Origin of the sequence: Rhizobium sp. BR 314 (assembly GCF_047445805.1) — a bacterium.
In the GTDB taxonomy this organism is placed as follows: domain Bacteria; phylum Pseudomonadota; class Alphaproteobacteria; order Rhizobiales; family Rhizobiaceae; genus Rhizobium; species Rhizobium lusitanum_B.
On sequence record NZ_JARWLA010000016.1, the window covers coordinates 57,672 to 154,338 of the forward strand.

The 96,667-nt window shown below is 57.9% G+C and carries 71 protein-coding genes, 1 tRNA gene and 4 pseudogenes (1 of these 76 running past the window's edge); 32 read left to right on the forward strand and 44 right to left on the reverse strand.

The genetic code is table 11. The features are described 5' to 3' along the window. Positions 1-1,800 carry the 5' portion of a TonB-dependent siderophore receptor gene (locus tag QD461_RS20085; protein WP_414089332.1) on the reverse strand. It extends 390 nt beyond the left edge of the window, so only the first 1,800 of its 2,190 coding nucleotides appear in the window; its start codon is at positions 1,798-1,800; the stop codon falls past the left edge of the window. A gap of 296 nt (positions 1,801-2,096) precedes the next feature. Between QD461_RS20085 and QD461_RS20090 the strand changes: the two genes are divergently transcribed. Further along, complete coding sequence (locus QD461_RS20090) at positions 2,097-2,999, forward strand: alpha/beta hydrolase (protein WP_414089333.1); 903 nt, start codon at positions 2,097-2,099, stop codon at positions 2,997-2,999. Positions 3,000-3,392: 393 nt separating this feature from the next. Here QD461_RS20090 and QD461_RS20095 read toward each other — a convergent pair whose 3' ends face one another. Then, positions 3,393-3,659 carry a helix-turn-helix domain-containing protein gene (locus tag QD461_RS20095; protein WP_414089334.1) on the reverse strand — a complete coding sequence of 89 codons (267 nt, stop codon included), beginning with the start codon at positions 3,657-3,659 and terminating at the stop codon, positions 3,393-3,395. Positions 3,660-4,093: 434 nt separating this feature from the next. On the opposite strand from QD461_RS20095, the gene QD461_RS20100 reads away from it, so the two are divergent. Then, entirely contained in the window at positions 4,094-4,306 is a 213-nt protein-coding gene (locus QD461_RS20100) for a hypothetical protein (RefSeq protein WP_414089335.1), read from the forward strand. A gap of 316 nt (positions 4,307-4,622) precedes the next feature. Next, on the forward strand, positions 4,623-5,711 hold the full coding sequence (locus QD461_RS20105; RefSeq protein WP_414089336.1) for an IS3 family transposase: 1,089 nt from the start codon (positions 4,623-4,625) through the stop codon (positions 5,709-5,711). A 157-nt stretch (positions 5,712-5,868) separates the two neighbouring features. Here QD461_RS20105 and QD461_RS20110 read toward each other — a convergent pair whose 3' ends face one another. Continuing rightward, complete coding sequence (locus QD461_RS20110; RefSeq protein WP_414089337.1) at positions 5,869-6,240, reverse strand: hypothetical protein; 372 nt, start codon at positions 6,238-6,240, stop codon at positions 5,869-5,871. 179 nt (positions 6,241-6,419) lie between these two features. On the opposite strand from QD461_RS20110, the gene QD461_RS20115 reads away from it, so the two are divergent. Continuing rightward, a complete protein-coding gene (locus tag QD461_RS20115) occupies positions 6,420-6,800 on the forward strand; it encodes an HAD family hydrolase (RefSeq protein WP_414089339.1) in 381 nt (126 codons plus the stop codon). A 92-nt stretch (positions 6,801-6,892) separates the two neighbouring features. Here the strand turns inward: QD461_RS20115 and QD461_RS20120 are convergent, their stop codons facing one another. The 13 genes from QD461_RS20120 to QD461_RS20180 form a co-directional block, all read right to left on the reverse strand. Beyond that, positions 6,893-7,405 (reverse strand): hypothetical protein, encoded by a 513-nt coding sequence (locus QD461_RS20120; RefSeq protein WP_414089340.1) that lies wholly within the window; start codon positions 7,403-7,405, stop codon positions 6,893-6,895. After that, positions 7,402-7,857, reverse strand: coding sequence for a hypothetical protein (locus QD461_RS20125; RefSeq protein WP_414089341.1), 456 nt, complete (start codon positions 7,855-7,857; stop codon positions 7,402-7,404). Before QD461_RS20125 ends, QD461_RS20120 begins: the two co-directional genes overlap by 4 nt. A 304-nt stretch (positions 7,858-8,161) precedes the next feature. Beyond that, positions 8,162-8,563: a hypothetical protein gene (locus QD461_RS20130; protein ID WP_414089342.1), complete on the reverse strand. Its 402-nt coding sequence runs from the start codon at positions 8,561-8,563 to the stop codon at positions 8,162-8,164. Positions 8,564-8,571: 8 nt separating this feature from the next. Then, a complete protein-coding gene (locus QD461_RS20135; protein ID WP_414089343.1) occupies positions 8,572-12,966 on the reverse strand; it encodes a beta strand repeat-containing protein in 4,395 nt (1,464 codons plus the stop codon). Positions 12,967-13,134: 168 nt separating this feature from the next. Then, positions 13,135-14,634 carry a group II intron reverse transcriptase/maturase gene (ltrA, locus tag QD461_RS20140; protein ID WP_414089344.1) on the reverse strand — a complete coding sequence of 500 codons (1,500 nt, stop codon included), beginning with the start codon at positions 14,632-14,634 and terminating at the stop codon, positions 13,135-13,137. A 770-nt stretch (positions 14,635-15,404) separates the two neighbouring features. After that, the gene (locus QD461_RS20145; RefSeq protein ID WP_414089345.1) at positions 15,405-16,007 is read right to left on the reverse strand and encodes a DUF6990 domain-containing protein; all 603 of its coding nucleotides are present in this window, start codon (positions 16,005-16,007) and stop codon (positions 15,405-15,407) included. Continuing rightward, positions 16,004-28,747: a hemagglutinin repeat-containing protein gene (locus QD461_RS20150; RefSeq protein WP_414089346.1), complete on the reverse strand. Its 12,744-nt coding sequence runs from the start codon at positions 28,745-28,747 to the stop codon at positions 16,004-16,006. The genes QD461_RS20145 and QD461_RS20150 overlap by 4 nt, the downstream gene beginning before the upstream one ends. Positions 28,748-28,924: 177 nt before the next feature. Beyond that, complete coding sequence (locus QD461_RS20155; RefSeq protein WP_414089347.1) at positions 28,925-30,718, reverse strand: ShlB/FhaC/HecB family hemolysin secretion/activation protein; 1,794 nt, start codon at positions 30,716-30,718, stop codon at positions 28,925-28,927. A gap of 20 nt (positions 30,719-30,738) precedes the next feature. Beyond that, positions 30,739-31,416, reverse strand: a complete 678-nt coding sequence (locus QD461_RS20160) for an invasion associated locus B family protein (protein ID WP_414089348.1) — start codon at positions 31,414-31,416, stop codon at positions 30,739-30,741. 550 nt (positions 31,417-31,966) lie between these two features. Beyond that, positions 31,967-32,248 carry a hypothetical protein gene (locus tag QD461_RS20165; RefSeq protein WP_414089349.1) on the reverse strand — a complete coding sequence of 94 codons (282 nt, stop codon included), beginning with the start codon at positions 32,246-32,248 and terminating at the stop codon, positions 31,967-31,969. A 92-nt stretch (positions 32,249-32,340) separates the two neighbouring features. Further along, entirely contained in the window at positions 32,341-34,269 is a 1,929-nt protein-coding gene (locus QD461_RS20170; protein ID WP_414089350.1) for a mechanosensitive ion channel family protein, read from the reverse strand. A 631-nt stretch (positions 34,270-34,900) separates the two neighbouring features. Next, positions 34,901-35,593 (reverse strand): CDGSH iron-sulfur domain-containing protein, encoded by a 693-nt coding sequence (locus QD461_RS20175; protein ID WP_414089351.1) that lies wholly within the window; start codon positions 35,591-35,593, stop codon positions 34,901-34,903. Continuing rightward, positions 35,583-35,798 (reverse strand): hypothetical protein, encoded by a 216-nt coding sequence (locus QD461_RS20180; protein ID WP_414089352.1) that lies wholly within the window; start codon positions 35,796-35,798, stop codon positions 35,583-35,585. Before QD461_RS20180 ends, QD461_RS20175 begins: the two co-directional genes overlap by 11 nt. Positions 35,799-36,600: 802 nt before the next feature. Between QD461_RS20180 and QD461_RS20185 the strand changes: the two genes are divergently transcribed. Then, positions 36,601-36,798, forward strand: a complete 198-nt coding sequence (locus QD461_RS20185) for a hypothetical protein (RefSeq protein WP_414089353.1) — start codon at positions 36,601-36,603, stop codon at positions 36,796-36,798. Positions 36,799-37,100: 302 nt separating this feature from the next. Here the strand turns inward: QD461_RS20185 and QD461_RS20190 are convergent, their stop codons facing one another. Further along, positions 37,101-37,778, reverse strand: coding sequence for a type 1 glutamine amidotransferase domain-containing protein (locus QD461_RS20190; protein ID WP_414089354.1), 678 nt, complete (start codon positions 37,776-37,778; stop codon positions 37,101-37,103). A 610-nt stretch (positions 37,779-38,388) separates the two neighbouring features. On the opposite strand from QD461_RS20190, the gene cls reads away from it, so the two are divergent. Beyond that, complete coding sequence (gene cls, locus QD461_RS20195) at positions 38,389-39,789, forward strand: cardiolipin synthase (protein ID WP_414089355.1); 1,401 nt, start codon at positions 38,389-38,391, stop codon at positions 39,787-39,789. A gap of 613 nt (positions 39,790-40,402) precedes the next feature. Here cls and QD461_RS20200 read toward each other — a convergent pair. The 7 genes from QD461_RS20200 to QD461_RS20230 form a co-directional block, all read right to left on the reverse strand. Next, complete coding sequence (locus QD461_RS20200) at positions 40,403-40,609, reverse strand: CsbD family protein (protein ID WP_414089356.1); 207 nt, start codon at positions 40,607-40,609, stop codon at positions 40,403-40,405. Between the two features lie 355 nt (positions 40,610-40,964). Then, positions 40,965-41,375 carry a mechanosensitive ion channel family protein gene (locus QD461_RS20205; RefSeq protein WP_414089357.1) on the reverse strand — a complete coding sequence of 137 codons (411 nt, stop codon included), beginning with the start codon at positions 41,373-41,375 and terminating at the stop codon, positions 40,965-40,967. 218 nt (positions 41,376-41,593) lie between these two features. Beyond that, positions 41,594-42,868, reverse strand: coding sequence for a gephyrin-like molybdotransferase Glp (gene glp, locus QD461_RS20210; protein ID WP_414089358.1), 1,275 nt, complete (start codon positions 42,866-42,868; stop codon positions 41,594-41,596). A gap of 22 nt (positions 42,869-42,890) precedes the next feature. Then, positions 42,891-43,016: a DUF2474 family protein gene (locus tag QD461_RS20215; protein WP_414089359.1), complete on the reverse strand. Its 126-nt coding sequence runs from the start codon at positions 43,014-43,016 to the stop codon at positions 42,891-42,893. Further along, entirely contained in the window at positions 43,016-44,023 is a 1,008-nt protein-coding gene (cydB, locus tag QD461_RS20220; protein ID WP_414089360.1) for a cytochrome d ubiquinol oxidase subunit II, read from the reverse strand. Before cydB ends, QD461_RS20215 begins: the two co-directional genes overlap by 1 nt. Next, positions 44,020-45,438, reverse strand: a complete 1,419-nt coding sequence (locus QD461_RS20225) for a cytochrome ubiquinol oxidase subunit I (RefSeq protein ID WP_414089361.1) — start codon at positions 45,436-45,438, stop codon at positions 44,020-44,022. The genes cydB and QD461_RS20225 overlap by 4 nt, the downstream gene beginning before the upstream one ends. A 49-nt stretch (positions 45,439-45,487) precedes the next feature. After that, the gene (locus tag QD461_RS20230; RefSeq protein ID WP_414089362.1) at positions 45,488-47,755 is read right to left on the reverse strand and encodes an FdhF/YdeP family oxidoreductase; all 2,268 of its coding nucleotides are present in this window, start codon (positions 47,753-47,755) and stop codon (positions 45,488-45,490) included. Positions 47,756-48,046: 291 nt separating this feature from the next. Here QD461_RS20230 and QD461_RS20235 point away from each other — a divergent pair, with 291 nt between their 5' ends. Next, on the forward strand, positions 48,047-48,973 hold the full coding sequence (locus tag QD461_RS20235) for a bestrophin family protein (RefSeq protein WP_414089363.1): 927 nt from the start codon (positions 48,047-48,049) through the stop codon (positions 48,971-48,973). A 64-nt stretch (positions 48,974-49,037) separates the two neighbouring features. On the opposite strand, the gene QD461_RS20240 is transcribed toward QD461_RS20235, so the two are convergent. From QD461_RS20240 to dnaK, 13 genes and pseudogenes are all read right to left on the reverse strand, one after another. Beyond that, a complete protein-coding gene (locus tag QD461_RS20240; protein ID WP_414089364.1) occupies positions 49,038-49,430 on the reverse strand; it encodes a DoxX family protein in 393 nt (130 codons plus the stop codon). A 668-nt stretch (positions 49,431-50,098) separates the two neighbouring features. Next, the gene (locus QD461_RS20245) at positions 50,099-50,923 is read right to left on the reverse strand and encodes a family 1 encapsulin nanocompartment shell protein (RefSeq protein WP_414089365.1); all 825 of its coding nucleotides are present in this window, start codon (positions 50,921-50,923) and stop codon (positions 50,099-50,101) included. Between the two features lies 1 nt (position 50,924). After that, positions 50,925-51,989: a Dyp-type peroxidase gene (locus QD461_RS20250; protein WP_414089366.1), complete on the reverse strand. Its 1,065-nt coding sequence runs from the start codon at positions 51,987-51,989 to the stop codon at positions 50,925-50,927. 355 nt (positions 51,990-52,344) lie between these two features. Continuing rightward, positions 52,345-53,064, reverse strand: a complete 720-nt coding sequence (locus QD461_RS20255) for a hypothetical protein (protein ID WP_414089367.1) — start codon at positions 53,062-53,064, stop codon at positions 52,345-52,347. Positions 53,065-53,278: 214 nt separating this feature from the next. Next, a complete protein-coding gene (locus QD461_RS20260; RefSeq protein WP_414089402.1) occupies positions 53,279-53,521 on the reverse strand; it encodes a DUF2171 domain-containing protein in 243 nt (80 codons plus the stop codon). A 116-nt stretch (positions 53,522-53,637) separates the two neighbouring features. Then, positions 53,638-56,241 (reverse strand): ATP-dependent chaperone ClpB, encoded by a 2,604-nt coding sequence (clpB, locus tag QD461_RS20265; RefSeq protein ID WP_414089368.1) that lies wholly within the window; start codon positions 56,239-56,241, stop codon positions 53,638-53,640. 47 nt (positions 56,242-56,288) lie between these two features. Continuing rightward, on the reverse strand, positions 56,289-56,822 hold the full coding sequence (locus tag QD461_RS20270) for a DUF1269 domain-containing protein (protein ID WP_414089369.1): 534 nt from the start codon (positions 56,820-56,822) through the stop codon (positions 56,289-56,291). Between the two features lie 173 nt (positions 56,823-56,995). Beyond that, positions 56,996-57,388, reverse strand: coding sequence for a hypothetical protein (locus QD461_RS20275; protein WP_414089370.1), 393 nt, complete (start codon positions 57,386-57,388; stop codon positions 56,996-56,998). 208 nt (positions 57,389-57,596) lie between these two features. Then, positions 57,597-59,621, reverse strand: coding sequence for a cache domain-containing protein (locus tag QD461_RS20280; RefSeq protein ID WP_414089371.1), 2,025 nt, complete (start codon positions 59,619-59,621; stop codon positions 57,597-57,599). Next, a complete protein-coding gene (locus QD461_RS20285; protein ID WP_414089372.1) occupies positions 59,614-61,005 on the reverse strand; it encodes a sigma-54-dependent transcriptional regulator in 1,392 nt (463 codons plus the stop codon). The genes QD461_RS20280 and QD461_RS20285 overlap by 8 nt, the downstream gene beginning before the upstream one ends. A gap of 84 nt (positions 61,006-61,089) precedes the next feature. Continuing rightward, positions 61,090-61,386 carry a chaperone modulator CbpM gene (locus tag QD461_RS20290; RefSeq protein ID WP_414089373.1) on the reverse strand — a complete coding sequence of 99 codons (297 nt, stop codon included), beginning with the start codon at positions 61,384-61,386 and terminating at the stop codon, positions 61,090-61,092. Then, positions 61,383-62,285 carry a DnaJ C-terminal domain-containing protein gene (locus tag QD461_RS20295; RefSeq protein ID WP_414089374.1) on the reverse strand — a complete coding sequence of 301 codons (903 nt, stop codon included), beginning with the start codon at positions 62,283-62,285 and terminating at the stop codon, positions 61,383-61,385. Before QD461_RS20295 ends, QD461_RS20290 begins: the two co-directional genes overlap by 4 nt. A gap of 240 nt (positions 62,286-62,525) precedes the next feature. After that, a pseudogene (gene dnaK / locus QD461_RS20300) lies at positions 62,526-64,439 on the reverse strand (molecular chaperone DnaK); the annotation flags it as partial. Between the two features lie 667 nt (positions 64,440-65,106). On the opposite strand from dnaK, the gene QD461_RS20305 reads away from it, so the two are divergent. From QD461_RS20305 to grpE, 3 genes are all read left to right on the forward strand, one after another. Further along, on the forward strand, positions 65,107-66,093 hold the full coding sequence (locus QD461_RS20305) for a cation diffusion facilitator family transporter (protein WP_414089403.1): 987 nt from the start codon (positions 65,107-65,109) through the stop codon (positions 66,091-66,093). A gap of 268 nt (positions 66,094-66,361) precedes the next feature. Further along, complete coding sequence (locus tag QD461_RS20310) at positions 66,362-66,931, forward strand: HdeD family acid-resistance protein (protein ID WP_414089375.1); 570 nt, start codon at positions 66,362-66,364, stop codon at positions 66,929-66,931. Positions 66,932-67,010: 79 nt separating this feature from the next. Further along, positions 67,011-67,640, forward strand: coding sequence for a nucleotide exchange factor GrpE (grpE, locus tag QD461_RS20315; RefSeq protein ID WP_414089376.1), 630 nt, complete (start codon positions 67,011-67,013; stop codon positions 67,638-67,640). Here grpE and QD461_RS20320 read toward each other — a convergent pair. Beyond that, positions 67,563-68,152, reverse strand: a pseudogene (locus QD461_RS20320) (ABC transporter substrate-binding protein). The gene grpE and the pseudogene QD461_RS20320 overlap by 78 nt on opposite strands. A 44-nt stretch (positions 68,153-68,196) precedes the next feature. Between QD461_RS20320 and QD461_RS20325 the strand changes: the two are divergent. Beyond that, positions 68,197-68,478, forward strand: a pseudogene (locus tag QD461_RS20325) (transposase); the annotation flags it as partial. A gap of 30 nt (positions 68,479-68,508) precedes the next feature. Here QD461_RS20325 and QD461_RS20330 read toward each other — a convergent pair. Then, positions 68,509-69,414: a LysR family transcriptional regulator gene (locus QD461_RS20330; protein ID WP_414089377.1), complete on the reverse strand. Its 906-nt coding sequence runs from the start codon at positions 69,412-69,414 to the stop codon at positions 68,509-68,511. Between the two features lie 133 nt (positions 69,415-69,547). On the opposite strand from QD461_RS20330, the gene QD461_RS20335 reads away from it, so the two are divergent. From QD461_RS20335 to QD461_RS20400, 14 genes and pseudogenes are all read left to right on the forward strand, one after another. After that, on the forward strand, positions 69,548-70,036 hold the full coding sequence (locus QD461_RS20335; protein ID WP_414089378.1) for a cupin domain-containing protein: 489 nt from the start codon (positions 69,548-69,550) through the stop codon (positions 70,034-70,036). A 3-nt stretch (positions 70,037-70,039) separates the two neighbouring features. Continuing rightward, complete coding sequence (locus QD461_RS20340; RefSeq protein WP_414089379.1) at positions 70,040-70,285, forward strand: tautomerase family protein; 246 nt, start codon at positions 70,040-70,042, stop codon at positions 70,283-70,285. Positions 70,286-70,296: 11 nt separating this feature from the next. Continuing rightward, the gene (locus QD461_RS20345) at positions 70,297-71,187 is read left to right on the forward strand and encodes an aldo/keto reductase (RefSeq protein WP_414089380.1); all 891 of its coding nucleotides are present in this window, start codon (positions 70,297-70,299) and stop codon (positions 71,185-71,187) included. Between the two features lie 3 nt (positions 71,188-71,190). Beyond that, entirely contained in the window at positions 71,191-71,958 is a 768-nt protein-coding gene (locus QD461_RS20350; RefSeq protein WP_414089381.1) for an SDR family oxidoreductase, read from the forward strand. Between the two features lie 92 nt (positions 71,959-72,050). Beyond that, the gene (locus tag QD461_RS20355) at positions 72,051-72,377 is read left to right on the forward strand and encodes a carboxymuconolactone decarboxylase family protein (protein ID WP_414089382.1); all 327 of its coding nucleotides are present in this window, start codon (positions 72,051-72,053) and stop codon (positions 72,375-72,377) included. A gap of 75 nt (positions 72,378-72,452) precedes the next feature. Further along, entirely contained in the window at positions 72,453-72,797 is a 345-nt protein-coding gene (locus QD461_RS20360) for a putative quinol monooxygenase (protein WP_414089383.1), read from the forward strand. After that, a complete protein-coding gene (locus QD461_RS20365; protein ID WP_414089404.1) occupies positions 72,794-74,011 on the forward strand; it encodes an arabinose transporter in 1,218 nt (405 codons plus the stop codon). The genes QD461_RS20360 and QD461_RS20365 overlap by 4 nt, the downstream gene beginning before the upstream one ends. A gap of 288 nt (positions 74,012-74,299) precedes the next feature. Continuing rightward, the gene (locus QD461_RS20370; RefSeq protein ID WP_414089384.1) at positions 74,300-74,764 is read left to right on the forward strand and encodes a mobile mystery protein A; all 465 of its coding nucleotides are present in this window, start codon (positions 74,300-74,302) and stop codon (positions 74,762-74,764) included. Continuing rightward, positions 74,761-75,351, forward strand: a complete 591-nt coding sequence (locus tag QD461_RS20375; RefSeq protein ID WP_414089385.1) for a mobile mystery protein B — start codon at positions 74,761-74,763, stop codon at positions 75,349-75,351. The genes QD461_RS20370 and QD461_RS20375 overlap by 4 nt, the downstream gene beginning before the upstream one ends. A gap of 146 nt (positions 75,352-75,497) precedes the next feature. After that, positions 75,498-75,590, forward strand: a pseudogene (locus tag QD461_RS20380) (hypothetical protein); the annotation flags it as partial. 240 nt (positions 75,591-75,830) lie between these two features. Then, the gene (locus QD461_RS20385; RefSeq protein ID WP_414089406.1) at positions 75,831-76,100 is read left to right on the forward strand and encodes a hypothetical protein; all 270 of its coding nucleotides are present in this window, start codon (positions 75,831-75,833) and stop codon (positions 76,098-76,100) included. 13 nt (positions 76,101-76,113) lie between these two features. Further along, a complete protein-coding gene (locus QD461_RS20390) occupies positions 76,114-76,236 on the forward strand; it encodes a hypothetical protein (protein ID WP_414089386.1) in 123 nt (40 codons plus the stop codon). Positions 76,237-76,981: 745 nt separating this feature from the next. Next, positions 76,982-79,261, forward strand: coding sequence for an AAA family ATPase (locus tag QD461_RS20395; protein WP_414089387.1), 2,280 nt, complete (start codon positions 76,982-76,984; stop codon positions 79,259-79,261). Positions 79,262-79,264: 3 nt separating this feature from the next. Next, positions 79,265-80,080 carry a hypothetical protein gene (locus QD461_RS20400; protein ID WP_414089388.1) on the forward strand — a complete coding sequence of 272 codons (816 nt, stop codon included), beginning with the start codon at positions 79,265-79,267 and terminating at the stop codon, positions 80,078-80,080. Between the two features lie 413 nt (positions 80,081-80,493). Here the strand turns inward: QD461_RS20400 and dgt are convergent, their stop codons facing one another. Further along, on the reverse strand, positions 80,494-81,837 hold the full coding sequence (dgt, locus tag QD461_RS20405) for a dGTP triphosphohydrolase (protein WP_414089389.1): 1,344 nt from the start codon (positions 81,835-81,837) through the stop codon (positions 80,494-80,496). Positions 81,838-82,010: 173 nt separating this feature from the next. After that, on the reverse strand, positions 82,011-82,715 hold the full coding sequence (locus tag QD461_RS20410; RefSeq protein ID WP_414089390.1) for a helix-turn-helix transcriptional regulator: 705 nt from the start codon (positions 82,713-82,715) through the stop codon (positions 82,011-82,013). Positions 82,716-83,064: 349 nt separating this feature from the next. Here QD461_RS20410 and QD461_RS20415 point away from each other — a divergent pair, with 349 nt between their 5' ends. From QD461_RS20415 to QD461_RS20440, 6 genes are all read left to right on the forward strand, one after another. After that, positions 83,065-86,400: a TM0106 family RecB-like putative nuclease gene (locus QD461_RS20415; RefSeq protein WP_414089405.1), complete on the forward strand. Its 3,336-nt coding sequence runs from the start codon at positions 83,065-83,067 to the stop codon at positions 86,398-86,400. Between the two features lie 49 nt (positions 86,401-86,449). After that, on the forward strand, positions 86,450-86,707 hold the full coding sequence (locus QD461_RS20420) for a multiubiquitin domain-containing protein (RefSeq protein WP_414089391.1): 258 nt from the start codon (positions 86,450-86,452) through the stop codon (positions 86,705-86,707). Continuing rightward, on the forward strand, positions 86,682-87,875 hold the full coding sequence (locus QD461_RS20425) for a ThiF family adenylyltransferase (protein ID WP_414089392.1): 1,194 nt from the start codon (positions 86,682-86,684) through the stop codon (positions 87,873-87,875). The genes QD461_RS20420 and QD461_RS20425 overlap by 26 nt, the downstream gene beginning before the upstream one ends. A gap of 19 nt (positions 87,876-87,894) precedes the next feature. Beyond that, on the forward strand, positions 87,895-88,260 hold the full coding sequence (locus QD461_RS20430; protein ID WP_414089393.1) for a DUF6527 family protein: 366 nt from the start codon (positions 87,895-87,897) through the stop codon (positions 88,258-88,260). A gap of 152 nt (positions 88,261-88,412) precedes the next feature. Continuing rightward, entirely contained in the window at positions 88,413-90,062 is a 1,650-nt protein-coding gene (gene rmuC, locus QD461_RS20435) for a DNA recombination protein RmuC (RefSeq protein WP_414089394.1), read from the forward strand. Positions 90,063-90,196: 134 nt separating this feature from the next. After that, entirely contained in the window at positions 90,197-92,554 is a 2,358-nt protein-coding gene (locus tag QD461_RS20440; RefSeq protein WP_414089395.1) for a hypothetical protein, read from the forward strand. Between the two features lie 590 nt (positions 92,555-93,144). Here QD461_RS20440 and QD461_RS20445 read toward each other — a convergent pair. Together QD461_RS20445 and QD461_RS20450 are read right to left on the reverse strand one after the other, a co-directional pair. Next, positions 93,145-94,107, reverse strand: coding sequence for an alpha/beta hydrolase (locus QD461_RS20445; RefSeq protein WP_414089396.1), 963 nt, complete (start codon positions 94,105-94,107; stop codon positions 93,145-93,147). A 53-nt stretch (positions 94,108-94,160) separates the two neighbouring features. Continuing rightward, a complete protein-coding gene (locus tag QD461_RS20450; protein ID WP_414089397.1) occupies positions 94,161-95,108 on the reverse strand; it encodes an alpha/beta hydrolase in 948 nt (315 codons plus the stop codon). Positions 95,109-95,231: 123 nt separating this feature from the next. Between QD461_RS20450 and QD461_RS20455 the strand changes: the two genes are divergently transcribed. Beyond that, positions 95,232-96,125 carry a LysR family transcriptional regulator gene (locus QD461_RS20455; RefSeq protein WP_414089398.1) on the forward strand — a complete coding sequence of 298 codons (894 nt, stop codon included), beginning with the start codon at positions 95,232-95,234 and terminating at the stop codon, positions 96,123-96,125. Between the two features lie 294 nt (positions 96,126-96,419). Here the strand turns inward: QD461_RS20455 and QD461_RS20460 are convergent. Then, positions 96,420-96,496: transfer RNA gene (locus tag QD461_RS20460), tRNA-Met, on the reverse strand. Positions 96,497-96,667: the final 171 nt, after the last annotated feature.

Consider the following 96,667-nt stretch of genomic DNA (forward strand, 5'->3'; position numbering starts at 1 on the left):
AACCACATCCCAGCCTTCGGCGATATTGGCCCGTGCCTCGAGCTCGATACCCTTGTTGGTCACTTCGCCAAGGGAGGCATAGATGCCCGTCAGCGGGTCGACCAGAACCGGCTTGTTCTTTTCGACGAGATGATAGGCGACGGCCGAAAGGAGGATGTCGGTCCCTGGCGGCTGATACTTGACGCCAAGCTCGTACTGTTCACCCTTTGCGGGATTGAGCACACTACCGGATGCGGATCGCTGCGTGACCGGATTGAAAGAGGTCGAGTAGCTGGCGAATGGCGCGATCCCGTTGTCGAAGAGATAAAGCGCGCCAGCCTGCATTGAAAACGCGCTTTTGTTGAGACTGCTGTTCGTCGTCGTATTCGACGAGACAACCGTTGTATCGGTCGACTGCTTGACCCATGTCTGGCGCCCGCCAAGCGTGAAGCGCCACTTGTCTAGTTCGATCTGGTCAAGCGCATAGGCGCCAAACTGTTGGAGGCTCGCGTTGACCCGGCTGAAGTTGTAGCTCGGTGTCGGGCCGGACACCCCATAGGTCGGGTTGGTGATATCGAACTCATAGGCCGGGCTGGACGTCGCATCCATGCCATAGGCAAAGGAATCGCTCATCCGGGTATAATCCAGGCCGAACAGCATTGTATGCGCAGCCGGACCGGTGTTGAATTTGGACTCGAGCTGGTTGTCGACCTGGAAGACGTTCATCCTGTCGCCGATTGCCGTTGCCCCCCGGTTGGCAACGTTTCCTGTCCAGCCGAGTGTACTGAGGTACCGCGCCTTCAGATCGAGATGAGAGAAGCGAAGGTTCTGGCGGAAGGTGAAACCACCGTCAAACTCATGCTCGAATTGATAGCCGACCTGCTGCTGCTTGGTCTTTTGATAGTCGTAGTCCGGATCGCTGTCCCGAAAATTAAGAACATTGCCATCGGGGCCGATCATTGCACCGACATTGGCATCCGCCGTCGTCGATTGCGCCGATCCGTAGATCGTGAACTTCGTTGCGTCGTCGGGCTTCCAGGTGAAGGACGGTTGGATGAGATAGCGGTCATCGGCAATGTCAAAGTTGGTATCGCCCTTTCGTGCAAGCCCGGTGATCCGATACAGCATCGTATCGTCGTCCTTGCTGATCGGTCCGCTAAAATCGAACATCGTCTGGGCGCGATCCGATGTTCCGTAGAGGATACCAACCTCTCTAATCGTCTCCTCCGTTGGCAGTTTCGATATCTTGCTGACGATACCGCCCGGAGAGCCCGCGCCGTAGAGGACGGATACCGGTCCCTTGATGATCTCGACTCGATCGAGCGCATAGGGATCGGTCCTGAACATAGCATAGTTCATATAGGGCTGCCGCAGCCCATCGCGATAGTCACCGTCTGTTGTGACGTCATTGCCACGAATATAAATCTGGTCGAAGCGCGGATCGAAGCCGTAGGAGCCGGTCTGAACACCGGCAGAATAGCGCACAGCCTCGACGACATCCTGAACACCGCGCTCTTCTAGCTCTTTTCGGGTAATCACGGATACGGAGCGAGGCGTTTCGATCACCGGCGTGCTGATCTTGGTGGCACCGCCGCTCTTCTTTGCGGCCACCGTCGCATTGTCACTTCCCTCACCCGACTGGCCATCGACGATGATCGGTGCAAGTTGGGTAGCGTTTGCGTTGTTGGCCTTGCCGGGCGCGTCCTGCGCAAAGGAGGTTCCGCTCAAGACAAACATCGTAGCAAGTGCCGTGGCGCCACCTGCAAAATATAGCCGCTTACGCGACAAGCTATTGATATAGTTATATGACTTTTGCTTCATCAGCTCTTTCGCCTGCCCGTTTCTGAAATGGATGGCGCAAGTTAGTTCGATGGCGCAGCCGACGTCAATAATAGGTGAGTAAAAGAGTCATATTTTTTTACTGGATTTTGCTATCACATTGCTGGGCGGCTACGCCGAGCAGACGGCTTGGCCGCAACCCAACGCAAATTCCCCCGAATAAAGTGTTCAAACCGCTTGTCAGATCACGCTTCAAATAATATGAGTGCTGAATTCATATTTTAAATTGCAGCACCGGTTGTTCGCGTGCTTCGCTTTCTTTATCTGCCGGAGTGGCCATGAATCACCCCTCATCAGATTACGCGGCCGCAACGACAGCACCTGTCACTCTTGCCGGCTGCACATTCACAGATCTGAAGTTCAGCAATGCCGATCAGCCACACAGAATCTTTCTCTTTCGACCTGATAAGCCGGCGCCACCGGAGGGGTGGCCGGTCCTCTACCTAACCGATGGCAATGCATGCTTTGCCACCGCCGTCGATGCGCTGAAGGTGCAAGCAAGCTATCCTAGTGGCACCAATGTCACCGAAGGCGTGATCGTCGCCATCGGCTATCCAACCGAAGACCCTTATGATCCCCTTCGCCGTTCCTGGGATCTCAGCCCTCCACCGGGGCGGATCTATCCGCCGTTCTATCCTAACACACCCGATGTAAGAACCGGCGGCGCCGAACGTTTCCTGGCGCTTATCGAGAACGAGCTTAAACCGTGGATAGAGGGACAAACCCGGATCGACCGGTCGCGCCAGTCGCTTTTCGGTCATTCGTTCGGGGGTTTATTCATGCTTTATGCGCTATTCAAGAAACCGGACGCTTTCAATCGCTGGATTTCCGCGAGCCCTGCGATCTATTGGGAAGACGCCTCGATTCTTGAGATGGAACGGGAGTTCCTAGAGAAGAATAGTGTGCCCTTCGATGCTGAGCTGCATCTTTCCGCGGGGCAATATGAGGGCGAGATCCTCGCACCCTTTCACAAGGGAACTGCCGAAGAGCAGAAGCGGCAGGAGCACACCAAAGAAACGCGCACAATAGAGCTCGCCCACGACATGGCGCTCCGATTGACCGAGCTCACCTCCTCCTCGTCGACGATCGCATTCGAGGAATATGCCGGAGAAAACCATATGTCTGTCCTCCCCGTGGCGTTGAATAGGGCGGTACAGATCGCGTTCCGCAGGCCGGACTAGGCAGCACCTCCTCGTCTGTTGTTCGAACGAGCAGGCGATTTGATGTCGCGTCATCTATCCCATGGAGGATCGCGCCAGAGCTCCGCGAGAAAATCGATGAAGACGCATATTCGACGATAGTTCGTCGACGAGATCAAAAAGAACTTTCTTTGCAAAGGTAAACTATCAGGTTAACGAGCTTGATACCGTATTGATGTTCGCTGGTGCGCCGTCTTTGGTGCGCAACATCCTGATGTTTTTTATCACTATTGTGCTCCGAGAAGATTAAGGCGGATTGTCGGAACGCGGCGACCGACGTCAGCAAGAGGATTTAATGAAGCCCACCGGCTGATCGTTACCAGTCAAGCATTGGCAGGCAAGAATCGTTCCGAAAACCGGATGCCGACTCCGAGGTTACGGCGTCTTTTGCTTGCGGCCTGAGCGAAGGCCCGGAGGTTTCGTGTTCTCCGGGTTAATTTCCGTGAACAGTTCAGAAACATTCACAGACAAGACTTTCGCGAAGGCCTCAAGGGTCGCTACGGTGACGTTTTCCGTGCCTCTTTCAACCCGCCCAACATAAGAGCGGTCGATTTCCGCTTCGAACGCTAGCCGTTCCTGCGACAGGCCTTTGATGACCCGAAGCCGCCTTAGATTCCAACCGATTGTCTGTCGCACGTCCATTTCGCAACACATGCATATTAACGGCTTGACAATCGACGGACTGACAGTCTCTAATTATTCGCGATAAGTTGCCTTTGCGGGACCGTTCGCCGGATATGGTATGGGATTATGCCCTCTGATCCACTCTTTTGCCCTAGCGGAAGACTTGTCCCGTCGGAAAGGCAGCGAGCGGCTCGCGTCGCCAAGTCAATGGTCAATAACAAGGCGCGCGTGACAGATCGCAGGAATTCCTGAAAGCGAGGATGCCATGGATGGATGATCGAGCAGCGATACTCTTTATAAAGAACTCACGCGTCCCGGAGGGATATCGACGCTCAGCCGATCCACCCTAACGACCGCCATGTATCCAAGCTCCTGGCTAGCTAAAAAGACGAGGCGGTAGAGCCGCGAGGAGTTAGCGCGCGGGAGATCGATTGACAATAAGGAAGCAAATCATGAGTACGGATTACATCGTGATTAAGGATTGGCACATCTTAACCGAAACCGAAGCGATCGAGGTTGCCGTCGACCGGCATGGTGAAGATGAAACCACATCGGTTGCCTATTGTGCGCTTGAGGCCTGGGGCGATCGTGGTGACCCAGAGTATCGATTTTGGTTCGACCTGTTTCTCAAGTTGATACAGCGGAATCATGTCGGCTGGGCCTAGAGATCAGGACGACAGCTGCCATTCTGGTGCGTCAGACATGTGATGGTAGCCGCTTCGGCATCATAGCCTTATCAATGAACCGCGTCTTCTTGAGGAACGCGCCAAGAGCCGGATCCCCTATCTTGCAAATGGATCAGTTAACGTCAGTATCGTCGGCGATGTGACAATCGACGATGCTGTCAGGCGAAGTGAGAAATTGCCCCCGCATCGCCTCAAGCAAAATGTTACCGATAGGGTTGATGCTCCGGTAATCCTCCCCGTGAAGAAGGGGCTTTAAAAGTAGAATTTTCTCGGCCAGATGCTCGAGGAGATTTCGATGAAGAAGAGCCGATTTAGCGGAGCCCAGATCATGGCCTTGTTGCGCCAGGCAGAAGGTGGGATGCCGGTGCCCGAGCTTTGCAGGGAGCATGGGATCAGCAGTGCCAGTTTCTACAAGTGGCGTGCGAAGTATGGTGGCATGGACGCCTCGATGATGAGCCAGATGAAGGCTCTTGAGGAAGAGAACCGCCGATTGAAACGGATGTATGCCGACTTGAGCATGCAGGCCGACCTGCTGAAGGAGGCTCTTGGAAAAAAAATGACGCGGCCATCCCTGCGCCGGGAGCTGGCCGAGAAAGCAGTGGCGCAACACGGTGTGTGCATCGCCCTGGCATGCAGGACGTTTGGCGTCAGCGAGACGTGCTGCCGGTATAGCCCGAAGCGCAATGCCGACAACGAACAGATCGCTGATCTGTTGCTTGGGCTTGTGAGGGTGAAGAAGACGTGGGGTTTCGGCCTATGCTTTCTGCATCTGCGCAATGTCCAGGGGCATCGGTGGAACCACAAGCGTGTCTACCGCATCTATCGGGAGCTTGAACTGAACCTCAGGATCAAGCCTCGGCGGCAGCTCAAGCGGGAGAAGCCGGATGAACTGGCGGTGCCGGATGCGCCGAACGTGGTCTGGTCGATGGACTTCATGGCCGATCGTCTCGCGGACGGACGGCAGTTTAGGCTACTGAATGTGTTGGATGACTCCAACCGCGAAGGCCTGGGCATAGAGGTTGACTTCTCGCTACCTGCCGAGCGGGTCGTGCGCAGTCTCAACCAGATCATCGAATGGCGGGGCAAGCCGCTGGCAATCAGGGTCGATAACGGCCCGGAATACGTCAGTGGCACGCTTATGGAATGGGCTGAGACACGGGGAATTGCCCTGAACTACATCCAGCCGGGCAAGCCGCAACAGAACGCTTATGTCGAACGCTACAATCGTACGGTTCGGCATGAATGGCTTGATCTGTATATTTTTGTCAGCATAACGGAGGTGCAGGAGATCGCTACAGAGTGGCTTTGGACATATAACCACGAACGGCCCAACATGGGCATAGGCGGCATTACACCCGCTCAGAAACTGAAAATGGCCGCGTGAATTCTACGACAGAGCCCCGTCAAAAACGGGAGGATTACCCCCGAGGAACTGATGCCGTGGAATTATTCTAATCGGCAAACTGCTGAAGCATGACTGATCCAGAGCACAGAGGCCGCTCGTGGGGCACATGCGTCTGCCCTTTTACTGCAGGAAGAGCTCAGAGGGGATACTTTTGATCGCAGAAACGGACGAGTCCCGCCATCATTTGGGTATCCTTTTCCACCATGGTAGCGAGAATACCGCGACGTTCTTGGTAAATTTGTTTCGCTTCTAGCTTGGGTCGCCCTACGCTTTCAAATTCTTCTTCAGAAGCCTTCAACTGCTTAGCGAATTTCTGTCGGTAATCGACGGATTTACCTTTTTCGCCTGCCTCTTCGTAGCCGTCGGCAAGGAGGGCGAACAACGCGCCACATTGGATTACAGTGTCGTTGTAAGGTGCTTTCTCATATGGAATTCGCGTCTGCGCTTGGACCGGCGATCCGCTAGTGGCCACGCCCAGAACGATAGACAATAAAACGACGTTCCGCATATTCGCTCCCAAAGCAATCTCACATACAAATTGTCAATGCCAACACGGCCAAACTTTACCGCGTATTTCTAAACCATTCGATGAGCGCATTAGGAAAATTGTCTCGAACGTCTTTGTCGAAAATGCTCACAAAGACCGCGTCAAGGTGTAAGGCGCACACCGCTTACGCCCGCTCAGGGATGCCGAGCCGTCAATGTGCATGGAAAATCGCGCTTACTATTGAGCTATCGGATGATCTGGACCAATTGAATATTCCGCGAGCGATCGCGACATCTTCGTTTCGAGAGAGCGCCGACCATCATTTGGATCGACATGGAATAAAAGGTCGCATCCATCATATTGTTGCGCACGGTGACTACCCAGCCAGCAAACCAGCGCCCGATCCATACCTGAAAGCTGCGGAGCTACTGAAGACAGATCCTCCGGCAGCCGCAGCGGGCATGATGACGGTCATGGTCCCCGATCTGATGGACCCGACTGCGGAGATGCGTGACCTCTGTGTCGCCGTCGCTTCCGACCTTCATGAAGCGCGGACGCTCATGGCCGGAGCAAGGAGGTAGTTCCGCATTCGCTCTTCAACTTGGCCAAAATCACAGCTTCGGGCCGACTGGGCCGTCGGCCATGATTTCGCTCTCTGCGGCGTTCAGCGCATCTAAAAAATTCTAACGGAAGTAATGATTTGAGAAGGATTGGTTGTCAAATCGCATGCATTTGATCCTCCCAATTCCAATCCTTTAAGACCATTCGAATAGAAAAGCTCTTCGGCATCATCATATTCAAGGGGAGCAAATTCCAGCATTTCCGACACTTGTGATCCAAGGCCAACCTTCCCAAATATTTTGCCTTGATACCTGTACGCCTCGTCACCTTTGCTAAATTCGACGATCATAAGCTTTAGCGCCCCATGATCGAAGATCAAACGCACGAGGATATTTTGCCAATCGTAGACGACGTTATCCATGTCGGCAGCACGAAGAAATATGATCCCTTCTTTGTCAGAATCGACGATCAATCGAGGCGAGTTCAAAAAGCTGGTTGCACGACTCTCTGATGTACTATCGAATTCGAAAAGGGCCCGTACGTTCGCAAACGTCATGCCAAGCTGCAAACCTAGCATTGAGTTTCCAGGTTCAATAGGGGCGGACCAATCAAGATTATAAGTCAATGCGCGCTCCAAGTATTGCTGGCTGCATCATAAGATATTTTATTTCCAGCTTGGTTATAAAACGTTGTGTTGGTTTCCGGCCACCCTGTAACTTTATATGTAGCTGGATCAATAACCTTGACGGTTGCTCCGTCAGAATAACTAAATTTATAGTATTGTCCAATATGCATGGAGTCCGAGTTTGCTGGGCTGTATTGAACCTGCTTGACCACTGGACCGCCGCCTTGCGGCGCATCTACGGCGAAAATTTGTGCGTTCCCCGATGAACTTGCCCGCGGCGCCTTATCGGTGACAGTCCAACCGTCCATTTTGTAGGACGCTTTTAGATCATCCAGGCTATTCCCCCAAACGGTTTCTATGGAACGCGGTATGCCGGCTTGGCGGAATTGCGGTGACAGTGCACCTATTTCCTCGATGATGACGTCGGTTTGATCGCAAAGGAGGATTTGCACGCGTTCGTTCCCGCTTTGGGTAGCGTGATGTGGAATATTAGGGACGACGATCCGAGCAAGATGGGCATTTGCTTGCTTTGGTCAAATCTCGAATTCTATTGAGTGCACTGTCACCGTAATTCCAATTTTCACGACGTTCATAGCGGTATTACCCCACTGAGGCGTAATGCACCATGGATGATGGACTGAACTGGGCCGGTAGATGAAGTCTGTGTATTGATATTTCCCTGCTGTCCGCCACATCTGCTGCATTCAACTGCTCGGCAAAGCCGGCCGGATCGCTCGACGAGATATTGTTCTCGACCTATGACGCCACAAGCACTCCATTCTCCCCTACCCAAATGATCCCCGGAATGCTGTAGAAGTAGGTCTGCAAATCCAAGTCGTTTTCGGCAGACACGCTTTCGGGCCATTGGGCGCGAAGGTATGCAACAATTGACCCTGGCGTCTCGTGCCACTGCGCTTCGTCGTCTTGAATCGTGAGCCGCGGGTAAGGATTCTGGGGAGACGTGTAGCAATCAGCTCCTGGGGCGATGAATTTTATCTTTCCCACTCGGAGCAGATATTCGATCAGCCAAAAAAACGCCTCCTTATGCTCATCGAACGACAGCGTCGGATTCCACGAATTGATCGCGCTAAACAAGCCCGTGATCCAAAGTCCAAATGAATCCCTGACGATTTCATCAATATGTTCGATTGGTTTCACTACGAGCCTCACTTGATAAACTTGATTTCCGGATTGTACGTGGTACCCACTGCCCCCTTTGGTATATCAATAGTCCACGCTGGACCAGTTTGTCCCGAGGAAGAAGAAAAGTCTCGCAACGTGAAATTGCCGCTAGGTGTGTTCACCACATATACGGTTCCCTTGCCCGGAATTACCCTCGCGGCAGGGAGCTGAGTAGCCCCAGTGAGCTCCGTGAAATATTGTTGAACTTGGGCATCCGTAGCGCCGGAGAATATCGCCGCATTCCCTGTCTTGGGCGCCTCAGTAAATGTCGTACCACCGATGTTCAGCGTGCCGGGCGCATTCGACGAGAAAAGATTTGTTGCTTGTTGTATGGCAGAAGGCGTGTTTGTGGCACCGTTTTGAGACGAATTATTGCCAGAGCCAGGTGGAACAATAACAATCTGCGGTCCCCCGCCATTATTGTTTCCACCATTAGGCTGACCCGTACTCGTCTCATCATCGAGCTTCGGACCATAATTATCATTCGGATAGAGCGGCCGGCCATCGCCTCCATTGCCGGTTTGATTGTAGACGACGTTGACGGCCGTATAGGCAGAAAGATATGCGGCAAACCCCGCAAGCTTATCGGCCGAGATTGGATTGCTGGAAGCATCGGCTGCAAATATCAGCTGATATTGATTGGCGTTACCAGTCGGAAGCAGCATGAACTTCGTCTGATCGCCACTCGAAGTGGTAATGGTCAGCACTCGACCTAGGCCATCGCTATTGCCGCTGAGTTCTGCCGTCGCACCGGGAACGCCAGGTGCGTTTATATCAACCTTCTGACGAACCTCATATCCGCCGGCCGTGTTTGGATAGAAAAGGGCCGCCAGAAGGACGCCGACGGCGCCGCCAGCACCAGTGATCCTTTTGCCTACAGCGACCCCCGTTGCAAGAGCGTTGAGTATTTGGTCGGCAAGAGACGGAGTGATGGTGATTTCGACCAGACCCGACATGGTCGAATCAATCTCGGTGCGCCCCTCGATCACACACGATCCCGCTCCCTGTTGGCGACATTGCGCCAATCCCTTCAAGACCTCTGGATCTGTTACATTACGAAGGATGGCTTGGGCGGCGGTGGCCTCCGCCGACGATACCTTTCCATCTGTCGCCATCTTGGTGAAGGCGTCACCGAGGGCCTGAGCGATTGTCTTCCCCGCATCCAGCGCCGCCGTGACACTTTGCACGGAGACATAGGGCTCGAGATCGATGTGCTTATCCTTGGTGATGACGTTCTGCTTGGAGGGATCGGTATTGATCTCCGCTACCGGGCGGGTCTGCCCGCTCTGCTCGAGCGAGGCCTGCTGATCGGGGTTGCGGACAGTGATGTTGCCGGCACCGCCGCTGCCACTAATCGTCGCCTTGACCGACTGCTCGACATCGTCGAGCTGGTACTTGCCGCTGGCGCTCGAATTGTTCCTATTCTTGCCATTGGCGTCAGTCCCGGAATAAAGGTCGATGTTGGCATTGATCTCATAGCCCTGGTATTTCTGCGTGCCGACGAAGTCGGACCAGGTGAGCGTGCCGGTGTCAAGATTGACCCGGCCGTCAGTCGAGATCAGCCCGGATGCGGCAAGGTTGGTGTTGCCGCCGACGGTGATGTTCTGGTCACCGGTGGAATAGAGGCCTGCCGGCGCATCGATCCAGTTGGTCGAACCTTTGCCCGAACCGAAGCCGGGCTGCACGCCGCCGAGCGTCAGGCCACCGAGCGCCGTGCCGATATTGCCTGCCGTCAGCAGCGGCTGGCCGGCGGTGCTGCCGAGTGTCGGGCCGGTGAAGGAGAAGCCGAGCGAGGCCGAGCTGTTCGACTGGCTGCCGGTGTTCGGCGTCGAGACGATATTGAGGTTGCCGCCGACTTCGCCGTCGATCGTATCGGCGGAGAAGACGGTGTTGTTGAGCGTGGTGTCGCCCTTCGAGATGAAGGTGATATTGTCCGTCGCGCTGATACCTGAGATCACCTGCGTCGTGGACGAACTCGACGATTTCGACTGGCCAGCCGAGACGCTCGCTGTCGGCGTGATCCCAGTTGCCCCGCCCATACCGACGCCGACCGACACGCCGATGCTGGCGCCGGCCGACTGACTGCTCGACGAGGCATTGGATGTTGCCTGCGCGCCGGCCATGTCGATGTTGTTGGCGGAGATCAGCACGCTGCCATTCAACGGGTCGTCTGCGTGATCCGCGCTGGCTGTGGCCGAAATCTGCAGGCCTCGGCTGGTGAAGTCCCCATTTGTGGAAATGTCGACCGAACTGCCCGAGATCGTCGGCAGCACCGGTGTCGAGCTCGAAACCGATGTCTCGTTCTTCGAATAGGTAAAGCCGGCTGTCAGTGAGACGGAGGCGAGGTTACCCGCATTGATGCCATCCTTGAGGCTGGAGAGCGCATCGTAGGCCTGCATGCCGGCAAAGGCGACATTGGCCGCCGAATAGCCGTCCGTGACTTTGCCGAGCTTGGAGGCGAGGTTCTCGATGCTCTGGCCAGCGCCGACGAAGCTTGAGGAAACCCCGACGCTGACGCCGGCAAAGAAGCTGGTGGCGACTTCGTCGAAGTTGGTAATGTCATTGCCAGAGAGAATGTTGACGCCCTTCTTGCCAACGATGGTGACACCACCGCCGGCGGCAATCTGGCCGGCCTGGTCGTTGAAGGTGTTGCCGGCGGTCAGGTTGATATCTCCACCCGCCTTGATGGTCGACACCGCATTGGTCTCGGCGCTTTGGTTCACCTGATCGGTGAAGCGCCCTACCCCGATACCAATCGAGGCACCGCCACCGTTGGTCGAGACCTGGATACCAAAGCCGGAGCGCTTGTCGCTCGTCGACGTGTCGTTGCTCTCGTGACCCGGCAGGATATTGATATCGCCAGACGCCTTGCCGTTCACATCGCCATTGGCAGCCGTGACCGACGAACCGATGATATTGAGATCACCCTTGGTGGCATTGAGCGTGATGTTGCCGTTGGCGGCGGAAAGCGTCGAACCGACATTGTCGGTGGAGCTCTCAGTGATCGACTTGCTGTGGCTGCCATAAACAGAGATAAAGCCACCGCCGGAGCCGACGCCGATGCCGGACTTCTTGGTCTGCTTGTCGCTCTCATGCTCTTCCTCAGCACCCATAACGGTGACCGTCGAGCCGGAGAGGCTGAGATTGTTGCCCGCAGCAACACTCGAACCGGAGACAATCGTGTCGTTGCCTGCATTGACGTTGATATTGCCGGAGGCGGCGATCGACGAGCCAACGGTGTCTTCGTCGTAGGTATGCGTGTGGGTCTTCGAAGACGACAGGAAGCCGCTCTTCTTGCTGTCAGAGGTGGTCTCGTCTGTGTTCTTTCCGGAAGCGATGACGATGTTGCCGGCGGCCTGGATATTGGCATCGGCCGTATGGGCTGCATCGCCAGCCGTGATATCGGAAGCCGAGATGGTGACGTTACCGCCGCTGGAGGCGATGCTGACGCCGGTCTCGCCCGAGATCGACGAGCCCTGTGCTGTGGTTGTCGCTTCGCTCGCCTTCTTCGAGCCCAACTTGCTGGAGGAGGAGGCGCTATCAGTCGCTTCGCCGATGATGACATCACCCTTGGCAACAAGGTTAGCCGTGCCACCCTCGGCGCTAACCTCGGAACCGATGACGCTGATGTTACCCGTGTCGGCCTGAACCGTCACATTGCCATTCTGCGAGGTAATTGAGGAGGCGTTGCTGGTAACGGCGGTCGAGGACGATTGGCCGCCCTTGTAGCCTGTAGCGACACCCGCGATCGTCTTCGATTGGCTCGTGGTATGATCCTGCGAGGCTGTGATCGCGATGTTGCCGTTCGTCGAGACGATGCCGAGATCGCCGCCGGCATCGAGCGTCGAGCCGCCGATCAGTACGCCCTGATTACCCGAAACCAGCATGGCGCCGCCGGCAATGAGCGACGAGCCCTGCTGAATCTGGCTGGTTGTGGTCGTGATCGTGCCGCCTTGAGAAAGATTCAGCCGGTCCTTGCTGAGAACCGTATTGTCGACGCCGGCGGAAATGATGCTGATCGAACCGTTCGCGGAGGCGACGGACAGATCGCCGCCGACCTTTGCCGAACTGGCGATGACGGTGACGCCGTTGGTTCCTGCGACGCTGAGATTGCCGCCGGTCGTCACGGTGGTGCCAACCAGCGCCTGGACGCCACCATTGTCCTGTTTGACGGCACCCAAAGTTACTGCCTGACCGGAGAGCTGCGCGCTGCCGCCGGCGGCCACCTTCGTGCCGCTGAGCGTCAGGCTGCCGGCACCGGCATCCATCTTCAGGTTGCCGCCGGCCGTGACGCTACCATCGGCTGTGACGACAGTCTGTCCGCCGATGTTCATCGTCTGGGCGGCCAGCGTAATGCCATTCTCGGCATTGAGATTCATTTTGCGAAAAAGTTCAGCAGCTGATCACGCCGAAGTTTCTTGCGCAAAAGCACGCTGCCAGTGCCGTCAGAGCCATGGACCTGGTCGGGTAGCGGCGGCGCATTGCTGCGCCGCCGCCCCCTGAGAACCGGACATGAAGATCACCCCGCATCCGGCTCAAGCCATTCTTCAGCACCAAAGAGTCGCACCGAACAAACTGACGGAACGTTTCGCAATTCGACGGTGGGCGAAGTAAGTGGTCCACTCCGGATCAAAAGGACTAGCCAGCCCCCGGATCTTGACGTGTCTCGTAATCGGGACCGTCATTGCGCGGAAGAGCCGACACCCGCCGGTATTGGCATCTGCCGAACCCTTCGTAGCAAAATCCCAGGACCGGTGTCCGTCGGCCTGGAAGTACCTGTTCCTCACCCACCGTGCTCCTTTCATGGGATGGCGTCGACTTGCCCATTTCCAGAGCATCTGCCAGATGTGCGAGTCTATCGATGAGAAGCTCGCTTTCGCCACGACGTGACAGTGATACATGGCCCATCCCCGAATGACTGGGTTCAGTTTCTGTATCAATGCCTGCTGCGTGACGCTCGCGTTGCCTTTGATGATTTCCCTGACCTTGTCGAGGGGTGCTTTAACACTCTTCCTTGCAGGCTTGATCAGCAGCTTGCCGTCGTACTTGCGCACGTTCTGACCAAGGAAATCGAAACCCTCCGCAATATTCGTGATCCGGGTCTTCTCTTCTGAGAGTTCCAGACCTCGAACGGCCAGGAACTGCCTGACCGCCGGAAGGACTTTGTGTTCAAGCACATCTCTCGATGCGCCGGTCACAACAAAGTCATCGGCATAGCGGACGACGTTGAGCTGGGCCTTGCTGCGCGCGAGTTTGGACGATCCCACGCTTGCGTAAACTGCTGCCTCCAGCCCATCCAACGCCATGTTCGCGATCACCGGCGAGATAATCCCGCCTTGCGGGGTACCCGCCGACGTCTCGAACAGAGTTCCCTCATCGATATATCCGGCTCGAAGCCACCTTTGCAGGACCGCCTTGTCCATCGTGACGTGCTTCAGAAGCCAGGGGTGGCTGAAACTGTCGAAACAGCTTCTGATGTCACCTTCCAGAATCCACTCTGGCGAAGCTTGCTTGGCCAGAGTGATGAAGCACTGCTCAATGGCGTCGGCCGTCGAGCGTTCGGGCCGGAATCCATAGGAATTCGGGTCCGCCAGTGTCTCTGCCACCGGGTCCAGGGCGAGCTTCCATAACGCCTGCATCGCCCGGCACCGCATACAGGGAATTCCCAGCGGACGCTTCTTGCCGTTACTCTTGGGAATGTAAACACGTCGCAACGGCATCGCGCGATAGCCGCGATGTCGAAGTGACATCATCCCATTCCATCTGGCCGCCGGGGCTGACCATATCTTACCGTCCACCCCCGGCGTTCTCTTGCCGCGGTTCTCCGTAACCCGTTTCACGGCCAACATCTTGCCGCTATGCGAGCGGGTCAGCAGACGTTGCAACGCTTGCGCCTTGCCCCACCGGCCTTCCCGGGTTGCCTTGGCGATACGCACCTGAAGTCGTTTCACCTCTGCCTCAATATGTGACCAGTTCGTCTGGTCCCACATTTGCGCAGTGCGCGAGGACGCACCAGCCTCGGTCGCTTTCGCGCCGACCGCCGTCATCTGCTTTCCCTCGTATAACGATTGGTCAAAGTTCTCTCGCCATGAATGACCGCACGGAAGTCTGCCCGCTTTCGCGTCAGGCAATGTCTCAGCCTGTATCCCGTCCATTACAGCCGGGCATTCGCTTTTTCCGCATTCCTTTACCCCCAGCGCCAACAGCGTTCCTTATGGTCCACCTGCCGTTGCCGGCAGCACTATGGGCTTACCCTGTTCCGCATGTGTCTCCGAGCGGGGCGGACCCTTCCTCTTCGCCGGCGGCTGATCGTCCATGGTGGCCCAGTATTCAAAGACCACACCTCACCGCGTACCGTTTTGGTTCGAGCCTGTCAGCACGTTTGGCTCGTTAAAGCTCACGACGTTTATCGGAAGTTCACATATGTTGGTCGTACCCACTCATCCCTTGCTCCTCTCCGCCCTCGTGCTGGCAGATTCCGCCTTGCCTTGCGGTTCGGCGTACCGGATATCCGGCGGCTACGTTGTCCCTGGAGCTTCACACCGAGCTGTTACCGGCTCCGCATGTCCAGGTAGGGAACGGCTGATGGAACAGCCGGTTTCTTCAGGACATTTCTCCTCCTGTGAAACAGAAACTCACGCGACTTTCAGGTCGCACAAACACATTCTTCGCCAAATCCAGTCCGATAATGCTAATCTCTTTCATGGACGCCTCCTCTAAATGGTGATCAACGTCTCCATTCTGGCACACAGATGCCGTCGGGGGGCGTCCACCCCATCAGAGCCTTCCGCCCCGTGTGGTGCGGCCTCCGCGCTAGTCAGGCTCGTTCAGCAGCAATATCGATGGCGCGGTCGATTATTTCTGCTGTGATCATCGGCACGAAATTCAGTCTCTTTCCCTTGCGGAATATTTTCTGATAGTCGAGCAAAGTATTGAAATCACCAAGATAAGCCAATGCGGTCAAATGCCGTAATTGCCCTCCGCCGACCTCTGGAATGCCTTTGGTCGCGAGTTCTTGTACGCAGTTCTGGAGATTCAAATTTTGACCCCAGGCCTCGATCTCTTGAAGAATATCTTTAAATAATACCGGATATTCGGCTGAATACTCGGGAATTGACTTTATAATCTTTGTGTAGGCAACCGCCGGATCAACCTGGATTTTAGAAGCATGTTGAAATATTTCTTTTTCGATCTTGCTAAACGCAGCGTTTGTCAAAAATGGGCTTATTTGGACTTTTGGATTCAACGTCGGAGCAAATACGCTTCTGCTATTGAAAACGAAGCCAACGTTTGATCCATGAAAATCGTGTGATATTTCCCAATAATCTTCGTGCTTGTCATGCGTGCTGATCCAGCCACTCTTCTGGAAATATTCAATAAATTGATGCACAAATTGATCGATATTCAGCTTGAAGCTCACTTGCCGACTCCTGGGACCGAAATTTGGTAGACTGGAATACCATTGGGATAGCCTTGCTGTTTCATCGGAACTCCTGCTACCAAATTCAATTCACGATGAATTCGGGTAAATTCTGCTGAGGGAATCGCGTCTCCCGTCGCAATCTGCGGGTACACGGTAAGCTGGTTCGCCGAAGGCACTGCATTGCCAGACTTCACCTCGATCATTCCGTTAATTTTCGTGCTACCTGGTTGGCTATAGGCGATATCAGGATAGCAAAGCGTGGTGCCGCAGCTATCATAAAACCCTCCTGGATATGTCGTATAACCTTGCTCCTGAAGCTGGCCAGAAATGTCGTCCACGTAGCTCTGGTGCTGTGCCCGCTGCTGGGTGATGGAGACATCCGGGCGGCCGACAGGATTCGAGACCTGTGTCTTAGCTCCGTCAAATGTGTAATACCGCCCACCGCTATCCTTGTAAACTAGCTGCCCATCCAGATCAGAGCCCACAACTGCGTAGCTGCCGCCCCGAGGTCCGGTAATTGTACCATCGACGTTGCGGGTATAGCCAGAAGGAAGTGCCTTGCTCTCGGAGCCGCCGAGAACGTCATCCGCCAGAGCGCCACTTGGGCCGCGGGCACCGACGGCGCCAAGCGAGCCATAGGCCAAGTCGGAAACAGCCTGCTTTGCCAATTTCAGGCCAATGGCAATGGAGACGCAATTGCCGCCTGGATTTGACGTGCAATAGTCGCTGATTGCTTGGGCGTTTTGCAGCGTGTGCTCGGCGTCATTTTGGCTATCGAGGAAGATCCGCGCAGCCCGGTCATCGATTCCAAGCAGGGCTGCATAATCCTCGTCGAAGTACTGCTTGGAATCCAGAATCTCCCGTTTGATTTCCTCCACGCAGGCCGCATCACGGCAGGCCATGAGGCGATTGTTCTGGTCCGCATTAAGACGGCCCAAATCGGCAGCTGCTGTTTCCTTGGCAGCGGCGCATGCCGCTGAGCCAGCTCCTGCCTGCGCGCAAACCGCTTCGACTTTCTTGCGGGCGTCGTCGACATTCTTATGCGTCAGATAGTTGTAATTGATATTGTCGAGGGCGGCGGCAGCACCCGTGCTGCCACCTGCTGCGGCGCCAACGGCGGCTGCCACCCATTGGGTAATAGCGCTCTTCTGATTGTCGGAGAGATTGGGATCGGCCTGCAGGACTTGCTGAAGCACACCGTTTGCGATTTCGCTCGCGGCGCCGCCAAGCGCACCAGCATCGATATTGGTGCCGGCTAATTGCGAGACGATCGCGCCGACTGCGGCATGCAGTGCTACCTTTGCGGGGGACCCTTCGTCAAAGCCAAGCTGCTGCGAAAGTTCGCCGACCCCCGTATTCAGAAGAATCGACAGCGCCGCGGCGCTCTGCTGCTGCGCCTTGAGCTTGTCGATATCGAACGGTTCGACCTGGTTGTTGGCCTTCGAGGCATCGGTGTTGAGGCTTGCGAGATCCTGGCTCTGCGCCTTGAGTGTCCAGTTGCCGGGCGTGATTGTTGCGCGCGTGGCACCGCTATCACCCTGCTTGGCTGGCTGGCCAACGACCGGGACTGGAATCCCGCCCTGCAAACCAAACCCGTAACTGCTCGATGAGGCCGACATCGAGTTTCCGATGTCGGAATAGAGGATCTGGTTGGCGTTCAGATTGTTATTGGCCGCAGCGGCCGTCGAGCCGATGAAGCCGCCCTTCAGATCGATGGTGCCATCCGTGCTGACGTGATAACCGCCTGAACCCGCAAAGATGCCGCTCTGCTGAGAGACATTGGCATAGTCGCCTGTCACCGTGCCCTGATTATAGCCGCCGGTCAGACCACCGCTGCCCGGCCCAATGCCGAGTGCCGCACTGTGGGACTTCTCGTCATAGAAAGCCGTATCCTGTCGGCTTTCTATGATGATCCCGTTCGCGGCGGTCACATCAACCGTATTTCCCGACAGGACGCCACCGGCCAGTTTCAGCGTGTCACGGGCATTGACGGTTACGATATTCGTACCGGCGATGTTGGAATTAACCTGCGTGACCGAGTTTGCGGTCTGCTTGCCGGAGCCATAGGCCGCGTTCGCGGTCGGGCCGGCGTTGAAGATATTGCCGCTGGCATCGATGCTCGCGGCCACGCCGATGCTGGCGCTACCCGACTTGCTACTGCTCTTGCTGTCGCTGGTCGCCTGCACGCTTTCGAGGTCAACATTACCTGCCGCCGAAATCAGCACATTGCCGTTTCTAGGGTCGTCAGAGGCAACCGGACTACGGCCGTCTTTGCCCAATCCGGCGCTGATCTGGACGCCACGGCCGACGACATCCCCGGATTTGGCGACGATGGTCACGGAGCTGCCGTTGATCACAGGCGGAACCGGTATCGAGGTGGTGGACTCTTGCGAGCTTTCGCTAAAGCTGTAGCCGGCCGTCAGTGAGATCCCGGCGACGGCGGACTTGAGGCCAGTCTTTGGATCCGGCTTGGCGTTGATTGCCTTCATGGTCGAAGAGATCGCGTCATATCCCTTGACGCCGGCCAGCACGGCCGGGGCGACGCCATAGATGCCATTATCACCCGAAAGCAGGCTGCCCGCTTGCATCGCTTGCTGGCCCGCTGCGATCAGCGATGACTGCACCGTAATGCTTACACCGGCAAAACTCTTTTTCTGCATTTCGGAGGCGTTGGTGACGTCATTGCTCGAGAGCATATTGACGTTATCGCCCGCGATCAGGCTGATCGGTCCGGCGGCCAGGATCTTTCCGGACTGATCATTGATGTTGCGGTTGGCGGCGATGGTGATGCTGCCATCAGACGCCAACGTGCTGACCGCATTGATGTCGGCGTCTTTCGAGCGCTGCTCCTCCGACTTGGCAACGCCAATGCCGATCGACAGGCTGCCGTCGCCGGAGGAGAAGTTGATGCCGAAACCGGAGCGCTTGGTCTGGCTGGACGACGACTGTTCTTCTGCGCCAGGCGCGATGTTAACGTCGCGCGCCGAGGAAATCGCCGTGCCGTCGCCGGAATGCGAAGACGAGCCGAAGATGTTGACGTCGCCCTGTGTGGACGTGATGGAGGTCGAGCCGCCTGAGTTGAGTGTGGAGCCGATATTGTCGGTCGAGCTATTGCTGCTCTTCGAGTCCTTCGATCCAAAGATCGAGATAAACCCGCCGCCAGAGCCGACGCCTATGCCGGATTTCTTGACCTGTTTGTCGCTCTCGTGCTCTTCCTCGGCACCCATGATGGTGACGGTCGAGCCCGAAAGGGAGAGATTATTGCCAGCTGCCATGCTCGAGCCGGAGACAACGGTCTCAGCACCAGCGCTGGCGTTGATGTTGCCCGAGGCCGATATGGACGATCCAACATTGGTCTCGTCATAGCTGTGGGTATGGGTCTTTGAGGACGACAGGAAGCCACTTTTCTTGCTGTCAGAGGTGGTTTCGTCTGTGTCCTTGCCGGAGGCAATAACGATATTACCCGCCGCTTGAATATTGGCGTTGGACTGATGTGTTTCGTCACCGGCGGTGACGTTAGAGGCCGAGATCGTGACGTTCCCATCCGTCGAGCCGATATTCACGCCGGTCTGACCCGTAATCGAAGAGCCCTGCGCGGTGGTCGTCGTCTCGCTGCTCTTTGTTTTGCCGCTGCTGCTGGACGATGAAGCCATATCCGTCGCCTCGCCGATGGTGACATCACCCTTGGCGATTAGGTTGGCGCTGCTGCCGGCGGCATCAACGTGAGAACCGATGACACTGATATTTCCAGTATCGGCCTGAACCGTCACTCCACCATTTTGCGAGGCAATCGAGGACGCGTTGCTCGTGACTGCGGCCGAGGAGGTCTGGCCGCCCTTGTAGTTGTTGGCGGCACCGGCAATGGTCTTCGATTGGCTCGTGGTCTGATCCTGCGAGGCGGTGATGGCGATATTGCCGTTCGTCGAGACAATGCCGAGATTGCCGCCAGTGTCGAGCGAGGAGCCGCCGATCAGCACGCCCTGATTGCCCGAAACCAGCATGGCGCCGCCGGCGATAAGCGACGAGCCCTGCTGGATCTGGCTGGTTGTGGTCGTGATCGTGCCGCCTTGAGAAAGGTTCAGGCGGTCCTTGTTGAGAATGGTATTGTCGACGCCGGCAGAAATGATGCTGACGGAACCGTTTGAGGAGGCAACGGACAGGTCGCCGCCGACCTTTGCGGAACTGGCGATGATATTGACGCCATTGGTGCCGGCGAGGCTCAGATTGCCGCCGGTCGTCACCGTGGTGCCAACCAGCGCCTGGACGCCACCATTGTCCTGTTTGACGGCACCCAGCGTTACCGTCTGACCGGAGAGCTGTGCACTGCCGCCAGCGGCCACCTTCGTGCCGCTCAGCGTCAGGCTGCCTGCACCGGCATCCATCTTCAGGTTGCCGCCGGCGGAAACGCCGCCATTGGCGGTGACGACAGTCTGCCCGCCGATGTTCATCGTCTGGGCGGCGAGCGTAATGCCGTTCTCGGCATTGAGATTCATGTTGCCGCCGGCAAGGAAAGCGCCGCCATTGGCCTTGATGCTGTTGGCATTGACGGTCATGCCATCGGCGGCGGCAATCGCGCCGGAATTGTCGACGGAGCCGGCATCGATGCTGACCGTGTTGCCGGCGATCATGGCAGCGGACGTGGTTTTGGCGCGGTCCGCCGCCGAGAGATAGACGACCGGCACCAGCACCGGCGCGCCATCGACAATCTCGGTYTGGTAGATCACCATYGACTGSGTCAGCGAYGCGGCCTGYTGKGGCGTCAACGGCTGCCCGAGACCAAGGCCATGCGCCTCGGCRTAAGCAACGCCATTGTCGAGCAATGCCTTCATCTGGTCGGTGGCATTATCGCCGGGAACGAAGGAACCGGCGCCRAGRCCRTTKCCRACCAGYTGGCGCATCTGCTCRTCGATGAGCTGATTGTCGAAGTAAGCGTCCCCAAGGAAGGGAACCTTSGTCTCCGGCGTATAGCCGATCCGGTCTATGAAATAGGCCGAACCATAGAACTTCGAGACATCAAGGAAGGCTGCCCGYGTTTCGAACAGGAAGACCTGACCCGGAACCGTGCCGCCGACACCGCCCGATTGCGGCTTGGCTACCGCTGCGAGCTGAGCCCCGTTCGCCTGCAGGATCTGGGTGAGATTGCCGCTATTGCCGATTGCGGCGGTGAGCTTGCCCATCAGGCTGTTCGGATTAACCGACGTGGTGCCCGCCGTCAGTGCGCTCGAACCGATCGAAGGACCGGTGGCGGCCGTTACACCGTTGCTGCTGACCGAAGCGCCGACTGCCCTCAGACTGTTGCCGCCGATTGTTGGACCTGAACCGATCGTCAGACCGTTTCCGGTAAGCGACGGGCCGCTATTCGCGTTGGCGCCGCCATTGGCTGCTACGCTTGAAAGCGCCGCACTGACATTGAACAAAGCACCGCCGGCGGTCATGCTGTTGAGTGCGCCGAGCGGGTTGTTGGTCGCCGCGGGAGCGTCGATCGCGACTCCACCGTTGATCGAGCCGTTGGAGGCGACATTGTTGATCGCACCGCCACCATTGATGGCAAGGCCTCCGCGTGCCTGGATGACGCCCGAGATGGCGCCGACCACCTGCACGCCGACCGTTGAGCCGGGGTTCAGATCCCGCGAGGGATCGCGTGTGCCATTGGGGTTCGGCGTATAGACGAGCGTCGGGTCATTCCCACCGATGCAAGGGCGATTAGGACCGCTGCAATCCAAATTGCTTCCAGCGCCTGGGGAAACGACGTCGGGATAATATTGGCAAGGAGTTGTGCTGTCGCAGAGCGTTTGCGTCGTGCGGTTCAGCGTCGCGCCGTCATTGGTGAGCGTACCGGCGACGGTGAGCAGCATGTTACCATCGGACTTGATCGAGCTGTAGGAATTCCACAGGTTCGTCGCATTGATGGTCAGATCCCGGCCCGCGCGAATCTGTGCGGAGGCACCGGCACCGCTGATCAGCTGATCCTGGTAGATGAGCTGACTGACGAGACTATCGACGGTTGTCGTCGTGACGTAGACCGGCTCGTAGTCGTGATCACCTTGTCCATTGCAGTGAATTTGGCACCTGGAGGTCTCGGTGATGAAATCGTAGGCGTGGAGAATGGCGTTGGAAATCAGCACGTTGCGCTGAATGGCCGGTGCCGAGGTTGTGACGTTGCTCAGGCCGTTGGTCAGGATCGACATGGTGCCGCCGGACTGAATGAGACCGGCGGAGTTGACGACGGCGCCGTTACGCTGACCCCCGCCTGGCCCGGCTATGGTAAGGCCGTTGCCAGCAAGGAGCGCGCCCTGATTGTTGGTGAGCGTGCCGCCAACGAAGAGGTTGGCATTATTGCCGGCAAAGACGAGGCCGCCCGGGCTATTGTAGAAATCGCCTGCAATGTTGAAGTTAAGATTATTGCCGGCCGCCAGCTGCCCGGCATTGCCGAGCGACGGCAAGTTCAGCGTCAAGTCATGCGCGGCAAGCAGCGCGGTATTGGCGTTTGTCGTCAAACCTGCGGCCGAGACGGTGATGTCACCGGAACCACCGGCATTGGTGACGGTGCTGACCTGTGCGTTCGAAAGATCGGCGTTGCCGGTCAGATTGAGGCTCAGACCGCCGAAGACAAGATTACTGCCCGAGAGATTGGCGGAGGAGGCATTGACGATCAGCGTACCGCCGCCCGCCATCCGACTGCCTCTGCTGCCGGATAGATCGAGCACACCGGTGTTCAGCGTCAGATTGCCGCCGACGCGGGTGGTGCTGTTATAGGAAATGGCGCCCGGACTTGAGAGCGCGGCATTCCCGAGACTTTGCAGGCTGTTGTAGCTGATGTTCTGCGTGGCCGTAGCAGCGAAATTGCCGCCCGAGAGCAATGAGTTGGCGCTGACGCCGCCGTTGGAGGCAGCAAGCGTCATCGTACCGGCGTGGCGCAGCATCAGGCTGCCATTGGATGACGCATTGGTGGCGGCGAAATCGACGCCCGAGACCAGCGTATCGATCGCGATCGACCGGGCGTTAAGATTGATGTTGCCGGTACCCAGCGACTGGCCGGTGAGCGTGATCGCATTACCGGCGCCAATGGTCAGGTCGCCATGGGCGACGGCATTGGCGCTGACATTGTTCGTCGCGTTGGCGGTGATCGTCCCTGCGGTCAGTAGGCTGTTGAAAGAGATGTCGCCGGCCGTGGCTGTGAGTGTCAAATCGCCCGTCGGCCCAAGGATGACATTCCCGGCGCCTGATTGGCCGGTTGCGGCAAAATCGACGCCGGCCGCGATGACGCTGCCGTTGAGGGCAGAGCCGGTGATCGAGACATTACCGGCGCCAAGGAGCTGGCCGTTGATCTTGACCGCGCCAGGACTGGTGGACGAGCCGATCGCGACTGTGCCATGGCCCGTGATGTTTCCGCCCGTAAAGGCACTCGCCGCCACATTAAGGCTGCCTGCGACGATCAACGTGCTGGCCGAAGCACTGCCGGCATTGATGGTCAGGTCGCCGCTTGGTCCGAGAACGATGGCGCCGTTTGATGATTGCGCGGTGGCGGCGAAATCGACGCCGGTAACGGCCTGATTGATCTGGACCGTTGGACCGGAAAGAAAGACGTCGCCCGCACCGAGGAGCTGGCCGGTCACATTGACGCTGTTGCTACCGGCAAGGGTGATATCGCCATGTCCAGTCACAGCGTTGGCTGCGACGGTGGCGGCCCGCGCGTCGATATTGCCTGCCGACAGTATAGTCTGCGCGCTGATACCCGCGGAGGCAGTCAGATTCGTATCGCCGGACGATCCGAGCACAATCCCGCCGCCCGTGGCATTGGTGGCGGCGAAATCGATGCCGGAGATCAGCTTGGGCGCGTTGATGTGGCCGCCGCTGACCGTGAGATTGCCGGCGGCTATTATCTGATTGCCGACATCGACATTGCCGACAATGCCTGCTTTGCCATGAGCCGTGATGCTGTCGGCAACGAGATCAGCCGCAGTCGCCGTGAAGTCACCAGCAGAAAGGATCGCGCCAGCCGTAATATTGCCGGAGGCCGTCAGATTCATGGCTCCTGACGAAGCCAGTACAATGTTGCCACTGGCGGCATTGGTGGCGGCAAAGTCAATGCCAGAGATCAAAGTGGGGGCGCTGATGCTGCCGCCATTGAGCGTGAGATCGCTTGCCGCCAGGATCTGGCTGGCGACATCGACATTGCCGACAACGCCGACTTTGCCATGGCTGGTGATGCTGGTCGCCTGCAGATTGGCAACGTTCGCCGTGAAATTGCCAGCCGACAGGATCGTGCCGGCCGCGGCATTGCCGGAGACGGAGAGATCGGTCGTACCGGACGGACCGAGGACGATGTTGCCTCCTGCCCTGCTGGTCGCCGCGAAGTCGACCCCTGAGACCAGAAGACCGACGTTGAGGCCGTTGGCGTTGATCGTGAGATCACCGGCCGACAACACTTGGCCACTCACATTCACGCGGCCGCTTGCCGCCGTGCCACTGGCCTTCAGATCGGTCTTTCCATGGCTGGTAATGCTGCTGGCCGTTAGATCCATCGCCTGTGCGGTCAGATCACCGGCCGACAATAGCGTGCCGACGGTGAGGCCGCCTGTCGAAGTCAGCGAGATATCGCCGCTCGCCGCCTGGACGATGTTGCCGTTGGCGGCGGCCGTTCCAGCGAAATCGACGCCGGAAACGATCGCCCCTGCCGTTATACTCGGGCCAGAAATCCCGATTTTACCGCCACCGAGAATCTGACCGCTGACGTTTGTGGCACCGGAAAGGACAATATCGTTATGACCAGTGACTGCTCCGGCGTTCACGGCAGCAGCGTTGACGTTGATGGCACCGGCGGCCTGCATCGTTGATGCAGAGAACCCGCCGCTCAAACGAGACGTTAGGTCTCCGGAACTGCCAAGAACGATATTGCCGCCGGAGGTATTGGTTGCATCGAAGTCGATGCCGGAGACAACGGACTGTGCCGACAGGCTTTGACCAGTGATCAAGACATCGCCGGCGCTGAGAACCTGGCCGCTGACTGTCGTGGCGCCATTGAGGGTGATCGCGCCGTGCGATGTGACCGCATCCGCGCTCACGGTTGCGCCACTGGCCGAAAGAGCCCCGGCCGAGAGCAGTGTGCTGGTGTCGATATTGCCGGCAGAGGCAAGCGTCAGATCGCCGCTGCTGGCGAGCGCGATATTGCCGTTGGCGGCGGCAGTTCTGGCGAAATCTACGCCGGAAACGATTGCACCAGCCTTGATGCCGGAGCCCGAGATGGCAACATCACCGCCACCGAGGATCTGGTTCGTAATCGCGACGCCGCCGGCTGCCGTGCCGGAAAGGGTGATATCCTTGTGGCCGGTGATCGAAGCTGCTGCAACCGACGCGCCGCTGACATCGATGGCACCTGCTGCCTGTATGGTCGGCGCCGCAACGGCACCATTGACATTCACGGTCAGATCGCCGCTTTGCCCAAGGACGATATTGCCACTGGCGGCATTGGTGGCGTCGAAATCGATGCCGGAGACAATCGTTTGGGCGGACAGACTCTGGCCCGTGATCGATACGTTGCCGGACCCGAGAATCTGGCCGTTAACCGTCGTTGCGCCATTGAGCGTGACATCGCCGTGACCCGTCACGCTATCAGCGCTGACGGTCGAACCGGCGGCACTGAGATTGCCGGCCGATAGCAGTGTTCCAGCGTGGATGTTGCCGGGCGAAGCAAGCGTGAGGTTGCCACCCGTTGTCTGGACAATGTTCCCGTTGGCAGCTGCCGTTGCGGCGAAATCGACACCCGAGACGATAGTGCCAGCCTGGATGCTTGAGCCGGAGATGCCAACTTCACCGCCGCCAAGCAGTTGGTTCGTAATGGCGACGCCGCCCGCTGCCGCGCCGGAAAGAGCAATATCCTTGTGACCAGTGACCGAACCTGCGGCGACGGACGTACCGCTGATATCGATATCACCTGCCGCCTGCATGGTTGGCGCCACCACGGTGCCATTGACCGACACGCTCAGGTCGCCAGATTGGCCAAGGGCGATATTGCCTCCTGCACGGTTGGTGGCGTCGAAGTCAATGCCTGCGACAATGGTTTGCGCCTTCAGGCTCTGGCCGGTAATCGAGACGTTGCCCGACCCAAGGATCTGATCCGTGACGCTGATCGCGCCCCCGAGCATCATGTCGCCATGGGCGGTCATGCTATTTGCTGTAACTGCGACGCCGGTCGAGCTGAGATTGCCAGCGGACAGCAACGTAGCGGCATTGATGTTGCCGGATGAAGTTAGGTTCAGATCGCCACTGCCAGCCAACAGGATGCTGCCATTGGCGACAGCAGTCCTGGCGAAGTCGACGCCGGAGATGAGGGTCCCTGCCTTAATGCTCGAACCGGAAATAGCGACGTCACCGCCTCCCAGTCCCTGGCTGGTAACAACCACGCCATCGTCCGCGCCGGAAAGAGTGATGTTGTTGTGGGCGGTGATGGTGTCGGCAGTGACGGCCTTGCCGGTGGCATTGATCGTACCAGCTGCAAACACGGTCCCGGCCTGGATGGCGCCAGCGCTGTCGTCGATCGTCAGATCGCCGCTGCTCGCCAGCACGATATTGCCGCCGGCCGCGTTGGTCGCAGCGAAGTCGACGCCGGAGGCAAGAAGACCGGCGCTGACGCCATTGGCGTTGCCGTTGATGGTGATATTGCCAGCGCTGAGCAATTGGTTTGCGACATTGACGCCACCGGTGACACCGATGCTCCCATGGCTCGTGATGTTATTTGCCTGCAACAGGGCAGCCTGAGCAGTCAGGTCGCCGGCCGACAGCAGCTTATCGACAACGATATTGCCCGCCGTCGCAGTCAAACCGAGCGTGCCGGCCGAGCCCGCGACAATCGCAGGCGATTGCGCTGAGACAACAACGCCACCACCGTTCGCATTGGTGGCCGCAAAGTCGACGCCCGAGACAATGGCCCCAGCCGAGATCGCAGAGCCTGAGATCAGAATATTGTTTGCGCCAAGAACCTGGCCGCTGACATTTGTGGTGGCATTAACGGTAAGCGCCCCGCGGGACGTGATGCCGCTTGATGTCAGCGACGCCGCGGTCACCGCCAGATCAGCGGCTGACTGGATGCTGCCGGCGGTCGTATTGCCGGTGGCACTGACATTGAGTGCTCCGGCCGACAGCAGATTGCCGGTTGCGATATTGCCGCCGGTTGCCGTCAGGCTGAGATCACCCGCTGAGCCCGCGACAATCGCAGGCGATTGCGCTGAAAGCACTACATTGCCATTCGGATCGGCGCTGGTGGCGGCAAGATTGATGCCGGAGATGACCTTGCCGGCTGAGATCGACTGGCCGGTAAGGTTGACATTGCCCTGCCCCTGCACATTGCCGGCAACAGCAATCCCAAGCGCGGCATTTAAGGCCATATTCTGGCTGCTCTGCAGGAAGGCCGCCGAGATGGCGCCACTTGTCGCCGTCAGATTGAGGTCGCCGGTGCTATTGGCCGTGCCAGCAATCGCGATGTCGCCGGAGGTGGCGACAAGTGTTGCCGCACCGTTGCCAGCCGTCACACTACCGGCTGCAATGCCGGAATCGGAGCTCATCTGAACGGTCGTGGCGCTGTTGACATCACCCGACACGCTCAAGAGACCAGTGCCACTCGTCAGAACAATGTCGCTAAGGGCTGCGACCGTCTGCAGGGTGACGCCTTGGTCAGCCCTGACAGCGAGTTTCTGTTGCGAACTAACTTTGGCAGCTGTGATCTTCTGTTTCGAGGCGATGGTGACGCCATCGCGGCCGGACGCATTGCCGATCGAAATCTTTCCGTCGGCCGAGAGCAACAATTCGCCAGCGTTGGCAGCCATGTCGCCGCTCATTTTGACGCCGGCGCCCTTTTCCGTGACGACGATCTTGATGCGGTCGGCCTGCATGGCGCCCAGCGCCGTGCCGTCGATCGCATATTCCGGCGTGCCGGAGGTGGCGGTCAGCGCCGTCGCCTCGCCGGTGGCATAATTGTATTGGCTGGCGCCGCCGGTCAGGCGCACCGTCTTACCGTAGATCGGCGCATTGACATGGATGTTGCGGGCAACGACATCGAACAGATCGACCGAGCCGGGAGCGGCCGCGAAGTTACCCCCTGCCCCTTCAAAGGTCACGTCACCGCCATTGACGGTGAATCCTGTCAGGCTGCCGTCGGCGCCGATATTCGGCACGCCAGTCGTCAGGGTCGCATGCGGCGTGTTGATGAAGCCGCAGCCATTGCAGGTTACGCCGTTCTGGTTCGCTATGATGACGTCTGCCCGGCCACCGAACACTTCCGTTGGGCCGTTGAGGGCCGAACGGTTCCCACCGGTTACCTCGTTGAGAATGACCGATGCGGGACCGGAATTCTTCAGATTCGGGTTACCGGGGGTAATGCCTCCCAGGTTCGAAGTCCCTCGCTCACCATTAAAGTTATTGAGGATGAGACCTTGGGTGCCGACGTTGAAGTCGTTGTATTGGTTGTGTGACAGGCCGCTGGCGTTGGGCGCGACAATATCGACCAGCGGCTTGCCGTTCGGGGCAGCGCCGACAGTTGGCTGATTGGCGGCGGGCGCCGTGGTGCTTGCCGATACCGTCTGAGCGTTTGCGATCGCCGGCTGCAGAAACAGGAGTGCGCTTAAGGTGACGGCAAGCGACTTGTGGGCAAGTCTCGCCAGTCGTGACGCGAGGCTGCTGCTTTCCGCCCCAATGCCTGCAGTTGCAATCCGTGATCCACCCAGCTTGGTCTTCCTGCTCATTGCACGCTTTCACCGTTGCTTGCACGGCCTCTCTTGCCGCGGTTCTGGTCGATCACCGAGAGCGAGACCATGGTCGCAGGACCAGAGTCAATTTCGGCTTGTGGTTGAGGTAAACCTACTCCGAACAAAATGTGTCGGTTACGATGGTCACGAGGATCGAATCCGTTTGCCATCCGCTCACCACCTCAGAGATGTGCTGACAAACAAAAGCCCGGAGTCGCGGCGGCTGACGGTGCCGCCAAGGACATCCGAGTAACCCATATCGAGATTGACATTGCCGCCGGCGAGCTTGGCGCCGACCGTCCAGCCGAACATGTCGCCACCGGCGATCTGGTAGCGGGCCTGGCGTGCGATCCGTCCGTAATCGAGACCGACATAGGGCCTGAACTCCCCGAGGATCTTTGCAAGCTCGGCATTCTCGGCAAAAGGCTGCGTCCGCCAGACGAGATCGTTGCGAATGAAGAAGCCGTTATTGCCAAAAAGCATGGTCTCGCGCATGCCGCGCACGGAGAAATAACCACCAGCCGAGATCTGCTCGGCCCCGAACAGATTGTCGGGCGAATATTGCCCGGTGACGATCGAATTGATCTCGAAGCGCTGCTGCGCCACCTCGAAGGGCCGCGTCAGGGTGATCGTGCCCGTGAACTTCGAGAAGCGGGGATCAGCGTCGCCTGCGCCGGCATCGCCCGGAGCGACGGCATCGAAAAGATTGAGCCCCTGGCTGTAGGAGAGATCGAACACCCAGAGGCCACCCAGCATGCGGCGCGAATGCGAGATGCCGAGATCGCCGACCGTGTATTTGCGGCTGCCGACCTCGATCCTGTTGCCGAGCAGGAAATTGTTGGTTTCCTTGTAGGTCAGGCCGCTGTTGAAAGTGGTGATCGAATCCTTGTCGCGCAGGATGACGCGATCGGCGCCGATGCCCACCTGCTTGCTGTCGCCAGACGTCTGCAGCCTGCCGAAATTGCCGGGAACAGAACTATCGTATTCGTACCACGAGCCGTTGGCCGAGAAGGTCCAGTAGCCATAGGGTACGCTGACATTGCCGGAATAGCTGTTGCTCTTGCCGCGGCCGTCATTGCGCCATGGATAATCCGGCCCGGCATGCTCGTAGCCAAAATTCCATTGGTCGTTGATGCCGAACAGGTTGTCGTAGCCGGCCGACAGCGACGACTTGGAAAATCCCGTCTGCTCCTGGCCGAGATTGCTGTTGCCGACCGACAGATGCCAGGGATGGCTGGGCTTGTTCTCGATGTTGAGGATCGAGGTGCCGTCCACCTTGCCCGGCAGCATCGCCGTCTTGGCATTGTTGGAAGTGAGACGATTGATCTGGTCGAGACCCTGCTCGATATCGCGCAGATTGGTGATCTCGCCCTTCATGCCCGGAAAGGCCGTGGCGATCACGCCGGAGCCCGCCGCGCCGAAACCCGAAACTGGCTTGCCGTTGATGTAGATGTCGGCAAGCGTGCCTTCGACCGCGACCAGGCGCAGCACCTTGGTCTTGGCGATGTCCTGCGCCGGCACGTAGACGCGCGAGCTCACAAAACCCTTGTCAAGATAGAGATGCGTCAGGTCGCGCAAGAGTACGTTGATCTCGCCGACACCGACGCAACGGTTCGCATAGGGCGCAGTGACCTTATCGATCGCGCCCACCGAAAACTGCTTGACGCCTTCGACCTCGATATGGGTGATCGCAAAGCATGGACCGGCCTTACCGCCGCCAGCCGCCGCCGGCTGCTGCGCTTCGGCCGGAGACGGCTTTGGCGTCATCTGACCTAAGCTCTGCAACCGTTGCTGCTCTGTCTCCTGCGCCTGACGGCGCGCGAAGTCGTCGTTCGGCGATTGCTGCGCGACGGCCTTCGACGAGACCAGGATCACCGACAGCAATGCGACGACAAACGCCACAAGAGATGACGACTTCGAAAAGCCCCGGCCGCTCCGCACCGGAGCCGCCCCTAAAGCCAGTGTCATGAGCTATTCCCGCCCTCCGCTTACTTCGAGGCGGGCTTTTGCAGTGCGTCCAGAGCTGCAGATAGACCCTTCAGGGAGAATTTGATGTTGACCTTCTGGCCATTCATCATCTGCAAATGACCGGTGCCATCAGAAGCCTTGGAAAGGGCTGCAACCATCTTGGCGTCCAGTTTCTGCTGTGCCCAGCAGCCCGCCTGATTGCAGTTGCGGTAAGCAAGCTGCACGACGGGTTTCTCGCTTGCATCGATACCGATGCCAGCCGGTAGATACATATTGAGCGGCACGAGCGTGGTCAGCACCAGTTCACTGGCTGGCTGCTTTGCCGCCTTCTTGTCTGTTGCAGTAGGAGCCGCCCCCTTGGCAACCGCCAGCGTCAAGACATTCACGTCCTGGTCGCCCTGCTTGACCGTGGCGATCTGCGCGACTTCGCAGCTCTCCGCTACAGCGCCATCCGCTGCCTTGCCGTCGATGCAGCGATAGTACCAGTCGTCGAATTTCTGAACCCGAGCCTGAGGCGCGGGCTTCTGTTCGTCTGTTTGAGGCGAAGCTGCCTGGGTAGAGCTGGCGCCGGACGACGTATTGGCAGCCGCCGGAGCGGGCTGTTCCTGCCCGGTCGCGGAAAATGCAAGCAACACCGAAGAAAGAAAAACTGCTGAAGTCAGGGTCTTGAAGGAAAGGGGCTCTTTGGCGGGGGACATACAAATACCCAAAGTCAAAGCCATTCGTTTGCGCAAGGCGTACCTTGCTCAAACGGCATGTCGGTCAAAATTCAGGGAGGGTCACCACTGGGTGGCGTAGCCGATCATAGGCCTGATCCGCTCAATAGCAGATTTCTAAAAAAGTACAGCAAAAAGTAGCAAGGACATGCGCGACTCACACGCTCGTTTTCAGATATGCGTGTAAAATCTGCAACACCAACGCTCAATAATTGAATAAAATTGTCGCTCTTGAAGGGAGTCGAACCGGTGGCCCCCAACATGATTTGATTCAGCCGTTGTGACCGGTGTTCCTAATCCAGCCAACATGTAGCAATCGGGCGGGACCCATATACATCCATACATGACCCGAAAGTTAAATCGTGCGAGATTTTGACCCCAACGCGATTTCGCGCCAATCCCTCCGGACGGATCGATAGTTCGAACGTCCGGATGGGCCATCCCAGACCAATAGCCGACACGTCGCCCGTTGACAGCCCGGATGCTCTCCCGGCTAGCCAGCAGATCGCGCCCGCTCTGGGCCACATAAAGACTAATCTCTCACCAAAACGATGACCTCATCAACGATCTCGGATTGCAGGTCGCTTGCCTTACGGGCGGCAACCTCCATCCATTGGAGCAGCAAGCCCTGGTCTTCGACCAGAAACTTTGCCCGATGCTTGAGAAAATCTAGGGTGTCTCCTGGATGGCATCTCTCATAGTCGGCGCGGATGAGAGCTTCGTAATCGATGCGCGTCTGGAGATCCTCCGGCTCAACAGGCACCATCAGACCATTCTCAGAGAGTCTCAGTACATGCTTGGCCTTTCTGCTCACCCCAAATCCTCCTCGTTGCAGTTACTAGCTCTTGAAGCGACATATGCGCCGCATCGAATACCATGGGACGCGCCCTTGCGGTCTCCTGCCAGTTATGACGGCGCCGCGATCACTCCACTATCGCCTGCATTTCCCCTTCCCACGCTTGGCGCGGAGGCCGGATCATGCTCGCTTCGGAAAATGACGGCGTTTGACGACAATGGAATCCCATTCTCGCGAAAGGCAATCAGAAGTCGCCTCATCGCCTCGCGTTGCAGGATGCCCGGATTGCCTGGCTTCGCGGTGAATTTAGGCCGAACCACCAAGGATGAATCGGTGATGTCCTGCAGTCCTTGCATCTTCAACGGAACGAGAAACTCCTCACCGATATCAGGGTCTTCCTGCATCGCAATTCCGACCCTCTTCACTGTCCTGCGGATCTGGTCGGGATCTGCGTCGCGATCGAAGCGCATTTCAAATTTGATTGTGCTCCAGTCACGACTGTAATTGCTGACCGCCTGGATCTGACCGAATGGAATTGTATGAAGTGGGCCATTCTGGTGTCTCAGTTGGAGAGAACGGAGAGAGATCTTCTCGACCGTTCCCTTAAGCTTGCCCGTGTCGACATATTCACCCACACGAAAGGCATCGTCTGCCAGGAAGAAAATCCCCGAAACGATATCCTTGATCAAGGTCTGTGAGCCGAATGAGACAGCGAGCCCGAAAATTCCAAAACCTGCAAGGAGTGGGCCGGTATCGATACCAAGCGACGAAAGCACGACTAGAATCGAGATGACAACCGTCGCGATGAACAGCGCATTGCGAACAAATGGCATCACGGTGTAAAGCCTGCTCGACGGCACGGCCATTTCTTCTCGATCCCCCGGGAGGCTCGCCCGAGGACTTGGCGCCATAGCTTCGAAGTATGTATGCAGATAGCTCCATGCGCTCCAGCTCAATATCACCGCCGCGGCACCCCGAGCGACCATGCGGGTGATCTCAGCCGCGACACGATCGACATCCGCAGACAGAAGCGGTTGCCAGAGTCGATAGATTAGATATGTACCTACGAACCAGATGCCTCCCGTGATTGCCGTTTGTAGGGCAGCGGTGATCGCGGCCAGCGCAAAGCTGCGATCGTCTCGCTCCCTGACGGAGGAAAGATATCCGGCACCAAGAGAGTGTATCCCCAGTGCCGCAACAGGCAAAACCAGCAGCATGATCTGTGTTGTCCCTGCCGCAAAGCTCCACTCGACCCTTTGGGGGCTGACGACAGCAATGCATCCGGCTGCCCATATGACGATTGCCGAACCTGCATATAGCCATGGTAGCGCTATCGCAATCGCGCGTCGTAGTCCCCCGGGCGCGGCGCCTCGAAAAGCTTTGCGAATGTCGTGCGCTCCAATCAGAAACCAGCATAGCTTCAGCACCATCAATAAGGTCGCCCCGACGACAAGCCAACCCGCGATGACAGCTTCGTTAACGCCGCTCGTGGCGGCGACCTGCAACACCTCACCGAGCAAACCAGCCCCGAACCCATATGCTACAAGCATGGTCATGTGGAATTGAGGCTTCGTCGACTGCACAAGCGGGCCATCGGAACTCGTCGAGAAAAGAACCCGGGAAGCAATCCAGTATCCGGTGGCGATCACGAATGAGTCTAAGACTGCCGCAATCATCATCCGCCCTAGCATGCCAATATCCAAAACCTGCGTGACGAAGCACCCAAACGCCGCAAAGGCAATGAGGCCTGCGAGGTCCGCCATTAATCGGCGAATAGCAGATCCTAGTCGCTGGGAGTGGCCGCTAATTTCGAACGCATTGTTGTTCACTGCCAGTGCAATCATGCTGCGCACCAAGATCGCAGCCATGCTGGCGCCGAGCAAAAGAGCCACGAAGTCAATCGGAACGCTCCACCCTGCACCCTCCGCGATCATTCTGGCCCTGAGAGTGCTAACCAGGTCCCACAGATGCGGAATTCCATGCAATCCGGTGGAGAGCCCGTCTACAAAGCTGTCGATGAGCGTTTGAATATTCGGCAATGAAATGGCGACCTCCCAAATTGACTGGTAGGCGTGACGGTAGGAGACGGCGCCCCAATGAATCTACCAGCTCACAGTTGCCCTCACCGGACCACGCGCCGAGGATATCTGTCGGCACTGCAAAGCATCGCCCCTCGAGCCGACTGACGTTACGGTAAGGGCGAAATCTAAGCTTGCCCCCCCGGTTCCCGGTAACGCTCAGTGCACCGACTGCTTGGCGCCCGTGCGCTGAGCAGGCGCGCGACCGTGCTGTCAAAGCACGACACTTTGGCTTCATTCTCGTTGTGCATGAGCGCAGCAGACTTCAAGCTTGATCCCTTCTGCGATAGCTCCGTTATTGAAACGTTGGGCTACCAAGACGTCTCACTGACCAGATGCGTTTTGGTCGAACATTCGCATGATTGGTCTTGGTCGCACTTTTGTCTGGTCCTTTGATATGAATCGAGGGAAGCAACGTGCGTGCCACATCCCAAACGCCGACAAATCAAGGGCTTGATAGCCAAACAACCACGTTGCCGGACATTTTGTCTGCTCAACGGGATAAAATGTCTCGCCAGATGGGGCCGATGCGGTCAACTGATGAGGCGGGTTACCTAGCAGTCACGCGCGACCCAGCTGACGGCGGGGCAGCCTACTTCGCGTGAAACTTGATGGATGCGTGCGTACCGTCGCAATACGGTTTGTTGTTCGAGGCTCCGCAACGACAGAGCGTGGCACGGTTGCGCGTTTCGTATTGTTCGCCATCGGCGGACGTCACGACTATGCCTCCGCGTATCCAGATCGGTCCACTTGCGCTCTCTGCCGGATCCTCAATGAGGCCGATTGATGGCTCCAAATGCGGTTCAATCGGCTTGTTCGAACTCTTGTCCCAGACAACTAGCCGTCCTGCGGGACACTTGCCGACCTGATCTATAAAAGTCCGGCGTGCCTGTGGGCTTGTCGCGGCGCCTACCTCGTTCCACACCTGACCATTTGGATCGCAGAACCGTGCAAACGCACAGAGATTTTCCTGGTCCAGCAGCACCAAGTCAGGTCCATCATATTCCTTTGCCCTAACGAGATACGGTGTTCGATCCGCCACTTCGGTACCGTCAAAACCAACCTTCACATGAGTGCCATCACAAAACGGCTTATGTCCGGATTGGCCACAGCGGCATAACGCAAACTTCTTGCCCGGAGAGGGTAAATCTGTGGCGATCCATTGCTCTGACTGACCGTTGGCGTCGACGCCGATGGTCTGCTCTGAAAGTGCGACTTCACCGGTAACGATGTAGGGGCCGTCACGCGTAACTGTTATATGGATATTACCGACATCATGTTTCATTGGCGATCTCCCTTTCCCAAACTTGCTGTTCCTTGGCCGGCCGTCCGACATGCTGCCAATGGCGGTCAGTCGACGGCATCGACGCACTCGAAAAGCCGATAGCGGTCATAATGCGGCTGAGCCGAATGCCTAAGACCTCATGCATAAGCGGGTCCTCATTGCCGCTGCCATCATGCTCTCTTTTTGAACCGTCGAATACCTCCAAGGTCGTCGCTCGAATGCTCGCCACCTCACGCAATATGCGTGCCAGTCGCCACTAATCAGAATATCAACGGCTTGCGAGCGGCCCCCGGGACATGATGACAGTTTGTCCTATCGGTCGAATGCGAACCGCGCCTGAGGGTCGCTTGTTGCGATAGATACCCCCGAACGAGGTTGTTGACGCTCAAATGCTCCGGCATGCTGCAATGGTGCGTGGGCCTATCGCACAACTTGTTTTCGCGATCATGTCCAATGGATCAGAGGGACCCATTGCTTCACGCTTTATCCCACTCCTCATTTCTCCCGAAACAATACGCAACCCGATGGGATCCCTGGTGGGCCGAAACATTGCATGCCGGACAGACTGTCTTGGCTTTTGTCGACATCTTGTCCGGAACCGCCTTTTTCTTCCGAGTGTAAGTATTGAAAATACAGCAATTCCAGGTTTGGCATGATCGTTGCAATGTTCGTGTTGAAGGTGTTCGCACCAGGCGACCTCACTGAGCGGACCACACGAAATCCAACGGCCTCTGACCTGGGTACCGCTGGAAAAGGCGCCAAGAATGCAGCCTACAAGGAGGAGAAAGGAACGCGACGCGAAACGCCGGAGCAATTCTGTCGTTAGCTTTGAACCCCTAGCCAATGACCGCGCCAGACGAACGAGAGGCTCCCTCTGATCGCGTGATTCTCAAAGCCGAAATCGACGCGTATTGCCGGCGTCATCGAAATGGCGGCCGAGGGATCTTGCTGGTCGGGATAGCCTAGCAAGCCGAAGAGTTCAACCGATGGCATTCAAGGGGAGACGAATGATGGAGATGTATGATTGCTATCTCAACAAGCAGAAACCGGCCGTCGGCCTTTACGTTCGCACGGGTGCCGCCCTTCCGGAGTTTGCCGATCCAAAGGAGTGGATTTTCGATGGGACCTCTGCGGCGGACCTCCTTCCATCAAGCGTTATCGAGGAAATCGCCGCCGATGGCTACGCATTCCGGAATATGGATTGACCAGACCACTAGCCTTTCCGACCGGCCCGCGCGGGAATCTTATGCCGCTTTGTGAAAAGCAGGTCTGAACGTCGCGAGGTTGTGGCAAGATAATACAATGCACGAGCAACCAATGGCCGAAAGCGAACCGTACGACGATAGGCCCGATCATTCGTCACGCAAGACTTAAGAGCTCTTTCCAAGGAAGAGAGGCGTGGGTACCTGATTGAGGTGGCTAGGCACCGTCTTGCTGACGACGAGAAAACAGCGAGCCGTGTTGCTGCGACGGACAACTCGTCATCCGCCGTCTCATATGGCTTTGACTAGCCGAGTGTCTTGAGGAGCATCTGTGCTGCTTCCTCCGATGATGCTGGATTTTGCCCGGTGATCAGTATTCCGTCCTGCACGACGTGAGCTTGCCAATCGTCACCTGACGAGAAATGTCCTCCCTTTGCCTTCAGCATGTCCTCGACAAGGAAAGGCACGACATTTGCCAAGCCGACGGCTTGCTCCTCTGAATTGGTAAATCCGGTCACCTCCTTGCCGTTAACCAACGGCTTGCCATCCTTGCCCATCACATGCCGAAGCACGCCGGGCGCATGACATACGAGTGCAAGCGGCTTGCCGGCGGAGACCGTTGCTTCGATCAGGCGAATTGACGCTGGATCTTCGGCAAGGTCCCATAAGGGGCCATGGCCACCCGGATAGAAAACGGCATCTACCTGTTCCAGCGAGACTGCAGCAAGCTTCTGAGTATGGGCCAGCGCGTCCTGTGCCTCGGCGTCACCCTCGAAGCGACGGGTTGCGTCCGTACGAGAGTTCGGTTCGTCACTCTTGGGATCAAGCGGCGGTTGGCCACCTTTGGGAGAAGCCAATACGACCTGTGCACCGGCATCCATGAAGGTGTAATAGGGCGCGGCAAACTCCTCCAGCCAAAACCCGGTCTTCTTACCTGTGTCGCCAAGCTTGTCGTGCGAAGTGAGGATCATCAAAATTCTCATGGTTACTGCTCCTTGTTGGCGGTTGGACGCGAGGCTCATATGGTAAGGATCCGTGCATTAAGTGCCGATGTCCCGGGTGCTCGATGGGCATGCTGAGTTCCCTTGCCGACAGACTGGCCCGCATTCGGAAAGGTCGCCAGGTGCCGGCAGGATCACATAGCTTGAGCTGCCGATCGCTTGCCGAAATCTCCGGCGTCAGGCCATAGCGCAGGAGAGGACACGACGACCTCTACGCGGTCGCGACCCACTCATAGCCTATAGATTACCATCTCATCGGACTTCACTGCAAAACCAACGGGCTTGTCCAGCAATAGACGTTCCAACCGGCACGGATCAGGGTTTACCAATGCAACCTCTGAAGACTTGTCATACGGTCAGGCTAGCAACCTACGTGCCAACTCGACAGCAACGAAACTTCAGGGACTTAGCTGGGCTTCCTCTGTTCGGCGGTCAAAATGTCTCCAGATAGAAGCCAAAAAGTCTGATCGTCGGTGCATTTCATCAGGAAGGAATTATTTGATTTTGCTGGATGATTATGCAGAGCTTTAGGGCAAACAGCACTGTGGCGATATGCGCCTTGGCGGCTCGATCTCGGGCGATCGGAGGGAAAATGAAGCTGAGTTACGAGCTGCTGGTCTATGCAGAATGGTTGATACGCCTTCTTGCCATTGTGCTTATCCCGCGCCACCGTTCTCCGGCGGCCGCCCGCGCATGGATATTGCTGGTTTTCTTCCTTCCGATTCCCGGCATTGTTCTGTTTCTCGTCATCGGGAGCGACCGGTTTCCAAAATGGCGAAAGGTTCGATTCCAGGCCTTGCGGCCGTTCTTTGCGTCGACCGTCGATGCTCTCCGGCCTTTCCGCGCGGCTCTGGGCGAAAGGCAGCCGATTGCGGAGCTGGCGTCGGCCCTGGGTCGGTTTCCTGCCACGACAGGAAACAGGATCGAGCTGATCGACGACTATGACGCTGTGATCGACAGACTCGTTGACGACATCGATGCCGCAACTTCTCGCATCCATATCCTCGTCTACATTTTTGCCGACGACATTGTCGGTCGCCGGATCGCTGACGCACTCGGCCGTGCAAGGGCTCGCGGACTAGACGTGAAGGTCATGTTCGATCCGGTCGGATCACATCGGTGGCGTCGAGGAACACTTCGCATGCTTCAGGCACAGGGCGTCGAAACGCAGGAAGCTCTTCCCTTGCGGTTCACGAAGCTTCGGTCACGCGGCGATATGCGCAATCATCGGAAGCTTTTCGTCATCGACGGCAAGATCGGCTATGCCGGATCACAAAATCTGGTCGCCAAGGACTTCCGTCCGGGGATCACGAACCATGAACTGGTCGTGCGGTCGGAAGGGCCAATTGTCACGACAATGGATGCAGTCATACGGGGTGACTGGAGCATGGAAACGGGCGAACTGCCTTCGCAAGAGAGCACCGTCCCACCCCAGCAGGCAGGATCCGCTCAGACTCAGCTTCTTCCCAGCGGAGAGGATTATCGCCTTGAGGGGTTCGAGTCCCTGTTGGTGTGGCAAGTGCACCAGGCACGCGAGCGAGTCGTTCTGGTGACCCCGTATTTCATACCTGATGAGGATGTTCTCGGCGCTTTGCGGACGGCGGTCGTTCGGGGCGTAACGGTGGATATCGTCCTGTCGGAGGTGGTCGATCAACGCCTCGTCCATCTATCCCAAAGCTCATACTATGAAGACCTGCTCGCAGCCGGTGTCAGAATACACCTTTATCGAGACTATCTCCTGCATGCCAAGAACGTCGGCATTGATGGAACCTTAGCGATCGTAGGATCAAGCAACGTCGACTTGCGCTCCTTCCAGTTGAACGAAGAGGTCAGTATGCTCCTCTATGATGCTCAATCCATCGCGCAGGTTGACGCGATCCAGCGAGGTTATTTGGAAAACGCGGATTCCATTGATCTTGAGACCTGGAGAAAGCGGTCGCCACTTCGAAAGGTCGCCGAGAACGCGGCGCGCATGGTGAATTCGCTGCTCTGATGAGCCTCCGCCCTCAGCCAGGTCGGACCAAGTAATCGCCTGACTGACCTGACGGGGCGAAGGCTGCCTTCGTTACACTGGCCGATCGGAGCCAAGATCGGGATTCACCACGATCCTGTCCGAAACGGCTCTCTCTATTGGCTTGGCGATCGCCGAGATCTCTACCGGTGTTTCTCCCGATTTTCGGCGATAACCTTATCGATCATACCCTCGTTGTGTCGGATAAAGTCATCTCGCGACATATTTGAAGCCTGCCACGCGGCCTGGAGCGTGGAATCCTTGTCAAGCCACTGATCCCGCGTCTGATGATCAAGCTTGTGGCGTCTTGCATCCTGTGATCCATGTGATGCTCTGTCATGATCCTTGGACATGTCGTTATCCTCATCGTCATACTTGGTTTAACAGGCCGCAACGGGAACTTGTTGCAATCCCGATGTCGGCGATGAAAGTGCTGCAGTCCACGGCGTCGAAGATGTCGTTTTGCGGCACGCTTCGATGCGGTACCGGAGTGCTAATTTCCAAACCTGAGGCATCAGGGGCCGCAGTGTCGTGGACGAGGAATGATCGCACGCAAACGAGCACTGCAGCCTCGACCACGGGGGCCGACTTGGGATCAATCCCAGTTCGCCTCCCTGGCCCACTTGTCGACTTCCTTGCGAACCTGGCTCTTGTCATAGCCATAAAGGTCCTGGAGCTTGCCCTCCAGTCTCTCCCTGTCGCCATTGATGATATCGATGTCGTTGTCAGTCAGCTTGCCCCAGCTTGCCTTGATCGCGCCCTTGGCTGCCTTCCAGTTTCCCTCAATGCGATCCCAGTTCATTCTCGTCTCCTCTGTTCCCTGGTTCCTCCTCAAAGCAGGCGGCGCATCCAAAAACGCACGTCAGCCGCTATGCCATGGTTTCCAAGCAATACGCATGCCAGAAGAAAAGCATAATTATATCAACATGCTACGATGGGGATCCATCACCGGAAAGACAGTTTTTCACGACAACGGGGATCAAATTGTCCATCCGTCGAGGATGGCTGGTCGCCGTTCACCTGCTGCCTGGCAGCTTGACCTTTGTGAAAATTGAGGCTTAGCGCTGCCGTCTAGCGCCAAAGAGCGCGTTGGCAGAATGGATTCTTCCTCGAGGCTTGATCGACCGGATTAGAGTCCCTGATGGTCTCATCTTACCTCAATCTTTGGCTGGACCGGGCAATGATGCCTGCGAGAGCTTTATCATTGTTTGTTGCGCCATCGTCGAGTTTGCTATGATGATCTGCCTTTGATCATCGGTTCTGAGGATTGTGTAACCAAGCGATATATCCTCCACCTCGCCAGTCTCGAGACCAGTCGGTGCATGAATTTGCAGGCGATCGCCGCGACGAAACGGCTTGTAGAGCACAAGGCTAATTCCCGAAACGAGATTGCCTAGCGTCGCTTGCGCGGCAAATCCTAAAATGACGGAGGCCAGGCTCACGCCCGCCAGCAGCGCCGTGCCAAGCTTGTTCAAAGCCGGGATCAAATGCGCATAGGATGTCGCCAGGAGTAACCAGATAACGAGGACGGCAAGATGACTGAGAAACGAAAGGGTGATTGCATCCACGCGTGCTGCCTGATCGTGACGCAACGCGGTCTGCAGGGCCTTTCGCACAAGCCAGGACAGGATTAGGCCTTGAGCTATGAAGATCCCTGCGAGCAGGAGAGCACCCGAAATTCGATCGGGGCTTAGAAATTGAGTTATCGACAAGAGTTGTCCTTTGCTGAATCGGCCAACAAGAGCAAAACACTGGATGCTGGCGGTTTGGGCACCGCTCCTCGGCGCTAATCGCTTGCGAAATAGCAAACTTCCAGCCGCGCATCGGGCTCAGTTGTCCCCGCGCCACTTGGCAAACGGGCAATGCCTTCAGCCATCGCGATCGCCGACAAGTTCGCGGACGAGCCGTTTCCCAGAAACTCGACACGCGGCAGGCCGCCAGAATCGCGGCTCACGGTGCGAAACGGCACGAATTCGGTCCGATCCGGCTTGTTGGGGTAAGCAGTCGCCGCGACCGCCGGGCACCATTTCGTCTCGAAATCGGATATTGCCGCCATTTTGCGTAAGGCGGGCAGAACCATGTATCGCAGGCAGGTCAGGGCTGCATTCGGATTTCCGGGCAATCCCGCAAACAACGCCCCTCCAAGACGCCCGATTTTGACGGGCTTGCCGGGCCGCATGGCAACCTTCATTACATCCAGAAACCCGCCGCATTCACGCACCGCGATCGCCACATGATCCTCATCGCCCGCAGATACCCCGCCCGTGGTGATGACCACGTCGCAATCCATCGAGGCCTTGCAAAGGACATCCGTCAGCATCTGGCGATCGTCCCGCACAACGCCCAGGTCCGTCACGTCGATCCAGGCCCGACTGCGCAATGTCGAGTTCACCAGTATACCGTTCGAATTGTAGATGAGTCCCGGTTCGAGCTGCTCGCCAACAGATCTCAATTCCGATCCCGTACATACGATGGCAACTTTTAATCGCCTAAACGCCTGCACCTGAGCGATGCCGGCACCGGCAAGAAGCGTGAGGCGCTCAGGCGTTAGAACGTCACCGGCGCCGAGCAATACTTGACCTTTGCAAACATCCTCGCCGGCTCGCCGGATGTTTCGACCAGATCGAGGGCGCTCGAAGATGGTGACGTCATCTCCTTTTCGTTCGCATCGCTCCTGCATGACAACGGCGTCGAAACCGCTCGGAAGTGCCGCGCCTGTAAAAATCCGCAAAGCCGATCGCCCCCTGTGTACTGGGCGGGCGAAACCACCGGCAGCCAGGGTACCGATCACCGGCAATGTCCACGGACCAATGCCGTCCAAATCGTCCGTGTTGATTGCGTAGCCATCCATCGCCGAATTGTCGAAGGGTGGGACGGAGGTACTGGCCAATGGTGCCTCGGCCAGCACGCGGCCGTTGGCTATAGCGAGTTCAATAGGCTCGCTCTGTGCGACCGGTGTGACCTGGGCCAGGGTCCTTGCCAGCGCCTCACCTGGAGCCAGTGGAATGCCCTTGTCACCGGCTGAGCACTCACCTTTTGAAATCATAAGATTTTCGTCCATTCGCGCCTCGGCCTGTCATACTTCAGCCATCGGATTTCAAGATCAGTCGCAACAAAAGCGCGACGACTGCGAGTGAAAGCACGCTCGCCGCCCAGATCGCGACGAACCAACCCAGGCGTTTCCAGATCGAGGAGGTACCAGCCTTCATCAGTGATATCCGTGTACTCCGGCTTTCCCGCGGAATACCCAATAGGCCCAGCCAGTGTAGATCAAGATGATCGGAATGATGATGATGGCCCCGATCAGCATGAACCACTGACTTTCGGGTGGCGCAGCGGCATCCCATATCGTCACCGAGCGGGGCACGATATAGGGGTAGATGCTGACGCCTAAACCCGCAAATCCAAGCAGGAATATTGCCAGTGCCATGACGAAGGGGAGCCGCTCCATCCCGCGCTTGAGGCTCCAGAAGAACAGCGCTGCGGAAACGACGACAAGTAGTGGAACCTGTGCCGTGAGCAGAACCCCCGGCATTGCGAACCAGCGCCGCCAATAGTCATAGGTAAGAAAGGGCGTTGCGATACTTACTGCCCCGAGAGCGCAAAGTGTGGCAGCACCGAGCCAGAACGCCAGTTTTTGGGCATGCCGCAGACTGGTGCCCTCCGTCTTCCAGACCAGCCACGAGGCTCCGAGCAAAGCATATCCGACTACCAATGCGACACCGGTCAGCAGACTGAACGCGCTGAGCCAATCGAGCCATCCGCCCGCGTAGGCCCGGTTTTCGACGTGTACTCCTTGAAGAATTGCCCCCAGCATGATGCCCTGCGACAAGGCCGCCACCAGCGAACCGAGCGAAAAGGCACTGTCCCAGAACGCCCGGTGACGCGGATGGCGCCAGCGAAACTCGAAAGCAACGCCTCTGAAAACCAATCCAAGCAGCATGGCGATGACCAACGGATAGGTGGCGGGCAAAATGATGGCATAGGCAAGCGGAAATGCCGCCAGAAGAGCTCCGCCCCCAAGGACAAGCCAGGTCTCGTTGCCGTCCCAGACGGGTGCTATCGAATTCATTGCCTGGTCCCGTTCGGCACCCACGGCAAATGTCGGAAATAGAATGCCGATCCCAAGATCGAAGCCATCCATGACGACATAGGCAAACACCGCAAAACCTATGATCATGGCCCAAATCGTGGTGAGATCCAGATATTCGCTCATGTTCGATCCTCCAGGGGCAGCGTGGCACCGAGACTTGGCGCGGGCGTAATGCCCGCGGCGCGCTGCGGAACCTGGGGCGGTTCGCTTTCATGCGGCTCCGGCGGTTTGGACATCAGCCGCAACAGGTAGAAAATGCCCGATCCGAACGCGAAAAAGTAAACGACGATGAATGCGACGAGGGAAATCGCCACGGCTGGCGCCGCGAGCGGGGAATGGGAGTCCGCCGTCCGCAAAAGCCCGTAGACCGTGAACGGCTGGCGCCCGACTTCGGTCGTGACCCAGCCGGCAATAACCGCGATAAATCCTGCCGGTCCCATACAAACGGCAACAATATGCAACAATGACCACTCATAGAGCTTTCGTTTTAGGCGAGCGAAAAGGCTCCACAGACCGACACCGAGCATGGCAAAGCCAAGCGCAACCATAATGCGGAACGACCAGAAAATGATTGGAGCCGGCGGCCATTGGTCCCGAGGGATGTCGGTCAATCCCGGGAGTGGCGCAAAGGGGTCGTGCTTGAGGATCAGTGATCCGAGATGAGGTATCGAGATTTCGTAGCGGACTCGCGCCTCCTCATTGCTCGGCAGGCCGAATAATATCAAAGGGGCGCCCTCGGGGTGCGGCTGATAATCTCCCTCCATCGCAAGAACCTTGGCCGGCTGATGCTCCAGAGTATTCAGACCATGCGCGTCGCCGGCAACGATCTGGATCGGTGTAACAAAGAGAGCCATCCACATCGCCATCGAGAACATCTTGCGGGCACCGAGATTGGACTTGTTCTTCAACAGGTGCCATGCGCCGACGCCGCCAACGGCAAATGCTGTGGTCAGATAGGCTGCAAGTACCGTATGGAGAAGACGGTACGGAAAGCTCGGGTTGAAGATGATCGCAAGCCAGGATCCGGCCGGAACGAATTGGCCACTCGCGTTGATCGCAAAGCCGGTTGGCGTCTGCATCCAGCTGTTGACCGACAGGATCCATGTTGCGGAAATGAGGGTGCCCAGGGCAACCATGCAGCTTGCGAAAAAGTGCAGTCCCCTCCCCACCTTGTCTATTCCAAAGAGCATCACGCCCAAAAATCCGGCTTCAAGGAAAAAGGCCGTGAGCACCTCATAGGCCATCAGAGGACCAATGATGGGGCCTGCCTTTTGGGAATACACGGACCAATTGGTCCCGAACTGATAGGACATGACCACGCCGGAGACGACGCCCATACCGAAGACGACGGCGAATATCTTGAGCCAGTAGCGATATAGATTTGCGTAGACACCGTTTCCGGTTTTCAGCCAAAGCGCCTCAAGCACCATGAGGAAACTGGCCAACCCGATTGAAAAGGCCGGAAACAGGAAATGGAACGAGACAGTGAACGCAAACTGTGCTCTTGCCAAAATGACGGGATCCAGGGTCTCAAGCACTTTCCATCTCCCCCTTGTTCCGGTCTTCGGCGACCTGGCCAACGCTTCTCTATGCAGATAGAACCCGCACCGGAATCGACTTTGCCGCCGGCGTGCCACTGATCTTGTCGTAGTATTCAAGCGGTAGAAGCGGATTGAGTTCGGGATAGTAGCCCGCGACCGAGCCGCGCGGCATCGGATAGTCTAGAACCGTGAGCCCCTCCACCCGGCGCTGGACGCCATCGTCGGTAATCGTCTCAAGCGCAACGCGCGCGCCCGCCTCGAGTTTTCTCTCCAGGCGATCGGCTTCATTCATGAACAGGATCATGCGGTCGTTGTAGACGCCGCGATAGCGATCATTATAGCTATAGATCGTCGTATTGAACTGATCATGCGACCGGACGGTGGCAAGCCTCAGCATTGAGGGATCCGCGACCGGTGCATTCACCTCCAGGCCTGGCAGCATGAGGAAGTTCGCCTTGCCATTCTTTGTCGGCCAGACAAGCCGGCGAGGCGGCACATCCAGATGAAATCCCCTCGGATTTTTGATCTTCTCGTTGAAGTCCGAATAGATCTCGGGAAAGACGGCGGCAATCTTGTCACGGATCAGATTGTAATCATCGATAAAGCTCCACCATTCGACCTTGCTTTCGGGTAGTGCCGCCATCGCCATGCGGCAAACGATCTCGACCTCTGGCTTCAGATGCTCGCTGGCTGGCGTTAACACCCCGCGCGAGGCGGTGACATTGGACATCGAGTCCTCGATCGTGACGAATTGCTCGCCCTCGGCGGTGCGGATCCATTCCGATCTTGCGACAACCGGGAGAATCAACGCCTCCTTGCCGTGGACCACGTGGCCACGATTGAGCTTCGTCGTGATGCCCACCGTCAGGGCAAGCTTGCTCATCGCTGCATAGGAGCGCTCCGTATCCGGAATTGCCCGAACAAAGTTTCCGCCCATGCCAATGAAGACTTTGGCGGTGCCATTCTCCATCGCCTCCACGGATTCAACAGTGTGATGGCCATGCTCTCGCGGCGGTTCGAAGCCGAAAACGTCGCGAATCCTGTCCAGATACTCTTCGGTCGGTTTCTCATCGATCCCGACGGTACGATCGCCCTGGACGTTCGAATGCCCGCGGATCGGCGATATTCCGGCCCCGGGCTTTCCAAAATTCCCTTTGAGAAGCAACAGGTTCGCCACCTGCTGCAACAGTCGCGATCCATCCTGATGTTGTGTCAGGCCCATCCCGTAACAGATCATCGTCGCACGCGAGCGAATATATATTTCGGCACAGCGCCGGATCTGGTCTTCCTCCAACCCCGACGCTCTGACGAGTTCGGGCCAGCCATGGGTCATGACCTCGTCGCGAATGGCGTCGAGCCCGACAGTGTGGGTCGCGATGAAATCGTGGTCCAGGATCTTTTCGCCCTTGGCCTCACGCTCGAACATGACGCGCATGATACCCTTGAGGAAGGCAAGGTCTCCGCCGATTTTCATATGCACGAACTCGCTGGCGATCGGGGTCGAGCCGAACGTCGCCATCTGGATCATGTCCTGGGGCTCGGTGAAGCGAATGAGTGCGCGCTCGGGCATCGGATTGACCGCCACGATCGGAACACCGCGCTTACGAGCTTCGACGAGGTTGGTCATCATGCGCGGCGAATTTGTGCCGGTGTTTTGCCCGATGACAAAGATCGCTTCGGCATGCTCAAAGTCTTCGAGGATTACGGTGCCCTTCCCTACTCCGATCGACGGCGGTAACCCTCGGCTGGTGGGCTCGTGGCACATGTTGGAGCAATCGGGGAAATTGTTGGTGCCGAATTCTCGGATAAAGACGGCATAAAGGAAGGCGGCCTCGTTCGGCGTGCGCCCCGATGTGTAGAATTCCGCCTGATGCGGGCTTTCAAGTGACCTCAGGTGCCTGCCGATCGTTTCAAAGGCTGTCTCCCAATCGCAGGGTACGTATTTGTCAGTCGTGGCGTCATAGCGCATCGGCTCGGTCAAGCGGCCTTGCATTTCGAGCCAGTAGTCCGACTGCTCCATCAACTCGGAAACCGTGTGCTTGGCGAAGAATTCTCGCGTGACCCGAAACTTCGTCGCCTCATGCGCCAAGGCCTTGGCGCCATTCTCGCAGAATTCCAAAGTCTTCTTACAATCGGCGTCCGGAAAGGCGCAGCTTGGACATTTGAACCCGCCGGGCTGGTTCATGGCGAGAAGGGCTCTCGAACCCTTGGTGACGACGCTTTGTTCCAACAGCACTTTCGCCGTGGCGGCCGCGGCGCCCCATCCACCTGCGGGATGATCGTAGGTTTTAAAATGCGCCTTCTTGTCAACCATAGTTCCCGCGCTCCGCAACAGCTTGATCGTCAGCAGTAAATCACGTTATCCTATTGATTTCCATAGACAATTTGTCTCAATTTTTTGGACATTTTGTCCATCAGGCAACAGATTCCGCCTTCAGCCGACTGAGAACATGGCGCCAGCGAACTGGCACGATGTTTGCAAACTCAACCAATTTGTAGATGCGATGGGGCGGACGCCGTCACGCCAGCTCCCGCATCGAATTCGTCATGACGAGGTCTTGGCCCCTCGCCCCACATTGCGAATCCGAAGGCAACCAGGTGAAACATGATCGTCCGGGAAACTCCGAACATCCTCCGTCTCTTTCTCGAAGTTCGAGGATCGGTGATCAGACGCATTTACCCGCGCGTCCTGATCGTCATGGTCATGTCGGCAATCGTCGTATGGGCACACATACGAGATCCCAAGCTCGTCCCGCTCGTCGACGGAGCGCCGTTCTATCTGATCGGGCTGACCCTTTCCATTTTCCTCGGGTTTCGCAACAACGCATGCTACGACCGATGGTGGGAAGGTCGAAGGCTATGGGGTCATCTTCTCGCTCGAAGCCGTGATCTGGCGCGTCAGACCCTCATTCTACAACAGCATGAGGAGCCGGCTGCGGCCGGACGTGAACGACTGATCCGGCTGAACATCGTCCTGGTGGAAGATCTCGTGCGCCACCTGCGCTACGGCGACAGGCTAAGTCAAAATGTCGAGACCCTATTATCGCGGGAAGAGCAGCACCAACTTCTCCAATCTTCGAACTCTCCCAATTACATTCTGCAATTGATGGGGGAATGCCTCAGCCGCCTGTCTGGCAAAGGCTACCTCACTGACATCGAGTTCGGCATCCTCGACCGTACGGTTTCCGGGATGAATGATGTGATTGCCGGCTGCGAGCGGCTGCGCAATACGCCGGTTCCGTTCGGTTACACACTTCTGCTTCACAGGACAGCATATCTCTTTTGCTTTCTCCTGCCGTTCGGCCTTGCAAATATGCTGGGACCAATCACCCCCTTGGCAGCCGGTATCATTGCCTACACATTCTTCGGGCTCGATGCTCTGGGCGATGAGTTGGAGATGCCGTTCGGAACAATGCCCAACGACCTTCCGATCGCGGCCATTGCCAGGTCAATCGAAATTACCTTGCGCGAGGCTCTGGGGGAGAAGGAGCTTCCCGAGATGGCTGTCCCGGTAGATTCAGTTCTCCTTTGAGAGCAATCCCACCAGCCTGTCGTGTCGGGTCAGCAAGGCGGGCGGCCGTGACGACAGCATCATTCTAAGGGAGATAGGCGAAGATACCTGCGGGCGCTCCACCGAAAAGGGAAATTGTGTCTGGGCCAGCGACCGCCAACGCGAAGAATCCGCCTGCCATGGTCACGTTCTTCAAGAGTTCCGTGATGTTTCCTTTATGGGCGTCATAGCCTGTAACGAGGCACCAGACGCCAAGCAGGACGCTTGCCGTACGCACGGGATATCCGAGAACCAAAGCCGCTCCACCGACAAGCTCGCACACTCCGATCAAATAGGCGAAGAAACCTGCATCAGGGATTCCCAAAGCCTGAAGCCCGGGCACCAACTTGGCTTCGTCACCCCGTAGCTTCAATGCTCCCCAGACGATGAACGGTACTCCAAGGAGCAACCTCGCAATGAAAAGACCTTCTTTGTGCATGCTCTTGCGTCCTCCACTGAGGTGACCGCCGTCGACAGACCCGACATTGATCATGTTTCTACGTCCCATGGCGATGCAAGGAACGCGCCAATGGAAAGCATCAATGTTTTCAACAGGATAATGAAGGGCTCTGCAATGGTGGTGGACAAGATGTTCGACGGCCGGGTGACAACCTGTCCTTGCCCTTTACGCCCCCTTACAACAGTGTTCGTTCTACCGTAGCCACCTCAAGTCAAGACATCCGGGCAAACTCAAGGGATAGCGCCGATCCGATTGAGCCTTGTCGGCAAAGGTCGCTTCATCGACGCAACCTTATGTCGCGCCAACAATTATCTTTGCCTTTGCCCAATGGAGCCTCAGTCCGCGGAGCGAGTCGGAACTGGGTGGATCGATTTCCAACGCCAATCACATCTCCAAACCGGGCGCAACATTTGGAAGGCGATCAAACAATGATTGGATCGGCCACGCAGTCTCGAACGATGCGACGGAGGCCGCCGCCTGATACAGCAACGGCTGGAATAGATGGCGGCCTCCGTCGATCGATGAGGGTGATGCGCGCTGGCGCGGATGTGAGGTGGTGGGCCGTTGCCAGCCCACCAAATCCGGTTTCGACGACGAAAGCATGAGGCAGGTCGCTGTCTACGCTCGATCCGTCCTTGGCCCGGCAACTACGCGCTCTCTTTTGCTGCGACCTGTGACGGCAACAGGGCGATTGCCGCTTCGGCAGTCAGCATGCGGAACGTAAAGCTCTCCTGGAAGTAGAGCTCGACTGTTGTCGCAGAATGGCTGAGGTAGCCGATCGAGATATCCTGGCCGAGGTCCAGTTCGAAGTCTCCGCCTCGGGTTGACACGACGAATCCACCGCTGATCGCGGGGGCCCATATGATGCCGCCATCGACCAGCTTTTCGATATGATGAAAGACCGGGTATCCCTCATCGCTTCCCCCGCTTGCTGCTGTATAGGCCGCTTCGCCAAGGACCAGAGCATAGGGGCCCTGAACGCCCGCGAGCCTAAGTTGGCTGACGGCCCTTGCGATGACGTCGGGCAGGTTCTTAAGGCTTGAAGGAAGCGTCAATGCCGGGTTGCTGCTGCCCTCGCGAATTCCCTGGATACCTGCGGATGCAAGGCCCTCGAAAATGGCACGGTCTTCACTGAAGGCGATCTTTCGCGCGGCTTCCTTGACTGGAGACCAATCGGAGTCTTCCGAGCCACGTTCGACGTCGTCGATTGCGGATCGTGAGAGTTCAAATGGAACACGGAGCTCTACAATCGCCTTCACCTCGCGCAAGGCTGCCTGCACGCCGTCGCCGGGGCTTGCAACCTGCTTGAAATGTCCGGTACCCGCGGCCGAATAGTCCAGCCCCTTCGGGCCATCGACATCCACCACCCGGCGTCCGGCAAGATGCCGTTTAAGCGTCCTCTTCGCCTCCTCCTCGATCTGGTCCCAAGCCCTGTCCGAGATGGGAGCAAGCTCCTTGTGAAGGTTGTTCATGTCATGCCTCTTTTCTCAAAGAACCGATCCCGAGGGATCCGCGCCCATTTTCATTGCGGGAAGGCGAGTTTATGTCATCCGAGCTATCGTTCCCGGTCGACGTGCGATCGGTGGCAGAACCGGCATCAGGCTCGACATTGTCGAGAAAGGTCTGCGACGGGACGAAGAAAAGACAACCTGTCATAGCGGTGCTGACGTCCAGGAGGCGGTCGTAATTGCCCGGAGGCCGCCCGACGAACATATTGACCAGCATTTTTTCGATGCGCGTCGGAGAACGCGCATAGCCGATAAAGTAGGTTCCGAACTCACCCTTGGCGACATCGCCAAACGGCATGTTGTCCCTGACTATATCGAGTTCCTCGCCATCCTCGACAATCGTCGTCAGCGCGTTGTGAGCGTAGCTTGGCTTGACACTGTCATCGAGCTCGACGTTGGATAATTTCTTGCGGCCGATAATGCCTTCCTGCACTTCGACAGGGATCGCATTCCACTTCTTGAGATCATGGAGATACTTTTGCACGATCACGTAGCTGCCGCCGGCGAAGGCCTGGTCTTCCTCGTCAATAATTGTCACGTCGATCGCCGCCTGGTCAACGGGGCTTTCAGTGCCGTCGACGAAGCCAATCAGATCTCGATCATCGAAGTACCTGAAACCTTGAACCTGGTCGGCGCTAACCACCGCGTCGCCAAGTCTCGACATGATTTCCATTGCCAGTTCGAAGCAAAGGTCCATGCGGGCAGCCCGGATGTGAAACAGCACATCCCCCGGCGTGGACACCGCATGGTGGACACCGCGGATTTCCTTGAACGGGTGTAGCTCCCGCGGCCGCCGCCCTTCAAAAAGGCGGTCCCATGCTTCGGATCCGAAAGCCATGACACAGGACAACCTGCCGTCCAAATCCCGGAAGCCGACTGCACGGAGCAATCCGCCGAGATCAGCGCACATAGATCTTACGGCCGTCTCGCTTTCAGCCCCGGGCTTGATGGTCAAAATGAGGAAAATTGCCGCACGCGTCAGCCGCGCGACAACGGGCTGAGGGCTTGGTTTTGTGTCTTCTGCTGCCATGTTCTATCCGTTGTGTCCTTTGGTTGGCACATCTGCCCGGTGAAGAGGAACGACCATCAAGATGGGTGCGCCAGAGGCTCCGAGCTCGATTTGCCAGATCAATCGCCGCAGCACCTGTGCCGATGAATGCGCCTGCGAACGGCAACGTCATCGTCAGGCGGCATTGGCTAGCGTGCGCGGCTGTCCATTCAGTCATGCGACGTCGACCGGCGGTGTGGTTCACGTGCCGCCTGGGTGACCTCGGTAAGACCCAGTTTAAGATCAACCTGTGTCAAGATGCGACCTTGGTCGGCTGCGATCGTCAAACAAGAACGCCGAAGACCGATGCAAATATCCGAGGCACACGCAATCGCCTTCACTCCGAGGCATCGCGTCTTGCCTGAAATACTGCCGCGGCCTTCTTCAACCGTCCGCGCTCGGCCGGGCGCACAAGCGAAGTCACGTTCTTGTCCGGGATGTCGCGCATCCCCTGATTTGCATGCCGTGTATTGAACGGAATGTTGTTTTTCTTGGCCTGAAGCTTCAGTTCAAGCGCATGGCGTGCATTTTCTGCCAGTGAATGATTCCTCGACATCGAAGCCCGCCGCTGGATTTCCGCATTCAAGCGCTTCAGGCTCAGGGACAGGACGGAGGCTTTGAGCCGGGTGCCCGCGTCGGAGCGCTTCGGCGCCGCACCTTTCGGATCTGACTTCCCTCTCATTTCCCGGCGCTGCTGGTTCGCCTGCGATTTGGCGCGATCACGCATGTCCCGAAGCCGTCGGACAAGCTTGTCCAATGCCTCGTCGGACAGGCCCTGTATCGCCGGATGGCGGGTCTGCGAGACGACTTGGCGCTCATCGGCGTCAAGCGCCCTCTCTTCCTCTTTGCGGGTAAAGCCCATTTTGTGTCTCCTCTTCACGAATAAGATGAAGCCGCCGGCCAGCGGGCTGGGTTTCAAGTGACGCCGATCGTAACGATCAGTGCGACATCCGCCTCCAGTTCCAGGCAAATCTGCGTGCATTCCTTGTGTGCTGTCTTTCTCGTGCTGTGACACTGCCTGCGGATTGGTATCGAAAGGGGCGCGCAGTCGCCGCAAGATCGTAGCATTCGAGCACCTTCGGAACCGTGCGCGACCTGATAGATGCAAGATGGCCTCGAAGTTCGGGCGATCTGGGCATTATCAGTTCGCGGCCGCGCTCGACAAAAGCAGTATGCACTAAACAACTTCTCCTCGTCGACGAGTGTCTTCGTTCGGAGATGGTCTGTTCTCGTGCTCAATCGAGACGCACGCAAGCCGGGCGGCGCTCTGTTCATTCGGTCTCGGGTACAGGGCGCCCGGATCGCTCTTCCTCGAGCGTCACCGCTATATCAGCGTTGGCGGATAACCGGACCTTGTCACCCTCGGCACCGGCAACGAAGCCGAGTTCGATGTAATGGTGATGTCGGCCCTTATGGAAGGCGTCACCGCTGTCGCTCTTTATCAGTTTAATGCGATTGCCCTCCACGCGATCCACTGTTCCAACGTGAACGCCGTCTGCACCGATGACTTCCATTCCCTCTTTGATTTTATGGTTTGTCACTTTTCTACTCCTCTTTTGGTAGGTTGCGGCTATGTGGCGATTGCAATAATCCAAGACGCTGGGTGGTGGCCCAAAGGGTTCAGAATCCCCTATTCATCGTCATCATCCATGATCTTTACGGCCTTGCCGTTGAAGGTGAGTGCGCCCTTTCCAACAGAGAGCTTCACCGACGAGTCGTCGTGCACCTCCCCAGCCAGAAGCAGTTCGGCGAGCGGATCCTGCACGTAGCGCTGGATGGCTCGCTTGAGCGGACGGGCTCCGAAGGCGGGATCCCAGCCCTTTTCAGCAAGCCAGTTTTGCGCCTTGGTGTCGAGCGATAGATTGATCTTTCGATCGCCGAGAAGCTTCTGGAGGCGCTTGAACTGAATGTCGACGATGCGACCCATTTCAGTCTTCTGGAGACGGTGAAAAAGAATGATCGCGTCAATGCGGTTGAGGAATTCGGGGCGGAAGTGCACGCGAACCATCGCCATGACCTGTTCGCGCACCACACTGGTCTTCTCGCCTTCCGGTTGATTGACCAGGTACTCCGCGCCAATATTCGAGGTCATGATGATCAGCGTGTTGCGGAAATCGACCGTTCGACCCTGGCCGTCCGTGAGACGGCCGTCGTCAAGGACCTGGAGCAGCACATTGAAGACATCGGGATGGGCTTTCTCGATTTCGTCAAAAAGGACTACCTGGTAGGGTCGTCGCCGCACGGCTTCGGTCAATGCCCCGCCTTCATCGTAGCCCACATAGCCTGGGGGTGCTCCGATTAGTCTGGAAACGGAGTGTTTCTCCATGAACTCCGACATGTCTATACGCACCATGGCGGTTTCGTCATCGAACAGAAACTCCGCCAGCGCCTTGGCAAGCTCCGTCTTGCCGACGCCGGTCGGACCGAGGAACATGAAGGAGCCGATTGGGCGATTGGGATCCTGCAGTCCAGCGCGAGCACGGCGCACCGCTGTGGAGACGGCGCGCACGGCCTGTGCCTGCCCGATGACACGCTCTCCGAGCTTCTCCTCCATATGAAGAAGCTTGTCTTTTTCTCCCTCCAGCATCTTGGTAACCGGCACGCCTGTCCAGCGCGACACCACTTGGGCAATGTTGTCGGCGGTCACTGTCTCGCTGATGGACGACGTCTCGGTTGCCTCGATGGCGGCGAGTTTCTTTTCGAGCTCGGGAATAGTGCTATAGGAAAGCTCACCGGCCCGCTGAAACTCGCCTTTGCGCTGAGCGTTGGCAAGCTCTGTCCGATAGTGTTCAAGCTCGCTCTTTATCTTTTGGGCATCGGAAAGTTTCCCCTTCTCCGCCTGCCACTTGGAGGTCAGATCGGCCGATCTCTTTTCAAGGTCCGCGAGCTCCTTTTCGAGCGCGTGAAGGCGCGTCTTCGATCCCTTGTCGCTTTCTTTTTTCAGCGCCTCCTGCTCGATCTTCAGACGAATGATGTCACGATCGATTGAATCGAGCTCCTCGGGTTTGGAGTCGACCTGCATCTTCAGTCGAGCCGCGGCCTCGTCGATTAGATCGATGGCCTTGTCCGGAAGGAACCGATCGGTGATGTAGCGGTTGGACAAGGTGGCTGCCGCGACCAGTGCCGCATCGGCTATCCTGACACCATGATGAAGCTCATACTTCTCCTTCAAGCCGCGCAGGATGGAGATTGTATCCTCGACGCTCGGTTCCGGCACGAAAACCGGCTGGAAGCGCCGCGCCAGCGCCGGGTCCTTTTCGACATGCTTGCGGTATTCATCGAGCGTGGTCGCGCCGACGCAATGCAACTCCCCACGCGCCAGCGCAGGCTTTAACAGGTTGGAGGCATCCATGGCTCCATCGGTCTTGCCGGCGCCGATCAGCGTGTGCATTTCGTCGATGAACAGGATGATGCCGCCTTCGGCCGAAGTCACCTCTTGCAGCACAGCTTTTAGCCGCTCTTCGAACTCGCCCCGATACTTTGCGCCCGCGATCAGAGCACCGAGATCGAGCGCCAGCAGTTTCTTGTTGTGCAGGCTCTCCGGCACGTCACCATTGACGATCCGAAGCGCCAACCCTTCGACGATAGCCGTCTTGCCGACACCCGGCTCACCAATCAGAACCGGGTTATTCTTAGTCCGGCGCGAAAGAACCTGGACCGTTCGCCTAATCTCCTCGTCGCGACCGATCACCGGATCGAGTTTCCCGTCCCGCGCTGCCTTTGTCAGGTCGCGGGCATATTTCTTCAACGCGTCATAAGCATTCTCCGCGGATGCGTTGTCGGCAGTTCGCCCTTTGCGCAATGCGTCAATGGCCGCCCTAATGGCCGCGGGATCAACTCCGGTATCGGAAAGAACCTTGCCGGCATCGCTACCCCGATCCTCGACCAAGGACTGGAACAGCCGCTCAACGGTCACATAGCTATCCCCCGCCTTGTCGGCGATTTTCTCCGCCGCATCGAATAGGCGCGCCAGTTCCGACGTCATGTAAACCTGACCGGCGCCCGATCCCGAGACTTTCGGCAACTTCACAAGCGCGTCCTCATCCGCGCCGAGAACCGTTCGCGAATTGCCGCCGGCTCGATCGATAAGGCCGGAAACAAGCCCTTCATCGTCGTCCAACAGAACCTTCAATAGATGCAGGCTGGTGAACTGCGGGTTACCATCCCGCACGGCAAGCGATTGTGCCGACTGGATGAAGCCCTTTGCGCGATCCGTAAATTTTTCGATATTCATTTCGGCCACCTGTTACGAGGACGATTTGGATGACTGGAGAAAGTGGTTCAGCTCTGCGGGGCCTTGCCGTGAGTAAGAGGCAAATTGCCAAAACCTGGCGACACCACCAACGCATCGCGCAACGCCTGTTCTTTCGCATGATCCAGCGAGGTTCTCAGGACGGTCCCACCGGTCCCCCTGAGCTCGTCGAGAATCTTGTCTGCGGTCATGCTACGGATCAGCAGAAAAAGCGCGGCATTTTCCGGCTTCAAATTTATTGCGAGTTCCCTCATGAAGCCGTCGTTGATGCCAAAGTCGCTGAGCGCGCCGCCGAGCGCACCCGAGGCCGCGCCAATGGATGCCCCCAGGAGAGGCATGAGAAAAATCGATCCGATCAGCAGACCCCAGAAACCGCCGGAAATTGCCCCGACCGCCGTTGGATGGATCAGTTGGACAAGCTTGACCCTGCCGTTCTCCTGCTTGACTGCGATCACGGCGTCAGAGAGCTCGATCAGATATTCCTTTTGAAGGTTCAGAAGCTTCTGTCTTATGGCTTCCGCTTTGTCTTCCGTCGGGTAGACGATGACGATCAGATCGGACACAGCTTCCTCCCTCGTTCCGGACTATCGAGGTCCAGGCGCGCAATTCAGGAGCAACCTCCGTGCCAGATGGAGAATCCATAAAAATCAGATAGTTGACCGAGCCAGGGAGGCAACTCCAGACAATCTGTCGGTACACGGCAGACAAACTGTCTGCTCACCGCGGCGATAGCTTGCTAAACCAAGCGTGCGCCGTAGAGGATTTCAAGCGCCTCGAGCGCGATCAGGATGTAACTTCCATTGCTATCCATGTCTTCGTCGGTCGAAAGGTCAAATTGCTTCCAGACGCCTTGCATGTCTGCCGCCTGACGCTGGGCGATGACGTCGTTCGCCATCCGGCCGATCAGGCCGAACTGGGTGATATCAAAGTTCAATCCCTGGTCATTGAGAAAGAGCCCATGCTGGCGCAGGAAGTCCGCCATCGGCATCGACGTTCCCGTCAGATAAAACAGCAGGTCATTTGCGTTCAAAGGCTGATCTCTTGATTGCGGGATCAATCCCGCTTCCTCGATCCGCTGTGCCGATGCCTGTATATCCTTCGAAAGTTGTTCGATCGAGACTACGGTCATTTTATCCTCCAGAAAGCCGACCTTTATCGACACCCGTTTCGGTCGAGCCGCTAGCGGTATGAGGTCGATGGTCATCCGAACCGACCAGCGAAAATCGTGCCACCTCTCTCACTCCAAATAGTTTCAATAGCTTGACATTCAACTGTCGAATGTCGTCGGACAAGGTGTCGATCGAAGGCGGAAGATTTGTCCCAACTTCCAGTCCCGTTCAAGCAGCTTCGGGAAGCCAGACCGTAAATGTCGTTCCAGCGCCAGGCTTGGTTTTGACGGAGATCGTGCCGCCCTGGCGGGTAACAAGCATCTGGCAGATCGAAAGACCGAGCCCTGTGCCTTCACGACGCTTGGTTGTGAAAAACGCATCGAAGATCTTCTTGGCGACATCCGGTTCCATGCCGATACCGGTGTCCGAGACCTCAACCGAAACGCCCGGAATTCCATCCACGTCGGAATCGAACGTGCGCAGAACCAAAGTCCCCCCTTGCGGCATGGCGTGGAGCGCATTGACCATCAGGTTGATCATGACCTGCTGGAGTTCGGTGCGCGGCATGACGACGAACCGCGACGCTTCATCCTGTCTCTCGATGGCAGTCGTCGTCTTTTTGAGGAGATGCCGGATCAGGGGGAGCGTATCGCCGATGACATCAGCAGGATTGTATTGCTCAAGAACGCCCGCATATTCCTGGGGTTTTGAAAATTTGAGAAGATTGGTGACCATCTCGCTGATGCGCATCAACTGCTGGTCTATAAGCCGGAATTCGTCTTTCGCTTTGTCGGCTCTGTCTCCCGCAATGGATTGAATGATTTCGAGATTACCTTGTATGACGGCAATGGGATTGTTGATTTCGTGAGCGACGCCGGCCGTAATCTCGCCAATTGCCGCCAGCTTCTCCGACATGATCAGTTGCTTGGTCGTGGTCTCGAGCTGTTCGTTTGCCGTCTGCAATTCGCGCGCCCTTTCTTCGACACGCTGGTTGAGCTCGGTGTTCCAGAGTCGCAACTCGGCGTCACGTTCCTGAACCTGATCAAGCAAGTGATCGAGCTCCGACGCCACCAACCCAATCTCGTCGGTCATTTTCGGGAGGCCTGTCCGCGCCGAAAGATCACCGTGCTCCACCGAACTGATCGTCCTTGTCATGCGCTCCAGCGGTCGAAAGATGTTGCTCGCCCAGACCAAAAACAGTGGCACCGTCGCAGCGACGGCAACCCCGAACGCTAAGATGATGGCAACCAGTGTTTCCCGTTTCGCCTCGGTAAACGGCTTTTGAAGAAAGCCAACATAGAGCATCCCGACACGACGGTTGTAGCTGTCGAGTAATGGCTCATAGGCCGAAATATACCAGTCGTTGACAACGAAAGCCTGCTCTCTCCAGGTCTTGCCATATTTGAGCACGGCATCGCCGACCTCACGTGAGACACGCGTCCCAATCGCACGCCTTCCCTCAAAGAGATTGACATTGGTGCTGATGCGAACGTCCGAGAGGAACACGGTCGCAGTCCCTCGGCTGCCGGAGGGTAGACTGTTTTCATTGTAGACCAACTTGTTGATCGTATCGACAAAGGAGCTGTTGTTGTTCAACAGCACGGCGGCAACCAGCGCGCCGCGTCCGCCATCGCCGAGCTGTGCAGCCGCCCCGACATGCAGGATGAGGCCCCGCGTTTCGATTTGGCCGTCTGGGTTCGGGTTCGATCTTGACGAAACGAGCGCAATTCGTGCACGCTCGGCAAGATCGGGTGTGAGTGAGGAAAGCTCATTGTGATCGAGCAGGTCAAATCGGGCGAGGGACTGACCGGCCAATGCCGCCTCGACGACCGGCCAGTCCCAACGCGGCGCCATCGTGGCGAGAGGCCGACTGCTTGCAATCACAGTGCCGGAACTGTCGATAAGGTAGAGAAGATCAAGACCACGGACCTGCGCTGTCTCATTCAGGAATGCGGCCAACTGGTCAGGTGAATTCGCCCGCGATGCGACGAGATCCCGAAATCGAGCAGACTCACTGACGGCCGCCAGGCGTTCTTCGGTCCCCTGCAACATCCTGTCGACAAAAATATGCGCGATTGTCAGATCGTCATTGACCTTGGATACCGCAAGCGCGTCGAACCGCTCGCTCCAGCGGTATATCGCGATGCCCAACAATACGGGCAGGATAACGAGCATTGGCACGAGCGCAATTGCCAGGAGACGGTAGCGGACGGACGCCCTGGGCTTTGAAATATCGCTCGTACCCTCACCCATTCCAGCTTACACATTTTCTGTCGATCGTTTTGCGAGAGATCCCCAATCGGCGGGCTGCCTCTTCGCGGTCTCCGCCCACCTCGCGCAGGACCGCGAGGATATGCCGCTTTTCTATTTCCGCCAAGCTCTGTCCACCCGGCTGTTCGCGCAGGGTTGGCGACCTCTCGCTCTCTTCCGGGAAGCTGCCCAGAATGATCGCTCTTTCAATGAAGTTTCGGAGTTCTCGGATGTTGCCGGGCCAATCATACCGGAGCAGGTAGGAGCGAACATGGTCGTCGATCTCAAGCGGCGGCATGCCGATCTGCTGGGCTGCTTCCCGCATGAACAGAGCCGCCAGTTCCAGAACGTCATTGCCCCGCTCCTTCAAGGGAGGCAACTGGATCTGAACGACGTTGATCCGGAAAAATAGATCCGCGCGGAAGGCGCCATCGGCAACTCGCTGTTCGAGATCGGCATTTGTGGCAAAGATGAACCTGGCGTCAAACGGGAGTTCCCGTTCGGAGCCGACCGGCCGAACTCGTCTATCCTCCAGCACGCGTAACAGCTTGCTCTGAAGATGGTACGGCATTTCGGCGATCTCATCGAGGAAGATAGTGCCGCCCTGCGCATGCAGCAACAGTCCCTCGCGCGTCCGGTTGGCGCCGGTAAAGGCCCCCTTCATGTGGCCAAACAATTCACTTTCGATCATGTCTGCCGGAATCGCTCCACAATTGATCGGAACGAACAGCTTGTCTGCCCTGTTTGAGAGCGAGTGTATGGAGCGGGCGGCGACCTCCTTGCCGGTGCCGGATGGCCCCGTCAGCAAGACGGATGTCGAGATTGGGGCGACACGACCAATCATCGCCCTCACTTTCTCGGTCGCGGTGGATTGTCCAATGATGTTGTTGCGGAGATAGACTTGGTACGGTGGAAAATTCATCTGATGTCGCAGGACGTCATTCTCGCGCTGCAACCGGCTACGATCGAGACAGCGAGCAATCGAATTCAATAATTGGTTTGACCTGAAGGGCTTCAGGACGAAATCGACGACGCCGACACGAAGCGCATTGATGGCCGTGTCGAGGTCGGCATAGGCCGTCACGAGAATGACGTCGGAAAAGAAGCCCGCGGCGCGCTGTTCCGCCAGCCAGTCGAGACCGTTCACCTTCGGCATGATATTGTCGAGGATCACGACGTCGAAATGCTGCTGATCGAGCTTGCGGGACGCTTCGAGCGTGTTTTCGGCCTCATCGATGAGTTTGCATCTAGGACCAAGCGTTTTCAGCAGGAAATTTCTCATTCCCGGTTCGTCATCGATAACGAGAATCGAGGCTTGCGCAAGCCATGGCCCGAACTCAGGATCGTCCAAGCGTTCCGAGGTTTCATTTGAATCAGATTCTGACATTGCCCCTCCCTGGGGTATTCCCTTTCTAAGTTCCGGCATCGCATCCCGTCTGACAAACATCGCACCGCGATCAGACCGGAAATCCTAACCAGACAACGGATAGGATTTCACGGTCCTCATTTCAGATTGCAGCTGCTCGAAGGCACGTCGCATACCGTGAAGCTGATCAAGAAGATGCAGAATGACGTCAATGCCTGCGTCGTTCGCACCAACCTTGTCCTCCAACTCGCGGATGAAATGCACCCGGGCCAAATCAGCTTCAGAGAAGATTGAGCCGTCTGCGCTGTCCTGAGGGATGACCCACTCGTGCTCGATCCACAATTCGAGCGTTTTTATCTGCAATTTCGACCGCGTTAGGAACTCCGTCTTCGTAAAGATCATGATCTGTCCTCCCGTGGGTTAAAGTCTCCTCCAACCGACCACCCCGACAAAAAGGCTTCGAGCTCCGGCCCGGGATGTTTGGGTAGAACTATCCTCAGTTTCACGAGCTCGTCTCCATGTCCGCCGCCGCGCTGTGGGGCGCCTTTGCCTCGCAAGCGCAAGATTGTGCCCGTGTTCGAACCCTTTGGAATCGACATCGACACATCGCCGGTTGGGGTCGGCACACGGATCTTTCCACCGAGCACGGCCTCGTTGAGAGAAATCGGCAGCTCGATCGAAATATCGTCGCCGTCGCGTTCGAAGCGAGGATCCGGAACGACCTCCACCTCAATGAGAGCGTCGCCTGGGCCACCTTTTCCGGCGCCGGGCGCACCCTTGCCCTTGAGCCGCAGGATCTTACCGTCGATCAGCCCCGCTGGAATGGTGACATCGAGAGTTCCGCCGCCGGGTAACGTCAGCCTTTTGTTGGCACCGGTTATGGATTCAACGAAGGATATCGCCAGTGTGTAGTGGAGATCCTCGCCGCGACGATTGGCATGGCTGCGCTGGCTTCGCCTGAGCAACTCTGCAAATGCATCATCGGAGCCCATGAAATCAGCAAAGCCCGACGTATCCATATAGGGATGACCTCCGTCGGAATGAGCGAAATCCCTGTAATAGTGGTGCTGCGGTCGCTCAGCCCCGCTTTCGTCGATTTCGCCGGCGTCAAAACGCTTCCGTTTTTCCGGGTCACCGACCAGGTCGTAAGCAGCCGCGACCTCCTTGAATTTGTCTTCGGCAGACTTGTCACCCGGGTTCAGGTCAGGGTGAAGTTTCTTCGCAAGCTTACGATAGGCAGATTGGATATCCACTGGAGACGCGGTCGGGCTAACGCCAAGGACCTCATAGGGATTTTTCACGTCTTACTCCGGTTACGGTTAAAATGCCCAATTTCCGACCTGAGGGACCCTCGCAACTTTTGAACTCCGACCTTCAGAATTGAGCAAGACAGCTTAAGGGGTGAGGGATACCGACCAGGCGCCCCCACCCCTCACGCGGGGAGGATCACCGCGTTCCAGCCGACGCGGTACATGACGGCTGGATTCCGCTGCGATTACGATGAAATGAGATGGGCGGAGATGAGCATGCCGCCGCCATTCTCAGTTCGCATTCTTCCTATCGTCGTCGAGCTCCGTGAACTCCGCATCGACCACGTCGTCGCCATGCGACGAGGCAGAGCCGGCTTCTGGCTGCTGGGGTTGCGCGTAGATCGCCTCAGCCAGCTTCATGCTCGCCTGTTGGAGGGCATTGATCTTGGCGGTGATCGCTTCGCCATCATTGCCTTTCAATGCCTCACGCAGACCGGACACGGCGTCCTCAACCGCGCGGCGATCGGCGTCAGAAAGCTTTGATCCATGCTCTGTCAGAGTTTTCTCGGTTTCATGGATGAGAGCATCACCGGCGTTTTTGGCCTCTATGGTTGCTCGCCTCTTCTTGTCCTCGGTGGCATGCGTCTCCGCATCCTTGATCATTCTGTCGATGTCCGCCTCCGAAAGGCCGCCGGAAGCTTGAATCTGGATATGTTGCTCCCGTCCGGTTCCTTTGTCCTTGGCGGAAACATTGACAATGCCGTTGGCGTCGATGTCGAACGTCACCTCAATCTGCGGCGTGCCGCGCGGAGCCGGGGGGATCCCCATCAAATCGAATTGACCGAGCAGCTTGTTGTCGGCCGCCAGCTCACGCTCGCCTTGGAAAACACGGATCGTAACTGCACTCTGGTTGTCTTCGGCCGTCGAAAATGTCTGGCTCTTTCTCGCGGGCACGGTCGTGTTCCGCTCGATTAGGCGGGTAAAGACCCCGCCCAACGTTTCCAATCCGAGGGACAGGGGTGTTACGTCAAGAAGCAGGACATCCTTGACGTCTCCCTGCAGCACACCTGCCTGGATCGCAGCACCGACAGCAACCACTTCATCAGGGTTCACGCCCTTATGGGGTTCCTTGCCGAAGATCTTTTCCACGACTTCCTGAATCTTCGGCATTCGGGTCATGCCGCCGACAAGTACGACCTCGCTCACCTCCTTGGCGGTAAGACCTGCATCCTTTAGGGCGCTGAGGCAGGGTTCGATTGTCCGTTGCACGAGATCCTCGACCAGGGACTCGAATTTCGCTCTGGTGATCTTGACCTGAAGATGCTTCGGACCAGTCGCATCGGCGGTGATGAACGGAAGGTTAATTTCGGTCTGTGTCGTCGTCGACAGCTCGATCTTCGCTTTCTCGGCCGCCTCCTTGAGGCGCTGGAGCGCAAGCTTATCCGATCTCAGATCGATCCCTTGGTCCTTCTTGAACTCCGAGCAGAGATACTCGACGAGACGCATGTCGAAGTCTTCCCCTCCAAGGAAGGTATCGCCATTCGTCGACTTCACCTCGAAAACGCCATCGCCGATATCGAGGATCGAGATGTCGAACGTCCCGCCGCCGAGATCATAGACCGCGATCTTGGATTGCTTTTTCTTTTCAAGTCCATAGGCAAGCGCAGCTGCCGTCGGTTCATTTATAATGCGCAGAACTTCAAGTCCGGCGATCTTGCCCGCGTCCTTCGTTGCCTGGCGCTGGGCGTCGTTGAAATAGGCCGGCACCGTTATAACCGCCTGCGTCACTTTTTCCCCGAGATTTGCTTCGGCAGTCTCTTTCATTTTTTGAAGTATGAAGGCGGAAATCTGGGATGGAGAGTAGGTCTTGCCTTCGGCTTCTACCCATGCGTCTCCATTGGCCGCCTTGACGATCTTGTAGGGAACAAGACCCTTATCCTTCTCTACGGTCGGATCATCATAACGGCGACCGATAAGGCGCTTTACGGCAAATATTGTATTGGTCGGATTGGTTACAGCTTGCCGACGGGCGGGTTGACCCACTAGGCGATCGCCATCGCTTGTGAATGCAACAATGGATGGCGTCGTCCGCGCGCCCTCCGAGTTCTCAATAATTCGAGTGTTCTTACCGTCCATGACGGCAACGCAGGAGTTGGTCGTTCCCAGATCGATTCCGATAACTTTGCTCACCGTTTTGCTCCTCTGCTTATCTCTCGGATTAGATGGTTCAGTCCCGCAAGGTCTTTCTCAAGGGATCAGCACGCCCATGGCAGTTCGTTCATCCGCCGAATTGTTGTTGATGTCCCTCCCCGAACATGACGCCGCCAATCCAAAATCGTTCCAATCGCCACCGTTTTCGGACAGTGATGTGCCATTGAAGCCGTAACGGCCATTCAGATTAGCAACAGTTGTGCCAGTTGTTGATATCCATAGATATCAATGCGTTACAGCGCATTTCTCCGACGGATTGGACAGGATGTCCGGCCTTTGCCAGACAAAATGTCCAGCGCTATAGACAGCTGTGCCAGCATATCACAAGCGCCTGTGACGTGCTGATATTGTGCCGACAAGGCGGCCGTGATCTGTCGCAGGTCAATTGATTTGCAAGGGTCGCAGATTGGAGAGACAGTCCGGAGCGCCAGATAACTTCGTCCCTGTGTGAGAAGCCGACCCACTCATGGTCGGTCGTCAATTTGTCTATCGAACCCGGACACACTGTCAGTTGAGTGCCGTTAGATATCAGGCCTATCCTTTGGTCAGCACAATTTCCGCTTGGCACGATCGTTGCATCGCAGAAGCGATATGTTGAGGATCCGGCCATCGCTTTCAGAAATTCCGGCTCTCTTCGAAGGAGGATGTTGTGCCGGCAACCGTGAAGGACCCACGGACGGAGCGAAGGCACTCAGCGCGAGCTGCCGTCTATGCGGCGCTGGCGGGCAATCTTGCGGTTGCACTCACGAAGCTTGTTGCAGCCGCAATAACAGGTAGCGCCTCGATGTTCAGCGAGGCTGTTCACTCGGTTGTGGATTGCGGCAACGAGGCACTCATCCTCTATGGATATCGCCGTGCCACACGAAAGCCGGATGTGGTGCATCCGTTGGGTTTCGGCCGAGAACTATATTTCTGGAGCTTCATTGTGGCGCTGCTCCTGTTCGCGCTTGGGGCGGGTGTCGCCATCTATCAGGGGATATGGCACGTTGTTGTCCCTCAATCCATGGAGCATCTCACCGTGAGCTACGTCGTCCTGGGGCTTTCATTTATATTCGAAAGCACGTCCTGGGTCGTCGGTTGGAGAGCGTTTGCAAAATCACGGGGCAGTATCGGGTTTTGGAAAGCCTTCCACCAAAGCAAAGACCCACCGGCATTCATGGTCCTGTTTGAAGACAGCGCCGCCATGATCGGGATCGCGATCGCAACGATTGGAATCACTGCGGCAGAGCGCCTCGACATGCCTATTCTTGATGGCGTCGCATCCATATTCATCGGTATCGTCCTTGCGGTGACCGCAATACTGCTGGCCATTGAAAGCAAGAGCTTGCTGATAGGTGAAAGAGCGACGCCTGCCCTAGTCGAAGCCATTTGTAAAATCGCGCAGGAACAGGAAGGTGTCGCGCACGCAAACAGCGCGCTCACGGCGCAACTTGCGCCCGATCAGGCAATTGTCGCTCTTAGCGTCGAATTCGATCCAGTCCTGGTGACGGAGCAGATCGAGAAATGCGTCGAGACGATCGAAGCGAAGGTTCGCGCTGCACATCCCGAGGTCGTTGCTCTGTTTGTCAAACCCCAAACCGTGGGCGAATTTGAGAAAGCGCGCCGAAGGAGGTTCGGCGACTATCATTTTGCCGCGCCAATGCCATGAGGCTTGCTTACGGTTATCGAGGCAGGGTTTCTCGGTGAGAATGGCTCACGCAATCTCACCACTTCCTCGACACATTGTCGATGCGCAGCAGGACAACTTGTCCATCTCAATCGTCTCGACCATTATAAGCCTTTGTTTTTGCGAACCATTTCAAATGGCATGTTCGTTGCGTCGGTAAACCCGATGAAGTTGCGGAAAATCGCCACTCCCGAGAACACAATCTGGAATCGAATTCTCAAATCCCTGGGATCTCTATGGACGATGGAGGATGGAAATGACGTCGATTAATGGAGTTTCTACATCAGACGACCTTAGCAACGCACGCAAGAAATGGGGATTGTTTCTCCTCCTTGGGATCGCATTTATCGCCCTGGGAGTAATTGCCGCCGGCAACTTCTTCTATGCCACCATCGCGACTGTCTTCTATGTAGGTATGTCGATGATCCTAGCAGGCGTGTTCCAGTTTCTCCATTCGTTTGGCGTCAAGACCTGGAGCGGATTTTTATGCTGGCTCTGCGGCGGCGTGGTCTATGCGGTTGCCGGCGTTGCCGCCATTGCCAATCCCGAATTTGCCTCCATAATCCTCACCCTAGTGCTCGGTGTATTGACTATCGCATCTGGGTCCCTCCGTTTTATCGTCGGAATTCGGACCAAGCGCGCAATGGGTTGGCGATGGCTGGCGGCGTCGGGCCTTGTCACAGCGCTTGCGGGCCTCGTCATCTTGATCGGATGGCCGGTCAATAGCGTCTGGCTGCTAGGCCTTCTGCTGGCGGTCGACTTGATTTTTCAGGGCGCAGCGCTGATCGGCTTTGCTTGTCAGCTCGGAGCGATACCATAAGTAAGACAATCTATTCCGTTCACCGGCAACGTTGGCGACGACTATCTGAGCCAGCGGGAACTCATGACAGGATGGTCTAATGCGCGACGACAAAAAGCAAGGAAACCCGAACCCAGGCGCTGCCTCGGAGGACGTTCATTCTTCATCAGGCTCAGCCGAGCACCATGTGACGCAGGTCGGCAGATCTGACACGGACCCGCAAGGCGCAGTGAACACAGCGGATCGGTTGCGTCAGCTAGAAGCGGAAAAGGCGGCGCTACAGGATCGTCTCTTGCGTGCTCTTGCCGAGACCGAAAATATACGCAAGCGCGCCGAGCGCGATGTGGCTGACGCGCGAAAATATGCAGTAACACAATTTGCCCAGGATATGACAAAGGTAGCAGACTATCTTGAACGCGCGATCGGAAGCATTCCGAAGGAAGTCCGCCTGCATGATGGACCAGTCAAGACACTGGTTGAAGGTGTGGAACTGACCGAAAAGGAATTGTTGCGTTCACTGGAAAAACATGGCGTCAGCAAGCTCAATCCACTCGGGCAGGCCTTTGACCCGAATTTTCACGAAGCCGTCTTCGAAACCGAAGACCCGAATGTTCCCCACGGGACCGTGACCGTGGTAGCTGAACCCGGATATTCAATAGGAACGCGCCCGATGCGTGCCGCCAAAGTCGGAGTGTCTCGGGGCGGTCCACCACGTAAGACGCAGGGTTGAAAGCGACCGCCAAACGCCCTCAAATTGCGAATCCGCAGTCGTCGGATCGGCGAAGCCGATTACCTCGATATGGTCGAGATAGGGCTTTCCATCGAGCCAATAATTCGGGTTGCGCTCAGCGTTGAATTTCTGGTCCTCGAAACCGACGAACTTGAACGGTCCGGAACCAATAGGCTTCTTTGGGTCGAAATCGGTTGGGACGATGGACAGACTCGGATGGAAAATGCCTGCCTGAAGAACGAATGCGGATATTTCAGGTGCAGGCGCGCCGTCAGCTTTCCATCCATCTCAATGCCCTTGGGATCGAGCGCCTCCAGGCTGCGTACAGCGAGCGAACCGGTTGTCGCTTGGGCACGGGCGATGGCGAAGATGACATCGTCGATGGTCAATGCCTTGCTATCATGAAAGGTAACACCCTCGCGAATGCGGATCGTCCAGCTGTCACTCGTGGTGTGATCGGCAGCCCACGCTCTATGCCTCGGCGCGGTCTGGGCCAAAGGCGGGGTTCCCAAGCGGCCGCCTCCGCCTTTGCGACGTCGTCGGTCAAGCCCGCAAGTGTTTTATGCGCTTCAACGGCATCTTGCGCAGCAGGCGCTCCCAGGCACTGGATGAATGGATCTACGATGCCATAGACACCGAGCTCACCGCAATCATGCGTTTCGCCAGCGTTTTGCGCCGGGATATTGATGCCGTAAGAAATGCGATCGAACTCCCTTGGAGCAACGGTCAAGCCGAAGGTCAGATCAACCGCCTCAAGATGCTGAAGCGAGCAATGTACGGTCGCGCTGGCCCGGAACTGATGAGGGCGAGAATGATGCCGCTGAATCACAGAAATTGAGGAAGAACCGATACGCCTGCACGGCAAGCTTCAACGAAGTGGAGCAATCTCACGGATGAGATCGATGAGCAGGCGCAGTGCATTGGGGACTTGGTGGCGACCGGAATAATAGGCGTGAAACCCGCTGCCCATCGAGGCCCAGTCGTTTAGGACGACCTTCAAGCTGCCACGATCCAGATACGGCCGTAGCACCGGCTCCGCACCATAGATGATGCCAACGCCGCTGAGGCCGAAGCCGATCGCCGCATGGCTCTCGTCTACGGTCAACGGACCTGGCGTTGCGATCGCAACGGCTTCGTCGCCTCGCTCGAACTCCCACTGATAGAGCTGGTCATTGCCCAAGCGGATGCGGACACAGCGATGCTTGTGCAGATCGTGCGGCGTCGTCGGCGTACCGAAGCGTTCGAGATAGGCGGGCGACGCGGCAGCAACCCAACGGATGTCCGGAGACAGCCGCTGCGCGATCATGTCTTCCGGTACGGTGCCACCATAGCGAATGCCGGCATCGAAACCGCCCGCGATGACATCGATCAGGCGGTTGCTCACGCTGACGTCGACCTCGACCTCGGGATAGCGTTCGACGAAGGTCGGCATGACAGGATCGAGCAGAAGCGGGACCGCATCTTCCAGAATGTTGATCCTGACGCGGCCCATTGGCGCATCCCGGAACCTGTTAAGGTTCTCCGCCGCCTCGCCGACGCTCTGCAGCGGACCTTCGATCGACGCCCGAAGCTCCTCCCCGGCGGCAGTGAGCGTCACGCTCCTCGTGGTTCTGTTCAACAATCGAACGCCGCGCCGCGCTTCGAGCGCGGTGATGGCATGGCTTAATGCCGAGGTCGTAACTCCCATTTCCAGAGCGGCGCGACGGAAATTGGAATGCCTGGCGATAGCCAGGAAGTAGAGGAAATCGGCAAGATCGGTCCGGCTTAGCTGCATGGCAGCATACTAACACACTGTTGAGCTGTGTTCATTAGTTTATTGCTTGCGAGGGCGCTAATCCGGATCGGTGCGACCGACTAAATATTGGCCAACGCTCAAGGCGAGCGAGTCGATTTGGAACCTGACCATCATGAACAAGCTCGCAATTGTCGTTGCCGCTGCCGTGTCGGCCACAGGTGCCGCCGCGGCCCAGGAAGGAAACACGACCATGGACATCACCCACAAGGCCGACCTTAAGACGGTCGACGGCCCGGCTGAATATTTCACCGGCAAGGTCACTGGCACCGGCTCATTCCAGCGCCCCGATCCATCGCGCGTGAGTGGCGGGATCGTCCACTTCGAGCCCGGCGCTCGCAGCGCGTGGCATACCCATCCCGCCGGGCAAACGCTTATCGTGACCGAGGGCGTCGGCTGGACACAGGTCGAGGGAGGTCTCAAGCTGGAGTTCTACGCGGGCGACGTGCTGTGGTGCCCCGCCGACCAAAAGCACTGGCACGGCGCGACGGCGCACGAGGCCATGACTCACATCGCCATTCAGGACACGGTTGATGGCAAGAATGTCGTCTGGCTGGAGAAGGTGACGGACGAGGAATCTCTCGCGGCGCTGGGAAGCGAGTAACCCGTGCCGCACGTCATCGTAAAGCTCTGGCCGGGCAAATCCGACGCGCAGAAGCGCGATTTGTCCGCGGCCATCGTCCGGGATGTCACCCGTATCCTGAACTACGGCGATGAAGCGGTGTCGGTCGGTTTCGAGGAGGTCCAGCCCGATGCGTGGACCGCCCAGGTTTATGAGCCCGACATTCGAGGCCGATGGAACGCGCTCACCAAGGAGCCAGGGTACGGCCCCGGCCCGAAGCGCTCAGATTGAAGGTAAGCACTATGATACTGGAAGAGACATTTACACTCGCAAACGAGGTGAAGATCCCGAAGCTGGGATTGGGCACCTGGCGCATTCCCGATGCCGATACTGGTCGTGTCGTACGTGAAGCCGTTGAGATCGGCTACCGCCACATCGATACCGCACAGGCCTATGAGAATGAGCACGGTGTGGGCGAAGGTGTTCGCGCGAGCGGCCTGTCCCGCGACGAAATCTTCGTCACGACCAAGCTTGCGGCCGAGTGCAAGACCTTCGCGGCGGCGCGAGACCGCATCGACGGCTCGCTCCGGGTGCTCGGGCTGGATCACATCGACCTGATGCTGATCCACAGCCCACAGCCATGGGCGGAATTCCGGGAAGGCGGGCATTTCTTCGAGGGTAATCTCGAAGCGTGGCGCGCGCTTGAAGAAGCCTATGCTGCCGGCAAGGTCCGCGCGATCGGCGTCTCGAACTTCGAGCAGGCGGACCTCGACAATCTGCTCGATAACGGCAGCGTCGTGCCGATGGTCAATCAGGTCCTGGCCCATGTCGGCAACACGCCGTTCGACCTGATCGACTATTCGCGATCGAAGGGCTTATTGGTCGAAGCATACTCCCCGGTGGCTCACGGCGCCGCGCTCAAGAATGCCCAGCTCGGAGCGCTGGCGCAGCGCTATGGGGTCAGCATCGCGCAGCTCTGCATCCGCTACTGCCTCCAACTCGGCCTGCTCCCTCTGCCGAAGACGGCCAATGACGGGCACATGCGCGACAATGCCGCCGTCGACTTCGTCATCTCCGATGCCGACATGGCGACCCTCAAGGGTTCTGCGAACGATACGGACTATGGCGAAGCCAGCGCCTTCCCAATGTTCGGCAAGAAGCGGCAGGTCGCCGTCACCGGCCGGGAGGGCTGACCCATGAACCCGGTCTACGACTTCAAGGGACACGTCGCGCTGGTGACGGGAGCCGCCAAGGGCATGGGGCTCGCGACTGCGCGCGCCTTCGCCGAGAATGGCGCATCCGTGGTGCTGGCTGACATCGATGGCGATCTTGCCGCGCAGGAGGCGGAGCGGATCGTCAGCGCGGGCGGGGCAGCGATCGGCATGGCCTGCGACGTCGCCGACGAGACACAGGTGGCGGCGATGATCGATCTGGCCGTCGCCAAATATGGCCAGCTCGACATGGCGTTTAACAATGCGGGCATCCAGGTGCCGCCATTCGACGCGGCGGACGAGCCGCTGGCGAATTTCGAGCGCGTCACCGCCGTCAACCAGCGCGGCGTGTGGGCTTGCATGAAGCATGAACTCAGGGTGATGCGATCGCAGGGCTCGGGGGCAATCGTCAATTGCTCTTCGCTCGGCGGCCTGGTCGGCCTGCCCGGACGCGCCGCCTATCACGGGACCAAACATGCCGTGATAGGGATGACCAAAAGCGCAGGCGTCGAATATGCGCCGCGCGGCATCCGCATCAACGCGATCTGTCCCGGCACGATCGACACGCCGATGGTGCAGGAGATGCTGGAGGGTCAATCCGACGCGATGGCCGAAATCATGAAGCAGCAGCCGATCGGTCGCCTCGGACGTTCCGAGGAAATCGCCGCCGCCGTGCTCTGGCTGTGCAGCCCGGCGGCGAGTTTCGTGATCGGCGCCGCGCTGCCGATCGATGGCGGCTTCACCGCGCACTGATGACGTTCGCGCCCCTCTTCACGCGCCGATCCACGATCTCGATGACCGTGGTGGCCGTCATGCCATGGTCCCTAACCGCAGGAGTAAAGACGATGCCTACGGAACCAACCAATGCACGCAAGTCCTTTGGCGTCATCGCGCCGCACCTTGCCGAGATCACCGATAAAGTCCTGTTCGGCGACGTCTGGGAAAACCCGGCGCTGAAACCGCGCGACCGCAGTCTGGTGACGATCACCTGCCTGATCGCGATGTATCGGATCAACGAGATGCCGTTTCATATCAAGAAAGCGCTCGATAATGGCGTGACCAAGGAAGAGATTATCGAGACTGTCACGCAGATCGCATTCTACGCCGGATGGCCGCCCGCGATGACGGCGCTGCCTATCCTCAAGAAAGTGTTTGAGGAAGCTGGCCTCTGAATACCGACCACGTCGTCTCTGTCATGCGCTGCGCCGGTGATCGGCGTGGCGCTGAGCCTGTCAGGAGGCCGTGCAATGGCTGAAACCGAACCCCATCCCATCATCCGAATGGCGGAACTGGAAATCGATCCGGCGCAACTGGACGCCTACAAAGCGTTCCTGACCGAAGAGATCGAGGCGTCAGTTCGCCTGGAACCAGGCGTATTGTCGCTCAATGCGGTCTCGGTGAAGGGCGATCCGGCCCAGATCCGCATCTTCGAGGTCTATGCCGATCAAGTCGCCTATGAGGCGCATCTGAAGGCACCGCATTTTCTCAAATACAAGAACGGCACCGCAGCGATGGTGCGGTCGCTCAGACTGATCGAAGCCGACCCGATCGTTCTGCGCGCCAAATCCGCAGGAGGCCCGCCATCTCAATAACCCGCTCCTCTTCGGCGTCGGCGTCCAGCCTTCCGGTTCAAACCGAACCCACTGCGCCGAGCCTTCGTCCGGCCATGCCGATCATGGCGGGCGTCTTCCTGTCGTTCTTGATGATCGGCATGGCGCTGCCGGTGCTGCCGCTCCATGTCCACGATGTGTTGGGCTTCGGTCCGTGCGTGGTTGGTCTCGTCGCGGGATGCCAGTTCCTCGCCTCGCTGGTGTCGCGTCTCTGGGCGGGGAGACTTACTGACACACGCGGGCCAAAGCGGGCAATGGCGTTGGGCTTGACCGCTGGCGCGCTCGGCGGCTTTTGCTATCTCGCCTCGTTGCTCGCGTTGTCGATGCCGGTCATCTCTGTAGCGATCCTGCTCGTCGGCCGCACTCTGCTCGGAGGAGCCGAGAGCCTGATCATGACCAGCGGTATGCTGTGGGGGCTTGGGCTGGTCACGTCCGACCGATCCGCGAAGGTGATCGCCTGGGTTGGAATGTCGATGTTCGCCGCCCTCGCGGTCGGAGCGCCGTTCGGGAGCGCGATCTACACACATTTCGCGTTTCTTGGCATCGCGCTGGCGAGCACCGCCATCCCGCTCGTGGCGCTGGCGATCATCTCTCCGCTTCGCCCACTGATCCCGCCACACGTCGCGAAAGGGCATATCTCGGCGGTTTTCTCTGCCGTGCTTCTTCCCGGTCTCGGATTCGCGCTGAGCGGCATCACGTTTGGAGCTGTCACCGCGTTCCTGACTCTCTACTTTGCCATCCAGCATTGGGCGAACGGCGCGCTTGCCTTCACGCTCTTCGCTTCCGCCCTTATCGGCGCCCGCATTGTCGGGGGGCATCTCCCTGATCGGTTTGGCGGCGCGCGCGTCGCACTCGTCTGCCTGTTCGGCCAGGCGGCAGGACTCTCCGTCATCGCCGCCGCTCCATCGAGCCTGGTCGCGATGGTTGGCGCGGCCATTGCCGGCGCGGGTTTCTCGCTCGTGTTCCCAAGTCTCGGCCTGGAAGCGGTCCAGCGCGCACCCGAAGGCAATCGCGGGCTAGCTATGGGTGCCTATAATGCGTTCCTCGATCTCACGCTTGGCTTGGGTAGTCCGCTGCTGGGCCTTATCGCTTCACACGCGGGTCTTGGGGCGGTGTTCACGGCGAGCGCCATTGCCGCGCTTCTTGCGGTCCCAATCGCGCTTGCGCTGCTTCCGCGACAAAAACGCCGACGGTGAAGACGTTCGATCCTGCCCCCTCGCCTAAGGCTCATATTGGACGCGGTGAGCGGTACAAAGCCATATCACCGTCCGGCCAATAGTTTTCGCACAGCCTGGGGGTCTCCCCGCAGAAGGGGTCGGCCGAGACCGTGGCTCGGTCGCAGGGGAAGGCTTTCCCATATCTGGCCGCTTCTTGCTCATATAGTCATGAGCGAGTTTTGAAAATTTGCTCATATATGAGTGAGCGACATCAATTGTTTTGCTCACATATATGTGTTAAATGTCGCCCGAAATGGACACATATATATGAGCGACAAGCAAGCTAGACTCGCCAGAAAGAACCTCGATAGACGGCTTTCTCCCCTGCGAGCCGACCGCATTGTGACGCCCTCGCGTGGCTGGACGAAAGCCATTCGGGAGGCCCTGGGCATGACAACACGGCAGCTCGCCGAACGCATGGGCGTGGCCCCCTCTCGCGTAACGACAATCGAAAAGGCAGAAGCCACGGGCGCGATCACCCTCAAGACCTTGCGCGAGACAGCGGAAGCGCTCGACTGTCAGTTCGTCTATGCCTTTGTCCCGACCAAGGCCCTCGACGACATTCTCCACGATCAGGCCGAGCACAAGGTGCGGAACGAACTCGCGCATCTCAATCACACGATGCGTCTAGAAAATCAGGCGGTGAACGCGGAAGACCTTGAAGGACAAAAGCGTCGCATCGTGGCGGACTACCTCGCGCACTTTTCGCGGAAGCTGTGGGACAAGGAATGAGCGATCCGCTTTTTGAGGGTGACGACGACGGGAACACGCCGCTCGAAGCCGAAGAGCGCGAACAGCTCATTCCTTCCTACATCATGACGCGCGACGAGTTGAACGAGGCGGAACTTGCTAACATCGCCGACGCCGTTCGTTGGGTCGGGCGGCGAAAGCGCAAGGTGCTCGACCAAGGTTTCCTGAACGAGTTGCACAAACAGATGTATGGCGATGTCTGGAAGTGGGCGGGCACCTATCGCACGACGGCACGTAACATCGGCATCGACGCCTATCGCATCCCGGTCGAGTATTATCAGGCGATCGACGATGCGAAATATTGGGCCGAGCACTCGACGTTTCCGTCGGATGAAATCGCGATCCGTTTCAGCCACCGGGTTGTTGCAATTCATCCCTATCCCAACGGGAATGGCCGCTTCTCGCGCATGATCGGCGATCTGCTTGCGATAGAACTCGGCCAGCCGCGGTTCACCTGGGGTCAGATCAATCTCGTCGATCCCTCCGCAATGCGAAAAGAGTATATTGCGTCGCTCAAGGCCGCCGACGCGGGCGACTACGGCCCCTTGCTCGCCTTCGCCCGCTCGTAGGGCTCACGCCGACTCACTTGGCGCGATAGCACCGATACGGTTGCTTAAAGTGGCACATGCTGCCGATAGGGCGAGTGACGTTCCACCGATTTGGGGCTAACTGTGAAATAGAAAAAATTTGAGGTGGATGGCACCGTGGGGCTGCTTTGAAGATTTACGCCGTTGCAATTGAGAATTTCAGAGGCATCAGTTCAAATAAGCTGGTTCTGCCTGATCACGCCGCCCTCATCGACGACAACAACACCGGCAAGTCCTCCGTTCTCGAAGCCATAGATCTTGCGCTTGGGCCGGATCGACTGAGCCGTCGGCCTCCTGTCGATGAGCACGATTTCTATGAGGGCATATCTGCCCGTGGCTCCGGCTCCGGCCGAGGAGGGCGCAGCGCCAGCAGAGCCGCAGCCCGCCCCGCAAATCACCGTCGAGGTCACGATCATCGGGCTGTCGGAGGAGCAGGAAGCCCGGTTTGGCGGCAATATCGAGTGGCTCAATATCGAGACGGGGGTTTCTTCACGGAAGCAAACCCCGCAGGCGTGGATGCCGCGAACATCAAGGCGGCGCTGCGCGTCACCTTCATCGGGGCATACGACGCCGATGAGGACGATTTCGTCGACAATACCTATTACGCGCGCAGCCTGACAGAGGAGGAGACGCCGCCGCCCTTCTCCGAGAAGGACAAGCAGCATTGCGGCTTCCTCTTCCTGCGCTCGCTGCGCACGGGCTCGCGAGCGCTCAGCCTGGAGCATGGCTAGGAGATAAACCGCAATGATCCCGTTGACGAAACTCGAGCCCGATTGCCTTTACTGGGCGATCCGTAGAGACGATCAGGGATCGAAGGCGCAAATTGTTCAGATCTCGACCGTCTTCGGCGCCGAGCGTGAATACTGAACGGTCGCTTGTATAGGCTCAGATGAGCACCGCATGCCCGGCGACTTCGAATTCATTGTGCGGATCGTGCCTCCATCTTTCAAACTCGCATTAGGTCTGGCTGCAGAGTGAGACTTACTTGCTCTTGAAAGGATCAGCACCGGCGACCCTGTTATTACAAAATTCCGTCTGTGGAAGATTCATAGCGGAGCTAATAACTTAGCCTAGTTTGAATGACCGATTTGGAGCCGGAAGCTGTCGGTCTGGTTCCGAAGATTAAGACTGATAAAGCAGAAGTGTACAGATCATTCGAAACATGAGGTATCGATTCGATCTCCTCCGGTGGACAGCACGCGACGAACATCAGAACTATAAGATTGTCGTGACCAACGTGCGCAGCCTCGCCTCCGCGTGACTTGGTTGCGTAACACGTGCGCAGATCATGTTGCTAGCGGGCCGAGACCGCGCGTTCCAGCCTCCCGAACAGAATCCGGGTTGGCACTAGAACCCAGCAGACGCGGGTCGAGGCTGGCTCAGGATTATGCAATATTCATCCCACAGAGTATCAGTAAAAGCATGAGGCCCACTTGCCTCTTAGTTACATTTCCAATATTTTTCTTGCTAGTTAAGGTTGTCTTTTCGATCCGCCGCGACGGATTTTGGCTGGTGATATTTCCACGTCAACTATGTGATGGTCTTGAGATAATATCGCGGGCGGAGTGGTATTGGGGGAACTCGCTTGATCACTGAAATCGAGATCGCCGATGTGGCGACCTATCCGGTCGCCGGCGAGCGACTGACCGATCTGAAGAAGATCAACTACCTGTTCGGCCACAATGCCTGCGGCAAGACGACTATCTCGCGCGCGGTCCACGACCCGTCGATCTGTGCGGGATACACTGTCAGTTGGCGCGACGGACGCGAGCTTGCGACGCTGGTCTTCAACCGAGATTTCGCGGAGGCCAGCTTCGGCGACCAAATGCAGGGCATCTTTACGCTCGGCGAGGATTCGACACGGGCGGTGGCAGAAATAGAGCGCCTTTCGGGCGAGATCGCAGGACTTGATAACGACATCGTCAACCTTCGCCGGAATCTTGTGGGAGAGGACGGCACCGGCGGCCGCGAGGCCGAACTTGCAGCGGCGCGCGCAGCGCTCATCGAGGCCTGCTGGAAGTCGCACCTCGACCACAAGGACGCTTTCGTACACGCCTTCACTGGCTTCCGGGGTAAGAAGAGCGACTTCTGCACGAAGCTGCTGGCCGAGGCGGAGGGCAACACTTCGGAGTTGAAGACGCTTGACGCCCTGACGGGAGAGGCGGCGACCGTCTTCCAAGATGCCGCGATGCCGGAGATCGCGATCGCGCCGATTTCCTTTGACCGCCTCGCTGGTCTGGAGGCTTCCCCGATCCTCGCCCGCAGCATCGTGGGGCGCGACGATGTGATCGTGGCCGCTCTCATCGGCCGCCTCGGCAACAGCGATTGGGTGAAGCAGGGCGTTAAATATCTGACCAAGGCCGACGGCCCATGCCCATTCTGCCAGCAACCTGCGCCGGCCGGACTACTTGATGGTCTCAACGCGTTCTTCGACGAGCAATATGAGGCTGATCTCGCCTCGATCGACCTTCTCGCCGCGTCTTATGAGCAGGCCGTCAATGCCGTCGTCACCCGCATTGACGCCCTCATTGCGACGCCGCATCGGTTTGTGGATGCGGCGGACCTCGGCCAACGCTCCGCGGTGTTGAAGACCGCTTTCGAACTCAACATAGAACGCATCACTGCGAAACGGAAGGAGCCGAGTGGCGTAGTCGAGCTCGATGCAACGGCCGAACTGACGGCTGCGATCACCGCCCTGATCGCAGCCGCGAACGAGGCGACCGCGCAGTATAACGCCACCATTCGCAACCTCGCGAGTGCGAAGTCGGCGCTGACCGCGCACATATGGAGGTTCGTCGTTGAGGAACGTCGCACGGATCTCGACACCTACAAGGCCACGGTGGGCAATCTCCAGCGCGCGATCGACGGTATGCGTCGCAGCATCGCCGACAAGACCGCACGCCGAGCGAACCTGAGAAGCGAGCTTTCCGCGATCGAGGAAACGATCACAAGCGTGCGCCCGACGGTCGATTCCATCAATCGGATCCTCGGCCAGTATGGTTTCTCCAATTTCCGCCTCGAGGTGGCCGGTGAGCGGGGCGACATGTATCGCATCGTGCGACTGGACGGGAGCGAGGCGGCACACTCGTTGAGCGAGGGCGAGCGTTCTTTTATCACCTTCCTCTACTTCTATCACCAGCTAGCTGGCAGCACCTCGAGCACAGGCACCGCAGTCGAGAAGGTCGTGGTATTCGACGATCCTGTGTCGAGCCTCGACGCCGATGTCCTGTTCGTGGTCAGTGCGCTGATTCGGGGGGTCGTATCCGACGTGCGGGAGAATATAGGCAACGTCCGGCAGGTGTTCGTCCTCACGCACAACATCTACTTTCACAAGGAGGTCAGCTTCGACCGAGAGCGTCGCGGCCGGGCGCGGCCGTTCGAGACCTTTTGGATCGTTCGGAAGCGCGAGAATGTGTCCTCGCTCACCCGCTACGATTACAACCCGGTCAAGACTTCCTACGAGCTGCTGTGGGATGAGGTGCGCAATCCAGATCGACCGAACCTCACGATTCAAAACACGATGCGCCGGATCGTTGAGAACTACCTGACCGTTTTGGGCGGGCTGAAGCAGGACGAGATCGTCGCACTTTTTGAAGGGCGCGACGCCCAGATCTGCGCCTCGCTGTTCTCGTGGATCAATGACGGATCGCACAGCTCGCACGATGATATCTATGTCGCCGTCGATGACAATGCTGTGCAAGGCTATCTGCGCGTCTTCAGAGAGGTGTTTGAGCGCACGGGGCACGGCGCGCGCTACCGGATGATGATGCGCATCAGCGAGGACGAACCGGAAGGGGGCAGAGTGGCTGTGGCGCATGCGGGCGCAGTCGCCGCTTATCCCGTTGCATCTGCCGGGTCCGCCCAACGCCCCGAGCAGCCAGCGGCTGGATAGGCGATGGCCGGCCCGGTTTGGATCGATAGGGCATGGTGGGAGCATCTTACGCCTTCACCGATGCACAAGCTGCGCGGAGAGGTCGAACGGCATCTGCGCCACTGGTGCGAGACCGAGTATGGCAAGTTCTGGCTTAACAGCGCGCGAGAGCCGGGTGGCGTGATCCGGATCAAAGCTGGCGACGCCATCCCGGATTTCCACATGGTCGCGATGCGTGACGGCTTGAAGTTCGTCGCGCCGCAAGAGCGCATGCGTGAGGGACACCGGGACGTGTCGATCGGCGCGCGCGAATATAGGTCCGCTAAGCCTCGACAAGCCGGGGAGCTCATGCTCTCGCCCGTGATCCGCCTCGACCTCGTGACCGACCCGGCGCTGATGGCCGCGGCGCGCAAGTTCGACATTAACTTGCCGTCGGCGCACGTGACCGAACCAAGCATCCTGTTCTCGGCACCTGCGCAAATCCTCATCGCGCCGAAGGGCTGGCCAAAGAAGTCGTTCGTCCTCTACCAGCATATCTTCGGCGAGGGCGGCTCCTACCCTGTCGATGGCTACTTCTACGTAGGCATCACGACGCGAAGCTGGAAGACGCGTTGGGCCGAGCATCGACGCGCGATGCGCAAGGGCAGCAACCTGCTGTTCCACCGCAAGCTGCGGGAGGAACTAGAGGCTAAGCGGGTGACCTATATCCACCATAAGGTGATGGCCGTCACGACCGACGTCGAGGCGCTATACGAAGCAGAGGAAGCGCTGGTACGCGGCCATTGGGAGGATACTAGGCGGCTCAACATGATCCCGGGCGGTCGCGCAGGGTACCGCTAACTTCAGCGTGCAGGTTGGGTCGACCTAAGTTCGGAGGATGCACCATAAGCAATGTCGGCTTTGAGGAAGCCGCGAGTATCGGTCGACGGTCGGACTGAAGGCGCATTGCTGCCATCAACAATCCCGACGAGAAATGTTGTCGTAGCATAAACAGATTATTTCCGCCCAGAGAACGTTCCCAGGTGCACGTCTGGGGCTTGACTGCCCAAAAACGTGAAACATTCTACTTAATCAAAGTGCCCTGGTGGATAGAGATCGCGATCGGCAGCTACGCTGTTCGAATCTAGCAGGACCGCACCGCTGGTAGGAATAACACGCAGCACCCCGACAGCGCTCATTCGCCATCCAACGTGCTCGCAGCAAGATCTATGATCTGCACACGCAGCACGTTAAGGAAGCCGGCGCGCCGTTCACTAGATACCGCTGAGCATCCTCGCGATCCTCACAGCATATCGATCAGTCATACCCGACGTGAAGTCAGCAAGAGCGTGCAGAGCACGCTCGGCATCGGTAACGTCCCGCAAGTCCAAGTCGAGCGCCCTAGCGAGCTGCCGTGTGTGGTCGGAAAGCCTATCCTGATCCCACTTGACCTTAAAAAGATCTTCGAAAACAGGAAGTACACCTGACATCACATTGCCTATCACACGCCGCCCAGACACTTCCAACTCAGTCTTTCTTCGGGCGGTGAAGACCTGGTCCCGAGACAGGGTCTTCATTTTTGCGAAGACAGCGGCCATCGGCCCTGCATCAGCTAGGGAATTAGAGAACGTTCCAGCCATAATGGCATCGTAGTTCGCCTTGAAGGCCTCAACGCAACTCTCCACTGCGGCCCCAATGCTCAATGCCCGCAATAATGCGATATGTTCGGCGGGGCTGAGGCTACTCACGTCACGGTTCGGGTTGTTCGCTGCCTCGTGCAACAGCCCTCTGACCGTATCAAATGGGAGCTCACCAGTCGTGAAGGCGTCCTCAAGATCGACGATGTTGTAGCAGATATCGTCTGCGGCTTCGACGATGAACACGAGCGGATGCCGACGCCACCAATTCCCAATGCGGTCCACTTCCTCAGGAAGCCCCAACGAATTGGCCGCTTCCTTGAATAGCTCTATTTCCGAACTGAAGATGCCGAACTTCTTGAGGCCGACATATGTCACATCTCCGCTGCCGACAATGCTCTCGCGGACGGCAGAAGTGGTCGGATATTTCGTGAACGCCCCCAAAGTTGCCTTCGACAGGCGCATGCCGCCATCATTGCGGTACATCTCAAGCCGCGAAATAATTCGAAATCCCTGTGCGTTGCCTTCAAACCTCACGAATTCTGAACGGTGTTGATCCTCGACCTCCGCCATGATTCCTTTGGCATCATCGAACTTCTCCGCGAACCAGTCGCCCATCGCTGCTTCGCCTGAATGGCCAAAGGGGGGATTGCCGATATCGTGGGCGACGCAAGCTGCCTGAACAATGTTAGCCAAGCTGTTGGACTCGCCGCTTGCGATCCGATATGTTTCCTCAAGCCAATTACCAATTCGCATGGCCAGCGATCTTCCGACGCTACTGACTTCGACGGAATGGATTAGGCGATGGTGGACGTGGTCATGCTCGTAGAGAGGTTGGACCTGGGTCTTGTTGGCCAGTCGCCGGAATGGCGCAGAGAAGACAATGCGGTCATGATCCTGAATGAAGATCGACCTGTTCGGCCTAGGCTCATAATGCTTGTCGCCAAGCCGTTCACTGCAGAGCAGTTTCTCCCAATCCATTCTCATGCCCCAACTCTATCGATTTCCCATACCGATCAATAGCCTCCGCAGTGATGGCCGCCAAGCTAATATCCAAAGTCATACTACCGGGCGCGCGCCCTCTCACAAGCCGCTTCCGTTCTCACTTCGTCAGGAGATTTAGCCGGATGCGATTTCTTTTTCCCGGTATCGTCTCACGGCAGCGCGTCGAATCTGCGCTGGTGCCCTTTCACCATCTCGCGCAGCCGTGCGGGCTGGAGCACTTCCACCGAGTTTCCCCAAGAGTAGAGATGCCAACACATCTCGAGGAGGCCGGACGCCTTGAAGCGCACAAGCAGCGAGCCGTCAGGCTCCTCCTCTATGGTCTGTGTCGGATGGAATACGAATCGGCGCGCGTGGGGCGCGGCGTCCGGCGAGAACCGCCATACGACGTCGCCGTGCTCTGCGGCGCTCTCGTACGACCCGAAGCCCTTCTCCGCGTGCCTGCTGATGTTGAAACCGGGATCGAGATCGAAGCTCTCGTCGAGTACCTCGGCCGAGTAGATTTCCTCGACGCGGTAGTGCTGCAACGGTGCTCCGGGCTTCTTTGCCGTGTCCCTCGCGACCAAGTAGCGACGCACCCCAAGAAGCAGGCCGTGCGGCGCAATCACCCGTTCAGTCGGCTTGTCCTGTTTGCGCTTGCGGTAAGATATCCGCAGCAGGAACGGCCCCTTGAGCGCTTCAGAGATTGCCGCGTCGACCTCACTGCTGACAGCAGGGCGCGGTCCCGGTCGGGCCGCGTGTCCTAAGGCTTCGAGCAGCGCTTCCTCATCGACCGCGAGCCTCGTCCCCGCCTCCGGCGGGATAAGCGCCCGGATCTTTCGCTCGAGTTCGCGGACCGTACCTGCTTCAGGCTTCATTCCAGCCCTATCAAGTTCCGTGATTGCAGTATTTAACGCAGCGAGCTCCTCAGCCGAGGGGGTCAAGAGCGGTGCGATCGCCCGTGCCGGGATTCGCCAACGGCGCTTGCGATCGTCGCCATCATCAGACTGCGTCTGGGGAAATGCAGCCTCCAATGCGACCGTCATGCGCTGGGCTGACCGATGCACGCAACCGAACTCTTCGATGATTTCCTCTAGTGAGACGCCCCCTCGGCGAGTCGCCATCATCGCTAGCTTAAGAAGCTCCTGAGCCTTTGCGAAAGACATAGAATCACCATGACAGCTTTTGTCGCCCTTTTCAGCTATAGCGGAAGAAAGGAGATTGCGCATGCGATTGATTGGGGACTTGTTACGACTGAGTGCGTCGGATCTCATGCGGTTCAAGGGCTGCCGCCATGCGACGGCTTTGGATTTACGTTTGATCGAAGTTGGCGACCTTAAGCCCGATGAAGACGGCCCTGAAGCCGAGCTACTCCAGAAGCAGGGCGATGATCACGAACTTGCATTCCTAGGTAGGCTGAAGGCGGACGGCCATAGCGTCGTCGAGATTCCGAAGGACAACATTTCACTCGAAGAGTCGGTACGCCTGACGCTCGAGGCGATGAGGACTGGCCCCGACATCATTTACCAGGGCGCGTTGCTCGATGGCGCATGGGGCGGTTACAGCGACTTCCTTGAACGCGTCGAAAGACCTTCCAACCTCGGCGCATGGTCGTACGAGGTTGTCGACACCAAGCTGAAGCGGAAGCCTGATCCAAAGCATGTCCTCCAACTCTGTTTGTACAGTGATCTCATTGAAAAAGTACAGGGCGTGGCGCCAGAGGCCGCCCACCTCCAGTTGGGCGACGGTAGCCGCTTCACTGTCCGGCTTTCGGAAGTATCGGCCTATGCACGCCACGCTCGGCGGATGCTGGAGGTGTTTCTCACGGAGCGCCCCGAGACCCGGTCCGAACCCGTGTCGGCGTGCACCCTGTGTCGTTGGAGTAGCCATTGTGCCGAGCAGTGGGACGCCGACGACAGTCTGGCGCTGGTTGCAGGCATCAGCAGGTCTCAGCGCCAGAAGCTCGAGGCAGTCGGCATTACCACGATGGCCGCTCTTGCTGTATGCAAAGATCGCGTGCCGAAAATGGCGGCCGAAACTCAACGCAAGTTGGTATCCCAGGCTTACCTGCAGTCGGCACGCCGAGCTGCTGGGCCGCCGGCCTTCGAGCTCCGAAATGCGGAGCCTGGAAAAGGCTTCGGTCTCCTGCCGGCCCCTGATGAGGGAGACGTATTCTATGATATCGAGGGCGATCCGTACTTCCCGGGCGGGCTTGAGTACCTTCACGGCGTCTGGTACCGCGAAAAGGATGAGTGGGCGTTTCGGGCATTTTGGGCTCATAGCCGCGAGGACGAGGGCCGCTCGGTGGCCGACCTGCTGACTTTCCTCGTCGAGCATATGCGGCGGCACCCTAACGCCCACATATATCACTATGCAAACTACGAGATTGCTGCACTCCGGCGGCTGACCGCGCAGCATCGCACCTGCGAGGCCGCGATAGATCAACTCCAGCGCGAGCGGCGCTTTGTCGATCTGTTCAAGGTTGTTTCTGGCGCCATGATCGCATCGGAGAAGGGCTACTCTATCAAAGATCTCGAGGCGTTCTACATGAAGAAGCGTGCGGGTGACGTCGCGACCGCCGGGAGCAGCGTCGTCTTCTACGAGGAGTGGCGCCACACCGGCGAGCAGCGCCTGCTCGACGAAATCCACGACTACAATCGTACAGACTGCATCTCGACACAATTGCTTCGCGATTGGCTTGTCCGCGATGTCCGCCCGACGGGAATGGCTTGGCCAGTCCTTGGCGAGGTGCCCGAAGGCGGATCACTCTCAAATATCGAGGCAGAGGATGAGGAGATCAGAGTCCTACGGGCCAAACTGGAGCCAGTGAGAGAGCGCCTCGGCGACCAGGTGGCCGATCTGCTACTTGACCTCAGCCAATTCCACAAGCGCGAGGACAAGCCGGCTTATTGGGCGATCTTCGACCGCCTCGCGCAGGAAAGCGAGGAACTACTCGACGACCTCGAATGCATCCAAGGACTGGAGGCCGTAAGCGAGCCTGTGCAGGTCACGAAGCAGTCCTTCGAACGGACATATCGGTTCCCACAGCAGGAGACGAAGCTACGTGCCGGCAAGAGCCCATGTTTGAAGCCGGCCGCTATGCCTGAAGACGTTAACCTGCGATCGATCGACCACGATACGAACACGCTGGTATTGCGCCGCTCGATCGCGAAAGGCCCTCTACCCGATCGCCTTGACCTTTTGCCGCCGAGGCCTCTGCGCAATAGCGTCCTGAAGGACGCGATCGCGGCAGTAACCGAGGAAATCATTGCCAACACGGGCCGCGTCCCTGCCATCGAGGACATACTCACCCGCTCCCGACCCCGGTTCGTGGACGGTTTGCGGTCCCCTGGTGTGATTTCAGGGGACGGCGACCTATCCGTCGAAACAAGCGGCGCGATCGCTGCAATGGCGGATTCTACGCTCGCAATCCAGGGACCGCCGGGGAGCGGCAAGACGTATGTTAGTGCGCTCGCGATCGTAGACCTTGTCCGGACAGGCAAGCGTGTCGCCGTGTCCTCGAACAGCCATAAGGCGATTGGCAATTTGCTGAAGGCGGTGGCAGACCGAGCACGGGCGGAGGGAATGACCTGCCGACTCGTTCAGAAAACGTCTGACGACGGCGAAGATGAAGCCTATCCTGGCATTGTTTTTGTGAGCGATAATGACGCGCCTGAGATCGCATCCGCTCATGTTGTCGGCGCAACTGCGTGGCATTTCGCCCGATACAGCGACGCAGCATTTGATTATTTGCTGGTCGACGAGGCTGGCCAAGTCTCCCTTGCCAACATCCTCGCCATGGCAAGGTCCAGCCGCAACATCGTGCTAGTCGGCGATCCAATGCAGCTGCCCCAACCCCTGCAGGGCACCCATCCCGGCGACAGCGGACGTTCGTGCCTCGAATATCTGATCGATGGGCATCGAGTAGTACCCAATGACCGCGGTATTTTCATTCCCGTCAGCCGCCGAATGCACCCACGGGTCTGCGGTTTCATTTCGACGGCCGCCTACGAGGGGCGGCTCCGCAGCGACGACGCGGCGCGCAGTCAGACGCTCGTCTCGCGCACTGGTATCGATCTCCTGGGTGCCGGCATGCGCGCCGTCACACATGCCGGTCGGTCTCAGGTGAGCCCCGAGGAAATCCAAGCGATCATGGCCCGGATAGCGGAGGTCGAGGGCGCGACTTATCGTGATCGCGATGGCCGCGAGCGTATCATCGGAAACGCCGACATCCTTGTCGTTGCTCCTTACAATGCGCAGGTGAACGCCCTCCGCGCTGCACTTCCGGGCGCGGTGCGGGTCGGCACTGTCGACCGGTTCCAAGGTCAGGAGGCGCCAATCTGTCTCATGTCTATGACGACATCGAGCGGCGAGGAACTACCGCGCGACATCTCTTTTCTATTCTCGCTGAACCGAATCAACGTCGCTGTCTCGCGCGCTCAGGCCGCAGCGATGGTGTTCGCCAGCCCGCTGCTGCTCGAAACATCCTGCCGAACGATCGAAGAAATGTCGCTGGTGAACGCACTTTGCATTCTGCGCGAATACGGGGGTGACAGCTTCTGACACCTACCAGTGCGACACTGCCTAAATCGGAACATGGAGATTCGCACGGATGATTAACGACAAGCCGAACAAGACGGTCACTATCGTCGTCGAGGGTACCGAACACGATTGGCCCAAGGGCGACATCAGCTACGAGGAGGTGGTGACGCTCGAGGTGCCGGATTACGCCCAGCACCCTGAGATCACCTACTCGGTACGCTACAAGCGCGGCCACGGCAATAAGCCCGAAGGTACGCTGGCGCCGGGCGCCTCGGTCAAAGTCAAAGAAGGGATGATCTTCAGTGTTTCGGAAACTGGTCAGTCGTAACGCCGACCTCGCTCGGCTCGTCGAGCGCGGCTATGCGGTCGCGTTCGACAGCAATTGCCTCGTCGTGCGTGACATCCCCTATCTCGATCGGCAAGGCGCACTGCAGAGCGGCGCGATCGTCGCCAAGCTCGTATTCATTGACCAGGAGCACGTTCAGCAGGATGACCACCAGATCTACTTTGCCGGCGGCCATCCCCATCAGCTTGATGGCTCACCCATCCGCAACCTCGGCGGCGGTGAGACGAGGATCCGACTGAGTAGCGTGTGCGCCGATGTTGTCGTCCAGCGGTCGTTCTCTAACAAGCCGATGCCCCAAGGCAGCTTCCTTGATTTTTACGCCAAGATTGAAAGCTACGTATCAATTATCTCCGGACCTGCGATCGAGCGGCATCCCACCGCGACACCCCTCACCTATCGGGTGGTCGAAGCCTTCGAGCCCGACCCAATATTCAAGCTTCAGGACACGCTGACGTCGCGCGCGCAGATTGGCGACTTGAACACCGAGTTCGCCGGCGAGACGGTGGCCATCATCGGACTTGGCGGCACCGGCGCCTATCTACTCGATCTTCTGGTCAAGACGCCGGTGCCCAATATCCGCGCGTTTGATGGCGACACCTACCATGTCCACACGGCGTTTCGCTCCCCGGGTCGCTTCGCCACTGGGGAGCTTCGGACGGCGAAAGCCACCGTCTACGGCGCTCGCTATGACAATTTTCGGCACGGGCTGACAGTCGAAGCCACCTACATCGACCAAGACACTGCCGAGCGCCTCGACGGCGTGACCTTCGCCTTCGTGTGCGTTGATAAAGGCTCGTCGCGCGCAGGAATCTTCGACGCGCTCATCTCGCGCAACATCCCCTTCATCGACGTTGGCATGGGTCTCAATCGCAAGCATGGCACGATTGGTGGCATGCTGCGCGCCACATACTATCCCCGCGATGAGGGTGCAACGATGCGCGACCGGAAGCTCGCCGACCTATCCGACGCGGCCGACGACATCTATCGTTCAAACATCCAGATCGGCGAGCTGAACGCGCTTAATGCCTGCCTCGCCGTGATCCGCTACAAGCAGATACGGGGCTTCTATCGAGACACCGAGGGGTATCGACACGTGCTCTTCGGGATCGACGACCTTAGTCTCACCGGGGATACCTATGATAAGGATTAAGCTAGAACGCGTGCGCACTATGCCGGCTCAGCTTGAGCCGGGCGTTCTCTATGTGTCGGAGGAGTTCGAGACTGCCGCGCACTTGTGCGCATGCGGCTGCGGTTCAAAGGTCCGGACACCCCTGGGGCCGACCGAATGGTGTTTCACGGATCACCCCCAAGGACCGTCGCTTCGACCGTCGATCGGCAACTGGCAGCGTCCTTGCAAGTCGCACTATTGGATCGATCGGGGCAAGATCGAGTGGTCCGCTGAGTGGACACCCGAGCAAATTGCCGCCGGCCGCGCGGCCGAGGAGCGTCGGCGCGAACATTACTACGCCGAACTGTATGCTGAGGGGTGGTGGGTACGCGTTTGGCGCTGGCTTAAATCTATCATAGGCAGCTAGCATTGGATCGCGTCGAACGCTTGAGAGAAACATTTATCCACAAGGCACAGCATTGAGCGGACCACTACTTGAGGGTTGCCCAAAATACGTGCCTTCTTCTTAAAGATGTTGGCTACTGATTCTCGTAGCCCGTTTGGAAAACAGGCAGGACCATGCTCGTGGATCAGGAATACATTCAGTGGAGCTTGTGGGGCGCGGCCGCCTTCAGCTCTTTCGTATCGCTCCTCGTTGTTTTCGTGATCATAAGCCGCTTTTCACGGCTGGCCGCAAAGCTTGATGCCGATCCCGCAGCGGCAAAGCTGAGCGCCCTGGAAATCGCCCAGGAGCGCATTGAGCGCAATGTGCGCGACGATCTTCGGGCTGCTCGCGAAGAAGGCACGGCATCCGCCAAGAATTTGCGTGAGGAGGTCACAAAGAGCATCACGGCACTCGCAGAAACCTTGCGGACGCAGTCCGCCGAGGCGGCGAAACACCAGAAGGAGAACTTAGACCAGGTTTCCCAGACGCTTCGCCAGATGGCGAGCGACAGCGCAACCCAGTTCTCCAAAAACCAGGAAGCCCTCCTCACCACGTTCCGCGAACTTCGTGACCAGGTCATCCAGAATCTCGATGCGATGAAAGCCGATGCCGGCGAGCGAACAAAGTCACTGACGGAAACGGTTACAGCTAGCTTGGACCGCTTTGCCAAGAGCTCGATCGAACAGAACCAGCAGATGTTTGACATCCAGCGCGCCCAACATGAGGACTTTAGCAAGCGCCTGGACGCGTTGAGCGAGAAGAACACGCAGACTGGCGAAGCTTTGAAGCTAAGCGTGGAAAACCAGTTGGGTGTTTTGCGCAAAGAGAATGGCGAGAAACTCGAACAGATGCGCGTCACCGTAGACGAGAAGCTGCAGGGTACGCTCGACAAGCGGCTCGGAGACTCATTCAAGATCGTCAGCGAACGCCTCGAAGCGGTTCATCAGGGCCTGGGTGAAATGCAGAGCCTTGCGACCGGTGTCGGCGACCTGAAGCGCGTGCTGACGAACGTCAAATCACGCGGGTCATGGGGCGAGGTACAGCTTGGAGCCCTGCTCGAGCAGATCCTCACGCCGGCGCAATATATCGCAAATGCCACCACGTCCGAATTCGGCAACGAACGGGTCGAATACGCAATCAGGCTTCCCGGCTCCGGCGAGAGCGAAGAATGCCTGCTGCCAATTGACGCGAAATTCCCGATCGAGGACTACGAACGGCTGCAGGCGGCCTCCGAGATCGGGGACGCCGCCGCAGTCGAGGAAGCGTCGAAGGCGCTTGAGACCCGGATTAAGAATTCGGCCAAGGACATCTCCAGCAAGTACATTCGTCCGCCGAAGACGACAGATTTCGCTATCCTCTTCCTGCCGACGGAAGGGCTTTACGCAGAAATCATCCGCCGCCCCGGCCTGTGCGACGAGCTGCAACGATCCTATCGAGTGACGGTCGCCGGACCGACAACGCTTACCGCCATCCTCAGCAGTCTGCAGATGGGCTTCCGGACGCTGGCAATCCAGGAGCGGTCAAGCGAGGTGTGGCAGGTCCTTTCCGCGGTCAAGGAGGAATTCGGCAAGTTCGGGCCGGTGCTGGAGAAGGTCAAGAAGAAGCTGCAGGAAGCGTCCAACCAGATCGATAACGTCGAAGTGCGAGGCCGCGCCATCAACCGTAAGCTGCGCAACGTTGAAATCCTGCCTGCAAACGATGCGCAGGTCTTGATCGAGACGCTGGAAGAGGACCTTGGTTTCGACGACGGTGATGCCGAGGCTGACGGAAAACTGTCGGCTTGAATTTCGACGCTTGTCAACGCGCATCCGGCTGCGCTGCTTGAGGAGGGCCGGACCGGGGATACATGGTTTTTTAAAGGACAGCTTTTATTTCCGCTCGCCCTCAGCATTGGGGCCGATAGCTACGGAAAGCGAGCATGCCAAAACAAGACGTTTCCTCACGCCATTTTCAACGAAAAATCTCAGATTTCTGTGATGTGCGCATTGTACCGATCACATCAAAGCGGGTCGTGGAGAATATCAGGCCGTACCTCATCAGCCTGATCATCTACCGCAAGTCACCGCCTACGCAGAACGGCCGCATCGACTGGACAACTGTCGGCGAAGCCTGCGGGATCGATGACGAGATGACACCGGAACTGAAAAACCAGCTGCGCCCCGCCCTCGACGCCATCCTCCGATGGCTCCGCCTGCCGCCCGCGGCCGAAGACGTTCGGCATTCAGAGCCGAAACTAAAACCGACCAAACCCAATGATCGGACGCGAGCACCGACCGCATCCTCCACCCGCAAGCCGCAACGGGTGGGCAGCGACAACACACCGACTCAATCCGCCTCAGCATCGCCAGGCCCGCAGCCAAAACCGATCGAGGAATTTCCGGAGCCGCTGTTTGAAGCGGCGGACGACCCCGAGAGTTTTCAGGACGCGCTCGTCTACCAGATGCGCCGCTTCGGCGACAGTTACTGGCAGCTCTATCGCGCGATCATTCGTCTCGGGGAGACTTTCGACCACAAGACGCTCTTGTCGTGGATGCAGAGTGAACGCGCACCGAGATCGATTGCCAGTTTCGATGTCCTCACCCGTATTGAGCGGCGCTACCGACTGACGCCAGGATATTTCAAGGCTAAGCTTCCGCATCAGTCGCGCTCGCTCAATGGTCACGACCTTGGCGATATCAGTCCTGCCGAGCGGCGGCGATTGGCCTGGCATCTGCCGGACGATTTTGGCAGCCTTCCCTTTTCCAAGCGCGAGCAGATCATCGACTGGGTGCGGCGTATCATCATCTCCGGTTCGACCGATTATCGCCGCTACCAGGCGGCGGCCAGCAAGCAACGTTATGTCATCCGCTTTCCCGGCATCGCCTATGGCGGCGGATCACTGTCTCCCCGATCGCCCGTGCCGGCCAGCGGCGCCAGTCGCAGTGCGGACGAATCCTTCGAGGATCCGGACCTTCTGTCCGGCGTGGTCGACGCGCCGCCACGGCTGGCGATGGAGATGGCGGACCTGATCCGCTTCAAGACCTCGACACTGACGGCGATCGGGTTTCAGCGCAACGGTGTTTGGGGCGAGGAAACGGCATCGCAGAAGATCGAGCATCTCGGACTGATGTTCGGGGCGCTCGCCGCCTCGCCCGCCGGCATCGTCAAGGGCCGCGGCGTCCCGCTCAGCCAGCTAACCTTCGGTCTGCTGATCTTCCCGGGCGTGTGGGACTGGTATTTGCAATGGCGCGAGCAGCGGCGCGGCTTCTACACCAAATGGGAGGAAGACATGCTGATGGTGGCACAAGCCCTCACCCGCGCCGAGGTCGGCTGGATCCGACAGCATCCGGAGCTTATGAAGAATGTTCGACCGATCGAGGGTCTGATCGCGCCGGAGGAGATCGAATTCGCTTCGCGCGACTGGCACGGCGCCTGCGACGCATTTCACCGGCATGCTGCCAATCGGTCGAAGGAAGTCCAGCGGGTCATGCGGGTGCATCGCGATCCGTTCGAGCCGATCATGGTGATCCTGGAGGCAGACAGTCCGTTGGCGGAGTATCGCAAGATCACCGACGAGATCCTGAAGCGCATGCCGGACGAAAATCTCTATCCGCGGCCGGCGGCGGAAGCCGTCCGCTCGTTCTTGATGCTGCGGCTCGGACTTCATCTGGGGCTACGGCAGAAGAACCTCCGCCAGCTGCGTGTCTGCCCGCGCGGTCATTTTCCGACGGCCGAGCGCCGGCTGGAAGACATGAAGTGCGGCGAGCTGCGCTGGAGCGACCGCGAGCGCGGTTGGGAAGTGCTCATCCCGTCCGTCGCCTTCAAGAATTCCGGCTCGTCCTTCTTCGGGCAAAAGCCCTTCCGGCTGATCCTGCCCGACCTGCTCGATCTCTACAAATACCTGAACGCCTATATCGACCGGCATCGCGGCGTGCTGCTCGCCGGCGCGAAGGATCCCGGCACCTTGTTCGTGAAGACGGTCAAGACGACCAGCACCGACGCCGCTTACGACTCCACGACCTTCTATGAGGCCTGGCGGACCATCATCCAACGATACGGGATCTATAATCCTTATACCGGTCGCGGCGCCATCAAGGGCCTGCTGCCGCACGGCCCGCACAATGTCCGCGATATTCTGGCGACGCATATCCTCAAGCAGACAGGATCCTACGAGCAGGCGAGCTATGCGATCCGGGATACGCCGGATGTTGTGCAGCAGCACTATGGCCGGTTTCTGCCGCAGGATAAGGCGGCGCTCGCGGCAAAAATCCTGAACCAGGTCTGGGAGGCGGCATAGGCCGGAACAGCGATCGGCGGGAACTCCGCTTAGAAAGCGGTTCGGTCAGTGGTCGGCCGAGCTTGCCGTCGCGTCGGCTGGCAGGTTCGGTCTGCCTCGATTGCCTATGGTCTCATTCAGCGCGTCCTTACTGCCAACTTGGCGGAATCTGGTGGCGTTTTCGTCTCGTTAACCATATGAATTAACGCTTTTCTTTTCTATCGCAGAAGCCAATGAGCCACTAGCTTCTGTCAGCTGTGATGACCTGAAGCGCGAACGCTAACCATCGATAAGTATCAAGTATCGATAGTGATAGATTTCGAGGCGCAAATTCGCTATGTCGATCTTCCTGGATCGGTGGATTCGCCCGGAAATCCGGGCTTTTGGGCCGTTTTTCACCCTGGTTCAGTGGACTCAACTGCCTGATTGAGTGGACTGGCACTTGTCGAAGCGGTCCGGCCGACAGCCCTCCCCTACCACCGGTTCAATCTCAGAATTCTGCCACGACACCCTTGCCGGAGCCGAACCCTTCCAAGACAGCCGATTTTACGCGATTTCCGCCGCAGAAGCCCGCGGGCACGGCTCTCAAATGGTGACCGTGCCCGACCAGCTTACTCTGCGGCTTTGGCAAAACCGGACACTGAGGCTTCATCAAGGTGCGATTTTAAGAAGGGGATTACGCGGTCCAGCGCAATGCCGGTGGGGACAGGGTTGTCGTACAGGTCGTAGTGCGACCAACCTTCGACCACGACCAGCTCCTTGTTCTTCGATGCGGCGCGACCATAGATTTCCATCCCGTCACGATAGGCACCGAAGCCCCCAGGCTTGTCGCCGAACACCAGCATCATCGGCTGGGTCAGCAGCGTTTCAGCGAACGCGAAGGCGTCCCACGCGACGGCCGAAGTGGCATGCGAGACCAGCATCCTCGTACCCGACCCAACAGCCGGGCATCGGTGGCGGTAGTAGTCCGTCGCTTCCAGCACATCTATGTCGGTGATGCCCGCGGCCTTGCCCTCTTCGACACTGGCGGGCAGGAAGATGTTGGTGCGCTCTTCTGTTCCGTCGTTCTCGGCCGTGCGCTGTGTGGCCATTCCTTGGAGCGCCCCGACTGGGTCGAAGTTGCTGAAGCCTTCTCGCATCAGACGTCCAAAGTTGACGCCAGTGATGCTGACCAGCGCCTTGATGCGCTTGTCGATGATGGCGGCCTTGATCGAGTAGCCACCACCACCGCAGATACCGAGGATGCCGATCCTGTTGGCATCGACGTAGGGCAAGGACTGGGCGTAGTCGATGACATCACGATAGTCCTTCACCCGCTGCTCGGGGTCTTCGATCCAGCGCGGTTGGCCGCCGCTGCCGCCCTGGAAGCTGGCATCCGGAACTATGACGACGAAACCCGCTTTTGCTAGCGCCGCGCCGTAGACGTTGCCGGAGGTCTGTTCCTTGCAGCTACCGATGGGATGGTTCGAAATTACGGCCGGATACTGCTTCCCTGCGTTGAAGTCCGGCGGGAAGTGAATGTTCGCGGCGATGTCCCAATACATTCCGGGGTTGCGAATGGTCACGCTTTCCATTTGACTCTCCTGTTCATCTGGAGCGTTTTGCTCTCGTTGATATCGTATTGCCGTTACTCAGCGGCTTGGCGCGCTGCGGTGTTGGCAACAAGCTTCTCCCGGAAGAATGGTGCCAGAACCGAGGCCGCCTCATCGACGTACTTCTCGCCGTCATACAGCTCCATGTGGTTCGCTCCCTCGACGACATAGAGCTTCCTGTCCGAGGAGGCGGCACGCCGCATGAGATCATCGCTCATCCATTTGCTGCCGGCCTTGCTCCCGACGATGATCTGGAGCGGCTGCGTCAGGTAGACCTCGGCCATGTGATAGGCGTCGTAGGTGATGATCTGGTTCAGGCTGCGCAGCGTCGCGAAGCCCGGAGCGGTCGGGCATTCCGCGCGAGGCGTATGGTAGTATTCCCAGGCTTGTCGCAGTTCCTCGTTCGGCGCATCTTCTTCCTTCAAAGGAGCGAGCGGCATCTGACCCTTCGTGGCGCTCGCTGCATCAGCAGTGCGAGCGTTCGATCCGGCCTCGATATAAGGGAGAGCGTCGATATCCTTGACGTTATTCTCCCAGCCGTTGCGGAACATCGAACCGATGTTGACGGCGCTGATCGTGCCGACGGCCTTGATACGGCGATCCTGGATCGCGGCGTTGGCGGTGTAACCGGCACCCGCGCAGATTCCCATAGCGCCAATTCGAGCCTGGTCGATGTAGGGAAGCGTCGTCAGATAGTCGATGACAGCACTGACGTCTTCGGTGCGGATGTAGGGGTTCTCGAGTTGGCGCGGTTCTCCGCCGCTTTCGCCCTGATAGGACGCATCATAGGCGACCGTGACGAACCCTGCTTCGGCAAGCTTGCGAGCATAAGTTCCGGCGGTCTGTTCCTTCACGCCGCCGCCCGGATGGGAGACTACGACGGCTGGATACTTGCCGCTTTCGCTAAAGCCTGCGGGGAAATTGATGAACGCCGACATGGTGATTTCAGGGTTATTCGAGTTCACGAAACTGATCTTACCCATTGTCATCTCCTCTTGTTCTGATCTGGTCTTCACCGCGCCAGCAGCGGATGACTGGAAATATACTGCTCACCCGACTATCATTCCATGATAGAGAAATGCATGAACCTATCACTGAGGTGATTGATGGATCGCCAGGATATGGCAGACCTGACGGCGTTCGTCGTGGTGGCCGAAGAACGGAATTTTACGCGGGCCGCATTGAAGCTTGGGCTATCACAATCGGCACTCAGCGGTATCGTACGCCGTCTGGAAGAGCGGCTGGGAGTCAGGCTACTAGCGCGAACCTCCCGCAGCGTTGCGCCAACAGAAGCGGGCGAACGGCTGGTGCGAACACTGACACCTATGCTCCGGGAACTCGATCAAAGCTTCGCCGATCTCAGCGAGTTCCGAGACCGGCCAGCCGGAACGATCCGCATCACATCGGTGGAGCATGCGGCAAAGACCATCATCCGGCCCGCGCTGACGCGGCTGCTGGCCAAATATCCAGACATCAATGTCGAGGTGATCGTCGATTATGGTCTGGTTGACGTTGTTGCCGACCGCTTTGATGCCGGGGTCCGGCTCGGGGAACAGGTAGCCAAGGACATGATCGCGGTGCGCATGAGCCCGGATATTCCAATGGCCATCGTCGGCTCACCTGCGTACTTCGAAAAGTATGCCTTTCCGGAAAACCCCGAGCAACTCATCAATCACCGAGCTATCAACTTGCGTCTGCCCACGACAGGCGTCCTAAATGCGTGGCGTTTCATCGTGGGCGAGCGTGAGATCAAGGTGCATGTTGATGGTCCACTGGTCTTCAACACGATCGAGCTGATCCTTGATGCGGCAATTGATGGTATGGGACTGGCGTACATGCCGCTCGATCAGGTCACTGAACATCTCGCCAGCGGTCGCTTAGTCAGAGTTCTGGCCGACAGCACGCCGCCGCTTCCCGGCTATCACCTCTACTACCCGAGCAGACGTCACTCATCCCCGGCGTTCAGCCTGTTTGTTGAAGGCGTGAGATACCGAGCATGAAATCGGATGGCAGCTTTTGTCGCATTCCGGCCAATCCGGAAGATTCCAATGATCCTGGCAGGTAATAAACTGTATCACTCTAAGGAAATTGATTCCGCTTAATTGCGCTGATCGACACACGCACCTTGCGACTACGTGCATCCGCTTCACAACAGGTGATTTTAGAATTTGTGTTTTATTATGGGGATTTAGGGCCGATGACCAGAGTGCTTTGGCGTACTGCATCGTAGTTTTGTGCTTTGCGATTACTGCTGCAGAGTTCGCGCCAGCGATATGTATGACAGTGATGTGATTTGGTTGCGGGGGCAGGATTTGAACCTGCGGCCTTCAGGTTATGAGCCTGACGAGCTACCGGGCTGCTCCACCCCGCGTTACCAGCGTAAGTCCGCTTGGGGCTTATCGCGTCACCTTAGAAGCGACAAAGGCCGCGAGAGCGGCCTATTGTAGCACGGCCTTGCCGTTTGAGCATAAACCTTTTGGGTTTATCGCGGATGTGATGAGAAGATGTTTTTGCATTGAAGTTGCGTTTGGCAGACCTGGCA

Excerpts from the sequence above, each read along its gene's own strand:
- QD461_RS20090 (WP_414089333.1), top strand. The coding sequence starts at position 2,097 with ATGAATCACCCCTCATCAGATTACGCGGCCGCAACGACAGCACCTGTC.
- QD461_RS20095 (WP_414089334.1), bottom strand. The coding sequence starts at position 3,659 with ATGGACGTGCGACAGACAATCGGTTGGAATCTAAGGCGGCTTCGGGTC.
- QD461_RS20100 (WP_414089335.1), top strand. The coding sequence starts at position 4,094 with ATGAGTACGGATTACATCGTGATTAAGGATTGGCACATCTTAACCGAA.
- QD461_RS20105 (WP_414089336.1), top strand. The coding sequence starts at position 4,623 with ATGAAGAAGAGCCGATTTAGCGGAGCCCAGATCATGGCCTTGTTGCGC.
- QD461_RS20110 (WP_414089337.1), bottom strand. The coding sequence starts at position 6,240 with ATGCGGAACGTCGTTTTATTGTCTATCGTTCTGGGCGTGGCCACTAGC.
- QD461_RS20115 (WP_414089339.1), top strand. The coding sequence starts at position 6,420 with ATGCCGAGCCGTCAATGTGCATGGAAAATCGCGCTTACTATTGAGCTA.
- QD461_RS20135 (WP_414089343.1), bottom strand. The coding sequence starts at position 12,966 with ATGAATCTCAATGCCGAGAATGGCATTACGCTGGCCGCCCAGACGATG.
- ltrA (WP_414089344.1), bottom strand. The coding sequence starts at position 14,634 with ATGACGGCGGTCGGCGCGAAAGCGACCGAGGCTGGTGCGTCCTCGCGC.
- QD461_RS20155 (WP_414089347.1), bottom strand. The coding sequence starts at position 30,718 with ATGACACTGGCTTTAGGGGCGGCTCCGGTGCGGAGCGGCCGGGGCTTT.
- QD461_RS20160 (WP_414089348.1), bottom strand. The coding sequence starts at position 31,416 with ATGTCCCCCGCCAAAGAGCCCCTTTCCTTCAAGACCCTGACTTCAGCA.
- QD461_RS20175 (WP_414089351.1), bottom strand. The coding sequence starts at position 35,593 with ATGAAACATGATGTCGGTAATATCCATATAACAGTTACGCGTGACGGC.
- QD461_RS20185 (WP_414089353.1), top strand. The coding sequence starts at position 36,601 with ATGATGGAGATGTATGATTGCTATCTCAACAAGCAGAAACCGGCCGTC.
- QD461_RS20190 (WP_414089354.1), bottom strand. The coding sequence starts at position 37,778 with ATGAGAATTTTGATGATCCTCACTTCGCACGACAAGCTTGGCGACACA.
- cls (WP_414089355.1), top strand. The coding sequence starts at position 38,389 with ATGAAGCTGAGTTACGAGCTGCTGGTCTATGCAGAATGGTTGATACGC.
- QD461_RS20200 (WP_414089356.1), bottom strand. The coding sequence starts at position 40,609 with ATGAACTGGGATCGCATTGAGGGAAACTGGAAGGCAGCCAAGGGCGCG.
- glp (WP_414089358.1), bottom strand. The coding sequence starts at position 42,868 with ATGGACGAAAATCTTATGATTTCAAAAGGTGAGTGCTCAGCCGGTGAC.
- QD461_RS20215 (WP_414089359.1), bottom strand. The coding sequence starts at position 43,016 with ATGAAGGCTGGTACCTCCTCGATCTGGAAACGCCTGGGTTGGTTCGTC.
- cydB (WP_414089360.1), bottom strand. The coding sequence starts at position 44,023 with ATGAGCGAATATCTGGATCTCACCACGATTTGGGCCATGATCATAGGT.
- QD461_RS20230 (WP_414089362.1), bottom strand. The coding sequence starts at position 47,755 with ATGGTTGACAAGAAGGCGCATTTTAAAACCTACGATCATCCCGCAGGT.
- QD461_RS20235 (WP_414089363.1), top strand. The coding sequence starts at position 48,047 with ATGATCGTCCGGGAAACTCCGAACATCCTCCGTCTCTTTCTCGAAGTT.
- QD461_RS20240 (WP_414089364.1), bottom strand. The coding sequence starts at position 49,430 with ATGCACAAAGAAGGTCTTTTCATTGCGAGGTTGCTCCTTGGAGTACCG.
- QD461_RS20245 (WP_414089365.1), bottom strand. The coding sequence starts at position 50,923 with ATGAACAACCTTCACAAGGAGCTTGCTCCCATCTCGGACAGGGCTTGG.
- QD461_RS20250 (WP_414089366.1), bottom strand. The coding sequence starts at position 51,989 with ATGGCAGCAGAAGACACAAAACCAAGCCCTCAGCCCGTTGTCGCGCGG.
- QD461_RS20260 (WP_414089402.1), bottom strand. The coding sequence starts at position 53,521 with ATGGAAGTCATCGGTGCAGACGGCGTTCACGTTGGAACAGTGGATCGC.
- clpB (WP_414089368.1), bottom strand. The coding sequence starts at position 56,241 with ATGAATATCGAAAAATTTACGGATCGCGCAAAGGGCTTCATCCAGTCG.
- QD461_RS20275 (WP_414089370.1), bottom strand. The coding sequence starts at position 57,388 with ATGACCGTAGTCTCGATCGAACAACTTTCGAAGGATATACAGGCATCG.
- QD461_RS20280 (WP_414089371.1), bottom strand. The coding sequence starts at position 59,621 with ATGGGTGAGGGTACGAGCGATATTTCAAAGCCCAGGGCGTCCGTCCGC.
- QD461_RS20285 (WP_414089372.1), bottom strand. The coding sequence starts at position 61,005 with ATGTCAGAATCTGATTCAAATGAAACCTCGGAACGCTTGGACGATCCT.
- QD461_RS20290 (WP_414089373.1), bottom strand. The coding sequence starts at position 61,386 with ATGATCTTTACGAAGACGGAGTTCCTAACGCGGTCGAAATTGCAGATA.
- QD461_RS20310 (WP_414089375.1), top strand. The coding sequence starts at position 66,362 with ATGGAAATGACGTCGATTAATGGAGTTTCTACATCAGACGACCTTAGC.
- grpE (WP_414089376.1), top strand. The coding sequence starts at position 67,011 with ATGCGCGACGACAAAAAGCAAGGAAACCCGAACCCAGGCGCTGCCTCG.
- QD461_RS20330 (WP_414089377.1), bottom strand. The coding sequence starts at position 69,414 with ATGCAGCTAAGCCGGACCGATCTTGCCGATTTCCTCTACTTCCTGGCT.
- QD461_RS20335 (WP_414089378.1), top strand. The coding sequence starts at position 69,548 with ATGAACAAGCTCGCAATTGTCGTTGCCGCTGCCGTGTCGGCCACAGGT.
- QD461_RS20345 (WP_414089380.1), top strand. The coding sequence starts at position 70,297 with ATGATACTGGAAGAGACATTTACACTCGCAAACGAGGTGAAGATCCCG.
- QD461_RS20350 (WP_414089381.1), top strand. The coding sequence starts at position 71,191 with ATGAACCCGGTCTACGACTTCAAGGGACACGTCGCGCTGGTGACGGGA.
- QD461_RS20355 (WP_414089382.1), top strand. The coding sequence starts at position 72,051 with ATGCCTACGGAACCAACCAATGCACGCAAGTCCTTTGGCGTCATCGCG.
- QD461_RS20360 (WP_414089383.1), top strand. The coding sequence starts at position 72,453 with ATGGCTGAAACCGAACCCCATCCCATCATCCGAATGGCGGAACTGGAA.
- QD461_RS20370 (WP_414089384.1), top strand. The coding sequence starts at position 74,300 with ATGAGCGACAAGCAAGCTAGACTCGCCAGAAAGAACCTCGATAGACGG.
- QD461_RS20375 (WP_414089385.1), top strand. The coding sequence starts at position 74,761 with ATGAGCGATCCGCTTTTTGAGGGTGACGACGACGGGAACACGCCGCTC.
- QD461_RS20390 (WP_414089386.1), top strand. The coding sequence starts at position 76,114 with ATGATCCCGTTGACGAAACTCGAGCCCGATTGCCTTTACTGGGCGATC.
- QD461_RS20400 (WP_414089388.1), top strand. The coding sequence starts at position 79,265 with ATGGCCGGCCCGGTTTGGATCGATAGGGCATGGTGGGAGCATCTTACG.
- dgt (WP_414089389.1), bottom strand. The coding sequence starts at position 81,837 with ATGGATTGGGAGAAACTGCTCTGCAGTGAACGGCTTGGCGACAAGCAT.
- QD461_RS20410 (WP_414089390.1), bottom strand. The coding sequence starts at position 82,715 with ATGAAGCCTGAAGCAGGTACGGTCCGCGAACTCGAGCGAAAGATCCGG.
- QD461_RS20415 (WP_414089405.1), top strand. The coding sequence starts at position 83,065 with ATGCGATTGATTGGGGACTTGTTACGACTGAGTGCGTCGGATCTCATG.
- QD461_RS20420 (WP_414089391.1), top strand. The coding sequence starts at position 86,450 with ATGATTAACGACAAGCCGAACAAGACGGTCACTATCGTCGTCGAGGGT.
- QD461_RS20430 (WP_414089393.1), top strand. The coding sequence starts at position 87,895 with ATGCCGGCTCAGCTTGAGCCGGGCGTTCTCTATGTGTCGGAGGAGTTC.
- rmuC (WP_414089394.1), top strand. The coding sequence starts at position 88,413 with ATGCTCGTGGATCAGGAATACATTCAGTGGAGCTTGTGGGGCGCGGCC.
- QD461_RS20440 (WP_414089395.1), top strand. The coding sequence starts at position 90,197 with ATGCCAAAACAAGACGTTTCCTCACGCCATTTTCAACGAAAAATCTCA.
- QD461_RS20445 (WP_414089396.1), bottom strand. The coding sequence starts at position 94,107 with ATGGAAAGCGTGACCATTCGCAACCCCGGAATGTATTGGGACATCGCC.
- QD461_RS20450 (WP_414089397.1), bottom strand. The coding sequence starts at position 95,108 with ATGGGTAAGATCAGTTTCGTGAACTCGAATAACCCTGAAATCACCATG.
- QD461_RS20455 (WP_414089398.1), top strand. The coding sequence starts at position 95,232 with ATGGATCGCCAGGATATGGCAGACCTGACGGCGTTCGTCGTGGTGGCC.